Origin of the sequence: Actinomadura formosensis NBRC 14204 (assembly GCF_001552155.1) — a bacterium.
Taxonomy (GTDB): Bacteria; Actinomycetota; Actinomycetes; order Streptosporangiales; family Streptosporangiaceae; genus Spirillospora; species Spirillospora formosensis.
Window position 1 is genome coordinate 1 of sequence record NZ_BCQQ01000005.1, and the last position, 93,483, is coordinate 93,483.

The 93,483-nt window shown below is 71.2% G+C and carries 86 protein-coding genes, 1 tRNA gene and 2 pseudogenes; 32 read left to right on the top strand and 57 right to left on the bottom strand.

Translation table 11 applies throughout. The annotated features are described in order from the left end of the window. A partial coding sequence (locus AF1_RS01915) for an RNA-guided endonuclease InsQ/TnpB family protein (protein WP_067793000.1) occupies window positions 1-1,046 on the top strand: 1,046 nt, incomplete at its 5' end. Between the two features lie 267 nt (window positions 1,047-1,313). On the opposite strand, the gene AF1_RS01920 is transcribed toward AF1_RS01915, so the two are convergent. The 12 genes from AF1_RS01920 to AF1_RS01975 all read right to left on the bottom strand — a co-directional run bounded on the left by AF1_RS01920 (window position 1,314) and on the right by AF1_RS01975 (window position 13,727). Further along, window positions 1,314-2,852, bottom strand: a complete 1,539-nt coding sequence (locus AF1_RS01920) for an amidohydrolase (protein ID WP_067793002.1) — start codon at window positions 2,850-2,852, stop codon at window positions 1,314-1,316. Between the two features lie 13 nt (window positions 2,853-2,865). Next, the gene (locus AF1_RS01925; RefSeq protein WP_067793009.1) at window positions 2,866-3,597 is read right to left on the bottom strand and encodes an amino acid ABC transporter ATP-binding protein; all 732 of its coding nucleotides are present in this window, start codon (window positions 3,595-3,597) and stop codon (window positions 2,866-2,868) included. Continuing rightward, entirely contained in the window at window positions 3,597-4,250 is a 654-nt protein-coding gene (locus AF1_RS01930; RefSeq protein ID WP_067793012.1) for an amino acid ABC transporter permease, read from the bottom strand. Before AF1_RS01930 ends, AF1_RS01925 begins: the two co-directional genes overlap by 1 nt. Before the next feature lie 12 nt (window positions 4,251-4,262). Further along, window positions 4,263-5,135, bottom strand: coding sequence for a transporter substrate-binding domain-containing protein (locus AF1_RS01935; RefSeq protein ID WP_084262341.1), 873 nt, complete (start codon window positions 5,133-5,135; stop codon window positions 4,263-4,265). A 368-nt stretch (window positions 5,136-5,503) separates the two neighbouring features. Further along, complete coding sequence (locus AF1_RS01940) at window positions 5,504-6,841, bottom strand: acetyl-CoA carboxylase biotin carboxylase subunit (RefSeq protein ID WP_067793019.1); 1,338 nt, start codon at window positions 6,839-6,841, stop codon at window positions 5,504-5,506. 19 nt (window positions 6,842-6,860) lie between these two features. Then, the gene (locus AF1_RS01945) at window positions 6,861-7,079 is read right to left on the bottom strand and encodes a biotin/lipoyl-binding carrier protein (RefSeq protein WP_067793021.1); all 219 of its coding nucleotides are present in this window, start codon (window positions 7,077-7,079) and stop codon (window positions 6,861-6,863) included. A 44-nt stretch (window positions 7,080-7,123) separates the two neighbouring features. Next, entirely contained in the window at window positions 7,124-8,692 is a 1,569-nt protein-coding gene (locus AF1_RS01950) for an acyl-CoA carboxylase subunit beta (protein ID WP_067793023.1), read from the bottom strand. A gap of 1 nt (window position 8,693) precedes the next feature. After that, window positions 8,694-9,863 (bottom strand): saccharopine dehydrogenase NADP-binding domain-containing protein, encoded by a 1,170-nt coding sequence (locus AF1_RS01955; protein WP_067793025.1) that lies wholly within the window; start codon window positions 9,861-9,863, stop codon window positions 8,694-8,696. Between the two features lie 49 nt (window positions 9,864-9,912). Continuing rightward, window positions 9,913-11,472: a class I adenylate-forming enzyme family protein gene (locus tag AF1_RS01960; RefSeq protein WP_067793027.1), complete on the bottom strand. Its 1,560-nt coding sequence runs from the start codon at window positions 11,470-11,472 to the stop codon at window positions 9,913-9,915. Between the two features lie 4 nt (window positions 11,473-11,476). Further along, window positions 11,477-12,106 carry a TetR/AcrR family transcriptional regulator gene (locus AF1_RS01965; protein ID WP_067793033.1) on the bottom strand — a complete coding sequence of 210 codons (630 nt, stop codon included), beginning with the start codon at window positions 12,104-12,106 and terminating at the stop codon, window positions 11,477-11,479. Window positions 12,107-12,147: 41 nt separating this feature from the next. Then, complete coding sequence (locus AF1_RS35065) at window positions 12,148-12,543, bottom strand: acyl-CoA thioesterase (protein WP_067793035.1); 396 nt, start codon at window positions 12,541-12,543, stop codon at window positions 12,148-12,150. Beyond that, window positions 12,540-13,727, bottom strand: coding sequence for a YkvI family membrane protein (locus AF1_RS01975; protein WP_067793037.1), 1,188 nt, complete (start codon window positions 13,725-13,727; stop codon window positions 12,540-12,542). The genes AF1_RS35065 and AF1_RS01975 overlap by 4 nt, the downstream gene beginning before the upstream one ends. 215 nt (window positions 13,728-13,942) lie before the next feature. Between AF1_RS01975 and AF1_RS01980 the strand changes: the two genes are divergently transcribed. After that, window positions 13,943-14,686, top strand: a complete 744-nt coding sequence (locus AF1_RS01980) for a helix-turn-helix transcriptional regulator (protein ID WP_084262342.1) — start codon at window positions 13,943-13,945, stop codon at window positions 14,684-14,686. Window positions 14,687-14,691: 5 nt separating this feature from the next. Here the strand turns inward: AF1_RS01980 and AF1_RS01985 are convergent, their stop codons facing one another. The 3 genes from AF1_RS01985 to AF1_RS01995 all read right to left on the bottom strand — a co-directional run bounded on the left by AF1_RS01985 (window position 14,692) and on the right by AF1_RS01995 (window position 17,731). Beyond that, a complete protein-coding gene (locus tag AF1_RS01985) occupies window positions 14,692-15,123 on the bottom strand; it encodes a hypothetical protein (protein WP_067793039.1) in 432 nt (143 codons plus the stop codon). Window positions 15,124-15,140: 17 nt separating this feature from the next. Further along, entirely contained in the window at window positions 15,141-16,592 is a 1,452-nt protein-coding gene (locus AF1_RS01990; RefSeq protein WP_067793041.1) for a multicopper oxidase domain-containing protein, read from the bottom strand. Between the two features lie 62 nt (window positions 16,593-16,654). After that, window positions 16,655-17,731, bottom strand: coding sequence for a multicopper oxidase family protein (locus AF1_RS01995; protein WP_084262343.1), 1,077 nt, complete (start codon window positions 17,729-17,731; stop codon window positions 16,655-16,657). Window positions 17,732-17,997: 266 nt separating this feature from the next. On the opposite strand from AF1_RS01995, the gene AF1_RS02000 reads away from it, so the two are divergent. Then, complete coding sequence (locus AF1_RS02000; protein WP_242608572.1) at window positions 17,998-18,438, top strand: PaaI family thioesterase; 441 nt, start codon at window positions 17,998-18,000, stop codon at window positions 18,436-18,438. A gap of 15 nt (window positions 18,439-18,453) precedes the next feature. Here the strand turns inward: AF1_RS02000 and AF1_RS02005 are convergent, their stop codons facing one another. Beyond that, window positions 18,454-18,897: a MarR family winged helix-turn-helix transcriptional regulator gene (locus AF1_RS02005; RefSeq protein WP_067793051.1), complete on the bottom strand. Its 444-nt coding sequence runs from the start codon at window positions 18,895-18,897 to the stop codon at window positions 18,454-18,456. A 52-nt stretch (window positions 18,898-18,949) separates the two neighbouring features. Between AF1_RS02005 and AF1_RS32900 the strand changes: the two genes are divergently transcribed. Genes AF1_RS32900 through AF1_RS02025 form a run of 4 tightly spaced genes read left to right on the top strand, consistent with a single transcriptional unit; the run spans window position 18,950 to window position 22,602 of the window. Then, complete coding sequence (locus tag AF1_RS32900) at window positions 18,950-19,711, top strand: ABC transporter substrate-binding protein (RefSeq protein WP_084262345.1); 762 nt, start codon at window positions 18,950-18,952, stop codon at window positions 19,709-19,711. A gap of 25 nt (window positions 19,712-19,736) precedes the next feature. Beyond that, window positions 19,737-20,945, top strand: a complete 1,209-nt coding sequence (locus AF1_RS02015; protein ID WP_067793054.1) for an RNA-guided endonuclease InsQ/TnpB family protein — start codon at window positions 19,737-19,739, stop codon at window positions 20,943-20,945. Window positions 20,946-20,962: 17 nt separating this feature from the next. Next, a complete protein-coding gene (locus tag AF1_RS02020; protein ID WP_242608573.1) occupies window positions 20,963-21,595 on the top strand; it encodes an APC family permease in 633 nt (210 codons plus the stop codon). After that, on the top strand, window positions 21,592-22,602 hold the full coding sequence (locus AF1_RS02025; protein WP_067793056.1) for an acetamidase/formamidase family protein: 1,011 nt from the start codon (window positions 21,592-21,594) through the stop codon (window positions 22,600-22,602). Before AF1_RS02020 ends, AF1_RS02025 begins: the two co-directional genes overlap by 4 nt. Here the strand turns inward: AF1_RS02025 and AF1_RS02030 are convergent. Both AF1_RS02030 and AF1_RS02035 read right to left on the bottom strand, forming a co-directional pair. Beyond that, the gene (locus tag AF1_RS02030) at window positions 22,564-23,283 is read right to left on the bottom strand and encodes an ABC transporter ATP-binding protein (RefSeq protein WP_067793059.1); all 720 of its coding nucleotides are present in this window, start codon (window positions 23,281-23,283) and stop codon (window positions 22,564-22,566) included. The two genes, AF1_RS02025 and AF1_RS02030, sit on opposite strands and share 39 nt — an antisense overlap. Beyond that, window positions 23,280-24,335 (bottom strand): FtsX-like permease family protein, encoded by a 1,056-nt coding sequence (locus AF1_RS02035; protein WP_306303146.1) that lies wholly within the window; start codon window positions 24,333-24,335, stop codon window positions 23,280-23,282. The genes AF1_RS02030 and AF1_RS02035 overlap by 4 nt, the downstream gene beginning before the upstream one ends. Before the next feature lie 135 nt (window positions 24,336-24,470). Between AF1_RS02035 and AF1_RS02040 the strand changes: the two genes are divergently transcribed. Then, window positions 24,471-25,631 (top strand): sensor histidine kinase, encoded by a 1,161-nt coding sequence (locus tag AF1_RS02040; protein ID WP_067793071.1) that lies wholly within the window; start codon window positions 24,471-24,473, stop codon window positions 25,629-25,631. Continuing rightward, window positions 25,628-26,263 carry a response regulator gene (locus AF1_RS02045; RefSeq protein ID WP_067793074.1) on the top strand — a complete coding sequence of 212 codons (636 nt, stop codon included), beginning with the start codon at window positions 25,628-25,630 and terminating at the stop codon, window positions 26,261-26,263. The genes AF1_RS02040 and AF1_RS02045 overlap by 4 nt, the downstream gene beginning before the upstream one ends. On the opposite strand, the gene AF1_RS02050 is transcribed toward AF1_RS02045, so the two are convergent. Further along, window positions 26,264-28,438 carry an MMPL family transporter gene (locus AF1_RS02050; protein ID WP_207393917.1) on the bottom strand — a complete coding sequence of 725 codons (2,175 nt, stop codon included), beginning with the start codon at window positions 28,436-28,438 and terminating at the stop codon, window positions 26,264-26,266. Between the two features lie 102 nt (window positions 28,439-28,540). On the opposite strand from AF1_RS02050, the gene AF1_RS02055 reads away from it, so the two are divergent. Beyond that, complete coding sequence (locus tag AF1_RS02055; protein ID WP_067793090.1) at window positions 28,541-29,125, top strand: TetR/AcrR family transcriptional regulator; 585 nt, start codon at window positions 28,541-28,543, stop codon at window positions 29,123-29,125. 36 nt (window positions 29,126-29,161) lie between these two features. Here the strand turns inward: AF1_RS02055 and AF1_RS02060 are convergent, their stop codons facing one another. Next, the gene (locus tag AF1_RS02060; protein WP_067793093.1) at window positions 29,162-29,761 is read right to left on the bottom strand and encodes a TetR/AcrR family transcriptional regulator; all 600 of its coding nucleotides are present in this window, start codon (window positions 29,759-29,761) and stop codon (window positions 29,162-29,164) included. A gap of 132 nt (window positions 29,762-29,893) precedes the next feature. Here AF1_RS02060 and AF1_RS02065 point away from each other — a divergent pair, with 132 nt between their 5' ends. Beyond that, the gene (locus tag AF1_RS02065) at window positions 29,894-32,041 is read left to right on the top strand and encodes an MMPL family transporter (RefSeq protein WP_067793098.1); all 2,148 of its coding nucleotides are present in this window, start codon (window positions 29,894-29,896) and stop codon (window positions 32,039-32,041) included. After that, window positions 32,038-33,570: an FAD-dependent monooxygenase gene (locus tag AF1_RS02070; protein WP_067793100.1), complete on the top strand. Its 1,533-nt coding sequence runs from the start codon at window positions 32,038-32,040 to the stop codon at window positions 33,568-33,570. Before AF1_RS02065 ends, AF1_RS02070 begins: the two co-directional genes overlap by 4 nt. 41 nt (window positions 33,571-33,611) lie before the next feature. Here the strand turns inward: AF1_RS02070 and AF1_RS02075 are convergent, their stop codons facing one another. The 15 genes from AF1_RS02075 to AF1_RS02145 form a co-directional block, all read right to left on the bottom strand. Continuing rightward, the gene (locus tag AF1_RS02075; protein WP_306303147.1) at window positions 33,612-34,679 is read right to left on the bottom strand and encodes a tellurite resistance/C4-dicarboxylate transporter family protein; all 1,068 of its coding nucleotides are present in this window, start codon (window positions 34,677-34,679) and stop codon (window positions 33,612-33,614) included. Between the two features lies 1 nt (window position 34,680). Then, window positions 34,681-35,424, bottom strand: a complete 744-nt coding sequence (narI, locus tag AF1_RS02080; protein WP_067793104.1) for a respiratory nitrate reductase subunit gamma — start codon at window positions 35,422-35,424, stop codon at window positions 34,681-34,683. Continuing rightward, complete coding sequence (gene narJ, locus AF1_RS02085) at window positions 35,421-36,044, bottom strand: nitrate reductase molybdenum cofactor assembly chaperone (protein WP_067793106.1); 624 nt, start codon at window positions 36,042-36,044, stop codon at window positions 35,421-35,423. The genes narI and narJ overlap by 4 nt, the downstream gene beginning before the upstream one ends. Further along, window positions 36,041-37,669 carry a nitrate reductase subunit beta gene (narH, locus tag AF1_RS02090; protein WP_067793110.1) on the bottom strand — a complete coding sequence of 543 codons (1,629 nt, stop codon included), beginning with the start codon at window positions 37,667-37,669 and terminating at the stop codon, window positions 36,041-36,043. Before narH ends, narJ begins: the two co-directional genes overlap by 4 nt. Next, window positions 37,669-41,409 (bottom strand): nitrate reductase subunit alpha, encoded by a 3,741-nt coding sequence (locus tag AF1_RS02095; protein ID WP_084262348.1) that lies wholly within the window; start codon window positions 41,407-41,409, stop codon window positions 37,669-37,671. Before AF1_RS02095 ends, narH begins: the two co-directional genes overlap by 1 nt. A gap of 174 nt (window positions 41,410-41,583) precedes the next feature. Next, complete coding sequence (locus AF1_RS02100) at window positions 41,584-43,698, bottom strand: MMPL family transporter (RefSeq protein ID WP_067793111.1); 2,115 nt, start codon at window positions 43,696-43,698, stop codon at window positions 41,584-41,586. 215 nt (window positions 43,699-43,913) lie between these two features. Next, window positions 43,914-44,324 (bottom strand): hypothetical protein, encoded by a 411-nt coding sequence (locus AF1_RS02105; protein ID WP_067793121.1) that lies wholly within the window; start codon window positions 44,322-44,324, stop codon window positions 43,914-43,916. A gap of 101 nt (window positions 44,325-44,425) precedes the next feature. Continuing rightward, complete coding sequence (locus tag AF1_RS02110) at window positions 44,426-44,827, bottom strand: PGPGW domain-containing protein (RefSeq protein WP_067793123.1); 402 nt, start codon at window positions 44,825-44,827, stop codon at window positions 44,426-44,428. A gap of 118 nt (window positions 44,828-44,945) precedes the next feature. Beyond that, on the bottom strand, window positions 44,946-45,533 hold the full coding sequence (locus tag AF1_RS32905; RefSeq protein ID WP_084262349.1) for an NYN domain-containing protein: 588 nt from the start codon (window positions 45,531-45,533) through the stop codon (window positions 44,946-44,948). Between the two features lie 440 nt (window positions 45,534-45,973). Next, complete coding sequence (locus tag AF1_RS02120; RefSeq protein ID WP_067793125.1) at window positions 45,974-47,584, bottom strand: solute symporter family protein; 1,611 nt, start codon at window positions 47,582-47,584, stop codon at window positions 45,974-45,976. After that, window positions 47,581-47,943, bottom strand: a complete 363-nt coding sequence (locus AF1_RS02125; protein WP_207393919.1) for a DUF485 domain-containing protein — start codon at window positions 47,941-47,943, stop codon at window positions 47,581-47,583. The genes AF1_RS02120 and AF1_RS02125 overlap by 4 nt, the downstream gene beginning before the upstream one ends. 156 nt (window positions 47,944-48,099) lie before the next feature. Beyond that, complete coding sequence (locus AF1_RS02130) at window positions 48,100-49,830, bottom strand: sodium/solute symporter (protein WP_067793130.1); 1,731 nt, start codon at window positions 49,828-49,830, stop codon at window positions 48,100-48,102. Continuing rightward, complete coding sequence (locus AF1_RS02135) at window positions 49,827-50,192, bottom strand: DUF485 domain-containing protein (RefSeq protein WP_242608574.1); 366 nt, start codon at window positions 50,190-50,192, stop codon at window positions 49,827-49,829. Before AF1_RS02135 ends, AF1_RS02130 begins: the two co-directional genes overlap by 4 nt. Window positions 50,193-50,263: 71 nt before the next feature. After that, window positions 50,264-51,034 (bottom strand): LytR/AlgR family response regulator transcription factor, encoded by a 771-nt coding sequence (locus AF1_RS02140; protein ID WP_242608575.1) that lies wholly within the window; start codon window positions 51,032-51,034, stop codon window positions 50,264-50,266. A gap of 62 nt (window positions 51,035-51,096) precedes the next feature. Next, the gene (locus tag AF1_RS02145; RefSeq protein WP_067793132.1) at window positions 51,097-52,284 is read right to left on the bottom strand and encodes a sensor histidine kinase; all 1,188 of its coding nucleotides are present in this window, start codon (window positions 52,282-52,284) and stop codon (window positions 51,097-51,099) included. 176 nt (window positions 52,285-52,460) lie between these two features. Here AF1_RS02145 and AF1_RS02150 point away from each other — a divergent pair, with 176 nt between their 5' ends. After that, window positions 52,461-53,777 carry a hypothetical protein gene (locus tag AF1_RS02150; RefSeq protein WP_207393920.1) on the top strand — a complete coding sequence of 439 codons (1,317 nt, stop codon included), beginning with the start codon at window positions 52,461-52,463 and terminating at the stop codon, window positions 53,775-53,777. A gap of 134 nt (window positions 53,778-53,911) precedes the next feature. On the opposite strand, the gene AF1_RS02155 is transcribed toward AF1_RS02150, so the two are convergent. Together AF1_RS02155 and AF1_RS02160 are read right to left on the bottom strand one after the other, a co-directional pair. Further along, window positions 53,912-54,196: a hypothetical protein gene (locus AF1_RS02155; RefSeq protein ID WP_067793135.1), complete on the bottom strand. Its 285-nt coding sequence runs from the start codon at window positions 54,194-54,196 to the stop codon at window positions 53,912-53,914. 1 nt (window position 54,197) lies between these two features. Next, entirely contained in the window at window positions 54,198-54,488 is a 291-nt protein-coding gene (locus AF1_RS02160; RefSeq protein ID WP_131732313.1) for a hypothetical protein, read from the bottom strand. A 310-nt stretch (window positions 54,489-54,798) separates the two neighbouring features. On the opposite strand from AF1_RS02160, the gene AF1_RS02165 reads away from it, so the two are divergent. Continuing rightward, complete coding sequence (locus tag AF1_RS02165; protein ID WP_067793138.1) at window positions 54,799-56,115, top strand: helix-turn-helix domain-containing protein; 1,317 nt, start codon at window positions 54,799-54,801, stop codon at window positions 56,113-56,115. Here AF1_RS02165 and AF1_RS02170 read toward each other — a convergent pair. After that, window positions 56,070-56,612 (bottom strand): GNAT family N-acetyltransferase, encoded by a 543-nt coding sequence (locus tag AF1_RS02170; protein ID WP_165488302.1) that lies wholly within the window; start codon window positions 56,610-56,612, stop codon window positions 56,070-56,072. The two genes, AF1_RS02165 and AF1_RS02170, sit on opposite strands and share 46 nt — an antisense overlap. Before the next feature lie 204 nt (window positions 56,613-56,816). On the opposite strand from AF1_RS02170, the gene AF1_RS02175 reads away from it, so the two are divergent. After that, the gene (locus AF1_RS02175) at window positions 56,817-58,025 is read left to right on the top strand and encodes a helix-turn-helix transcriptional regulator (protein ID WP_067793140.1); all 1,209 of its coding nucleotides are present in this window, start codon (window positions 56,817-56,819) and stop codon (window positions 58,023-58,025) included. 49 nt (window positions 58,026-58,074) lie between these two features. On the opposite strand, the gene AF1_RS36110 is transcribed toward AF1_RS02175, so the two are convergent. Next, window positions 58,075-58,302 carry a hypothetical protein gene (locus AF1_RS36110; protein WP_242608576.1) on the bottom strand — a complete coding sequence of 76 codons (228 nt, stop codon included), beginning with the start codon at window positions 58,300-58,302 and terminating at the stop codon, window positions 58,075-58,077. Between the two features lies 1 nt (window position 58,303). Further along, window positions 58,304-58,366, bottom strand: a pseudogene (locus AF1_RS36960) (hypothetical protein); the annotation flags it as partial. Between the two features lie 192 nt (window positions 58,367-58,558). On the opposite strand from AF1_RS36960, the gene AF1_RS02180 reads away from it, so the two are divergent. Continuing rightward, window positions 58,559-59,038 carry a hypothetical protein gene (locus tag AF1_RS02180; RefSeq protein ID WP_067793142.1) on the top strand — a complete coding sequence of 160 codons (480 nt, stop codon included), beginning with the start codon at window positions 58,559-58,561 and terminating at the stop codon, window positions 59,036-59,038. A gap of 986 nt (window positions 59,039-60,024) precedes the next feature. Here AF1_RS02180 and AF1_RS02185 read toward each other — a convergent pair. The 5 genes from AF1_RS02185 to AF1_RS02205 are packed head-to-tail and all read right to left on the bottom strand — an operon-like array spanning window position 60,025 to window position 65,655. Next, window positions 60,025-61,104, bottom strand: coding sequence for an acyl-CoA dehydrogenase family protein (locus AF1_RS02185; RefSeq protein ID WP_067793144.1), 1,080 nt, complete (start codon window positions 61,102-61,104; stop codon window positions 60,025-60,027). Next, complete coding sequence (locus AF1_RS02190; protein ID WP_067793146.1) at window positions 61,101-62,030, bottom strand: VOC family protein; 930 nt, start codon at window positions 62,028-62,030, stop codon at window positions 61,101-61,103. The genes AF1_RS02185 and AF1_RS02190 overlap by 4 nt, the downstream gene beginning before the upstream one ends. Window positions 62,031-62,038: 8 nt before the next feature. Beyond that, window positions 62,039-62,797: an enoyl-CoA hydratase/isomerase family protein gene (locus tag AF1_RS02195; protein WP_067793148.1), complete on the bottom strand. Its 759-nt coding sequence runs from the start codon at window positions 62,795-62,797 to the stop codon at window positions 62,039-62,041. Between the two features lie 39 nt (window positions 62,798-62,836). Further along, complete coding sequence (locus AF1_RS02200; protein ID WP_067793150.1) at window positions 62,837-64,069, bottom strand: acyl-CoA dehydrogenase family protein; 1,233 nt, start codon at window positions 64,067-64,069, stop codon at window positions 62,837-62,839. Beyond that, a complete protein-coding gene (locus AF1_RS02205) occupies window positions 64,066-65,655 on the bottom strand; it encodes an AMP-binding protein (protein WP_067793153.1) in 1,590 nt (529 codons plus the stop codon). The genes AF1_RS02200 and AF1_RS02205 overlap by 4 nt, the downstream gene beginning before the upstream one ends. Window positions 65,656-65,846: 191 nt before the next feature. Between AF1_RS02205 and AF1_RS35605 the strand changes: the two genes are divergently transcribed. Both AF1_RS35605 and AF1_RS02215 read left to right on the top strand, forming a co-directional pair. Next, window positions 65,847-66,083, top strand: a complete 237-nt coding sequence (locus AF1_RS35605) for a hypothetical protein (RefSeq protein ID WP_157419130.1) — start codon at window positions 65,847-65,849, stop codon at window positions 66,081-66,083. A 105-nt stretch (window positions 66,084-66,188) separates the two neighbouring features. Next, window positions 66,189-66,626, top strand: a complete 438-nt coding sequence (locus AF1_RS02215; RefSeq protein WP_067793157.1) for a MerR family transcriptional regulator — start codon at window positions 66,189-66,191, stop codon at window positions 66,624-66,626. 89 nt (window positions 66,627-66,715) lie between these two features. Here the strand turns inward: AF1_RS02215 and AF1_RS02220 are convergent, their stop codons facing one another. Beyond that, window positions 66,716-68,206, bottom strand: a complete 1,491-nt coding sequence (locus AF1_RS02220) for an MFS transporter (protein ID WP_067793159.1) — start codon at window positions 68,204-68,206, stop codon at window positions 66,716-66,718. A gap of 198 nt (window positions 68,207-68,404) precedes the next feature. On the opposite strand from AF1_RS02220, the gene AF1_RS02225 reads away from it, so the two are divergent. Beyond that, the gene (locus tag AF1_RS02225) at window positions 68,405-69,319 is read left to right on the top strand and encodes an RNA polymerase sigma-70 factor (protein ID WP_067793160.1); all 915 of its coding nucleotides are present in this window, start codon (window positions 68,405-68,407) and stop codon (window positions 69,317-69,319) included. Between the two features lie 333 nt (window positions 69,320-69,652). Here the strand turns inward: AF1_RS02225 and AF1_RS02230 are convergent, their stop codons facing one another. Further along, a complete protein-coding gene (locus tag AF1_RS02230) occupies window positions 69,653-70,129 on the bottom strand; it encodes a MarR family winged helix-turn-helix transcriptional regulator (RefSeq protein ID WP_067793161.1) in 477 nt (158 codons plus the stop codon). A 101-nt stretch (window positions 70,130-70,230) separates the two neighbouring features. On the opposite strand from AF1_RS02230, the gene AF1_RS02235 reads away from it, so the two are divergent. After that, window positions 70,231-71,313, top strand: a complete 1,083-nt coding sequence (locus tag AF1_RS02235; RefSeq protein WP_067793201.1) for an epoxide hydrolase family protein — start codon at window positions 70,231-70,233, stop codon at window positions 71,311-71,313. A gap of 39 nt (window positions 71,314-71,352) precedes the next feature. Beyond that, window positions 71,353-71,787 carry a nuclear transport factor 2 family protein gene (locus AF1_RS02240; protein WP_067793203.1) on the top strand — a complete coding sequence of 145 codons (435 nt, stop codon included), beginning with the start codon at window positions 71,353-71,355 and terminating at the stop codon, window positions 71,785-71,787. A gap of 307 nt (window positions 71,788-72,094) precedes the next feature. On the opposite strand, the gene AF1_RS02245 is transcribed toward AF1_RS02240, so the two are convergent. Together AF1_RS02245 and AF1_RS02250 are read right to left on the bottom strand one after the other, a co-directional pair. Beyond that, window positions 72,095-73,042: a Tn3 family transposase gene (locus AF1_RS02245; protein WP_067793163.1), complete on the bottom strand. Its 948-nt coding sequence runs from the start codon at window positions 73,040-73,042 to the stop codon at window positions 72,095-72,097. 47 nt (window positions 73,043-73,089) lie between these two features. Next, window positions 73,090-74,283 (bottom strand): helix-turn-helix domain-containing protein, encoded by a 1,194-nt coding sequence (locus tag AF1_RS02250; protein ID WP_067793166.1) that lies wholly within the window; start codon window positions 74,281-74,283, stop codon window positions 73,090-73,092. Between the two features lie 190 nt (window positions 74,284-74,473). On the opposite strand from AF1_RS02250, the gene AF1_RS02255 reads away from it, so the two are divergent. Next, window positions 74,474-74,716 (top strand): hypothetical protein, encoded by a 243-nt coding sequence (locus AF1_RS02255; RefSeq protein WP_131732315.1) that lies wholly within the window; start codon window positions 74,474-74,476, stop codon window positions 74,714-74,716. After that, the gene (locus AF1_RS02260) at window positions 74,713-74,916 is read left to right on the top strand and encodes a hypothetical protein (RefSeq protein WP_067793168.1); all 204 of its coding nucleotides are present in this window, start codon (window positions 74,713-74,715) and stop codon (window positions 74,914-74,916) included. The genes AF1_RS02255 and AF1_RS02260 overlap by 4 nt, the downstream gene beginning before the upstream one ends. 326 nt (window positions 74,917-75,242) lie before the next feature. Here the strand turns inward: AF1_RS02260 and AF1_RS02265 are convergent, their stop codons facing one another. Next, window positions 75,243-76,184 (bottom strand): helix-turn-helix domain-containing protein, encoded by a 942-nt coding sequence (locus AF1_RS02265; protein ID WP_067793169.1) that lies wholly within the window; start codon window positions 76,182-76,184, stop codon window positions 75,243-75,245. Window positions 76,185-76,255: 71 nt separating this feature from the next. Here AF1_RS02265 and AF1_RS02270 point away from each other — a divergent pair, with 71 nt between their 5' ends. Continuing rightward, window positions 76,256-77,680, top strand: coding sequence for a pyridoxal phosphate-dependent decarboxylase family protein (locus AF1_RS02270; protein ID WP_084262351.1), 1,425 nt, complete (start codon window positions 76,256-76,258; stop codon window positions 77,678-77,680). 1 nt (window position 77,681) lies between these two features. On the opposite strand, the gene AF1_RS02275 is transcribed toward AF1_RS02270, so the two are convergent. Then, window positions 77,682-78,497 carry an SAM-dependent methyltransferase gene (locus AF1_RS02275; protein ID WP_067793172.1) on the bottom strand — a complete coding sequence of 272 codons (816 nt, stop codon included), beginning with the start codon at window positions 78,495-78,497 and terminating at the stop codon, window positions 77,682-77,684. 131 nt (window positions 78,498-78,628) lie between these two features. On the opposite strand from AF1_RS02275, the gene AF1_RS02280 reads away from it, so the two are divergent. Then, window positions 78,629-79,810 (top strand): cytochrome P450, encoded by a 1,182-nt coding sequence (locus tag AF1_RS02280; RefSeq protein ID WP_067793174.1) that lies wholly within the window; start codon window positions 78,629-78,631, stop codon window positions 79,808-79,810. Between the two features lie 14 nt (window positions 79,811-79,824). Here AF1_RS02280 and AF1_RS02285 read toward each other — a convergent pair whose 3' ends face one another. Then, window positions 79,825-80,649: an oxygenase MpaB family protein gene (locus tag AF1_RS02285; protein WP_067793177.1), complete on the bottom strand. Its 825-nt coding sequence runs from the start codon at window positions 80,647-80,649 to the stop codon at window positions 79,825-79,827. Window positions 80,650-80,748: 99 nt separating this feature from the next. Continuing rightward, window positions 80,749-81,480, bottom strand: coding sequence for an isocitrate lyase/PEP mutase family protein (locus AF1_RS02290; protein ID WP_067793180.1), 732 nt, complete (start codon window positions 81,478-81,480; stop codon window positions 80,749-80,751). 125 nt (window positions 81,481-81,605) lie between these two features. Between AF1_RS02290 and AF1_RS02295 the strand changes: the two genes are divergently transcribed. The 4 genes from AF1_RS02295 (at window position 81,606) to AF1_RS02310 (ending at window position 87,506) form a co-directional block, all read left to right on the top strand. Then, a complete protein-coding gene (locus AF1_RS02295; protein WP_067793181.1) occupies window positions 81,606-82,634 on the top strand; it encodes an alpha/beta hydrolase in 1,029 nt (342 codons plus the stop codon). Window positions 82,635-82,962: 328 nt separating this feature from the next. Then, entirely contained in the window at window positions 82,963-85,383 is a 2,421-nt protein-coding gene (locus tag AF1_RS02300) for a M4 family metallopeptidase (RefSeq protein ID WP_067793182.1), read from the top strand. Window positions 85,384-85,454: 71 nt separating this feature from the next. Then, window positions 85,455-86,975 (top strand): M28 family peptidase, encoded by a 1,521-nt coding sequence (locus AF1_RS02305; RefSeq protein WP_067793183.1) that lies wholly within the window; start codon window positions 85,455-85,457, stop codon window positions 86,973-86,975. A gap of 312 nt (window positions 86,976-87,287) precedes the next feature. Then, window positions 87,288-87,506, top strand: coding sequence for a DUF2277 domain-containing protein (locus tag AF1_RS02310; RefSeq protein WP_067793184.1), 219 nt, complete (start codon window positions 87,288-87,290; stop codon window positions 87,504-87,506). Between the two features lie 4 nt (window positions 87,507-87,510). Here the strand turns inward: AF1_RS02310 and AF1_RS02315 are convergent, their stop codons facing one another. Beyond that, entirely contained in the window at window positions 87,511-88,530 is a 1,020-nt protein-coding gene (locus AF1_RS02315; protein ID WP_067793185.1) for an aspartate-semialdehyde dehydrogenase, read from the bottom strand. 273 nt (window positions 88,531-88,803) lie between these two features. On the opposite strand from AF1_RS02315, the gene AF1_RS02320 reads away from it, so the two are divergent. Beyond that, window positions 88,804-89,130 (top strand): PspC domain-containing protein, encoded by a 327-nt coding sequence (locus tag AF1_RS02320; RefSeq protein ID WP_067793186.1) that lies wholly within the window; start codon window positions 88,804-88,806, stop codon window positions 89,128-89,130. Here AF1_RS02320 and AF1_RS02325 read toward each other — a convergent pair. Together AF1_RS02325 and AF1_RS02330 are read right to left on the bottom strand one after the other, a co-directional pair. Next, window positions 89,127-90,458, bottom strand: coding sequence for an MFS transporter (locus AF1_RS02325; RefSeq protein WP_084262352.1), 1,332 nt, complete (start codon window positions 90,456-90,458; stop codon window positions 89,127-89,129). The two genes, AF1_RS02320 and AF1_RS02325, sit on opposite strands and share 4 nt — an antisense overlap. A gap of 94 nt (window positions 90,459-90,552) precedes the next feature. After that, the gene (locus AF1_RS02330; RefSeq protein ID WP_067793187.1) at window positions 90,553-90,894 is read right to left on the bottom strand and encodes a metallopeptidase family protein; all 342 of its coding nucleotides are present in this window, start codon (window positions 90,892-90,894) and stop codon (window positions 90,553-90,555) included. A gap of 32 nt (window positions 90,895-90,926) precedes the next feature. Here AF1_RS02330 and AF1_RS02335 point away from each other — a divergent pair, with 32 nt between their 5' ends. Together AF1_RS02335 and AF1_RS02340 are read left to right on the top strand one after the other, a co-directional pair. Continuing rightward, a complete protein-coding gene (locus AF1_RS02335; RefSeq protein WP_084262353.1) occupies window positions 90,927-92,591 on the top strand; it encodes a metallophosphoesterase family protein in 1,665 nt (554 codons plus the stop codon). A 72-nt stretch (window positions 92,592-92,663) separates the two neighbouring features. Then, window positions 92,664-92,736 (top strand) — tRNA-Glu (locus AF1_RS02340). Window positions 92,737-93,281: 545 nt separating this feature from the next. On the opposite strand, the pseudogene AF1_RS36965 reads toward AF1_RS02340, so the two are convergent. Next, window positions 93,282-93,404: pseudogene (locus AF1_RS36965) on the bottom strand (recombinase zinc beta ribbon domain-containing protein); the annotation flags it as partial. Window positions 93,405-93,483 lie beyond the last annotated feature (79 nt).

Consider the following 93,483-nt stretch of genomic DNA (forward strand, 5'->3'; position numbering starts at 1 on the left):
CACGGCGGGATGCGCATGCGGCCGGGCTGCCCTGCCCCTCGGACGGGGAGTTGTCCAAGCTGGTCATCACCGAGGCCAAGAAGACCACCGGGCGGGCGTGGCTGGGCGAGGTGTCGGCCGTGGTGCTCCAGCAGGCCCTGGCCGACCTGAACACCGCCTACCGCAACTGGTTCGCGTCACTGTCGGGGAAACGCAAAGGCCGCAAGGTCGCGGCGCCCAGGTTCCGGTCCCGCAAGGACCGGCGGCAGGCGGTCCGGTTCACCCGCAACGCCCGCTTCACGGTCACGGCGGGCGGGAGGCTGCGCCTGCCCAAGATCGGGGACGTGCGGGTGCGGTGGTCCCGTCCGCTGCCGTCCGAGCCGTCCTCAGTGACGGTGATCAAGGACGCGGCCGGCCGGTACTTCGCCTCCTTCGTGGTCGAGACGACCAGCGAGCCGCTGCCGGAGGTGGCGGCCGAGGTCGGCATCGATCTGGGATTGACGCATTTCGCGGTGACCTCGGACGGCCGGAAGATCACCTCTCCGCGGTTCCTGCGCCGCGCCGAGCGCCGGCTCAGAAAGGCGCAGCGGGTGCTGTCGCGTAAGCGGAAGGGGTCGGCGAACCGGCGGAAGGCGGCCGCGCGGGTCGCGGGGCTGCACGCCCGCGTGGCCGATGCGCGGCGGGACCATCACCACAAGCTGTCCACCCGGTTGATCCGCGACAACCAAGCGGTCTACGTGGAGGACCTGTGCGTGTCCGGTCTGGCCCGCACCCGCCTGGCCAGGTCCGTGCACGACGCGGGCTGGTCCCAGTTCGTCGCGATGCTCGAATACAAGGCGCAACGGTACGGCCGCACGTTCGCGAAGGTGGACCGCTGGTTCCCCTCCTCCAAGCTGTGCTCGGCGTGCGGGACGGTCGCCGAAGCGATGCCGCTGAACATCCGCGAGTGGCGGTGCCCGTGCGGCGCGGTCCACGACCGCGATGTCAACGCCGCGATCAACATCCTGGCCGCCGGGCGGGCGGACAGGCGAAACGCCTGTGGAGGGACCGTAAGACCTTCCGCGTAGCGGAGGCGGGACCCGGTGAAACAGGAAGCCACAGAAGTGCCGCACACGCGGCACAGGCTGAATCCCCGGCCTTCAGGCCGGGGAGCGCGTCAATCCACCATGGCCGTGCTGGCAGACGGCTCTGTAGGCGACCTTTACGAGATCGGAGCCACCGGCGGCATCGTCTTCAGCCGCTTCACCCTCCCCTGGCTGGAGTCCTGACCGCGCACCGCCTCCCCGTCCCGGGCGACACAGGCCCCGGGGCGGGGAGGCGGTTTCCGGTTCCGTTCACAGGGTGTGGATGGTGCGTCCCCTGACCACGGTCTGAAGGCAGGTGGGGTCGTCGGTTCCGGCCTCCATGTCGGGCAGGCGGGTGCCGGGATCCAGCGCGGGACAGTCCCAGATCGTGATGGAGGCCGGTGCGCCCGGCTCCAGGCATCCGCTTTCGTCGCGGCCCGCGGCTCGCCGGCCGCCGGCGGTGTGAGCGCGGACCGCCTCGGTGACCGTGATCCGCTGCTCGGGGTTGTGATGGCCGACGGCGGCGCGGACGGCCTGCCAGGGCCCCATCGGCATGATGGGCGAGTCCGAGCTGAGCGCGAGCGGCACCCCCGCGTCCAGGAGCGCCCGGAACGGATTCATCGAGCCGACCCGCTCCACGCCGAGCCGGTCGGCGTACATGCCGCCGGTTCCGCCCCAGAGGGTGTCCGCGATCGGCTGGACGCTCGCCGCGATCCCCAGCCGCGCCATGACCGCGATCATGTCGGCGTCGAGCATCTCGACGTGTTCCAGCCGGTGGCGGCCGGCTCTGACGCGTTCGGTTCCGATGCGGGCCTCCGCCTCCTCGAAGCCGCGCAGGACCGTCCGCAGCGCGCCGTCGCCGATGGCGTGGAACCCGGCCTGGAGGCCCTCGCGAGTGCAGTCCAGGACGTGCTGGGCGACCTCCTCGACGGTCCGGTAGGCGTGGCCGGTGTTCCCGGGCGCGTCAGCGTAGGGGCTGGTCAGGCAGGCGGTATGGGATCCGATCGAGCCGTCGGCGAGCAGGTCGCCGGCCAGGCCGGCGAGGCCGTGCCGGTGGGCGAGCGCGGCGGCGCCGATCTCGCCCCAGTAACCGATCACCTCCGGAAGGGGTTCGCCGCGGGCCAGCTCAAGGAGTGCGGACAGGTCGTCCTCGCTGGACAGGCCGGGTGCGGCGTTCTCGTGCAGGCAGCCGATGCCGCGGCGGGCCGCCTCCTGCAGCGTCCGGCGCTGGATGCGGCGGCGCTGCTGCGCGGTGAGGCAGTCGAAGGCGTACCGGCGGATGGTGTGGTGGGCGTCCAGCCGCACCAGCCCGCCGGGGTCGAAGCCGGCCTGCGCGCGGGCCTGCGGGACGGCGGCCAGCAGCGCCGTGGACACGGCCCCGGAGTGCGCGTCGGTCCGGGACAGGTAGCAGGCGGCTCCCCCGGTGGCGGCGTCGAGTTCGGCGGCGGTGGGCGGCCGGCGCTCGGGCCAGCGGGTCTCGTCCCAGCCGTGCCCGATCAGGATCTCGGCCGGGCGCGCGGCGGCGTGCTCGGCGAGCCGCCGCAGCGCCTCCCGCAGGGACGGGCAGCCGCTGAGATCCAGCCCGTCCAGCGCCACCCCGGTCGCGGTGACATGGACATGGGTGTCGACGAAAGCGGGGGTGACCAGCGCACCGGCCAGTTCCACGACCTCGTCGGCGCCGTGGCCGTCGGCCTCGGGGTCCTGGTCGCGGCCCACCCAGGCGATGGTGTCGCCCTCCAGCATCAGCGCCGTCGCGCCGTCGTCCACGGGTGAGTGGACGACGCCGCCCCGGTACAGCACACGTGACATTCGCTTTCCCGCCTCAGCGCTCGAGTACCGCGTTCAGGAAGGCCCTCGCGCGCGGCGTGGCCGGTTCGTCCAGGACGGCCTGCGGGCTGCCCTGTTCGACGATCCCGCCGTCGGCGACCAGGACCACCCGGTCGGCGACCTTGCGGGCGAACTGCATCTCATGCGTGACGACGATCATGGTCATGCCCTCGGTGGCCAGCGCCCGCATGACCTCCAGGACCTCACCCACCAGTTCGGGGTCGAGCGCCGAGGTCGGCTCGTCGAACAGCATCAGCTGGGGACGCATCGCCAGCGCGCGGGCGATCGCCACCCGCTGGCGCTGCCCGCCCGACAGGCTGGACGGAAAGGAATCGCACTTGTCGGCGAGCCCGACCTTGTCCAGCAGCTGCCGGGCCTCCTGCCGGGCTTCGTCGCGCGGCCTGCCCGCCACCTTGACCGGCGCGCACATGACGTTGCCGAGCACCGACATGTGCGGGAAGAGGTTGAAGCTCTGGAAGACCATCCCGACGTTGCGGCGGATGCGGTTGAGCGGGCCCTGCTGGTAGCTGAGCCGTTCGCCGCTGATGTCGATGGTCCCGGCGTCGAGCCGCTCCAGCCCGTTCACGCAGCGCAGCAGGGTGCTCTTGCCCGCCCCGGACGGTCCGATGAGCACGACGACCTCGCTCTGGTGCACGTCCAGGTCGATGCCCTCGAACACCGTCACCGGACCGAACGCCTTGGCCGCCCCGCGGATCCGCACCACCATCAGACGCCGTACCTTCCCATGCGCCTTTCCAGCATCCGGACGCCTCCCGACAGCAGCAGCACGATGACCAGGTAGTAGATCCCGACGATCACGTAGAACTCCAGTGGCCGGAACTTCTCCGCGGCCACGATCTGCGCCGTCCGGAACAGCTCGGCCACGGTGATGAACGCCGCGACCGAGGTGTCCTTCACCGCGATGATGAACTGGTTGCCCAGCGAGGGCAGGACGGTGCGCAGCGCCTGCGGCGCGATCACCAGCCGCATCGTCTTCCACGAGCTCATGCCCAGGGAACGGCCCGCCTCGACCTGCCCGGTGGGCACCGACTGGATCCCGGACCGGTAGATCTCCGCCACGTACGCCGCGTTGTGCACCGAGAGCCCGATCACGCCGGCCCAGAACGCCTCGATGGTCACGATCGAGGCCAGCCCGAAGTAGATGATGAACAGCTGGGTGACCAGCGGCGTCCCCCGGATGAGGGAGACGTAGCCGGCCGCCAGCGCCCGCACCGGCCCCAGCCGGCTCAACCGGCAGTAGGCCAGGACCGCGCCCAGGACGGCGGCGAGCACGATCGACCACAGCGCCAGTTGCAGCGTGAGCCACAGCGCGTCCAGGAAGACCGGCGCGGTATCGATGAAGTCGGAGAGCCACTGCATGAAGGGCGGCCCTCACGAATCGGTGGGGTCGATGCCGAACCACTGCCGGAAGATCCTGGTGTAGGTGCCGTCGGCCTTCATGTCCGCCAGCGCCTTGTTGACGGCCGCCAGCAGCTTGCCGTGCTTCTTGCGGACCGGGATGGCCGCCGGGTTGTCCACCAGCGAGGGCCCCACCGGCTTGACCTGCAGGCCGGCCTTCTTGGCGGCGTAGGCGCCGACCAGCTTGTCGACGATCGCGGCGTCGATGCGCCCGGTGGGGACGTCGTTGAGGGCGTCGACGTCGCTCTCGTACGTCTTCACCTTCTTGACGTTGGACTTCTTCTTCATCTCCGCTTCGAAGGTGCTGCCCAGCGGGACCCCGACCACGGCGTTGCGCAGGTCGTCGATGGATCCCGCGGTGGAGGCCGACTTCACCCACAGGAACGCGCCCGACTTGTAGTAGTCGTTGGAGAAGTCCACGACCTTCGCCCGCTCCGGGGTGTTGGTCATCGAGCCGACGATCGCGTCGTAGCGGCCCGCCTGCAGACCCGCGAGCAGGGTGTTGAACGCTCCGGTGGCCGGCTTGGGGGTGAGCTTGAGCCGTTTCGCCACCTCCGTTCCGATGGCGACGTCGAAGCCGGTGAGCTTGCCGTTCTCGTAGAAGCTGAACGGGGCGAGCTGCCCGCTCAGGGCGAAGGCGAACTCCCCGTTCCGGACGAGGTCGTAGCCCTCGTCCTCGCCGCCGCCCGAACCGCCGCCGCCGAACCCGGCGCATCCGCTGAGCAGGGCCGCGGTGACCACGAGGGCACCGCCCCGCACGGCCGCGCTCCTGCCCGCTCCCCGCCCGGTGCCGCCTTCAACGCGCCGGCCGAGACCCTTCCGGCCGCGCAACCAATTGACGATCATGGTCCAACTCCATGTCCTGTGATGATGCTTCGGGGGAGCCCTCGCACGCCCTTCGACCGGACGGTGACCTCTGCGGTGGCCATGCCGCCCTTCCGGCCACGCGGCCGGCGACCTACACGCTCAGCACCGACCGCGGTCCGAGGTGGGTCGCAACCTTGTCTCCTCCGCTCCTCCGGCGTAATGCTGTATACAGCACACTGAATCATGTGTTCTCGTCAAGAGGTTGGAGGAGAGAAATCGGGAGAAGAACGCCGCGCAGGCGCATCACTACATCCCGAATCACCCGGCGCGGGCAGCGAAGCGGAAGATGCCGGCGGCGGCCGGGCGGCTCGGCTACCGGGCGAGGCGGCGGGGAAGAGGGGTCCGCCTCACCGTGGGCGGGCCGTTTCCAGGGTCTTGGTGTCGAAGGTTCCGCTGCGGAAGGCTTCGCTGTCGAGGACGCGCCGCAGCAGCGGCAGGTTCGTCTTGATCCCGGTGACGGTGAAGTCGTCGACGGCGCGGCGGGCCGACTCGATCGCGGCCTCCCGGGTGGCCGCGGCGGTGCACAGCTTGGCCAGGAGCGGATCGTAGTGGGGCGTCACCTCGTCCCCGGTGCGGTAGCCGGTGTCGACCCGGATGTGCTCGCCGGCCGGCTCCTTCCACTGCTCGATGCGTCCGGGAGAGGGGAACATCCGGACCGGGTCCTCGGCGTAGATCCTGAGTTCGATCGCGTGGTCACGGCGGGACGGTTCGGTGAGCCCGGCGTCCTCGCGGGCCGCGACGAGCAACTGGGCCTCGACGAGGTCCATGCCGGTGACGAGTTCGGTGACCGGGTGCTCCACCTGGAGCCGGGTGTTCATCTCCAGGAAGACGAACTCCTCGGTGCGCGGGTCGACCAGGTACTCCAGCGTGCCCGCCCCGCGGTAGCCGAGCGCCTCCCCGGCCCGGCGGCTGACGTCCAGCATCCGCCGCCTCAGCTCAGCGGAGATGCCCGGGGCGGGAGTCTCCTCGATCACCTTCTGGAAGCGGCGCTGGATCGAGCAGTCCCGTTCGCCGAGGGTGAGGACCCGGCCGTCGCCCAGGCCGAGGATCTGCACCTCGATGTGGCGGGCGGGCTCGATGTACTGCTCCAGCAGGACGTCGGGCGAGCCGAACATCCGTTCCGCCCTGGTGCGGGCGGCCTGGAACGCCGGGCCGAGGTCCGCGGCGTCCCGGATGATCGTCATGCCGATCCCGCCGCCGCCGCTCGCGGCCTTCACCATCAGGGGATAGCCGATGCGGGCGGCCTCGGCCTGCGCCGCGGCGGCGTCGCCCGGCGGGCGCGGGGTGCCCCGCGAGACCGGCACGCCGTGGGACGCCATGAGGTTGCGGGCCTCGATCTTGTCGCCCATCCGCGCGATGTGGTCCGGGTCGGGGCCGACCCACGTCATCCCCGCCGCCTGGACCCGCCGCGCGAACTCGGCGTTCTCGGACAGGAACCCGTATCCGGGATGGACGGCGTCCGCGCCGCACGCGGACGCGGCGGCGAGAACGGCGTCCATGTCGAGGTAGGACCGCGCGACGGGGGGCGGCCCGATGCGGACGGCCTCGTCCGCCTCCTCGACGTGCCGGGCGGCGGCGTCGGCGTCGGAGAAGACGGCCACGGTCCGGATGCCGAGCCGCTTGGCGGTCCGGATGACGCGCACGGCGATCTCGCCGCGGTTCGCGATGAGCAGGCGGTCGAACATCGGGTCTCCCGTGCGGCGGTCAGTCGGCGGTGATGCGGGCGAGGAGGTCGCCCTCCTGGACGGACGCGCCCTCGGCGACGACGAACTCGGTGAGGACGCCGCCGACGGGCGCCTCGACCGGGATCTCCATCTTCATCGACTCCAGGATCGCGATCTCCTCCCCCGGGGCGACCGGTGTTCCGGGCCGGGCAAGGATCTTCCACACGCTGGCGGTCAGCTCGGCGCGTACTTCGTGCATGGTGCTGTTTCCTCGGGTTTCCTCGGGTTCCTTGGGTGCGGCGCTCACGGGCGCATGGTCCAGCGGCGGTCACCGCGGCCGAGGCGGGACCGCATCGCGTGCAGGCTCGCGTTGAGGAAGTCGGCGACGACCCGGCGGGTGCGGCGGGGATCGATCATCATCTCCATGCCGAACGCCTCGACCGTCTTCCACGGATCGGCGAGCGCGAGGAGGCGCTCCTCGGCCTGCCTGCGGAACGCGTCCGGGTCGTCCGCCCGCTCGATCTCGCGGCGGAACCCGGCCTCGACGCCCCCCTCGATCGGCATGTCGCCCCACTCGACGCTGGGCCAGGCGATGCGCAGCCCCAGCGCGTCCGGGTTGGAGGTGGCCGACACCGCCATGCCGTAGGCCTTGCGGACGTGGACGGTGACGACCGGCACCTCGGCCTCGATGATCGACTGGATCGCCCGCATGCCCATGCGCACCACCCCCGCCCGTTCGGCCTCGGGGCCGACCATGAATCCGGGGACGTCCACGAGGTAGACGATGGGCAGGTGGAAGGTGCTGCACAGGTCCACGAAGCGGATCTGCTTCTCGGCGGCGGCGCCGTCCAGCGCCCCCGCGATGTGCATGGGGTTGCTGCCGATGACCCCGACCGGGATGCCGTCGATGCGGGCGAAGGCCGTGATGACGGCCTTGCCCCAGCCCGGCCCCATCTCGAAGAACGAGTCCCGGTCGACGATGGTGCGCATCACCTCGCGCATCTTGTAGGGGCGCCGCCGGTTCTCCGGGACGAGCTTCAGCAGTTCGTCGCAGGAGCGGTCCACCGGATCGCTGCGGTCACCGCGCGGCGGGAGTTCCCACACGTTCTGCGGAAGGTAGGACAGGACGCGGCGCAGCTGGTCGAGGGCGTCGGCCTCGTCCTCGGCCAGGTTGTCCACGGCCCCGGACACGCTGGTGTGCATCTCGGCGCCGCCGAGCTCGTGCTTGTCGACGGTCTGGCCGAGGGCGCGCCGGACGACGGGCGGCCCGCCGGCGAACAGCACGCTGCCCCTGCTGATGACGCTGAAGTGGCTGACCACGGCGCGTCCGGCCGTCCCTCCGGCGGCCGAGCCGAGGACGGCGACCAGGACCGGCACCTCGGCCATCAGCTCGAAGCTGCGCCGCCAGCTCATCGAGCTGACGAGGTAGGAGTGGCCCTTCTCGTCCTGCGCGGAGACATCGCCGCCGATGCCCTCCATGAACAGGACGAGCGGGATGCGGTACTCGTGGGCGAGGTCCTCGACGAAGCCGCCCATGCCGCCCTTCCACCGGTCGAGGTAGGTCTGCGGCGCGCCGGCGCGGACGGTGAAGTCCTCGCCGCCGATGGCGACCTGGCGTCCGTCGATCGTCCCGAGGCCGCACACGTAGCTGGACGGCAGGGAGCCGACCTCGTTCCCCGCCGCGTCCCGGATCGGGATCGAGGCGAACTCGCCGACCTCGGTGAAGTCGTCGGCGATCCGGTCGATGCGCTCCCGGATGGTGAGGCGGCCCTGGGCGTGCTGCCGCTCGATGCGTTCCGGGCCGCCGAGCCGGCGCGACTCCTCGTGCCGCCGCCTCAGCTCCTCCAGGGCGGATTCCCAGGTGAAGGCCATCTCAGCTCTCCTCGACGGTGAGGGCACCGGGGCCCGCGACGTCCTTGATGTACGGTTCGCCGCCGTCCCAGTAGACGGCGGCGTAGTGCTCAAGGAAGGCGCTCGCCTCGAAGGCGCCCTCGGGAGCGTGGACGCCGGCGGGGGCCTCGTCGATGCGCAGGACGCCCACGACGGCCGGACGCGCGGTCTCCAGGCTCATGGAGCCGTCCACCGGCCCGCCGGGGAAGACGATGATCCCCTCCGCCCGCCCGGCCGCGGTGCCGGTGGCGACCGCGCCGATCAGCCGGCGCAGCCGGGGTCCCCGCGACGGGGTCGCGAGGGCCTGCGGATGCGCGGTGAGCTGCGCGGCGATCTCGGCGATCGCGGCTTCGGGGGTCAGCTCGCCGGCGGCGACCCGGTCGAGGACCGGCAGCATGAGCCGGTCCGTCCCGGCGTTGACCGTCCCGATGTTGACGCAGTCCCGCAGCGTGACGGCGCGGGGCATGGTGACGGGTTCGGGGTGCCCGATCATGCGGTAGAGGCCGGTCTCGCCGTTGGACGCACGCACCCGGTAGGCCGTCCGCCACGCCCGCTCCCGCACCGGCGCGCCGTCGCGCCACACGGGGACGTCGGCCGCCGTCTGCATGATCAGATGCGTGTAGGCCGCCCGGCCGGCGGTGAACGCCGCGGCGAGGGCGTGCGCGTGCTCGGCGGCGGCGTCCGGGTCCATGCCCTCGCGGGAGTCGCCCCAGAAGGTGGCGACGGTGTCGACCTCGTCGAGTCCGCGTGCGGCGATCATGCCGAGGTAGTTGGTGAGCCCCGGGCTCACGCCCAGCCCGACGATGGCGCGCACGCCGGCCCGCCGCGCGGCGGCGTCGCGTTTCATCAGCTCCTCGGTCGCGGCCGGGTCGTCGCAGACGTCGACGTAGTGCACGCCCTGCTCGATGGCGGCGTCGAGCACCTTGGCGCCCCACAGGTCGAACGGGCCGGTCGTGTTGACCACCACGTCGGCACCGGCCAGGACGCGGGCCAGTGCCGCGTCGTCGGCGAGGTCCACCTCGGCGAACGCCACCGGCGAGCCTTCGGGTGGCACACGGTCGGCGATCGTGACGGCGTGGCCGGAGTGCTCCACGAGTTCGGCCACGACGCGCCGTCCCACCCGTCCGGCTCCCCCGATGACCAGGACGTTCATGTTCGTTCCTTTCGAATTCGGCTTCCCGTCCGCGGTGCGGACGCGGTGTTCAGTCCGCGGCCGCCGCGGCGGCCGGCAGATCGATGGTGTCGGCGGTGATCCCCGCCGGAAGGAGGTGCTTCTGGATCGCTCCGGTGCCCGGTCCGCGGACGATCGCCGACTCCGGGACGACCTCGACGTACCGGGGCCGGGCGAAGCGCGGCAGTGACCGCGTGCAGAAGTCGCGGAAGGACACGGGGTCGAAGGACGCCCCGGCGTCGAGCACCAGCACGAGCTTGATGTCGTCCTCGCCACCGAGCTCGTCGCGGACGGCGAGCGCGGCGCACTCGCGGACGCCGGGCGCGCCGCGGACGGTGTCCTCCAGCTCGAACGCGGAGATGTTCTCGCCGCGTCTGCGCAGGCTGTCGGTGAGGCGTCCGCGGTACCAGATGAAGCCGTCGGCGTCCTGGTGCACCAGGTCGCCGGTGCGGAACCACAGGTCGCGGAACGCCTCGACGGTGACCTCCGGCCGCCGCCAGTACCCCAGCGTGATCATGTTCGGGTACCGGGGCCGGGTCTGCAGCTCACCGGCCTCCCCGACGCCGACCTCGGTGCCGTCCGGGGCCGCGACGCGAACATCGAAGCCGGCGCAGCTCCACCCCGCGGCTCCGCGCCGCCGACGCCCCGGGGTGGAGTAGAGCGGACCGTCGGCCTCGGTCTGGCCGTACATCTGGAGCACCCGCACGCCCAGGTCGTCCTCGAAGAACTCGAAGGCCGCCGCGGGGACGGGCGCGGCGAGGATCGTGCGGAGCCGCCCGAGGACCGCGGCCGGCGGACGACCGCGGGTGATGAGCGCGGACAGCATGGAGCCGACGGCGCCGAACCAGGTGACGCCGAACCGCTCGGCGTCCGCCCAGAAGGTGCTGACGCTGAACCTCGGGGCGAAGGCGAGGGCCGACCCGGTCTGCAGGCACAGCGGAACGGCGATATGGGCGTCCACGTGGAAGAACGGCATGGTGAAGAACCCGGTGTCGGCCGGCCCGATGTCGAGCACCCGCGACAGGACGGCACCGAAATTGGAGAAGTAGCCGTGCGGCAGCATCACCCCCTTCGACGGGCCGGTGGTGCCGGACGTGTAGAGCAGCGAGGCGAGCGCCCCGGCGGCCGGTGCGGGCTGGAATTCCGCGGCGGTTTCGCGGTCGAGGCGGATGATCGCGAGATCGGCGATCCGTTCCGGGGCGACGCAGTCGCTCAGCAGTTCGTGAAAGCGCGCGTCGGCCACCACGAGAGCCGGGTCGCTGTCGGTGAGGACATGCCGCAGGAATCGTCCGCGCAATTCACTGTTGACGGCGACCTCGACCGCGCCCAGCGACCACACGGCGTACTGCACCGCGAGCATCCGCGCGCTGTTCCCGGCCATGATCGCGACCCGTTCGCCGGGCCGTACCCCGAGCCCGCGAAGTTCGGCGGCGGCGGATCGCACGGCCGACGCGAACTGCGCGACCGTCCATTCGCCGCCGGCCCAGCGCAGCAGCGGGCGGTCCGGCCACCGCCGCCGGGCGGCCGCGAGGTCGGCCAGCGGCCCGGTCCGGCCGAGCGTCACCCCGTCGAGAAGTCGCCCTGTGATCATGCCGTCATTCCTTCCTCGGCTCAGGCGGGGACGTGGCGATGCGGAGCGCGAACTCGCCGTGCATCTCGGCGACCTGGTCCACGGTGAGCGGCCCGCCGGGCTGGAACCACAGGGCGCTGTACTCGCAGATGTTGAGGATCGCGAAGGTGGTGGCGCTGAGATCGGGCACGTCGAAGACGCCCTGCTCGGCACCGGCGCGCAGAATGGCGCGGGTGTTCTCGTAATGGCGCCGATGCAATTCCCGGATGAGCTCGTAGCGGTCCTTCGGCAGCGAGGACGCGAGCTGGGTCGGCGAATACGTCATCGACAGGAACGTCTGTGCCCGCTCACGCTGGGACAGTTGCGCGCGGGTGTGCGCGACGGCCAGCGCGCGCAGCGCCTCCGCCGGATCGGTGAGCCCCGCGGTCGCGGCCTCGATCCGTTCGAGGAACGCCTCAAGGCCGGTGCGGAGGAACTCGAAAAGGATGTCCTCCTTGGATTCGAAATGCCAGTAGAGGGTCGGCGGGGTGATTCCCACGGCGCGGGCGATCGCGGCCACCTTCGTCTTGCTGTAGCCGTCGCGCTGGAACAGTTCCGAGGCGGCCGCGAGGATCTCCGCCTTCATGTCGACCTCGGGGGTCGTCTCCGGTGCCATGTCGTCCTCTCGAATACGGGTCGGTGCGTTCCTCGCGGAACCTATCCGCCGAACAGGCGGCGCTCGGCCGCGGAGACGCACCGGGGCCGGCGGGCGGCGCGGTCCCACATCACCAGCGTCGCCGTGGAACGCGCCCGCAGCGCGCCGTCCGCCCCGCGCATCTCCTCGCGGACCTCGACCCGGTGCGCACCGGACCCGGCCGGCTCGATCACGACCGTGACCGGGCCGTCGTCCGGGAGCACCTCGCGCTCGAACTCCAGGTGCTGCGCCGCCACCACGTACGCGGGGCGCGGGTCCCCGGTGCCCTCGGCGAGCCACGCCACCCGGGCCTCCTCGAAGAAGGCGAGGTAGGACGTCGCGGTCATGTGGCCCAGGTAGTCGAAGTCCCGGAACCGCAACTGGAACTCCGTCCGCCAGGTCGCGCGGTCGCCCGTCACGATTCCGCCGCCGGGGCCGGCGGCTCCGGCACCACCGGGACGTCGGTCCGGGGCAGGAAGTACTTGGCGCCCCGGACGGCGAGCGGGATCCCGAACACCAGGATGAGCGCGATGGCCCCGATGAGGTAGCCGACGCCGATCAGGTCGATGATCCCGAACTGGGAGAGCGCGGCTCCGGCGATCAGCACCGCGAGCGTGATCGCGACGCGGAGCCGGGACGGCATCACCGGCCGGCCGTTGTCCACCAGGTTCTGGTCGATGCGCAGCAGGATCGACTGGATGAGGCCGACCGCCGTGGCGACCAGGGTCCAGCCGACGAGGATCCCGTACACGATGACCACCCAGGTGCCCTTGCCGTCGAGCATCTTGAGCCACGGGACGGGGGCGTCGAAGATCTTGGAGTCCGGGTAGAAGCCCATGAGGGCGAGGTAGGTCAGGAACCACGGCACGACGTACAGGCCGCCGGTGAGCGCCGCGGCCTTCGCCGCGTCGCGGCGCGAGCGCAGGTGCCGCACCGTCATGAGCGTGGACGGGAAGATGACGAAGGCCAGGCCCACGTAGATGACGCCGAGCAGCACCGCGTCCCAGATCGTCGCGTCCGGCTTGAGCGAGTGGTCGCCCGACGACATCACCTGCCCGACGCGGTCCCAGTTGGACGGGATGACCAGCGCGGCGAAGAGGATGTAGCCGAGCATCAGCAGGACCGTGCCGATGCCGTTGAACCGCTCGACGACCTCGGTGCCCCGGAACGTCACCGCCCCGGTGAGCAGGATGATCAGCGCGACACCGGCCCAGTAGTTGAGCCCGAGGGTGTCGCCGAGGATGTTCCCGGTGGCCGAGGCGAGCACCGCGACGATCGCGACCGCCAGCGGAATGTAGATCGCGTCGAAGAGCCAGTAGAACCTGCGGATCAGATGCCGCAGCAGGCTCCGGTAGTCGAACAGCCGGTGCCGGCGGGCCGTCTCGTAGACCAGATACGAGATCAGGGAACCGGTGACCGCCATCGCGAGGCCGGCCCCCCAGCCCAGCGCGCCGTGGCCCGCGCCGAACTCGATGATCTCCCGTCCCGTCGCGTAGGCGCCGCCGATGGCGACCGCCTGGAACATGAGCGCGGGGATGAGCACCCCGCCCGGCCCGGCGCTCGCGCCGCCGTCCTCGACCCGGCCCGACGAAGAAGCCGTCATGCCGCACCTCCATGCCCGATCCGGGGCGCCTCCGACCTGCGCCGACGCTCCCGAATAACGAATATTCGGGAACTGTAGACGGCGGTCCGCCGATGCGCAAGGGGTCACTTTCAACGGGGGTCGCCGCCCCGGATCGTGATCAAGGGCGTACCGGCCGTGCCGGACCGGCGAACCGGATGCCGATTCCTCTAATGCGAAACGCATAAACTCGGGTCATGGACAGCCACGAGTGGGTGGACACGGAGCCGGCCGCCGAGGCGGCCCTCGGGGACAGCCGCGCGCGGGTTCTGCGGCTGGTCCGGGCCACGAGCGACACCCCCCTGGGCGTGCGGGAGATCGCCGAGCGGGCGGGGCTGCATCCGAGCACGACGCGGTTCCACCTGGAGGGGCTGGTCGAGGCGGGCCTGGTGCAGCGGGTGGCCGAGGAGCGCGACCAGCCGGGACGTCCGCGCATGGTGTACCGCGCGGAGGGCGGGGACGGCAGGCGCAGCTACCGGCTGCTCGCCAAGATGCTGGCGAGCCTCGTCAGCAAAATGCTGCCCGATCCGAGGCAGGCCGCGATCGAGGTGGGCCGCGCCTGGGGCCGCCACTTCACCGACCCGCCCGAACCCTTCCAGAGGCTCGGCCTCGCCGAGGCGCTGGAGCGGCTCAACCGCATGATGGCCGACATGGGTTTCAGCCCGGAGTTCGAACACGATGCAGAACACCAGGACCCGGAGGAGATCCGGGTCCTGGTGCACAACTGCGCCTTCGGTGAGATCGCCGAGAACCACGCGAACGTCGCGTGCCCGTTGCATCTCGGCCTGATCCAGGGGGCGCTCTCGGAGATGGACGTCGCGCTGAGCGCGGACCGGCTGGACCCCATGGTCCGGCCCAACCTCTGCGTCGCCTATCTGCGCCGTGCCGGCGACTCACCCGCGGGCGGCGGCACGCGGCAGGACGTCCCCGCCCGCGGGTGAGGCGGTCAGGCGTCCGGTTCGGTCTTCTTCCTGCGGCCCAGCAGCATGGCCAGAACCGCGACGACCACCGCCGCCTCGGCGACGGCACTGAGCACGTCGGGGACGCCGATCGCCTCGGCCTCGCCCGCCTCCGGCCCGAAGGGCAGGCCGGCCGTCCGGGTCACCGCCCAGAGGGCGATGACTCCGGCGTTGACCGCCAGCCCGGACAGCAGCATCGGCCGTTCGTCGCCGGTGTGCACGAGCACCGCCCAGACGAGCTGGAACAGCGCGAGGGCGCTGAAGAAGGCGGCGGACAGCCACCATTCGTCCAGGTGCCCGCGCATCGCGACGTAGTGGACGAGCGCGGCGAGCAGCGAGCCGCCCGTCGCGACGTGCGCGGCCACGGACACGTGCCCGGTCCGGGTGGTGCCGGGATCGCTTGTCTCCAGGGTCGTCATGGTCACCTCCTTGTGGTTCAGCCGGCCTGGAAGACGCCGAGGCCGCCGGCGGCCATGTTCTTCATCTTGTGGCCGAGGAACGGATAGGTTCCGGCGTCGGGCAGGGTGAACTCGACGAAGCCGCCCTGTGTGGGCTGGAGGTCGAGGACCTGCGATCCGCCCTTCTCACGGTTGTCGCGCCGCAGCGTGTACTGGCCTTCCTTCCACACCGTGTCGAAGATGGTGCCGACGACGTGGAACGCGATGTTCTCGTTGGGTCCGCTGTCGTCCACCCAGACCCGGACCCGGTCACCCGGCTTCACCTTGATCGGGGCGTACGCGTACTGGTTGTAGTAGCCGTTGAAGACGACCGCGTCGTACTGGCCGGCGAGCATCTTCTTCAGGTCGCCGGGCTTGCCCTGCGGCCCGAGGTACAGCTCCGACTGGACGAGGACGAACTCCTTGTCGACCTTGCCGAGGTCCGGCGGGTCGACGATCACCGCCCCGTACATGCCGTTGCCCATGTGGTAGATCATCGGATCGGCGCCGCAGTGGTAGGTGAAGATCCCGGAGAAGTGCGCCTTGAACTCGTAGACCAGCGACTGCCCCGGCTTGATGGTGCGCATCTGGACGTTCGGCGCGACCTTCGAGGCGTGGAAGTCGATGGAGTGCTCCATCGTCCCCTTGTTCACCAGCGTGATCTTGAAGGTGTCGCCGACCTTGCCGCGCAGGATGGGGCCGGGCGCGGTGCCGTTGAACGTCCACCGGACCTGCTTGACGCCGGGCGCGACCTCCTCCTCCTTCTCGGTGACGGTGAAGGTGACCTCGTGGACGTCCTTGCCGTCGTTCTCCGGGGCCGCGGGGTCGCGCGGCTTCCAGCCGTCGGCGGGCTTGGCCGCGGGGTCGATCTTGGCGTTCGCGCCGTCGGCGGCGGCGGCCGTCCCCCCGGTGGAGTTTCCGGTGGACGCGGCGGCGGTGCCGGTCTTGCCGCCGGTCACGGTCACCTCGACGAGCATGCCGGCGTCCTTGTGGCCGGGGATGACGCACCACGCCTGGGTGGACTCGGTGAGGACGCCCCAGTGCTGCGTCTCGGACTTGCCGGGTTCGAGCTGCTTGTTCGTCCGGCCCAGCAGGCTGAGAGTGTGCGCCTGGCTGCCCTTGTTGACGACGTTCACCGTGACGTCGGCGCCGGCCGGGACGGTGACCTTGTTGGGCTTGATGTACATGTCGCCCTCTTCGAACTGGAGGGTGACCTTCTTCCCGGCTCCCGGCAGGGCCGCCTCGTCCGCCGCCGCGGCGACCGGCCTGCCCTCGTCATGGCCGTGACCGCCTGAGGAGGGCGTGATACCGGCCACGAGGAGGCCGACGACCAGTCCGAGCGCGAGCGCGGTGCTGATGATGGGCAGGAAACCGTTCAGGACGGTGGACGAGCGCCGATGCGCGGGTGGTCTGTCCGGGGCCGGATCGTCCGGCGCGGGGGTTGTCGACATGGGGACTCACTCCAGATGGTCGGGGGTGGGGAGGGGCGGTGGCCGGCCGTGGCCGGTCCGGCTCAGCTGATCTCCATCTCGGTGACCAGCCCGAACATGCCCTGGGATCCTTCGGCGTGCGGGAAGATGTGGCAGTGCCAGATCCACTTGCCGGGCTGATCGGCATGGATGAGGACGGTGTAGCGCTCCCCCGGCGCGACGTTGACCGTGTCGGCCTTGTAGGGCTGTTCCAGCGGGAACCCGTCCTTGGCGATGATCAGCTGGTCGACACCGTGCAGGTGCATCGGGTGCGCCATGGTGCCCGCGTTGACGTAGGTGACCTCCACCCAGTCGCCCAGGCGGGCCTTGAACTTGTCGGTCGCGGGGAACGACTTGCCGTTGAGCGTCATCCCGATGACACCGGCGTCCTGGATCTGGATGAACTGCTTCTGGGCGACCTTCTCCTTGTGCGGAGTCGGCAGGTCACCGAACTGGATCGCGCCCCACAGCCCGCTGCTCACCTGCTTGGTGCCGTTGTAGTGGGAGTGGTACCAGCTCGTCGCGATCCGCGTCACCGGGAAGGCGTAGGTGAAGGTCTCACCGGGCTTGATCGAGTCCTGGGTGACGTTGGGGACGCCGTCCATCTTGTTGGGCAACTGGATGCCGTGCCAGTGGACGCTGGTCGGCTCCGGCAGTTCGTTCTTCACGACGATGCGGACCTTGTCCCCGACGTTCGCGCGGATCGTCGGGCCCGGCACCATGCCGTTGAACGCCCAGGCGTCCACCACCTTTCCGGGTTCCACCTCCCACTTCACGGGCTTGGCCGTCATGCGGAACTCCTTGGTGCCGTCGGGCAGCACCGTGGGGACGAGGTCCTGGCCGCCCCGGCCCTTGGTGGCCGCGGGGAAGCTCTTGTCCCGCTTGGCCATGGCCTGGTCCATGGACTTCCAGCCGTCCGGCCCGCCGTCGGCGGTCGCACCGTCATGTGAATTCGTATCGTGCTCTCCGGCCGGCGTACCGGCCGACTGTGACGTCTCCGCCACGGGCGCCGCGCCCGCCGCCGCGCCGCCGGTCTCGCGTGGGATCGTCCACAGCGAGACGGTCAGCGCGACGGCGAACGCGACCGCCGCGACGAGCATCCTCGATCTGGCACCCTGCATCGTGCCGACCCCTTCCGGGCCAAGTTTTTACTAGCGAAATAGTTTTTATGATGTTGAATGTTCAAAGTCCAGCGAAGAGCCGTGTGAAGCGCCGCACAGTGCGACATCCGCAGGTAGAAGCGGCAGGTCAGAGGGCAGGGCCACAAAGGAATGCAGGCAAGCGGGCACCCCGGAGGCAGGATCCGGCACTCGGGTGGCAGAATTAGTTGATTAGACTAGTTTTTTCATTACCGGCAGGCGGAACCACGGGGCCCTAGGGTTGGATCATGACCATGGACCGGCGGCGGCGGGGTGTGTTCCGGGACGTGCAGGCCGGACGGGTTCCGCCGCCCCCGGCGGCGGTCACGCTGGGCCGGGAGCTGATCGCGGTCGACCCGGAGGCGGGCACCATCGAGGTGGCGTTCGAGGCGGGCGAGCAGTTCCTGAACCCGGCGGGAGTCGTCCAGGGAGGATTCCTGGCCGCGATGCTGGACGACACGCCGGGGCCGGCGCTGGTCGCGACGCTGGAGGACGGGCAGTTCGCGCCGACCCTGGATCTGCATGTGCAGTTTCTCCGGCCGGCCATGCCGGGCCGTCTCATCGGCCGCGGGCGCATCGTGCGGCGCGGCGCCGAGGTGTGCTTCCTCGCCGGAGAACTTCTCGGCCCGAGCGGCAAGCCGGTGGCCGTGGCGTCGGCGACCGCGCGGATCAAGACCGTGTCGGCCTGACCGCCTCGCCGCGCTTCAGCGGAGGCCCGTCCACAGGTGGGACAGGAGGGCGGACAGCACCCGGACGGTGTCCTCGCCGTGCCTGGCGGCGAGGGCCCGTTCGTGGGCGCGGGCCGGGGCCTCCAGGCGTTCGAGCTTGTCGCGGCCGAGGTCGGAGACGTGCACCGAGACGCGGCGGCGGTCCCGGGCGGAGTGGGAGCGGTAGAGGTAGGCGGAGTCGACGAGGGAGTCCACGAGCCGGGTCAGCGTGGGATGCGGGATCTCCACGATGACCGCGAGTTCGCCCATCGAGATGTCGCCGGTACCGGCGAGGGTGCGCAGCACCCGCCACTGCTCGACGGACGTGCCCTCCTCCTCCAGGACGGCGCCCAGGTCGCGGGTGAGGGCGCGCTGGGCGCGGGTGAGGAGATCGACGAGGTCGGTGCCGACCGTGGGGGCCGTGTCCTGTCGCTCGACCACCGTGCGCCTCCCCTGTTCGGCCCGTCCGTGCACAGAGCATACTTGCCTGGTCATGAAGGATTCGGTGGTACGGGACGGCACGGAGCTGCTGGTCACCGGACCGGACGCCACGGTACTGCGGCTGGGGCTGCTGCTGCCGCTGTCGGGGCCGCTCGGCCTGACCGGGCCGTCCGGGCTGAGCGCCGCCTGCCTGGCCGCGGCGGAGGTCAACGCGGCGGGCGGGGCCGCGGGGCGGCCCGTCGAGCTGGTGCCGGTGAACGCCGGGCGCGCTCCGGGCGCGGTGGCGGCCGAGGCCCGTTTCCTCGCCGACGCCGGTCTCGTCCAGGCGTTCGTCGGGTTCCACACGAGCGATGTGCACCGGGCCCTGGAGGCCGCGCTCACCGGACGGGTGCCGTACGTGTTCACGCCGCCGCACGAGGGCGGCCCGAGACGGCCGGGCGTGGTGCTGCTCGGCGACTCGCCGGAACGCCAGCTCGGCCCCGCGCTGCACTGGCTGAGCGAGCGGCTGCGGCTGCGGACAACCACCATTCGTCCGGATCCCGCGCATCGCGACATGGGGATGTACGCGGCCACAGACGCGTGCCTAGCCCAGGGGTGCCCGGGCTGCTCGACTCCAAGGCCGTCGTGGTTCCCTCCCTGTGCTTTAGCCGACCTGGAAGACGCCGAGGCCACCGACAGCCATGTTCTTCATCTTGGATTTCTCCGTGAACCCCCGCCTTCAGATGGGGAGGACGTGCCCCTGCGGAGCAGGACAGAAAAGGTAATCCCCAGGGCGAATCGCCGTTCACCGTCGCCTGCCGGACGTGCGCACTAACATCGGAACCACTTGGGGGTGAGGCATGGCGCGGCAGGTGAAGCGGGCTTTTCGCTACCGCTTCTACCCCACGGACGAGCAGGCGGCGGAGCTCGCCCGCACGTTCGGGTGTGTGCGGCTGGTGTACAACCGGGCGCTGGAGGAACGTACCCGCGCCTGGTACGGCGAGCGGCGCCGGGTCTCCTATGTGGAGACCTCCGCGATGCTCACCACGTGGAAGAAGACCGAAGAGCTGGCGTTTTTGGCCGAGGTGTCGTCGGTGCCGCTGCAGCAGGCGCTGCGGCACCTGCAGACCGCATTCACCGGCTTCTTCGCCAAGCGCGCCAAGTACCCGCGGTTCAAGTCGCGCAAGAAGTCCCGGCACAGCGCGGAGTACACTCGCTCCGCGTTCCGCTGGCACGACGGTGAGCTGGCGTTGGCGAAGATGTCCGAGCCGTTGAGCATCGTGTGGTCCCGCCCCCTGCCGCAGGGGGCGGTGCCGTCCACAGTGACCGTCAGCCGGGATGCGGCCGGGCGCTGGTTCGTCTCGATCCTGTGCACCGATACCGTCGCCCGGCTGGAGCCGGTGGAGCAAGCGGTGGGGGTGGACGCTGGGATCACCTCGCTGGTCACCCTGTCCACGGGGGAGAAGGTCACCAACCCTCGGCACGAGCGCCGCGACCGCGAACGCCTGACCAGAGCGCAGAAAGTCCTGTCCCGCAAGGCCAAGGGGTCGAAGAACCGGGACAAGGCCCGCCGCAAGGTCGCCCGGATCCATGCCCGGATCGCCGACCGGCGCCGGGACTTCCTGCACAAGTTGTCGACTCGGCTCGTCCACGATAACCAAGTGGTCGTGATCGAGGACCTGAACGTCCGCAACATGGTCGCCAATCACTCGCTGGCCCGCGTCATCTCGGACGCCGCGTGGCGCGAGCTGCGGTCGATGCTGGAGTACAAGGCCGACTGGTACGGCCGTGAACTGGTGGTGATCGACCGGTGGTTCCCCTCCACCAAAACATGCTCGCAGTGCGGAACCATCACTCAAACCATGCCACTTGAAGTGAGGGATTGGGAATGCGGCGGATGCCGCACCCGGCATGACCGGGACGTCAATGCCGCGAAGAACATTTTGGCCGCCGGGCTGGCGGTGTCGGCCTGTGGAGCCGACGTAAGACCCAAACGGCGCAAGCCCGGCGGGCGGTTGGTGACGAAGCAGGAAACCCAACCGGTGATGGTTGGACTCCCCCGCCTTTAGACGAGGGAAAAGTCAACGTGCAGACCTGGGTGGCCTCGCTGCTGGTGCCCGACGCGGACAAGCTGATCAAGGATGGGGACCCGGACGGCACCGCCTTCTACGACGCGGCCCGGGTCGCGGGCGGCGCCTGGCTGGCCAAGCTCACCGCGCTGGCCACCGCGATCGCGTGGGGGTTCGCCAACTCCCTCGTCGCGCAGGCCGCGACGTCCCGGCTGCTGTACGCCATGGCGCGGGACCGGCAACTGCCCGGCTTCCTCGCCAAGGTGCACCCCACGCGGAAGGTCCCGGTCAACGCGACGCTGCTGGTCGCGGCCGTCTCGCTGGCCCTCGGCCTCTACATGCAGCAGCGCAGCGACGGCATCACCCTGCTCAGCTCCCTGGTCAACTTCGGCGCCATGACGGCGTTCCTGGTGCTGCACGTGTCCGTCGTCGTCCACTACGTCGTCCGGTCGGGCAGCCGGGACTGGTGGCGGCACCTGATCGCCCCGGTGATCGGCTTCCTGATCCTCGGCTACGTGGTGATCAACGCGAAGGTCGCCGCGCAGAAGCTGGCGTTCGTGTGGCTGGCCGTCGGCGTCGCCGTCCTGATCGCACTGCTCGCCACGCACCGGCGCCCGGCCCTGGCCGGCATCGAGGAGGAGAACGAATGACGCTCAACGTGGTCTCGCTGGACGGCGCCGAGGCCGGCTACGCCTTCGGCGGACGCGAACCGGCCCTGACGGTCGCGCCGGGCACCGTGGTCGAGCTGACCACCGAGGACTGCTTCGGCGGCGCGGTCAAGGGAGTGGACGACCTGCCGAGCCAGGTGTGCGCCTTCCCCTACCTCAACCCCGTCACCGGCCCCATCGCCGTCGAGGGCGCCGAGCCGGGCGACGCGGTCGCGGTGCACTTCGTGGACATCCGTCCCGTCCGGGACTGGGCGGTCTCCACCACGTTCCCGCACTTCGGGGCGCTGACCGCGACGCACACGACGGCGATGCTGCACCCGCCCCTGCCCGAGCGCGTGTGGATGTACGACGTGGACGCCGAACGCGGCGTCTGCCGGTTCCACGCCCGGGAGAGCGACCTCGAAGTGGAACTGCCGCTCGACCCCATGCACGGCACCGTCGGCGTGGCCCCCGCCGCCGGCGAAGTGATCATGAGCATCACGCCGGGCGCGCACGGCGGCAACATGGACACCCCGGAGATGCGCGCGGGCACGACGGCCTACTTCCCGGTCAACGTGCCCGGCGCCCTCATCTCCATCGGGGACGGCCACTGCCGGCAGGGCGAGGGCGAGGTGTGCGGCACCGCGGTGGAGGCGGCGATGCGCACCGTCGTGCTCGTGGACCTGGTCAAGGGCGCCGCTCCCCCGTGGCCGCGCCTGGAGAACGACACCCACCTGATGTCGACCGGCTCGGCCCGTCCCCTGGAGGACGCCTTCCGGATCAGCCAGCACGACCTGGTCACCTGGACGTCCTCGCTGCTCGCCCTGGACGAGCTGGACGCCTACCAGCTCGTCAGCCAGGCCGGTCTCGCCCCGGCCGGCAACGTGGTCGACACCAACTACACGATGCTGGCCAAACTCCCCAAGACCGTCCTGCCGGGAGCGTCCGCCTACGACGGCCTCCACGCCCGCCTACGCGACACCGCCGCTGAGTACCTCTCCCAGCGCTGACTTGCCGTCCGCGTACTCGGTGAGGTGGCCGTCGATCATCGTGTGAGCGTGGTCCACCGCGGCTAGCTGGGCCAGGTCGTGGGTGACCATGACCGTGGCCAACTGCTGGGTGTGGGTCAGGTCTGCCAGGAGCCTCACTATCTGGCCGCCCCGGTCGTGGTCCAGGGCGCTGGTGGGTTCGTCCACCAGGAGGACCTCGGGGGTGTTCATCAGCGCGCGGGCTATGTTCACGCGCTGGCGTTCGCCTCCCGAAAGCTGGTGCGGACGCTTGTGCTCCTTGCCGGCCAGACCGACCTCGTCCAGGAGGCGGCGGGCACGGTCGGCGGCGTGGCGGGGCGATCGGCCCGCCATGTGGGCCATCACCGTGAGCTGGTCGAGGGCCGTCAACGACGGCAGCAGGTTGGGCTGCTGGAAGACGATGCCGATGTGGTCGCGGCGCAGGCGGGCGCGCTGGGCGGAGCTCAGGCCGCCGACGTCGCGGCCCGCGATCTCGACGGTCCCGGAGGCCGGGGTGATGAGGGTCGCGGCGACGGCCAGCAGGCTCGACTTCCCGGAGCCGGACGGGCCGACCACGGCGGTGAACTCGCCCGGCCCGGCGGTCAGGCTCACGTGGTCGAGGGCGGTCAGCGTCCGGTCGCCGTCGGGGTAGGTGAGGACGACGTCGGTGAGGGCGAGGCTCATCGTGCGGCTCCCAGCGCGGTCAGCGGGTCGACTGAGGTGATCTTGCGGATGGCGAGGGCGGCTCCGGCGGCGCCGAGCAGGATCATCACCGCGACCGGGACGAGCGTGGTGGCGGCGGAGACGACGAACGGCACGCCGTCGCCGATGACCAGGCCGCCGGCGGCGCCGATCGCCCCGCCCAGCCCGGCGCCGGCCAGCAGGACGAGGACGGCCTGGGCCAGCGCGTCGCGCAGCAGGTAGCCGGTGCTCGCGCCGAGGGCCTTCAGGACGGCGACGTCCCCGCGGCGCTGGATCGTCCAGACGGTGAAGAACGCGCCGATGACCAGCGCGGAGATGACGAAGAGGAAGCCGCGCATGAGCTGCAGCGAGCCGTTCTCCGCGGCGTAGGACGGGATCGCGGACCTCGCGTCCTGGCGCGCAACGGTGGTGGTGCCGAACCGGGCGTCGCCGGCCCGCAGGTCCGGGTCGCCGGTGGTGTGCAGGAGCAGGACGGTCGCCGGCTGCCGGTTGATCGCCTGCCAGTCGCCCAGCGGCATCCAGGCCACCGGGCTGTGGCTGTAGGAGGCGCTGCCGGCGGTCCGCGCGACCGTGAACGGGCGCCCCGAGATCTCGACCTCGGCGCCGGGCTTGAGTCCCGTGGCGCCCGCCAGCTCGGAGGAGAGGACGATCTGCCCGGCGGCCGGGGCGCCGGATTCGGCTCCGAAGAGCGCCACCGGCGTGCCGGACGCGCCGTAGGAGAGGCGGCCCATCGAGATGCCGAGCGGTTCGGCCCGCACCCCCGGCACGTCCTGCCAGCCCCGCAGGGTGTTCTGCTCGATCCGGCTGTTGGCGAACGATGCCTCTCCGCCGCCGAACACGATGTGGTCGGCGGGCAGGTTCGCGACGGCCGAGCCGCTGTCGCGGGCGAGCCCTTCGGTGAGCCCGGACAGCATCGTCACCAGCAGGGTGATGAGCAGCACGACCGACCCCATGAGCGCGAACCGCCCCTTGGCGAAGCGCAGGTCCCTCAGCGCCACGAACACCGTGATCTCCCCCGGATACGTCGTTGTCAACGCTTTCCAGCCTCGGGGACCGGGCGAGCGCGCACATCGTGCGGGGGAATCCCCGGGCCGCCTTCTTCCGGACGGCCGGAAATCAACCTTTCGATCGATCCGGCCACGGAGAGCGTCGCCTACGCTGAGTGAGAAATGAGGACCGATCCGTTCTCCCCGCCGATGCGGCCGATCGCCTGGGCCGTGCACGGCACCTTCCTGGTCCTGCTCGCCATCGCCCTGGTCCGCGGCCTGCCCGACGGCGCGGTGCTGGCGGGCGGTCTGCTGCTCGGCGTGTTCTACCTGGCCGGGGTCACCCGGCACCGTCCGCGACGCGGACCCGCCCGGGTGTGGCTGGCGCTGCTCACCGCGGGGTGGGCGGCGCTGGCGCTGGCCTCCCCCGGCTTCGTGTGGCTGGCCTTCCCGCTGTTCTTCCTGTACCTGCACCTGCTCCCGAGGCTCGCGGCGGTGCCCGGTGTGGTGCTGCTGACGGCGGCGGCGGTCGGCGCGACCGCCTGGCACGGCGGCGGGGTCACGGTCGCGGAGGTGCTGGGGCCGAGCATCGGGGCGGCCGTCGCCGTCCTCATGACGCTGGCCTACCAGGCGCTCTACCGGGAGAGCGAGCGGCGCCGCCTGCTGATCGACGACCTGGTGCGCACCCGCGAGCGGCTCGTCCGGGCGGAGGCCGACGCGGCCCGGCTCACCGAGCGGGAGCGGCTGGCGCGGGAGATCCACGACACGCTCGCGCAGGGGATGTCGAGCATCATCCTGCTGCTGCGGGCCGCCCGCCGCGACCTGGACACCGACCGCGGCGCCGCGCGGGGACGGCTGGAGGAGGCCGAGCAGGCGGCGGCGGAGAACCTGGCGGAGGCGCGCAACTTCGTGCGGGCGCTGGCCCCGCCCGTCCTGCAGCGGTCGTCGCTCGCCGACGCGCTGCGCCGGATCACCGAGTCGGCCGCGGCCCGGTCCGCGGCCCGGATCCGGTTCGAGGTCTCGGGCGTCCCGGCCGGCCTTCCCACCGAGTACGAGGTGGCGCTCGTCCGCATCGCGCAGGGCGCGCTCGGCAACGCCGCCCAGCACTCCCACGCCGGCAACGTCGGGGTCACGCTGACCTACCTTGACGACATGGTGGTGCTGGACGTCGTCGACGACGGGCGCGGCTTCGACCCCGCGGAGCCGGCCGCCGGCTACGGGCTGCGGGCCATGCGCGAGCGGGCCCGCGCGCTCGGCGGGACGCTGACCGTCGAGTCCGCGCCGGGCGAGGGCACCGCCGTCGCGGCGACGCTGCCGCTGCCCGCCGAGGGGGCGCGGCGATGAGCGACCCGATCCGCATCCTGCTCGTGGACGACCATCCGGTCGTGCGCTCCGGCCTCCGCGCGATGCTGCTCGACCAGCCCGGCTTCGTGCTGGCCGGCGAGGCGGCGACGGGCGAGGAGGGCGTCGCCGAGGCCCGCCGGCTGCGGCCCGACGTCGTGCTGATGGACCTCCAGCTCGGCGCGGGCATCCACGGCAGCGAGGCCACCCGGCAGATCACGGCGGGCCCGGACGCGCCCCGCGTCCTGGTGCTGACCACCTTCGACACCGACTCCGACATCCTCGCCGCCATCGAGGCCGGCGCCACCGGCTACCTGCTCAAGGACGCCCCGCCGGACCGGCTGTACGCCGCGATCCGGTCCGCGGCGGCCGGCGACAGCGCGCTCGCGCCGAGCGTCGCCTCCCGGCTGCTCGGCCGCATGCGGACCCCGGCCGCCACCCTGACCGGACGCGAGCTGGAGGTGCTCGGGCTGGTCGCCGAGGGCCTGTCGAACCGGCAGATCAGCAGGCGGCTGTTCCTCAGCGAGACCACGATCAAGACGCACCTGGTGCACATCTACGCCAAGCTCGGCGTGGACTCGCGCACCGCCGCCGTCGCCGCCGCCACCCGCCGCGGACTGATCCGCCCGTCCTGACTACCCGTGGACGGCCTCCACCCGCGGCTCGGAAACCGGCGGCGCGGACCGCCGGGGCCACAGCGCCCGGTCGCCCAGCAGCCGCACGATCGCGGGAACCAGCAGCGGGCGCACCACGAACGTGTCGAGCAGGATGCCGATCGCCATGGCCATGCCGAACTGGTACAGCTCGCGGATCGGCTGCGTCATGAGCACCGCGAACGTCCCGGCGAGGATGAGACCGGCCGACGACACCACGCCGCCCGTGCGGGTGATCGCCGCGCGCAGGGCCTCCACCGGGGGCTTGTGCGCGGTCTCCTGCCGGTACCGGCTCATGATGAAGATGTTGTAGTCGACGCCCAGCGAGACCAGGAAGATGAACACATAGGCCGTCACCCGGTTGCCGATGCCCAGGTCACCGCCCAGGCCGAGGGTGATCGCGACCGTCAGGCCGAGGGTCGCGAAGAACGACAGCATCAGGGTGGCGAGCAGGTACAGCGGGGCCAGCACCGACCGCAGCAGCCCGGCCAGGACCAGCCCGACGATCAGCAGGACCAGCGGGACGAGGACGAGCATGTCGCGGTCGAGCGCCGCCTTCGTGTCGGCGGTCTCGGCCGTGGGACCGGCGACGTGGACGCGGGCCTCGGTGACGCCGGCGTCCCGCGCGGCCTTGGTGGCGGAGGCGCGCAGCGGGTCCACGGCGTCCATCGCGGACGGCGAGTAGGGGTTGTCCTTGAGGACGACGGTGATCCGCGCGGCACCGCCGCCGGGGGCGAGGTCGTGCCCCGGGTCGAACGCCGTCCGCGCCACCTTGGGCGCCACGGCCTTCTGGACGGCCTCCACCTGCGCCGGAGCGATGTGCCGCCCGCGGACGAGCAGGGTCGCCGGCGCGATCTCGCCGGGCCCCAGATCCCGGTCGATCATGGTCTGCCCGGCCGCGGAGTCGGTGCCGACCCGGAACCCGCTGACGAAGTCGAAGCTCTCCTTGTATCCGGTCATCCCCAGGCTCAGCACCGCCAGCAGGACGAGGGTGGCCGCGAGGACGCGACGCGGGGCGGTGACGACGAGGTCGGCGGCGCGCCGCCACACGGCACCGCCGGTCGCGCGGCGGGCCATCGCCGACTCGGAGAACGGCCAGAACACCGCCCGGCCGAGCAGCAGGACGGCGGCGGGGATGAAGGTGAACGCGACCACGGCCATCACCGCGACGCCCAGCGCCAGGTACGGCCCGAACCCGCGCAGGGACGGCGACACCAGGGCCAGCAGCGCGAACATCGCGAGCACGATCGTGGCGGCGCTGGCCAGCACCGACTCCGACACGCCGCGCAGCGCCGCGCGCATCGCGGTGAACCGGTCGGCGGCGTCCAGCAGCGCCTCCCGGTACCGGCTGGTGATGATCAGCGCGTAGTCGGTGCCCACCCCGAAAAGCAGGACGGTCATGATCGACGCGGTCTGCGCGCTGATGGTGATGGCGCCCGCGTCGGCGAGCAGCGCGCCGACCGATTCGGTCACGCGCATGGCCACGCCCACCGCGAGGAGCGGCACCAGGGCCAGCAGCGGGGACCGGTAGACCACCAGCAGGATCACCAGGACGAGCACGACGGTGCCGAGCAGCAGCACCTTGTCGCCGCTGGAGAAGACCTTGACGGTGTCGACGATGATGCCGGCGGGGCCCGTCACCGCGACCGTCGCGCCCGGTGCCGCGTCCTTGACGGCGGCGCGCAGGCCGGTGACGGCGTCCTTGAACGCGTCGCTCGTCGCGTCCCCGGTGACGGGGACGATCACGACCCGGGTCTTCCCGTCGGCCGAGGTCAGGCCGGCACCGCCCGGGACGCAGTCGGTGCCGGGCTTCGTGCCGTCCGTGCCGCAGACGGGAGACACCGGCATGCCGAGGTTCTGCCGTTCGGCGCCGCCGGCCGCGCGGGTCACCGCCGTGGCGGCGGCCGGGGAACCGTCCTTGGACTTCACGACCACGACCGCCGGCAGGGCGTCGCTTCCCGGGAACGCCTTCTCCAGTTCCCGCTGCGCCACCGAGGACGAGCTCGCCGCGGGCGCGCTGTTGGCCGACGTGTTGTCCTCGACCGACTTCAGGTCGGGCGCGAGCCCGGCGAGGACGAAGGTGAGGACGATCCAGAGGACGACCGTGAGGGCCGCCGATCGTTTGGAGGCGAGCATCGCCCGTAGCAGAGCCGACATGGGAACCTTCATTTTAGGAACAGGGTGTTGCTATAACTGGGGATACCATATCCGGGCCCCTGCGAAGGGCGATCCGGGGGTCGGAGAAGCGGAGGAAGCGGCGTGCCGAAGATCAACGCGCCCACCGTCCGGGAGCACCGCAGCCGGATGGAGGCGGCGCTGGTCGACGCGGCCGAGGAGATCCTCCGGGAGGGCGGCGGGCTCACCGTCGGGGCCGTGGCCGGCCGGGTCGGCATCGCCCGGTCCAGCGTCTACAAGTACGTCGGCAGCGTGGACGAACTGGTCGAGGCCGTCGTCGCCCGCGACTTCCCGCGCTGGGTCGCCGCCGTCCGGCGGGAGGTCGACGCCGCGCCCGCCCCTGCCGAGCGCATCCTCGCCTACGCCCGCGCCAACATCGCCGAAGGCGCCGGCGGAGACCACGGATGGCGCGTCGGGCTGGCCCACGCGTCACTGTCCGACCAGGCCCGGGAGCGCATCATGGTGCTGCACCGCGACCTGGAGACGATGCTCGGCGAGGCCGTCCGGAACGCCGACGTGCGGCATCCCGACCTGTTGCAGGCCGCCGTCCAGTCCCTGGTGGACACCGCCGTCCGCGCCATCGACGCCGGCGAGGACCCCGCCGCCGTCACCGGCTTCACGCTCGGGGCGATCGCGAGCATCGTCCGCGACGACGCGGCGCCGGCCTAGCCGACCCGGACGACCTGAACGGCCCGGCTCCGCCGGTCAGGGGTCGATCCCCTGGAAGGTCAGATCCAGCAGCACGGCCAGGTGCTCGGCCACGTCCGGGGCGCGGTGTTCGGCCCAGTCGCGCATGGCGGCCTCGAAGGTCCGGGCTATCTGCGCGGTGATCAGCATCGGCGGGACGTCGGGCCGGACGACCCCGGCGGCGGCGCCCCGCTCGATCAGCTCCTCCACCTGCTCCATGACGGGCGGCCGGGCGCCCTCGCCGAGCAGCGCGGCATGGCGGATCGGGAGCGTGTAGACGAACCTGGCGAGCTGCTCGTCCGCCGCCATCCGGGTCGCGGCGGCGGTGAGGAGTTCGCGCACCCTGGGCAGCGCGTCGGCGTCCGGTCCGGGCGGGGTGGGCAGCGGGACGTCCCGGACGAGCCGGTCGAACAGCTCGGCGAGGATCTCCTCGCGCTCGGCGAAGTGCTTGTAGAAGGTCGCGCGGGAGACGCCGGCCTCCTTGGCGATGTCCTCGACCCGGACACCGACGTAACCGCGCTCGCTGAACAGCCGCAGCGCCGTGTCGAGCAGCAGGGCGCGGACGCGGCGGCGGCCATCCTGGCTGGACCGGCCAAAGCCGGGCGACCGTACGGTCATCTGCTCCTCCGGGTCGGCGTGACATGCGGCCACCTCGAATCTACCGCCTCCAGCCAAGGTGAAACACGTGTCTACACATGTGTGTAACATGTGACGAAACATATGTTCAGCATTGAAGGAGGAGGTGGCGCCGTGCTCGCCGCTCTCGGCCGTTTCTCGGCGCGGCACCGTTGGTGGGTGCTCGCCGCATGGCTTCTGCTGGTCCTCGGCGTGGTGGCGGCCGGCCGCTCGTTCGGGGGCTCGTTCAGCAACGACCTGACGCTCAAGGGCGCCGATTCGCAGGCCGCCTACGACACGCTCCGGGCACGGTTCCCCGACATGTCCGGTGACGGGATGCAGGTGGTCGTGCACAGCGAGAAGGGCCAGATCTCACCGGACGTCCAGCGCAAGGTGGACGCGGCGGTCGCGGACGTGCGGACCCGGCCGGACGTCGCGGCGGCCCAGTCGCCGTTCGGGCCGGTCCGGCCCATGGTCTCCGAAGACGGCCGGACCGCGATCGCGACCGTCCAGTTCGACCAGCGCGCCAAGGACATTCCCGAAGAGTCCCTGCGCAAGGCGCAGGAGGCGTTCGATCCGGTGCGCGGCCAGGACGTCCAGGTGGCGTTCGGCGGCGCGGCGGTGCAGGCCGAGAGCGGGCCGTCCGGCCAGGAGATCTACGGACTGATCGCGGCGGTGATCGTGCTGCTGATCGCGTTCGGGTCGCTGGCGGCCATGCTGGTGCCGATCCTGACCGCGATCGCGGGCGTCGGCGTCGGCCTGTCGCTGATCACGCTGCTGTCCGGCGTGGTGACGATCGGGACGTCCGGCCCGGTGGTGGCGGCCATGATCGGTCTCGGCGTCGGGATCGACTACGCGCTGCTGGTGGTGACACGGCACCGCGAGGAGATGGCGCACGGCCTCGCCCCGGTGGACTCGATCGCGGCGGCGATGGCGACGGCCGGGCGGTCGGTGCTGGTCGCCGGCACGACGGTGATCATCGCGATCCTCAGCCTGTACGTGATCGGCGTGCCGTTCGTGTCGGCGCTCGGGCTGGCCGCCGCGGTCACGGTCGCGGCGACGCTGCTGGCGTCGGTGACGCTGCTGCCCGCGCTGCTCGGTCTCTTCGGGCGGAACCTGGACCGGCTGCGCATCGGCCGCAGCGGCGGCGGGCACGGCGTGGCGGGCGGCTGGGTCCGCGCGGTCATCCGGTTCCGCTGGGCGGCGATCGCCCTCGCCGTCGTCGCGTTCGCGGCGCTGGCGCTGCCGCTCGGCTCGCTGCGGCTCGGCACCGCCGACGGCGGGTCGCAGCCGCCCGGCTCCACGCAGCGGAAGGCGTACGACCTGGTGGACGAGTCGTTCGGCCCCGGCATGACGGGCCCGCTGCTCGTCACCGTCGACTACGGGCAGGACGGCCGGGCGGCGCAGGCGGCGCCCGCCGTGCGGCAGGCGATCGCGCAGACCCACGGCGTCGGCAAGGTCCTGCCGCCGCGTCCCGACCCGCACGGCCGCACCGCCGTGCTGACCGTCGTGCCGACCGGATCGCCCGACTCCGCGGCCACTGAGTCCCTCGTCCACACGCTGCGCTCGGACGTCCTGCCGAAGGCCGCGCCGAACGCCGAGGCGCACATCGGCGGCGCGACCGCGACGAGCATCGACCTGGCGGACCGGCTCGGCGCCCGCATGGGCTGGTTCATGCTGATGGTCGTCGGCCTGGCGTTCCTGCTGCTGCTGGTGGAGTTCCGGTCGCTGGCGGTGCCCGTCGTGGCGGTGCTGATGAACCTGCTCGCCGTGGGCGCGGCCTACGGGCCGGTGGTCGCGGTGTTCCAGTGGGGCTGGTGGCCGGCGAGCCTGATCGGCGCGCATCCGGGCCCGGTGGAGTCGTTCGCGCCGGTGATGCTGTTCGCGGTCCTGTTCGGGCTGTCCACCGACTACGCGGTGTTCCTGCTCAGCCGCATCCATGAGGAGTTCAAGCGGCACGGGGACGCGCGGCACGCGGTCGTCGCGGGCGTGACGTCCACCTCGCGGGTGATCCTCGCGGCGGCCTCGGTGATGGTGGTGGTCTTCACCGGGTTCGTCCTGAACGACCAGCGGGTGGTGAACCTGTTCGGCTTCGGGCTGGCGACCGCGGTCGCCCTGTACGCGCTGCTGGCGATGATGGTGCTGGTCCCGGCGGTGCTGTCCATCCTCGGCCGGTCCGCCTGGTGGCTGCCGGGCCGCCGGACGGGCCGCGGGGCGCACCGCGGGGGCGAGCCGGCCGGCGACCGGGAACCGGTGGCGCTCAAGGAAGGCGGAACGCGATGACCCGCGGCACCGACGTGGACGTCCTGGTCGTCGGCGGCGGACCCACCGGCCTGACCGCCGCGCACGAGGCGCTCCGGTACGGGCTGACCGCCCGGATCATCGACCGCAAGCCCGGCCGCGCGGCCATCTCCAAGGCGCTGGTCGTGCACGCCCGCACGATGGAGGTCTTCGAGGCCATGGGCCTGGCCGGCGACATGCTGGCGGCGGGCGTCCCGTTCGCGGCGCTGAACGTCCAGGCCGGGCGGGGCCGTCCCCGGCGGATCGACATGCGCGGGCTGCCGTGGGGCGACACGTCCTACCCGTTCTGGCTGTCGATCCCGCAGTACGTCACCGAGCAGGTCATCGAGGCGCACCTCGGCAAGGCCGGTGCCGAGGTGGAGTGGGAGGTGTGGCTGGAGGGCCTGAAGGATCACGGCGACCATGTCACGGCGACGCTGCGGCACGCGTCCGGGGAGACCGAGACCGTCCGCGCCCGGTGGCTGATCGGCTGCGACGGCGGACGCAGCACGGTGCGCGATCTCGCCGGGCTGACGCTGCGGCGCTCGGACGCCGGCGCCTCCTTCGTCCTCGCCGACATCCGGACCACCGCGCCGCTCGTCCACGACGAGGGGTACGTCCATCTCGGCCGGTCGGGGCTGCTGCTGATCGTCCCGATGCCCGAGCCCGGGCAGCGCCGCATCATCGCGCACATGCCCGGGTCGATGCCGCCCGCCATCGACGCCCCCTTCATCGACGCGCTGATCCGGGACCGGACGGGCCTCGACTTCGGCGGCCACGACATCACCTGGCACTCGCGGTTCGAGCTCAGCCACGGCGTCGCCGACCGGTACCGGCGCGGCCGGGTCTTCCTCGCCGGGGACGCCGCGCACGTGCACAGCCCGGTCGGCGGGCAGGGCCTCAACACCGGCGTGCAGGAGGCGCACAACCTGATGTGGAAGATCGCGGCGGCCGACCGGCTGGACGCGGCGGCGGCGGAACGGCTGCTGGACACCTACGAGGCCGAACGGCGGGCGATCGCCCGCGGCATGGTCCGGGGCACCGCGCGGGCGACCCGCGTGATGACGCTGGACCTGCCGCTCGCGCGGGTGCTGCGGACCGTCCTCGCGCCGCGCGTGATCGGCCGCCCGTCGGTGCAGGCCAGGCTCGGACGCCGGGTCGGGATGCTGGAGACCGCGTACCGCACCGACGGGCTCGGATACGCCGGGCACCGGATGCCGAACCCGGAGCTGCGCTCGGGCGGACGCCTCTACGGGCGGCTCGCCGGGATCGGCCACACGTGGGTGGTGTGGCTGCGTCCCGGCGACCCGGTTCCCGATCCCGGCGACCCCCGCTGGAAGGGCCTGCCCGTCCTGCCCTTGGCGCCGAGCTCACTCGCCGAAGGGCAGCCCTGGCCCGGCCGCATGGGAAGAGTGGTCCTGGTGCGGCCCGACCGTCATGTGGCCGCCGCCGGGGACACCCCGGAGGGCGTGTGGGCGTCCCTCGAAAACCGCCGCTGCGGAACCCCGCCCACCCCGGCGACCGCCGCCTGACACTCGTCACCGGACGCGGGCGTGATCCGGAGATCTCCGGATCACGCCTGCGCGCTCTCCCGGGGCCACACCAGAGTGCGCGCCAGGTGGACGAGCATGCCGATGAAGGTGGCCGCCCAGACGGTGAAGGCCAGCCAGATCTCCGTCTTGCCGATCGCCTCGACGATGGGGAGATGGTCGGCGACACCGAGGAACTGGCCCGCGACGCCGTACATGCCGAGGGGGAACACGATGCTCCACAGCGTCGCCTCGTAGCGCAGCGGGACGCGGTGCTTGACGTGCCGCCACCAGCCGGCCGCGACCAGCGGGAGGATGAGCCAGCTGCCGAACGCCCAGAACACCACCGCGGTGCCGGCGATCAGGCCGCGGGTCGCGGTCACCATCGGCGCGTCCGCCATCTCCACGATCCGGGCGCCCGCCACGACGGTGATGGCGGTGGCGCCCATCGCCACCCAGTAGGGCGGGGTCAGGTCCACCGGGCGCAGCGGGTACAGCAGCAGCCGGGCGGCGACGAACACGCCCGCGGCGGCGTACAGGATCACGCCGATCGACCACGAGCACACGGCGAGCAGCGCGAGTTCGCGGCGGGCCGAGGCGGCCGGTTCGAGGACGGCGGCGAGCACGGCGACGGACTGGCTGGCGACGACCCAGATGAACCAGGTCCCGTTGGCCCCGGCCACCACGGGACGGTCCTCGCGGCCGAGCACGGCCGTCCACGGCACGACGTACCCGAGGACGAGCCAGCTGAGGCCGCCGACGACGAGCAGCCCGAGCGCGATGCCGTGCTGGCCGGTCCCGGCGATCCGGGTGCCGAGGACGTCGGTCCCGGCGACGAAGGTGAAGAACCCGAAGCCGCGGCGCGGGTCGGTGAAGTCGGAGCGCAACGCGGCGGGGAAGGCGGCGGCGCGCCAGAGGGTCACGATGACGAGAACGGCGTAGCAGACGACGGCCAGCCCCAGCATCGTGTCCGAGAGGAGGACCATCCCGTTGTCGTGGACACCGATCGAGACGATGCAGGTGCCCATCACCAATGCGAAATAGCCTGGGTTGAGGGTTGCCACGGCTTGTTTCACCGCAGCGCGGCGCGTACCCGCGGGGGGACTTGTCACATCAGTACGGTACGCCGATCTTGCGCCACTTTCGTCCGCCTGTACCCGGTTCGGGGGGCGGTCCGGCGCGGCGCTCGCGGTAGACGACGTAGGGCCGCCACAGGTACCACAGCGGGTAGCTCCACGCGTGGACGAGCCGGCTGAACGGCCACACCGCGAAGATCATCCAGGCGGCGGTGGCGTGCACCTGGTACATCAGCCGCGCGTTGGCGATCGCCCGGTAGTCCGGGGTGCCGGCGAACAGGCTGCGGAACCACGGGGACACCGTGTTGCGGTAGTCGTAGCCGCCCCCGAACTGCTGGATACCGAGCGTCAGGTAGATGCCGAGCACGCTGATGATGCCGAGCAGGATCAGCGCGAGGTAGTCGACCGCGCTCGTCGTCGCGCGGACCCGCGGCACCCCCATCCGGCGGAAGATCAGGATGCCGGCGCCGAGGAGGACGCCGATCGCCGCGACCGATCCGGCGATGCCGGAGAACAGCGTGTAGGCGCGTTCGGGGATGCCGAGCCATTCGGTGAACGACTTCGGGATGAGGATGCCGATGACGTGGCCGGCGATGGCGGCGAACGCGGAGTAGTGGAACAGCGGCCCGCCCCACTTGAGCAGCCGGCGTTCCTGGAGCTGGGTGGAGCGGCTCGTCCAGCCGAACTGGTCGTAGCGCCACCGCCAGATGTGCCCCACCACGAAAACGATCATCGCCGCGTAGGGCAGGATCACCCACCACCACAGTTCCCCGTTGGTCATCGCCGTGCCCCCGCCCCGGTTCCGTTCAGGTACTCCGGTGGGGCGAACGGTTCGAGCCCCACCTCCTCCTCCGGCGGCCCCTTCTCCCACGCCCGCCGCACGAGGGCGAGGTCGCGGCGCCCCGGCCTCGGCAGCCGCGCGCACACCGCCTCGATCAGGTCGGCGTACGGAGTGCCCGCCTCGCGCAGCGCCCTCCGCAGCAGTTCCAGGTCGGCGCGGTGGCGGCGCAGCAGCTTCGCACCGGCCGGCGTGAGCGCCGCGAAGTCCAGGACGAGCGGCAGGTAGTCCGGCAGCTCGTCGCCGGACGGCTGGAACCCGGCCGCGCGGTAGGCGGTCTTGACCGCCAGCATCGCCATCCCGCGCCCGCGGGTGTCGCCGTACCGGTGGTAGGTCAGGTAGAGCGCGCAGCGGCGGCGCAGGTCGAACGTCTCGACGTAGTGCTGCGCGACCTCGGTGGGCGGGGTGGCGCGCAGCCAGCCGAGGAACCGCGCGAACGCCTCGCGGGACGCGCGGGGGCCGGCCTCGCGGGCGGCGGCGTCGAGCCGGTCGAGCCCGTCGAACAGCGCCATCGTCGGGTACTGCAGCAGCACCGACGCGAGCTTGTAGGGGCTGCCGCTCACGACGCGCCCCCTTCGGGGAAGAGGTGGGGCGCCTCGCCGCGCCCGTCCCAGCCGAGCAGGTTGAAGTGCGTCCGGCCGTCGGTGCCGCGGAACGTGCTCGCGCCGCCGCGGACCTCGCCCGGGTGGAAACCCTCCACGTCCGGCGGGCCGTTCCCGCCCATGCCGGGCCCGCCGTCGCCGTCGAGGCTGCAGAACATCTGCTCGTGCTGGGCGGCGAGCCGCCCGGCGTCCTCGGCGTGCGCCTTCGGGATGACGTAGCGGTCGTCGTACTTGGCGATGGCGAGCAGCCGGTAGAGGTCGTCCAGCTCGTCCGGAGTCGACCCGACGGACGCGGGCAGGTCCGCGTCGAGGTCGAGCCCGAGCTGGGCGGCGCGCTGGATCGCGCGGACGGCGGCGAGCTTGCGCAGCACGTCCCGGACGGTCTCGGCCCTGCCCGCGGTGAACAGGTTCGCGAGGTACTCGATCGGGATGCGCAGGTCGTCGATGGTGGCGAAGACCTTGTCGGGGTCGGCGGCGTCGTAGCCGGCGGCGTGCGCCACGTCGGCGACCGGGGACAGCGGCGGGATGTACCAGACCATCGGCAGCGTCCGGTACTCCGGATGCAGCGGCAGCGCCACCCGGTGCCGGACGGCCAGCGAGTACACCGGGGAGCGCTGGGCGGCCTCGATCCAGTCGGCGGGGATGCCGGCCCGCGCCGCCTCGTCCAGCACGTGCGGGTCGAACGGGTCGAGGAACACCGACAGCTGCGCCTCGTACAGGTCCTGTTCGTCGGGCGTCGCCGCCGCCTCGGTGACCCTGTCGGCGTCGTACAGGAACAGCCCCAGGTAGCGGAGCCGCCCGACGCACGTCTCGGCGCAGATGGTGGGCTGCCCGGACTCGATGCGGGGGAAGCACAGCGTGCACTTCTCCGCCTTGCCGGTGCGGTGGTTGAAGTAGACCTTCTTGTACGGGCAGCCGGACACGCAGAACCGCCAGCCCCGGCAGCGGTCCTGGTCGACCAGCACGATGCCGTCCTCGGCCCGCTTGTACATCGCGCCGGACGGGCAGGACGCGACGCAGGACGGGTTGAGGCAGTGCTCGCAGATGCGCGGCAGGTAGAACATGAAGACCTGCTCGAACTCCATCTTGACCCGGTCCTCGATCCCGGCGAGGTCGGGGTCGTCGAGGGCGTGCTCGGGCGCGCCGGCGAGGTCGTCGTCCCAGTTGCTGCCCCAGCGCAGCTTCATGTCGCGTCCGGTGAGCGCCGAGATGGAGTGCGCGCTCGGGTTCTGCGTGCCCAGCGGAGCGTTGATCACCGTCTGGTAGTCGTAGGTCCACGGGTCGCCGTAGTCGTCGATGGACGGCAGGTCCGGGTTGTAGAAGATGGACAGCAGCTTGCGCAGCCGCCCGCCCGCCCTGAGCTGCAGCCGGCCCCTGCGGTCGAGCGTCCAGCCGCCCTTCCACTCGTCCTGGTTCTCGTACCGGCGCGGGTAACCGGTCCCGGGCTTGGTCTCGACGTTGTTGAAGTAGACGTATTCGGTGCCGGGACGGTTGGTCCAGGTCTGCTTGCAGGTGACCGAGCAGGTATGGCAGCCGATGCACTTGTCGAGGTTCATGACCATCGCCACCTGTGCCATCGGCCGCATCAGAAACGCACCTCCTGGGACCGCTTGCGGATCACCGTGATCTCGTCGCGCTGGTTGCCGGTCGGGCCGTGGTAGTTGAAGGCGTACGTCAGCTGCCCGTAGCCGCCGATCATGTGGGTGGGCTTGACGACCAGGCGGGTCAGCGAGTTGTCGGAGCCGCCGTGCCAGCCGGAGATCTCCGAGCGCGGGGTCATCAGGTGCCGGTCCTTGGCGTGGTACATGAAGACCGTGCCCTCCGGCATCCGGTGGGTGACCACGGCCCGGCAGGCCACCACGCCGTTGCGGTTGTACGCCTCGATCCACTCGTTGTCGCGGACGTCGATCCTGGCGGCGTCCCGCGGGCTCATCCAGATCACCGGGCCGCCGCGGAACAGCCGCAGCATGTGCAGGTTGTCCTGGTACTCCGAGTGGATCGACCACTTCGAGTGCGGCGTCAGGTACCGGACGGTGATCTCCGGCCGGCCGTCCTCGCGGAGCCCCTGCTCACCGAAGTGGCGGACGTAGTCGAGCGGCGGGCGGTAGGTCGGCAGCGCCTCGCCGTACTCGTGGATCCAGTCGTGGTCGAGGAAGAAGTGCATCCGCCCGGTGAGCGTGTGCCAGGGTTTCTTGCGCTCGACGTTGACGACGAACGGCGAGTACCGCCGGCCGCCGCTCTCGCTGCCCGACCATTCCGGGCTGGTGATGACCGCCCGCGGCTGGACCTGGGTGTCGGCGAAGGAGATGTGCTCGCCGGAACGTTCCTCGGCGAGATCGGCGAGGTCCACCCCCGTCCGCTTTTCGAGGGATTCCCAGCCCTGCATGGCGACCTGGCCGTTGGTGGTGCCCGACAGCGCCAGGATCGCCTCGGCCATGTGCACGTCCCGGGCCAGCGACGGGCGGCCGTCCGCCACGCCGCCGCGCACGACGCCGTTCGCCCTGCGCAGGTAGTCGACCGCGCCGGACGGTACCAGCGTGATGCCCTTGGTGGCCGTCCCGAGCGTGTCGACCAGCGGGCCGAGCGCCGCCATCTTCGCCGCCACCGCCGTGTAGTCGCGCTCGATCGCCACCAGGCGCGGCATGCTCACGCCGGGCACGGGCTCGCACTCGCCGGCCGCCCAGTCCAGGACCCGGCCGCCCGGCTGCGCGGTCTCGTCCGGGGTGTCGTGCGTCAGCGGCGCCGGGATCACGTCGGTGCGGGTGCCGAGCCGGCCGGCGGCGAGCCGGGAGAAGTCCTCGGCGATGAGCCGGAACGCCTCGAAGTCGGTGCGCGCCTCCCACGGCGGCGCGATCGCCGGATTGAACGAGTGCACGAACGGATGCATGTCCGTCGTCGACAGGTCGTGCTTTTCGTACCAGGTCGCCGCCGGCAGGACGATGTCGGAGTACGTGCACGAACTCGTCATCCGGAAGTCGATGGTGGTGAGCAGGTCGAGCTTGCCGCGCGGGGCCTCCTCCCGCCAGGTCACCTCGGCCGGGCGCAGCTGCTCGGGCGACTCCTCGGCGCGGACGGCGTCGTCCGTGCCGAGCAGGTGCCGCATGAAGTACTCCATGCCCTTGCCGGAGGAGCCGAGGACGTTGGCCCGCCAGATCGTCATCACCCTCGGCCAGTTCTGCGGCGCGTCGGGGTCCTGCGCGGCGAACCCCAGCCGGCCGGCCTTCAGCTCGGCCACGATGTGGTCGGCGACGGGACGGCCCGCTTCGGCGGCCTCGTCGGCGAGGTCGAGCGGGTTGCGGTCGAACCCCGGATGCGACGGCGTCCACCCCAGCCGGGACGCCTGGGCGAGGCAGTCGATGAACGCCCGCCCCTCGAACAGGCCGCGGCCGAGCGGGGTGGACAGCTCATCGGCACCGAAGCTCTCGTACCGCCACTGGTCGGTGTGCGCATAGAAGAACGACGTGCCGGCCATGTGCCGGGTGGGGCGCTGCCAGTCCAGCGCGAACGCGGTCTGCTGCCAGCCGGTGAGCGGACGGACCTTCTCCTGGCCGACGTAGTGCGCCCAGCCGCCGCCGTTCACGCCCTGGCAGCCGCACAGCATCGTGAGCGTGAAGAACGTCCGGTAGATCTGGTCGGAGTGGTACCAGTGGTTCGTGCCGGCGCCCATGCAGATCATCGACCGGCCGCGCGAAAGCTCGGCGTTGCGGGCGAACTCCCGCGCCACCCGGATCGCGGCGGCGGCCGGCACCGAGGTGATCTCCTCCTGCCAGGCCGGGGTGTAGGGCTGCGCCGCGTCGCCGTACCCGTCCGGCCACGTGCCCGGCAGCCCGTCGCGGCGCACCGCGTACTGCGCCATCAGCAGGTCGAACACCGTCGTCACCAGCCGGCCGCCGACCCGCGCCACCGGCACCCCGCGGCGGACCGCCTCCCCGCCCTCGGTCGCGCCGGCGTCGAAGCGCGGCAGCTCGACCGGCAGCGCGTCCTCGTGCCGCCCGTACAGGGTGAGCAGCGGATCGACCCCGCCCAGCTCCAGGTTCCACCGGCCCTCCCCGGACGCGGTGAAGCGGAATCCCAGCGTCCCGTTGGGCGCCACCGGCTCCCCGGTGCGCGCGTCGAGCAGGACGGGCTTGTGCGCGGCGCCCTCCCCCGCGTCCCCCAGTTCGGCGGCGGTGAGGAACCTCCCCGGACGCACCGCGTCGCCGTGTTCCTCCAGCGTCACGAGGAACGGCAGGTCGGTGTAGGTCTTGACGTAGTCGGTGAAGTACGGGACCTGCCGGTCGCGGAAGAACTCGCTGAGCACCACGTGGCCCATCGCCATCGCCAGCGCGCCGTCCGTGCCGGGCGCCGCCGCGAGCCAGTCGTCGGCGAACTTGGTGTGGTCGGAGAAGTCCGGGGAGACGACCACGACCTTCTGCCCCCGGTAGCGGGCCTCGGTCATGAAGTGCGCGTCCGGGGTCCGGGTGATCGGCAGGTTGGTGCCCCAGATGATCATGTAGGACGCGTTCCACCAGTCGCCGGACTCCGGGACGTCGGTCTGGTCGCCGAACACCTGCGGCGACGCGATCGGCATGTCGGCGTACCAGTCGTAGAACGACAGGATCGTCCCGCCGATCATCGACAGGAAGCGGGTGCCCGCCGCGTACGACACCGGCGACATCGCCGGGATCGGCGAGAACCCGACCACCCGGTCGGGCCCGTACTCCTTGACCGTGTGCACATGGGCCGCGGCGATCAGCTCGGTGACCTCCGGCCACGACGCCCGGACGAACCCGCCCTTGCCGCGCGCCCGCTTGTACCCGGCCGTCCGCTCCGGGTCCGCGGTGATCTCCGCCCAGGCGGCGACCGGGTCACCGAGCCGGTCCCGCGCCTCCCGCCACATCTCCAGCAGCGGTCCCCGCACGTACGGGTACCGCACCCGGGACGGCGAGTAGGTGTACCAGGAGAACGCCGCCCCGCGCGGGCAGCCGCGCGGCTCGTACTCCGGCGAGTCGGGCCCCACCGACGGGTAGTCGGTCTGCTGGGTCTCCCACGTGATGATGCCGTCCTTGACGTACACCTTCCACGAGCAGGACCCCGTGCAGTTCACCCCGTGGGTCGACCGGACCTCCCGGTCGTGGCGCCAGCGCTCCCGGTAGAACTCCTCGGCGCCGCGTCCGCCCTCCCGGCGCAGCTCGCGGTAGTCGCCGGACGGCTTGCCGGGCACGAAGAACTGCGCCCGCCGCAGCAGCCCCTCGACCGGTTCCCCCTTCGGCAGCAGCGGCGCCAGCAACCTCCGGCCGGGCGGGCTCCCGCCCCCGGGCGTCGTCGGCTCCGTGGCCGATGACATGGGACCACCTCGTCTCACGGACCAGGATCATGTGCGCGGCACAACTACCCGGGGTGATCGACCCCCAACCCCGAGTCGACCGTGGCTACCAAATCCACAGGGAAAAATGCCTGTCCCCAGACCCGAGGGGCACCAGGGCGGAGACGGCCGTTCGCACGTCCGCCTGGGCCGTCATCATGGGCGGTGGCGGGATGTCATGGTGCCGGAACGCCGCAGCGACCACTCCGGGGTCGACCGACCGCCGCCCGACCAGGGCCACCAGGTGATCGGGCCGGCGTCCCGGACGAGCGCGGGCACCAGCAGCGAGCGGACGACGAGCGTGTCCATCAGCACGCCGAACGACACGATGAACGCGATCTGGACGAGGAACGCGAGCGGGATGACCACGAGCGCGGCGAAGGTGGCCGCGAGCACCACGCCCGCGGAGGTGATGACGCCGCCGGTCACGACGAGCGCCTCCAGGACGCCGTCGCGCGGCCCGTGCCGCACCGTCTCCTCGCGCGCACGCGTCATCAGGAAGATGTTGTAGTCGACGCCGAGCGCGACGAGGAAGATGAACCCGTACAGGGGTACGGCCGGGTCGGTCGCGGTGAAGCCGAGCACGTGCTGGAAGAGCAGCGCGGCGATGCCGAGGGTCGCCAGGTAGTTGAGCGCCACGGTGGCGACCAGGAGCAGCGGCATCACCAGCGAGCGGAGCAGCGCCACGAGGATGGCCACGATGATGCCGAGCACGACCGGGACGATGACGGCGCGGTCGTGCTCGGCGGCGGCCAGCGTGTCGACGCGCTGGGCGGTGTAGCCGCCGACGAGCGCGTCGGCGCCGGGCACGGCGTGCAGGTTCTCCCGGAGGCGCTCGACGGTCCGCTGCGCGGCGCCGGTGTCGGCGGCGGAGCCGAGGGTGGCGTCCACGAGGGCGCGGCCGTCCACGACGAGCGGCGCCCCGCCCTGGGTGCGCGGGCGCACGTCGAAGACGCCTTCGGTGCGTCTCGCGACGTCCACGACCTGCGGCAGCGCCTGGGCGTTGGTCAGCACGATGGCCGGGTTGCCCGAACCGCCCGGGTAGTGCGCGTCGAGGACGTCCTGGGCCGTCACCGACGGGGCCTCACCGACGAACGTCTCGCTCAGCGGCACCCCCTGCGTGCGCAGCGTCGGCATGAACGCGGCGAAGGCGACCAGCACGACCAGGCAGCTCACCCAGACACGGCGCGGATGGCGGGCCAGCAGGCCCGCGATCCGCTCCCACACCCGGTGCCTGGACGCGTCCGGACGTTCGGGGTGCGGACGGGCGGGCCAGTAGACCGTCCGCCCCACCAGGACCAGGACGGCGGGCAGGAAGGTGAGCGCGCTCAGCAGGGCGCAGCCGATGCCGATGGCTCCGACCGGCCCGAGCGCCCGGTTGTTCGACAGGTCGCTGATCAGCAGGGCGATCAGCCCGAGGGCCACGGTGGCGGCGCTGGCGGCGATGGCGCCGGCCGACCGCCGCCACGCGGCCAGCATCGCCGGCCACCGGCTCGCCCCGAGGGCCAGTTCCTCGCGGAAACGGGCCGACAGCAGGAGCGCGTAGTCGGTGCAGGCGCCGATGACCAGGATCGACAGGATGCCCTGTACCTGGCCGTCGACCGTCACCGTGCCGCGTTTCGCGAGGTAGTAGACGATCGCGCTGGCGAGTCCCAGGGCGAACACCGAGCCGAGGATGATCATGAACGGCAGCAGCACGCTCCGGTAGACCAGCAGCAGGATCAGCAGGACGACGGCCACGGCGACGGCGATGAGCAGGGTGTCGATGCCGGAGAAGGCGTCGGTGAAGTCGGCCTGGGTGGCGGCGGGACCGGCCACATAGGCGCGGGTCCCGGGTACCTGTCCGGCGTCGGCGCGAATGCGGTCCACGGTGTCGGTGCTGTGCTCGCCGACATCGGACCGGATCTGCACGACCCCCGTCAGCGCCGCCCCGTCCCGCGATGGGATGACCGGAGACGGCGTCCCCGTGACATAGGGGACGCCTTGCAGCGAGGCCAGTGCACGCTGCGCCGCCGCACGCTGGTCGGGTGACACACTGCCGTCCTGGGCCGTCCACACCACGATGGCGGGGATCGTCCGGTTCCGCTGGAACGCGGCCTCCTGCTCCAGCACCCGCGTCGATTCGGCGCTCTTCGGCAGGAAGGACGACTGCTCGTTGGTGGCGACGTCGCCGAGCTTACCCGCGTACGGGCCGAGGGTGCCGCCGATCACCAGCCAGATCAGCAGCAGCGCCGCCGGCAGGAGCCAGCGGCCGGTCCGTGACGCGGCCATCACCGGGCTCGCGTCATGGACGGCCCGGCATGATCATCCGGACGGCGGCGGGAGCGGGAACGGTGCTCATGGGCGTCTCCTGCCCTGCGTGTCCGCGCTCATGCACGGCCACGCCCAGGACCGGCCGGGACCGGCCGGGCGCCTCGCCGGGGTCGGCGGCGAGGCGCCCGGCCCGCACCGGAAAAGGCCGGCTGGTAAGGCTCGCCGCCGTCCGCTCACCCCACGGAAGCGGCGCCGGAGCGCGATTCCCCCCTTTCCCGCCGGCCGGCGGTGAAGAAGCCGATGAGCGCGGCGACCGTGGCGACGGCCTCCCCGGCGAAGCTGATCGTCTTGTCGCCGTACCACTGCGGGTCGTACATGCGCGGGATCGGCCCGAGCTGCCCGAAGTCGACGAAGTAGTACAGCAGGACGGCACCGGCGGCGCTCGCCGCGACGACGAACGCGATCGCGTAGGTCCATCTGCGCGCCCACAGCAGCACCAGAACGGCGGCGACGGCCGCCGCGATGGCCTGCCCGTAGAACAGGTCGTCCCCGGGGATGACGTTGTCGGGGGTGTTCGGCCCGGGGGCCATGTCCGGCGCGAACCGCCAGTGCACGATGGCGTCGGCCGCGAGTCCGGCGGCCACGAGAAGACGAAGAACAATGCCCATACCCATTGCACGGTGACGGCCCGGCCGCGGATCAAAAAGCCCGCACCTTTTTCGGCACGGACACCCGCCCCCGCTCGTCAGCCGGACCCGCCCTTGACCCGGCGATAGCTCCAGTACAGGAGCCCGAAGAGGATGAGGCCCGACAGGATGAGGCCGGAGCCCGTGCTCCACCCGCTGAACGGGAGTTCCGGCACGAGCGCCCAGGCCACGCCGGCACCGATCAGAGTGAGCCCGGTCAGGATGGAGCCGGTCAGACGCCACCACGAGGTGATGCTCTCCTCCGCCGCCTTGATCGCCCGTACCCGGACGGGTTCCACGAAACGGTGGACCGCCGAGAACTCGCTCGCGAGGATCAGCAACCCGGAGAGCACCAGCAGCAGCCCGGGGCCGGGCAGCACGAGCAGCGCGATGCCGCCCAGCAGCACCATGCCGCCGACGACGAGCACCAGGGCACGTTTGGCGGACCGCCGGTACATCATCCCGTACCTCCGTCCGAGGGACCACGTCCCACCATGCTGCCGTACATCTGCAATTAGATCTTGCGCAAAGAACGCCCCCCAAACCCCGGTTCTGTCAAGAGAGGGTCTCCGGGGGACGTCAGGAGGGAAGTTTGCTCCAGTCCTCGACCACGGCGTTCCAGTCACTCCGATTCAGGAAGTGGCAGTAGGGAAGCTGGGAGTTCGGCAGGCGCAGAGGCTTGTGGCCGGCCCAGCAAGCGACCTCCACATGGCATAGCCGAAGCTGCTTGATCACCTCGATGGCCGGCAGGAGATCGGTGTCTCCGGAGAAGAGGACGAGCGCGTCGTACTGCCTGCGGAGAGCCAAATGCATGAGATCGACGGCTATGGCAACGTCGATCCCCTTCTCGCGTGGAGGGTCATCGGGCCAGCCCCGGTAGTTGAGTTGGCGGCGAACGACGTGGACCCGAGGATCACGTGACCACTGCGCGGCTTGAGCATCGTTGGCCGATGTGGGCAGGGGCTGGTGATTGGGATCGGGTCGCCCCAGGTAGACCCGGACGGCCGCGACGTTGCTGGTCCGGGCACGCCGCTGCTGGATGATGTCGGCGACACGGCACGGATCGGGTACACAGCGGTAAGGCGGAACGCCATAGTTCTCGAAGAGACCATGCCCGACGAGGTGGACGTTTTGATAGTCCAGGAACAGAGCCACACGCTCGGTCACCGGCGTTCTCCAAGAAAAAGCCCCGCCAGTCCCGGAGGACGGCGGGGAATAATGGGCTCATTGTAAGAGGGATCAGCGGCCAGCGTCAACCAGAGTCTCTGACTCCCCGTTACCCCGACGTGGGCAAGCTCAAGGCACTCGCCGGCACTCTCGGTCGTCTCGAAATCACGCAAAGTTGCCGAGGTCATGTCGGGGCCATCGGCGATGACGGCCGCAGGCCATACGTGGGCTGAGCATCGGACTGCGCCGAACTCGTTCGTGACCGCGTCCAGTGTGCGGGATTGGGGGGCCGTCTTGATTCGTCCGGGTATGAAGGCGGCCCCGTCCCGGGGTGGGGGGGGTGGGACGGGGCCGCAGGCCGCGCGGTACCGGGCGACGGTCGTCCGCGCGGCGGGTCCGGTGCCGTGGGGGCGCCCCGGCTGGGGGACGCCCCCGCGGGCTCAGTGTTCGGCCGCCGCTTCGGCGCCCGCGCCGGTGAGGGCGCGGACCTCGATCTCGGCGTACTTGGCCGCGTTGTACTCCTTGCTGAGGACGGTCCCGAGCCAGCCGCACAGGAAGCCGAACGGGATGGAGATGATCCCGGGGTTGCTCAGCGGGAACCAGCTGAAGTCGTGGTCGGTGAACAGCGCCTTGTCGGAGCCGGACACGACCGGGGAGAACGCCACGAAGAAGATCGCGGAGCCGAGGCCGCCGTAGATGGCGGAGACGGCGCCGGTGGTGTTGAACCGCTTCCAGAACAGGCTGTAGAGGATCGCGGGCAGGTTCCCGGACGCCGCGACCGCGAACGCGAGGGCGACGAGGAACGCGACGTTGAGGCGCTGCGCGTAGATGCCGAGGACGATGGACACGGCGCCGATCACGAAGGCGGAGATGCGGGCGACGCGGACCTCGTCCCGCTCGGTGGCCTTGCCCTTGCGGAACACGTGCGCGTACAGGTCGTGGGCGAAGGACGAGGACGACGCCAGGGTCAGCCCGGACACGACCGCGAGGATCGTCGCGAACGCGACCGCGGCGATGACCGCGAGGAGGATCGTGCCGCCGGTGGACCCGAAGACGATCTCACCGATGCGTTCGGCGAGCTGCGGCGCCGCGGTGTTGCCGGCCGGGTTGACGGCGGCGATCTTCTTCGAGCCGACGAGCGCGGCGGCACCGAAGCCCAGGACGAGGGTGAACAGGTAGAAGACCCCGATCAGCCCGATGCCCCACATGACGGACTTGCGGGCGTCCCGCGCGGTCGGGACGGTGTAGAAGCGGATCAGGATGTGCGGCAGCCCGGCGGTGCCGAGCACGAGCGCGAGACCGAGGCTGATCAGGTCGAGCTTGCCGGTGAGGCCCTGCTCGGCGGTGGCGTAGCGCAGGCCCGGCTCCAGGAACGCGCCGCCCTTGCCGCTCTGGTCGGCGGCGTCGTCGAGCAGGCCGGACAGGTTGAAGCCGTACTTGCCGAGCACGAGCAGCGTGATGAGGGCCGCGCCGGTCATCAGCAGGACGGCCTTGACGATCTGCACCCAGGTGGTGCCCTTCATCCCGCCGAACACCACGTACACGATCATCAGCACGCCGACCAGCGCGATGGTCACGCCCTTGGCGAAGTCACTGGTGAAGCCGAACAGCAGCGAGACGAGCGCGCCCGCGCCCACCATCTGCGCCAGCAGGTAGAAGATCGACACGATGATGGTGGAGACACCGGCGGCGGTGCGGACGGGGCGCGGGCTCATCCGGAACGCCAGCACGTCCGCCATCGTGAACCGGCCGGAGTTGCGCAGCAGCTCGGCGACCAGCAGCAGCGCGACGAGCCAGGCGACGAGGAACCCGATCGAGTACAGGAAACCGTCGTAGCCGTACAGGGCGATGAGCCCGGCGATGCCGAGGAACGACGCGGCGGACATGTAGTCGCCGCCGATCGCGAGGCCGTTCTGCGCGCCGGTGAAGGACCGTCCGCCGGCGTAGAAGTCGGTGGCGCTCTTGGTGTTGCGGCTGGCCCACACGGTGATCGCGAGGGTGGCGGCCACGAACACCACGAACAGGGTGATCGACAGGGTCTCGTGGCTCATCGGGCGTCCTCCGCGGTCTCGGCGACGGGCGTCCCCTCGGCCAGGATGTCGGCGCGCACCTTGTCGGCGAGCGGGTCGAGGTGGCGCTCGGCGTGCCGGGAGTACAGGTAGGCGATGCCGAACGTCGACACGAACTGCAGCAGCCCGAACACGAGCGCGATGTTGATGGAGCCGACCAGCTCGGTGCCCATGAAGTCGCGCGCCCACCCCGACAGCACGACGTAGAGCAGGTACCAGCTGAGGAACGCGGCGGTCATGGGGAATGCGAATCGGCGGAATCTGCGGCGGAGTTCCTGGAACTCCGCGGTGCCCTGGAACCGTTCATAGACGGTGCCGGCGGCGCTCTTATCGACGGACACGGCCGCCCTCCTCTTTTGTGACGCCAGTCACGCGCCACCGTAAAGACCCAGCTCGGGAGGGACGAGGGGGCGGCGGCAAGGCTGCGGTCAGCCGCCGTCCACCGTCGCCGGACCGCTCCACCCGTCGATAAGCGGTCGCTTTTGCGCGATGAACGGTCAGACCCGGCGGGGCCGCCAGGTACCGCGATCGACGTTGAGCGACTCCGGAGTGTGCAGGCGCACCATCATGCGGGCGACGCCCGGCGGGACCCGCCGCTGCGTGCACAGCGACACGGCGATCATGACGGTGAACGCGATGGGGACCGTCCACGCGGCGGGCTGGGCCAGCAGCGCGCCGGCGAGCCCGGACGGCGGCCCGGCGGCGATCGTCACGACCACGGCGGTGCCGGCGAGCGCGCCGCCGGTGGCCAGGCCGGCGAGCGCGCCCGGCACGGTGAGCCGCCGCCACCAGACGCCGAGGACGAGCAGCGGGCAGAACGTGGACGCGGCGACGGCGAACGCGAGCCCCACCACGTCCGCGACGGCGAGGGACCGGGCCGCGATCGCCAGGGCCAGCGGCACCACCAGGGCGATCAGCGTTCCCACGCGGAACGAGCGGACCCCGCCGCGCAGGATGTCCTGCGCCAGCACCCCGGCGACGGACACGGTGATCCCGGACGAGGTCGACAGGAACGCCGCCACCGCGCCGCCCGTCACCAGCGCGCCGAGGAGGTCGCCGCCGAGCCCGCCGATGAGCCGTCCGGGCAGGGTGAGGACGACGGCGTCGGCCCGTCCGGTCATCAGCAGTTCGGGCGTGTAGATCCGGCCGAGCACCCCGTACAGCGCGGGGAGCAGGTAGAACGCGCCGAGCAGCGACAGCACCATCACGGTCGTGCGGCGCGCGGCCCGCCCGTCGGGGTTGGTGTAGAAGCGGACCAGGACGTGCGGGAGCCCCATCGTGCCGAGGAACGTGGCGAGGATCAGCGAGTACGTCGCGTACAGCGAGTGTTCGCGCCCGTCGAGCGGCATCGCCCATTCCCGGTCGGTGGTGACGGGCCGTCCGGCGACGTGCGGGACGTCGGCGCCGGCGGGGAAGGTGATGGAGGTGTCCTGGTCGATGCGGTGCGGCCCGGGGTTGAGGGTCAGCGGGGCACCCGGGTAGTGGTGCCCGTCGATCCCCCCGGTCACGGTGACCGGGACGGCCTCGGTGACGTCCACCGTGACGGCGACGCCGACGGAGACGGTCGTCCGGTCCGGGAACCGGGGCGGGGCGTCCGACGACAGGCCGGGCGCGCCGTCGTGCCGCCACGCCAGCAGCAGGAAGACCAGCGGGACGGCCAGCGCGGTCAGCTTCATCCAGTACTGGAACGCCTGGACGAGGGTGACGCTGCGCATCCCGCCGACCAGCACGTTCACGGCCACGACGACCGCGATGAGCACGCCGCCCGCCCAGACCGGCGTGCCCGTCACCGTGCGCAGCACGAGCCCGGCGCTCTGGAACTGGGGCAGCAGGTAGAGCCAGCTGATCAGCACGACGAGGGCGCTGGCGACGCGCCGCACGGCCATGGACTCCAGCCGCGCCTCGGCGAAGTCCGGCAGCGTGTAGGCGCCCGACCGGCGCAGCGGCGCCGAGACCAGGACGAGCAGGACGAGATATCCGCCCGTCCAGCCGACCGGAAGCCACAGCATGTCGGCGCCGTACGCCAGGATCAGGCCCGCGATGCCGAGGAAGGACGCCGCCGACAGGTACTCCCCGCCGATCGCGGACGCGTTCCGCAGCGGCGTCACCGTCCGCGACGCGACGTAGAAGTCGGACGTCGTCCGGGAGATGCGCACCCCGAGCACGCCGATGAGCACGGTCGCGACGACGACCAGCAGGACCCCGGCGAGCCCGTACGCGGCGCTCATGGCCGGTCCTCGCCCCCGTACGCGCGGTCGACGAGGTCGGCGAAGTCGTCCTCGTTGCGCTCGGCCCGCCGGACGTACCACCAGCCGCAGGCCACGAACCACGGGTAGATCAGCCCGCCGAGCAGCAGCCACGGCAGCGGCAGGCCCAGCACCTCCCGCTCGCGCACCTCGGGGACCAGCGCGAACAGCAGCGGCAGCCCGATCACCACGACGGCGAGCACCAGGCACAGCCGGGCCGCGAGCCGCGTCTGGGCGCGCAGCAGCGAGCGCATGTACGCCTCGCCGAGCCCGGTCTGCTCGTCGATCTCCCGGGTCACCGGGTAGCGGGGCCGCCGGACGGTCCGGGCCCGCGGCCCGGTCACCAGCGTCCGGCCGGGCGCGATCCCCGGCCCCCGCTCCTCCCCGTCCGGCCGCCCGGCGGGGGCGCGGGGGCTCAGTGCGCCCTCCTCGCCCGGCGCACCAGCAGGTCGCGCAGTTCCCGGACGTGCCGGCGGCTCACCGGCAGTTCCACCTCGCCGACCAGGATGGTGCAGCGTCCCGAGTCGAGCCGCAGTTCCTTGATCGCCGACAGCGCGACCAGGTGGCTGCGGTGCACCCGGACGAAGCCCGCACCGCTCCAACGCTCGCTCAGCGCGTTCAGCGGGATGCGCACCAGATGGCTGCCGCCGGAGGTGTGCAGCCGCGCGTAGTCGCCCTGCGCCTCCACGTACAGCACCTCGGCGGGGGTGACGAACCGGGTCACTCCACCCAGTTCGACGGGCATCGGCTCCGGTTCGGACGGGGCGGGCTCCGCGGCCGCGTCGGCCCAGCCGGCCTCCTCGGCGGCCTCGGTCACCCGCGTGATCGCCAGGCTGAGCCGCTCCGGCCGCACCGGTTTGAGGATGTAGTCGGTCGCCTTGATCTCGAACGCGTCGACGGCGTGCTCCTCGTACGCGGTGACATAGACGATCTGCGGCGGGCGGGCGAACTGGGCGAGGACCCGGCCGAGCACGGTGCCGTCCAGGCCGGGCATCCGGATGTCGAGGAAGACGGCGGCGATGGGACGTCCGTCGGCGAGGGCGCGGTCGAGTCTGCGCAGCGCGGCGGCGCCGTCCCGGGCGGTGTGGATCTCCCCGATCCGGGGGTCGGCGCGCAGCAGATGGACGAGGTCGTCCAGCGCGGGCGCCTCGTCGTCCACCGCAAGGACCCGCAGGCCCACCTCCACCGTTCCCTTCCCCCCGTTTCGTCCGCCACATTCCAGTCAACGTATGCGCGAGAGTCAAGAGGTCAGGAGGCCGTGACGCCCGGCCGGTACTTCGGGACGCGCACGATCACCTTCGTCCCGGCGCCGGGACCGGTCTCGACGGCGAGCCCGTACTCGTCCCCGTACACCTGGCGGAGCCGGTCGTCCACGTTGACCAGCCCGATTCCGGGCTCGTCGGCAGGTGTACGCCGCTCCCCCGCGAGCAGGCGCCTGACCTCGTCAGGGTCCATGCCGATCCCGTCGTCCTCCACGCTGATCACGCAGTCGGACCCGGCGTCCTCGGCCACGATCGTGATCAGGCCGGGCTCGGACCTGTCCTGCAACCCGTGCCGGACGGCGTTCTCCACGAGCGGCTGCAGGCACAGGAACGGGACGGCCACGGGCAGCACTTCGGGCGCGATCCGCAGCGTCACCCGCAGTTCCTCGCCGAACCGGGCCCGCTGCAGCAGCAGATACCGGTCGATGGACCGCAGTTCCTCGGCGAGCGTCGTGAAGTCGCCGTGCCGCCGGAACGAGTACCGGGTGAACCCGGCGAACTCCAGCAGCAGTTCCCGCGCCCGCTCCGGATCGGACCGGACGAACGAGGCGATCGTGGTCAGCGAGTTGTAGATGAAGTGCGGCGAGATCTGCGCCCGCAGCGCCCGCATCTCCGCCTCCATCAGCAGCGCCCGCGAGTGGTCGAGTTCGGCGAGTTCCAGCTGGGCGTCCACCCACTGCGCGACCTCCTCCGCCGCGCGGATCAGCCCCGCCGGGACCTCCTCCCCGTAGGCGGCGAGCGTCCCGATGACCCGGTCGCCGGTGGCGAGCGGGACGACCACGACCCGCCGGATCGGGCAGTCGATCCGCTCGCAGGCGACGTCGTGCACCTGGGTGCGCCCGTTCCCGAGCGTGACCTCCGCGTGCGCGAGCCCCTCCGCCGCGTGGTGCCCGTGCTCGCCGTCCCAGGCCAGCAGCCGCTCCCCGTCGGTGATCGCGAGCGCCGGGCAGTCCAGCAGCGCCCGCAGATGCCGCGCGGCCTTCTGCGCGCCCTGCTCGGTCAGCCCGGCGCGGAAGGCGGGCGCGGCCCGGGACGCGGTGTGCAGCATCTCGAACGTCGCCCGCCGCGCGGGCCCGCCGAGGTCACCGCCGCCCCGGCCCTGCCGCCGCCACCACAGCAGCGCCGGAACCCACGTCACCAACAGCGCCGCGACAACGGCGACGATCACGTCCATCCCGCAAATTTATGCCGCTTTCGACATGCTCTGTGAAGTTGATCACGTTGCTACATACTCGGTATGGCGCAATCGCGGGATTCGTGTCATCTTGATCAAGCCGACATTCACGATCTTGGCCGGAGCCCGCCGCTCCCCCGGGAACTCACGGACGGGGCCGGCCGTGAGGAGTGCGCATGCGTCGCCGTCGAAGTCTGGCTTCCCTCGCCGCCCTGTTCCTGGCCTTCCCGTTAGCCGCCGCACTGCAGGCCCCGGCCTCCGCGAGCGAGCTGACCCTGTCCAACTTCGAGCTCCGCCCGAACGCCTACGGCACCGATCTGCAGACCCGCGCCGACGCCCTTCCGCTGGTGAAGGGGACCGTCACCACCATCATGAACGACCTGAACCGGCTGAGCGAAGCGACGCCGGTCGCGATCAACAACGCCTGCAACTCCGCCGCCGTGGCGTCCGGAAGCACCGTCGCCGTCGAACGGAGCGTCTGCTTCACCAACGGCGACAACGGCACCACCGAGTGGTATCCGCAAGGCGTCACCACGGTCGCCGACATGCAGGCCGACCGGGTGTGGGGCAACGGCTACCAGCCCGTCCTGGCCAGCTGGTACGACCACAACGACAACGCCGACGGCATGGTCAAGGGCATCCGTATCAGCTTCATGGACCCCTACACCGGCAGGTACCGGCACGTCCTGCTGGTGTATCCGCGGGCCAACGGCGACTACGACACGATCCGGGTGTCCGAGGATCCGGCCGACCCCGACTACAACAAGGCCCTGCACGGCGGCGGCATCCTCTGGTACGGCAACTACCTGTTCGTCGCGGACACGGCACGCGGGTTCCGGATGTTCGACATGCGCCGCATCTACGACCTGGGCGCGTCCACCAACGGGACGACGAGCAGCCCGACCCTGGTCGGGCTCCACGGCAGCACGTACTACGGCTACGGCTACCGCTACATCATGCCGCAGGTCGGCTCCTGGACAGCGACGGCCCCGACCGGCACCACCTGCACCACATCGGACGGGTCACCGAACTTCTCCTACGTCGCACTGGACCGCAGCGGAACCGACCACCTCGTCTCGGGCGAGTACTGCGCCAGTACCGAGGCGACCAACGGGCGGGTCGCCGCCTGGCGGATCTCCGACGCGTTCGACGCCAGCGGCAACCTCGTCATGAACACCGCGTACAGGTGGAACGCCGACGCGGCGTACAAGCTGCCGGTCAGCAACGTCCAGGGCGCGATGCGGTTCAACGGCCGCTGGTACCTCAGCCGCAGCCACGGTGAGACAGGCGCCGGGACCCTCTACACGACCGACCCGGTGACGTCGTCCACCACAACCCTCACGGTGGCGAAGCAGCAGGACCTGGGAATCGGCCCCGAGGACCTGTCGCACTGGCAGGGCGGCTCCGACCCCGCCAACCCGACGCTCGGCACCATCTGGACCGTAGGCGAGCACCCCAACAAGCGAATGGTGTACTCGGTCTACCCCCAGTAACCCCTTGAGACGCCCGGCCGGCCTCCCCGGCCGGGCGTCTTCGCGTCTCACCAACCCCAGCCACCCGGGTCAATATGGAGGGGGCGGCGCGGCCGGGACCGGGGGCGGGATCGACCGGCGGCGCCGCCCCGGTTCTAGGGTCCGGACGGCTCCCGGCGCACGAGCGCGCCGAGCGCCGCCGCGATCGAGTCGGCGGCCCGCTCGGGGTCAGGGGGCAGTGGCAACCCCGAGGCCGGCCCCGATCGCCACTCGTAGGCGGTGCCGTCCCAGCCGACGAGGTAGGGCCCGGCGTTGCGGTAAGTGACGCGGACCCGGCGCAGCCCCTCCTTCTCGTCCAGCTCGATCGCGGCGGCGACCTGCGGGGCGCGGCGGCGCACGGCCGCGTGCAGCTTCTCGGCGGGGCCGAAGATGTCCCGCATCTCAGGCTCCCGGGGCGATCAGTCCGCCCAGCGTGTGCCGCCACCCGTACCCGGTGGCGTGTCGCGCGTGGTAGCGGCGGTCCGGTTCGGCGGGCGTCGGAACGATCGGCGCGACTTGGCGCATGGGCGTGACGACGGGGGGCGGCGCGGGCGTGGCTGGCTCGTTCAGCGCGCGGCCGAGAGCGGCTTGATCGGCCACCTCCAGCAGGCGGTAGCGTCCCGCTGTGTCACGCGTGAGCGCCCACCAACTGCCGGTGGCCTGACCGTGCCAGTAGGACACGCAGCCCCGCATCACGACACCCCCGGCCCGCACAGCACGCGCTCGGCGGCCGGCTCGCTGATGTCCGTTTCGCCCATCACAGGTGGATTCGCGGCGGAGCGTGAGCCGCCCTTAACATCGTGCACGGGTCCGACCTCCATCGGGCCAAGGCCCCGGAGCAACCGGCGTTCGCCCGCCGGCCGGGGCCGTCTTCGCGTCTTGCGACGCCTTTCGCACTCCACCTGACCGCTTTCGGGGTTAGCGTGGAAGCCGTTGTCCGTTGGCCGAGCTGCCCGGCCAACGACTGGCAGTAGTCCGCACCGGGGCGCAACGGTGGGAAACGATGACCTTCAGCGAGACGTTCGGGGAGGCGCTCCGCCGGCTCATGGCCGACCGGGGGATCGGCGTCCGCGCCCTGGCCAGGCAGGTGCCCTGCGACGCCGGGCACGTGTCCGAGTTATGCCACGGCCACAAGGGTCCTTCGGATCAGTTGGCCGCCCGCCTCGACGAGATCCTCAGCGCCGCCGGGGAGCTCGTTGCCCTCACCCGAACAACGCCAGAAGACGCAGTTCAGGTCGGTAGCGTGAATTCCGGAGCGGTTCACGCCGACGACCTGGACGAGGACGATGAGATGCAGCGACGCCGGTTACTGCAGGCACTGACCACGCTCGGTGCCGCATCGTCCCCCGCCGTCGAAGCGATCGAGTGCATCCGCGACGGAGTCGACCGGGCCATCGGACGGGACGAGTCATCCCACCTCGGCGAGTGGGAGGAAACGGTGGCCGAGTACGGCTACACCTATCTGCTCCTGCCTCCGCAACTGCTGCTCAGGGAGCTGGCTTCCGATCTGGTCGCGGTCCAGCGGATCGCCGGCCGCCGCACTCAGGGCAGGCTCACACCCTCGTGGTACCGAGTGACCGGCGTCTTGGCCGCGCTCATGGCCAAGACGCTGTGCAACATGGGGCAGCCACGCATGGCACGTGCCTGGTGGGTCACCGCGCAGCACGCCGCCGACACCTCAGGTGACCTGGATCTGGGCCTGTGGATCGCCGGTGAGCGGCTCGTGTACGGCCTCTACGAGAACCGTCCACCGGCGATCCTGCTGTGCAAGGCGGACCGGATGGCCGACCGAGCACCCGGCATCTCGTGCCGTGGGCTGCTACATGTGCGGACCGTCCGCGCACAGTTGCTCGCGCTGGAAGGCGCGGAGGCGGAGGCGACCGCCGAACTGCAGGCGTGCGAAGAGATCTTCGGCCGTCTCCCCATGTCGGTGACCGGCGAGGTGCGGTCGGTCGCCGGTTGGGCCGAGGACCGCTTGCGGTACACGGAGGCGTGGGTATACGCGCACACCGGAGACCATGACCGCCTCGACGCCGCCGCGGCCCGCGCCGTGGCGGTCCTGCCCTCCGACGACCCGCGCGTGCGCGTCCAACTGGACCTGCTGCGCGCGGCCGGGCATGTGCGGGCCGGTGACACCAGCGAGGGCGTACGGCACGCCCATGCCGTCTACGAGGCTCAGCCCGACGAGCACCGGACGGTGATGGTGACGAGCCTGGCCCGCCAGGTCGCCGAGGCCGTCCCGGCGCACAGCCGCGATGAGCCGGTCGTCGCCGGCTATCGGGAGCTGCTGGCCTCCGGGCCGCGCAGGGCGATCACGTAGAGGTCGAACCACGGCTCGGTCTCGCCCTCGCCGCCGGGTGTGCGGCCGGCGTGCCGCCACCCCCACCGCCGGTACATCGCCTGGATCTCACGCTCGTCCGGTGCCGTGGCGAGGGTGGCCCGCTCCTCCTGCCGTCCCGCGAGCAGTTCGTCCAAGAGGCGGTGTGCAAGTCCTCTGCCACGATGTGAGGGCCGCACAGCCAAATCGATCATGGCGAACGTCCGCCGCCCCGTCTCGGCGGTGAATCCGGGAGTCGGGGCGGGGGCCAGGCCGTCCCACCAGAACGATCCGGCGGACAGCGGCGCCCCGTAGACGAATCCTCTCAGCGCGCCGTCGTGCCGCACCGTCACGGCCTCGAATCCGGGCCGGGCGAGCAGGCGCCGCATCCGGGCTCGGTAGTCACCGAGGTCGTAGCGGGGAAACGCCTCGGCGTACACCACCTCGAACTCGCCGAGCCGGTGCCGGACGGCCTCGCTGTCGAGGTGCTCGATGTCCATCGGGCCCATCAGATCACATAGTTATCGGCCAGACGGTCAAGGTGCAGGTCGGTGTTGCCGAAGGCCGGGGCCGTCTTCGCGTCCGGCGATGCCTTTCGCACTCCACCTGACCGCTTTCGGGGTTAGCGTGGAAGTCACTGCGTGCTGCCCACCCGGCGGGCGGTGTCAGGCAGCGGGTCAACCCGGGGCGAAACGGGCGAGGCGATGACCACCTTCGGCGAGAGGCTCCGTCAGCTCATAGCGGAGCACGAGATCAGTCAGCGCAAGCTCGCGCGGCTCGTCCCCTGTGATGACGGGTTCCTGTCACGCATCGCCAACGACCGCAGACGCCCCTCCCCCGAGTTGGCCGCGCGGCTGGACGAGTTACTCGACGCCGGCGGTGAACTCGCCGCGCTGCGTCCCGCCGCGCCGCCGCCGTCCGCGCCCAGGGGCGGGATCGAGGAGGAGATCGAGGCGCTGGAACTGGCGCGCCGCGTCGCCGCCAGCGAGGTCGGGGACGGCACGCTCGTGGCACTGGAGGCGGCCGTGGACGAACTGGCGTCCGCGTATGCACTGACCTCGCCGTCCGGCCTGCTGCTCCGGATCCGGCGGCACCTCGGCTACGTGTCCACGCTCATGGACGTACGCATGACACTGGCCGAGCGCCACCGCCTGACCGTGATCGGCGGCTGGCTGTCACTGCTCGCCGCGACCTGCGACATCGACCTGGGCGAAGACCTCATCGCCGCCGCGCGGCTGCGCACCGCCGCGCAGCTCGCCGAGCACGCCGACCACCCCGAAATCCTCGCGTGGGCGCTGGAGACCCGCGCGTGGCAGCAGCTCACGGACGGGAACTGCCGGGAGGCGATCCGGCTGGCGCGGGGCGCGCAGGAGGTCGCGCCCCGCACGTCGTCGGCGTTCATCCAGGCGACAGCACAGGAAGGCCGCGCGTGGGCCCGCCTTGGCGCCGGCCCGGAGACGCGCGACGCCCTGGCGCGCGTGGACCGGCTCGTGGAGCCCCTCGCGCAGCCCGACCGGCCCGAGCATCACTATCGGTACGACCCGACCAAGCGCGAGGCGTACACGGCGACCACGCTCGCATGGGTCGGGGACCCGGCGGCCGAATCGTACGCACGGGGAGTCCTGGCGCGGTTGGAGCGGCCGTCCGGCGGCCCGGCGCGGCCCCGGCGGGCGGCGTCCGCGCGGCTCGACTTGGCGCTCGCCCTGCTCGCGGGTGATCAGCCCGCGCAGGCGGCGCACACCGCGTTGGAGGCGGTGGAGAGCGGCCGGCTGGTGCCCTCGAACCACTGGCGGGTGACACAGGTGATCACGGCCGTAGAGGCGCGGGGCGTGCCGGAGGCCGCCGAACTGCACGAGGCGTACCTTGCGCTATGTGCCCCCTCGCGGCAGAGCCACGGTCCAGGCATCGGATAGACCATCCGCGAAGCAGCCGACACAGCCGTGATGAGCCGGTCGTCGCCGGCTATCGGGAGCTGCTGGCCTCCGGGCCACGCAGGGCGATCACGTAGAGGTCGAACCACGGCTCGGTCTCGCCCTCGCCGCCGGGTGTGCGGCAGGCGTGCTGCCAGCCCCACCGCCGGTACATTGCCTGGATTTCACGCTCGTTCGGTGCTGTGGCGAGCGCGGCCCGCTCTTCCTGTCGTCCCGTGAGCAGTTCCGTCCAGGAGGCGGTGTGCAAGTCCTCTGCCACGGTGTGAGGGCCGCACGGCCAGGTCGATCACCTTCACCTCGGTCACCGAACTCATCGACGTCATCCGCCGCTACACCGACGCCTACAACGACCACTCAAACCGTTCTCCTGGACCAAGACCGCCAACGAAATTCTCGAACCCACCACCCCACACCACACAAAACTTCATCACACGACATTAGTTGACAAATCAATTACTTTAATGACATTTGACATTTGATTTGACAAAGCATTCATATTGGGTAATTATTTAGCCATGAGGATCAACTATCGCGCCGCCGCCCTGGCTTCGCTCGCCGCTGGCCTCACCACCTTCACGCTCACCGGGCAGGCCATCGCTACCTCGCCCGCCAACTCCGCCGACTCGCTCAGCAGCGCTGAGCAGAAGCTGCTCACATCCGGAAAGCCAATCGATGTGGTGATCAACCCCACCAACGGCGCGCTCCTGTCGGTTACCCCACAGGCCGATATTCACTCGGCGATCGGTAACCACAACTACTGCAACTCTGGGGACGGCTGCTACCTGTCGGGCAGAACGCCCTACGCGCACCAGGGGTTCTACGGGTCGGCGGGGACTTACCGAGGCTCCTGGCCCTACCGATCGGGCTACAACACCGGCAGGTACACCGCATCGGCCTGCTGGACCCAGGCCTGCTCCCAGAGGGCTCTCCCCCCGAACACTCATGCCACCTTCAACGGAGCGCTGGTGACCGGGACATCATTCACTATCCATTAGGGAGCAAACGTCTGAGCCGTCATGCCCCCGTGGTAGCGTCAGCCACATGATCATAGGGATGAGGACGCTGACCGCCACTCTGACTACTGTGAGTATGTCCGTCCTGGCACTCGCAAGCTCGGTCTCTGCGGAGCCTGCCCCATCAAACCCGCAGCCACCTTTGCCCAGAGCCGAACAGAAACTACTGGACTCGGGCACACCGACCAACGTGGTTATCGATCCCGAAAACGGTCAGGTGCTATCGGTTACTCCGCGAAACGGTTCGCTACATTGACATAGTTATGACCGTCTCACTGACTGGTCGCGAAGGAGGATGCGAGGAGCGCCCACATGGGCTCCTCCAGCAAGAGCCCCCTACTCTTAGGACAATGTCCTCGGAGTAGGGGGCTCTTGCTGGCTGAATTCACTGTTATCCAGCCCCTCCCGGGCCGCAGCCCAACAATCACAGTTCCGATGCTGGTTGCCCCTTCCTCCCCTACAGGTCGGGGACATGCCGGGCCTGTTCTTGGCGAGTAGCATCCCGACTGGAGTCCACTGTTACGCGCCCGCGCCGAGGCCGGCGCCCGCGTGCGACTCCTGATCGGCGCCCCACAGGGCGCCCAGTTCGCGGCGCGAGACACCGAGAAGTCCATCGGCGGCGGCAACGCCGGACGGGTCACCACGGTGCTGAACCACTACCGGGCCGGGTGGGTGCTCCTGCTGCGCCGCGCTGACAACGACCTGTGGACGATCCCGACCGGCGAACTGAAGCGGGGCGAGACGAGGTCCGGTGGGTCGAGCCGGGCGAACTCGACGGCTACGAGATCCACCCCGCGCTACGACGACGCATTCGCCACGGTCTCAGCGGGACCGGCCCACACGTGGACTAGCTGTGTACTGCTCCGTGGCGGTCCCAGTGGGGCTGACCGCGCTGCCGGAAATTGTCGGCACAATGGGGCCCCGCCGAAACACCCGGCCGGGTTGGTCCGGCCGGGCGTCTTTGTGTTCTATAGGTTCAGGTCGGCGGCCAGGTGGTCTAGGTGCAGGTCGGCGTCACCGAAGGCCAGGGACGTGGTCATCGCGTGTTCGGAGAACAGGTGCAGGTCGTGTTCCTTCGTGAAGCCGATCGCGCCGTGTACCTGGTGGCCCAGGGCACATACGCGTTCGTATGCCTCGCTCACCCACGCCTTGGCCATCGCCACTTCTTGCGCGGCGTCCCGGTTCGCCGACAGCAGCCAGATCGCCTCGTAGGCGATGAACCGGGAACCGAGCACGTCGATCGCCATGTTCGCGCAGTGGTGCTGGACGGCCTGGAACGACCCGATGGCCCGGCCGAACTGCTCGCGTTCCGTCGCGTACTGCACCGTCATGTCGAGGACGCGTTGCGCCGCGCCCACCATCTCCGCGCAGGTCGCGGCGGCCCCGAACAGGGAGATCGCCTCGGCGGCGGCCGGTCCGAGGGCATGGTCCTCCGGCACGTGGACCCCGGCCAGCTCGGCGTGGCACGGACGGCCGGGGCCGATCGTCTCCAGCGGCTGGAGCGTGACGTCCGAGGCGTCCACCCAGAAGGCGTGCGGGTCATCGTCGAGCCGGGCCACCACCAGGATGTTCTCGGCGGAGGCGGCGAACGGGACGAAGGTGGCGGTCCCGTCCAGGACGAAGCCGTCGCCGTCGCGTGTGGCGGCCGGTCCCTCGCCGGGGCGGTCCCAGGGAAGCGGTGTGGCGGTTACGACCTGGCCGTCCGCGATGGCGCTCAGCCACCGTTCCTTCTGGCCGGACGTGCCGAAACGGGCCACCGGCATCCCGCAGCAGGCCACCGACGCCGGCAGCGGGCTCGGGACCTGCGCGTATCCGAGCTGTTCGAACAGCAGGCACACGTCCAGGAAGTCGCCGCCCACGCCGCCGTGCTCCTCGGGGAACGCGAGGCCCGTCCAGCCGAGTTCCACCATCTCCTTCCAGAGCGCGGCGGAGTAGCCGGCCGGGTCGCCGTCCACCGCCCGCGCCCCGGCGGTCTCCGCCCTGGCCGCGAGGACCTCGCGGGCGGTGGAGGCGATCAGCTCCTGCTCCTCGGTCAGGCTCAGGTTCATCGCGGCGGCACCTTGTCGGAGCGGACCCACACGCCGGGCCGTTCCTCCCAGAACAGCTGGACGAGGACGCCGCCGGTGTGCTTCGGGTGGATGAACGTGTCCCGCCACGCCGCGCCGTCGGTGCTGCCCTCGTTCTCCCCGAAGGTCGGCGTGCCGTGGTGCTCGCACGCGGCCATCGCCCGGTCCCAGTCGGCCACCTCGAACGTGACGTGGTGGGCGCCGGGGCCGCCCCGGTCGAGGAACCGCGCGATGAACGAGTCCTCGCCGCGCGGCATGATCACTTCCCAGCAGATCGCGGAGCCGGGGATGTTGAGCACGAGGTCCGCCATGTCGGGGTGTTCGTCGTCCGGCGTCCGCCAGACCTGCACGAACCCGGCCAGGTCGTGGTACCAGCGGGCGAGCGCGTCGCGGTCGTGGAACGCCTGGCAGATGTGGTCGAGCGCCACGATGCCGAGGGACGGCCCCTCCGGCTCGCCCGGCTCCACGCTGGAGGCGGCCGAATCGCCGCACATGTCCAGGCTGCCTGGTCCCCGGAACCGCCACAGCACGCCCGGACCGTGCTCGGGCGGGCTCAGCGGCGCCTCCAGCCAGCGTCCGCGCGGCCCCTCGGCCGGCTTGATGCCGCGCGCCTCAAGGTCCGCGCGGACGGTTTCGAGATCGGGTACCTCGGCGCCGACGTGGTGCAGCCCGGGACGTCCGCCGTGCTCGTCCAGGAAGGTCTGCAACGGCCCGTCGCCCGTGGGCGCCACCACCTCCCATGCCTGGCCGTGGCTGCCGGGGATCTCCAGCCGGGCGCCGCGCACGCCCTCGCCCGGATCGTCCCAGCTCCGGACGCGCCGGAACCCGAACAGCCCCTCCAGCAGCGCGACCTGCCCGCCGAGGTCGGGGGTCACCTGCGCGACATGATCGATGCGGTAGATCTGCACGGGTCCTCCTAGCTCGGGTGCGGCTCGATCCAGTCGTAGCCACAGGTGACGAGTTCCTTGACCAGGCGCAGGTTGTAGCGGTTCATCGCCGCGATCCGCGCGGCCAGCTCACCGATCCGCTTGTCGAACTCGTCCGCCGGATACACGTCGTTGACCAGGCCGAGTTGCAGGGCGCGGTCGGCGTCGATGCGGGCGCCGGTGAACAGCAGTTCCTTGGCGCGGGCCTTGCCGATCCGTTCCGGCAGCCGCTTCACCCCGCCCCAGCCGGGCGCCGACCCGCCGAACTCGGGCTGGTCGGGGTCGCCGTCCTCGGTCATCTTCGGCCGGTACGGCGGACGCGCCGACAGGGTGATCTCGACGAGGCCCATCTTCGCGTCGTCGGAGGCGATGATGAAGTCCGCGGCGAGCGCCAGCTCCAGGCCGCCGCCGACCGCGTACCCGTGCACGGCCGCGATCACCGGCACCGACAGCCGTTCCATCATCGCGAACGTCTTCTCGCCGAGCCGGCCCTGCTCGATCCGTTCGCGCGGGGTCAGCTTCTCCGACCAGGCCAGGTCCATCCCGGCGCAGAACGCGCGCTCCCCGGCGCCGCGCAGCACCACCACGCAGACGTCCTCGTCGTCGTCCACCCGGCGGAAGATGTCGCGCAGCTCCGTCATCGTGGTCGGGGTCAGCGCGTTGAGCTTCTCCGGCCGGTTCAGCGTCAGCCAGGCGACTCGTTCCTCGATCCGCAGGTCGACGGTCTCGTAGGCGTTCTCGTCGGGCATACGGGTTCGCTCCTCCCTGTGGGGTGAACTGCGAAGTGATCAGCCGCGGGGCAGGTTCAGGCCCCGGGTGGCGATGACGTTGCGCTGGATCTCGGTGGTGCCGCCGAGGAACGTGGACGCCACCGAGTCCCGGCACATGTGGGTGAACGCGGCGCCCAGGGGAGCCCCTTCACGCTCCCAGAGTGCGGCGGACCGGCCGAACGCCCGCGCGCCGGTGCGGGCGAGCCGCTGGTGCAGCTCGGCGCCGAACAACTGGTTGACGGACGCCTCGAAACCGGGTTCTTCCCCCGCCGCCTGCCTCGACACCGTGTAGCGGGCCAGGTTGTACAGGACGCGGATCTCCGTCCGCCGGCGCGCGATCTCCCGCCGCAGCGCGGGCGTGCTGCGCGCGAACCGCCGCCCCTCCGGCGACCGCAGATAGGTCACCAGTTCGGCGAGCGCCTGCTCGTACTTGATCGTGGCGCCGATCCCGGCCCGCTCGAAGCCCAGCGCGGACATCGCCACGTACCAGCCGCGGTTCTCCTCCCCGACCCGGTTCTCCACCGGCACCCGGACGCCCTCGAAGAAGATCTCGCAGAACGGCGCCGCGCCCCGGATGTCGGTGATGGGACGGATCGTCACCCCGGGCGCGTCCGCCTCGACGAGCAGGAACGTGATGCCGCGATGCGGGCGGTCGGCGCCGGTGTCGGTGCGGACCAGGACGAACAGCCAGTCGGCGTACTGGCCGAGGGACGTCCACACCTTCTGGCCGTCCACGACGTAGACGTCCCCGTCCCGGACGGCCCGCGTGCGCAGCGACGCCAGGTCGGAGCCCGACCCGGGCTCGGAGAAGCCCTGCGCCCACGTCGCCCGGCCGGTCGCGATCGGCGGCAGATGGGCCGCCTTCTGCTCGTCGGTGCCGTGCACCAGCAGCGTCGGGCCGAGGAGGAACGCGCCGATGCCGTTCACCGTCGGCACCCGCGCCCGCATCATCTCCTCGTGCAGGACGAACTCCTCCAGCGGCGTCAGCCCGGCACCGCCGTACTCGGCGGGCCAGTGCGGCGCGATCCAGCCGCGCTCGGCCAGCGCCGCCGCCCAGGCCCGCGCGCCCTCGCGCCGCCCCGGATCGTCGGCGACCCGGTCGACGGGCCAGTTGTAGCCCGCGACGTCCTCGGGTTCGAGGCTCTGCTCCTCGCCCGCGGCCGGACGGTAGGACGCGGGGAACCGCTCCTTGACGAAGGCCCGGACCTCCTCGCGGAAGGCGGCCTGCTCCGGCGTGTCGTCCCAGTTCACCGGCCGTTCGCCTCCCGGTCCCAGGTCGTCTCGGTGATCCCGGACTCGCCCTGCGCCCGCAGCCGGTACTTGGCGACCTTGTCGGTGGGCGTGCGCGGCAGGGCGTCCACGAACTCGACGTAGCGCGGCACCATCGAGCGCGGCAGCCGCTCCTCGCAGTACGCCACCAGTTCCTCCGGGTCCAGGCCGGTGTCGGGTTGCACGACGACCGACACCTTGATGTCCTCGTCCTCAAGCTCGGAGGGGACGCCGATCGCGGCGCACTCCAGCACCGCCGGATGCCGGTTGATCTCCGTCTCCAGGTCGAAGGCCGAGATGTTCTCCCCGCGCCGGCGGATGGCGTCCTTCATCCGGTCGAGGAAGTAGAAGTACCCGTCGTCGTCACGCCATACCCGGTCCCCGGTGTGGAACCACATGTTCCGGAAGCAGTGGGTCGTCGCCTCCCAGCTGCCGTAGTAGCCGGTCGTGAGGACGAACGGCTGTTTCGGCCGCAGCACCAGCTCGCCCGGCTCGCCCGGCCCGACCTCGCGGTCCTGCTCGTCCACGACGGCGACGTGGAACCGCTCGTCGTGCGCCTGCCCGCACGACCCGACCCGCCACTCCCCGTACGGGCTGCCGGTCGCGATGCCCGCCTCGGTGCTGGTGTAGGTCTCCACGGACCGGACGCCGAACCGTTCCCTGAGCGGCTCATCGAGGTTCGATTTGCCCATGTAGAACGTCTCCAGCCGGTGGTCGCGGTCACGCGACGTCGGCGGCCGGTTCAGCAGGATCGGGATCATCGAGAACACGCTCATGCAGACCTGCGCGTCGAAGCGGCGCACGTCGTCCCAGAACCTGGACGCGCTGAACCGCTCGACGATCGCGATCGAGCCGCCGCCGAGCAGGGCGGAGAGCATCCCGTCCCACAGCGCCGCCGCGTGGAACAGCGGCAGCGGGCAGTAGATCGTCTTGCCCCATCGGTCGAGGAAGTCGAGGGAGTCATACGCGCAGGTCAGCGCGAGTGCGTGCGGGACCATCGCGCCCTTGGACGGACCGGTCGTCCCGGACGTGTACATGATCGCCTGCATGTCGCCGAAGCCGACCTCGACGTCGACGGTGCCGCCCTCGTCCGGCAGGGTGTTCAGCTCCCGGGCGGGCTTGCCGAGCCGGTCGAGCAGCACCCCGGCCGAGGCGGCGTCCCGCACCAGGACCCCGCCGAGCCTCGGCAGCCGCCCGGCGACCTCCACGATCCGTTCGGCGTACGGCCCGTCGATGATGAGCCGGCCGGAGTCGGAGCTGTCGAGGACGTGCCGCAGCAACTCACCCCGGTACGCGATGTTGATCGGCACGGCGACCGCGCCGAGCCGCGCCAGCGCGAAGATGAGGTGGACGAAGTCGGCGCAGTTGGGCAGCATCACGCCCACGTGGTCGCCGCGTCCGATGCCGGCCCCGGACAGGGCGCGGGCCAGCCGGTCGGCGGCGGCGTCCACCTCGCCGTAGGTGACCTCGCCGTCCCGGAACTTGAGGAACGTCTGTCTTCGGTGAACCTGCGCCTGTGACCGGAGGACGTCCCCGAGGACGAAGCTCTCCAGCGTCTCCTTGCGCATCCGGACCCTCCGCTGTCGCTGCGTTGGCCTGCGTCGTCGGTGGCTGGGCGGCTAGATGGCGGTACGGCGGAATCAGCTGGGAGCGATCCGCAACCCGGACAATGCCTTGAATAGAGGAACACGAAACACCAGACACGGCAACAGTGACGAAAAGGGTATAAAGATGTTCTAAGAGATGTTTATTGGGACAGATGTCGATTGCTGCGCCCAGGCCACAGGCCGGTGTGGACCTCGGCCGTCACATCGCGGAAGCCGGCGTCCAGCAGCAGGTTGCGGTACCGGCGAGCCGAGCGCGGACCGGCGATCTGGTCGGCGCGGGCGTGCACGATGGCGCGGGTGAGAGCCGGGCCGCCGGAGTCGATGACGAAGGTGTCCCAGTCCTGGCCGACGAGGACGATCCGTCCACCGGGCGCGAGCAGGGCATATAGGAGCGGATCCGCAGTTCCCCGGCACCTGGCAGGCGCTCGACCGCGTCGAGCATCGCGATGAGGTTCTCCGTAGTCATGGACGCCAGGATCCGGCTTAATGTCGACATGAAGTCAAGCGAGATGAGCATCGGGGATCTCGCCGCACGCTTCGGCCTGGCCGCGCACGTCCTGCGGCACTGGGAGTCGATGGGGCTGCTCGCCCCCGCACGCGACCCGGCCGGCCGCCGCCGCTACACCGCCGCCGACATCACGCGCGTCGCCGCCATCCTGCGCGCCAAGGAGGCGGGGCTCTCCCTCGAAGCCATCGGCGTCCTGGCCGCCGGCGCCGGCCCGGCGCGGCAGCGCGACATCCTGAGCCGGGAGGCCGAGGCACTGCGCCGCCGCATCACGGCAGCGCAGGCGTCCCTGGAACTCATCGAATGCGCCCTCGGCTGCGACCACGCGGACATCACCGAATGCGCGCACTTCAAGCAGGCGGTGGCGGACCGCATCGGCACCGCCGCCGCCTCGCCGTCTCACCGCCTCGGCGGTAAGCCGATGTGATCACACGTGCGGCTCTGCCGACCGTCGTGACCGGTGAATCTCCTGCCGAGAGATTCACCGGTCACACCGGGAGCGGGTCCGCGCGGGGCTCAGGAGTGGGCGAGCAGCGGCTCGGCGCTCCCGGCGTCCTCGGCGGCGGCCTGGGGCCGCGGGCGGGGGGTGTTCATAAGGACGGCGACGATCAGCGCGCCGGCCGCCAGGATGCCCGCCGCCCAGGTGCCGGCCGTCCCGAAGCCCTCCACCACGGCCTGCTTGGCGATGGCGGGACTCCTGCCGTGCGAGGCCAGGTAGTCCGCGGTCGCGCTGGTGGCGATGGTGTTGAGCAGCGCGATACCGACCGAACTGCCGACCTGCTGCGCGGTGTTGACGCTCGCCGAGGCCACCCCCGCGTCTCCCTGGCCGACGCCGCGGGTGGCGTAGTTCATGGCCACCGGCATGATCATGCCCGCCCCGAAACCGACCAGGAGCTGCACGACCAGCACGCCGCCCGCGTAGCCGGTGCCGGCGTCCAGGGTGAGCATCCACAGCATCCCGGCGGCGCCGATCAGCATGCCCGGGACGATCAGCGCCCGCGGCGGGAGCTTGGGCAGCAGCCGGGTGGCGAGCCCGCCGGCCGACACCAGGACCGCCACGGTCATCGGGAGGAAGGCCACACCGGTCTTGATCGGCGAGTATCCCTTGACGACCTGCATGTAGTAGGTCATGAACAGGAACGCCCCGAACATGCCGATGGCGGTCAGGCCCACGGCCAGGTAGGCGGCGCCGCGGGTGCGGTCGGCGACCACACGCGGCGGCAGCAGCGGCTGCGGCACCCTGCTCTCGACGAAGGCGAACGCGGCGAGCAGCACGACGCCGGCGGCCAGCAGGCCGGTGACCGTCACCGAGCCCCAGCCGTCGGACTCGGCCCTGCCGGTGGCGTACACGATCGCGACCAGCCCGCCGGTGACCAGCAGCACGCCGGGGATGTCGAACCGGGCCCTGCCCTCGTGCCGCGACTCGGCCAGCACCGCGTACCCGCCGACCGCCGCGACCAGGGCGATCGGGATGTTGATGTACAGGCACCAGCGCCAGTCCAGGTAGTCGGTCAGCGCCCCGCCGGCCAGCAGCCCGAGCGCGCCGCCCGCGGCGGAGATGGCACCCCAGACCCCGAACGCCTTGGCACGGTCCTTGGGCTCGGTGAACGTCACCGTCAGCAGCGACAGCGCGGACGGCCCGAGCAGCGCACCGAACCCGCCCTGCAGGGCACGCGCGATCAGCAGCAACTCGAAGCCGGACGCCGCGCCGCCCAGCGCCGACGCGCCGGCGAAGCCGAGCAGCGCGATCAGGAAGGTCCGCTTGCGTCCGGTGTAGTCGGCGATCCGGCCGCCGAGCAGCAGCAGGCCGCCGAACGCGAGCGTGTACGCGGTGATGATCCACTGCCGGTCGCCGTCGGAGATCCCCAGGTCCCGCTGGAGCGACGGCAGCGCGATGTTCACGACGGTGGCATCCAGAATGATCATGAGCTGGGCCAACCCGATGAAGAACAGCGCGGTCCAGCGGCGCGAAGTGCCCCCCGGGGCCTGCGCCTTCGTGGTCGCCATGAGTTCGTCCTCACTCCTGGTGTCGCGTGCCGCCCGGATCGTCCGCGCGGCGTCCTGACGAACACGAGATGCCGGGGACCCGCTCCTTGTGACAGCGCGGCCCTGTGACGTGCACCACCGATCCCGGATGTCACAAAGCGGCGCGGACCGGCGTCTTGTGCGTGTGGCACTGTCGAGAGCGAACGGGCGGGGACGGGCATGAGCGACCGAGCAGCGGACACGGCCGGTGACCGCATGGACCCCGCCACCGAGGCGTTCATCGCCCACCGCAACCTGCTGTTCACCGTCGCCTACGAGATGCTCGGCTCGGCCGCCGACGCCGAAGACGTCCTGCAGGAAACCTGGATGCGCTGGGCGGGCGTCGACCTCGGCACCGTGCGGGATCAGCGCGCGTACCTGGTCCAGATCACCACCCGCCAGGCACTGACCCGGCTGCGCACCCTCGGCCGCCGCAAGGAGACCTACGTCGGCCCCTGGCTGCCCGAACCGCTGCTGACCACACCCGACGTGGCCGAGGACGTCGAACTGGCCGACAAGGTCTCGATGGCGATGCTGCTGGTCCTGGAGACGCTCACGCCGACCGAACGGGCGGTGTTCGTGCTGCGCGAGGTGTTCGACCTCGCCTACGACGAGATCGCCGAGGCCGTCGACAAGAGCCCCGCCGCGGTCCGCCAGATCGCCCACCGGGCACGCTCGCACGTCGCCGCGCGCCGGCCGCGCGACGCCGTCTCCTCGGCCGAGACCCGGGCCGCGCTCCATGCCTTCCAGCGGGCGCTCGAAACCGGCGACCTGCAGAACCTGCTCGACACCCTCGCGCCGAACGTCGTCCTTCTGTCCGACGGCGGCGGACTCAAGCAGGCCCTGACGCGGCCCGTCGTGGGGGCCCACAGGGTCGCCCGCCTGGTGACCACCGGCCTCAAGCGGATCGAGGCCGAGACGTCGTTCGAGCCGGTCCAGGTCAACGGCAACCCGGGGCTCATCGTGCGGCTCAACGGAGAGACCGACACCATCATGGCGGTGCGGGTCGAGAACGGCCTCATCACCGGCCTCTACTTCGTCCGCAACCCCGACAAACTGTCACACGTGGAGCAGGAGACCACCCTGAGCCGCTGAGCCCGAAACACCACCTCACGCGCCCCTGGGATGGGTGTCGGGGAGGATGTGCCAGGAGTGACCGGCCTCCGGGCCACACTTCCAGCCGCCACCAGGGACCGCGCGGACACGCCGTCCCGGAGAGCGTCGCCCAGTTCGGTCAGCCGACTGGCGGCGTAAGCTGCCTGCTCAACCGCCCAGCGAGCACACCGCTCGCCGCTCCCACCGGTAAAGCCGCCCGGCCCGCTCCTGCGCGACCAAGCCCCGGAGTCCTAGCTCGGACACCAGCCCACAAGAACCGCTCTGAAAGCCTTCGGCGGGAGGGCGAGGCTCGGGACGGCGCGGGCGGATGGGTTACTTCGCGTCGTGCGGGCGGGGGTGCGGGGGGCGGTGGTACTCGGTCAGGACGGTGAGTAGGCGGGTGAGTTCGTCCTTCTGGCCGGGGGTGAGGGGGGCGAGGAGCTCACGCTGGGCGTCGGTGACGAGCGCGTCGAGGCGCTCCAGGCGGCGGTGGCCGGCGAGGGTGAGGGTGATGACGTTGCGGCGGCGGTCGGCGGGGTCGGGTTCGCGGCGGATGTATTCGGCGTCGGCAAGCTCGTTGAGAACGGCGACCATGTCGCTGCGGTAGATGCCGGTGCGGCGGCTGAGTTCGGCCTGGCTGGCGGCACCGGCCTCGGCGAGCGCGGCCAGCACGGCGAAGTGCCACTTGCGAGCGCCTTCGGCGGCCAGGCGCTCGCTGACGAGGCGGTCGGCGGCGACCGCGGCCCCCGCGAGCAGGCGGCTGGGGATGGCGCGCAGCCGGGCCGGAGTGGGTTCGGGGGTCGGGCTCATGGGGGTTTTCCTCCACCTCTTGCGTTCGTGTCACTAACAGTCTAGCTTCGTTAGTGACACGAACGTTCGAACTTCGAACGAATTTCCCTGGAGTGAAGACCATGATCAAGCCGTTCCGCATCGACATCCCCCAAGCCGACCTCGACGACCTGGCCGACCGGCTCTCCCGCACCCGTTGGCCCAACGAGGTCGCCGGCGCCGGGTGGGACTACGGCTTCCCGCTGGCTCGGCTGAAGGGGCTTGCCGAGTACTGGCGCACCGGCTACGACTGGCGTGCGCAAGAGGCCAAGCTGAACGAACTTCCGCACTTCACCACCGAGATCGACGGCCAGAACATCCACTTCGTCCACATACGGTCCTCGAAGCCGGATGCGCTCGCGCTGATCCTCACCCACGGCTGGCCCGGTTCGTTCCTGGAGTTTCTCGACGTGATCGAGCCGCTGTCGCGCGACTTCCACCTGGTGATTCCGTCCATCCCGGGTTTCGGTTTCTCCGGGCCGACCCATGAGCGCGGCTGGGATATCGTCCGGGTCGCGCGGGCCTGGGCTGAGCTGATGCGCCGTCTCGGGTACGAGCGCTATGGCGCGCAGGGGGGCGACTTCGGCGCGGGCATCTCGATGGCGCTCGGCGCGGTCGCACCCGAACAGGTCGTCGGGGTGCACGTCAACTACCTGCCGACCCGGCCGGTCCCGGACGCCGACGTTGAACTGTCGGAAACGGATGAAGCTCGGCTGGACAAGGTCCGGCAGATGATGGCGAATCGTCCGCCGTACCAGGCTCTGCAGGCGCTCACCCCGCAGACCATCGGCTACGCACTGACCGACTCGCCGGTTGGCCAGTTGGTCTGGATCGCCGAGCGCTTCGCGCAGTGGACCGACCCTCGCTCGCAGATCAGTGACGAGCGGATGCTCACCGACATCTCGCTGTACTGGCTGACCGCCACCGCGGCTTCCTCGGCGCGGCTGACCCGCGAGACTCCACGGCGGATCGAGCCGTGCCCGGTACCGGTCGGCGTGGCGGTGTTCGCCCATGACATCACGCAGTCGGTGCGACCGCTGGCCGAGCGGCTGTACGACATCAGGCACTGGTCGGAGTTCGAACGCGGCGGCCACTTCGCCGCGATGGAGGTACCGGAGCTGCTCGCCGAGGACGTCCGGGACTTCTTCCTCACCCACATCAAGTGACACGAACGTTAGCTAGTCGAACTACTTGTGGAGACCATCATGACCAGCACCGAAACCCTGATCCGCGCACTCGCTGACCGCGCCGAACTTGCCGACCTGGTCGCCCGCCACAGCTTGTGGATCGACGAGGGCCGCTACGGCGAGACCGACCGGCTCTTCACCGAGGATGTCGTCGTCAAGTCCCCGCGCGGGGAGGCCCACGGCATCGGAGCGCTCATTGAACTCGTGTGCTCGGGCCACGACACGTACGTCCGCACCCTGCACAGCAAGTCCAATCTCATCATCGAGGTCGACGGCGAGACCGCCACGGTGCGGGCCCACGACATCGCCGTGTTCGTCATCGACGACAACGCCGAGGCCCTCGCGGCTGGGTTCCACCACTACGGGGCGCGCCGCACCGAGGACGGCTGGCGCTTCGACCGCCTCGTAGTCACCCCGGTCGCACTGACCGAAGCCCTCGACCGGGCCCTCTAGAAGACACTGCTGGCCGCGAACTCCCGGGAACCCCGGAGCTTCGCGGCCAACAGGCCGTTCGTTCACCGAGTCCAGCTGCACCGTCGCGCCCTGGCACCGACACAGCCAATGGGTGACAGTGCCTCTCCCATGGCTCTGCCGGATGGGCGTGAGCGGCAGCCCGCGAGGTTCGGGGGTGGGGTACGGCAGCGCTCGGCGCCAGGTCGAGCCACTTGTCCACCTCCAGCCGGAATGTGCCATAGGGATTGATGTTGGACCAGAACAGGGCGGTCAGGCCGCGCCGGTCCTCGTCGGTGAGCTTCTTCGCTCACGCCGGTTCGGCGAGCACCCGCTGGACGAGCAGCGTGTTGACGTGCACGAGCGCGGACTGCAGCAGGTGGAGCGCAAGCATCGACGTCTCGGCGTGCTCCTTGTCCGGGCCGGTCAGGGCGCCATCCTTGCCGTAGCGCAGCACAGTGTTGGCGCTGTTCCAGTTCTCGACGACCTGGAGGCCGCCGCGGGTGAAGCGCCGCAGGACCTGCGAGGACCGGGACCCGAACTTCTTCGAGTCCGACGCACACGCCGTGCCGCGGCCCCACCATGCGGTGTCGCGGGCCGCGAAGGTGGCGTTCACCAGCTTGCGCACGGCGGCCCGCAGGTTGTCGACGGTGATGAAGTGCCGGCGCACGTGCCGCAGCGCCGCTTCGCTCTCGCCGTGCTCGCCGGTCGCCACGATGGCGCGAATGCCCATGTTGGTGCCCAGCGCGAACAGCGCGAGCAACAGGCGGCGCTGGAGGACGGCACGGTCGATGCGCTCATACGCGGCGACCGAAGCGAATTCTTCGGTGAAGCCGGTGAGGAAGTCGGCGTTCTTCAGCACGTCCAGCAGGTCGAGCACGCCCCAGCGTCGCATGACCTCGTCCTTGAGTGCCTGGAGCCCGGTGGGCTCTTCCAGCGGCTCCAGTTTCGGCACGCTGATCCACGGCTCGCCGTGGCGGCTGGTCACCCGCACCCCGCCCGCCGAGCCGTCCGCCAATGCGGCCGTGAGCCGGTCCAGGCCGGCGGTCATCCACTGCTTCAGGTCTGCGATGAACGCCTCGCCATCCGCTTCGAGGAGGTGGTCCAGGCGTTTGGCGAGTTCGGGGGACGGGCGCTTGCGGCCGTTGGCGATCTTCGACAGGTGGCCGTCGTCGCACGGGACGAGCTTGGCCAGCTTGCGTTGACTGATCTGCCGCTCGGCCATGAGCGCACGTAACTTCTCACCGAAGGTCGCCATCGTCTCACCCGGTTCACCCCGCCTCGGCCCACTGTCCATGCCGCCCATCAGGCGACTTCCCGACGCAGATGACGGCGAACGGCCCCCGCCATGTCAACGACCGTCGAGGGAGCGTCCGCGCACACGATCCGGCTGGCGACCCTGCGCAGCAGGTTCGTCGTGCGCGCCGAGTTCACCTCCGGCATGATGCCCGCGACCTCCGCCAAGACCGGCTCCACCTCCCGCCAAGCGCCCACGTGCGTGAGTGCGTTGAGCAGGTGAGCCAGGTCGTTGTATCGGGCCCGCCGGTAGCCGACGCGAAGCTCCGCCGCCTCCCGCAGCAGCGGCACCGCCGCTTCCCACTCGCCGAGATCGGCGTGCGCCATGCCGGTGTGCCAGAGCACCTCGGCGTCGGTGACCCACCACGTCCAGGACGGGTCCCGCGCGGTGACACCATCCAGCAGGGCCGACCGTGCCCTGCCCAGAGCGGCGAACGCCTCACCCGCCCGGCCTAGCTGGGCGAGCGCGCGCCCCTCGCGGATGGTGAGCAGTGCCGCACCTCTGGGCGGCAGCCTTGTGCCCAGGAGTCCCCGGGTGATCCGCACCGCCTCGGCCGGTCGGTGCTGGTGAACCGCCTGCATCGCCAGATGTGTCAGCTCGAACAGCTCCATGTCGCGGTCCCCGGCCTGCCGCGACAGCATCAGCGCCTCATGGACGACCCACCGGGAAACATCCTGCCGGTCGGCGTCATAGGCCAGCCATGCGGCGACCTCACCCGCCTCCCCTGCCGCCGCGATCAGGTCACGTTCGACGGCAGGAACGTAAGCACCTGCGCCAAGCCTGTCGTGGGCGGCACGGAAGGCGCGCAACGCCATCGGGAGGAGGTCGTTGCCACCATGCTCGGTGTCGAGACGGATGAGCGCCTGGCTGGTGTGGCGGACGGATGCGACGAAGGCGGCGTCGGCGGGCCGACCATCGAGGCCAAGCGGGTGGTCACCGGCCAGCCCCAGGGGCACACCGACCTGTCCCGCTACGTCTTCCGGCTCCTGCCGGGGCGGTCGCCGTGGACACAGCGCGGCAAGCGCACCCCGCGCGTCGAGGAGGTCGTCGAGACGCGCGGCGAGTTCGGGGGACGGGCGCTTGCGGCCGTTGGCGATCTTCGACAGGTGCCCGTCGTCGCACGGGACGAGCTTGGCCAGCTTGCGCTGGCTGATCTGCCGCTCGGCCATGAGCGCACGCAACTTCCCACCGAAGGTCGCCATCGCCCCATCATTTCGCCCTGACTTGACCCACTGTCCATATTGGCTGCACGGAGAGTCAGCAGGCAATGTCTTAAACGCCAGCCCTGACTGCGGTCAAGTGGGGGGCGGAAGGTGTCGCAGACACGAATGCGGCCCCGGCCGGCGGGCGAACGCCGGGGGTTCCGGGGCCTGACCGGAAGCAGGTCCGGCTGTGAGCAAGGTATCGAATTCTGTGGCGGGCGTATCGACCGCCCTGGAGGCCCTGACGGGGCTGCGCTCCGACTTCCCCGACTGGGTGTTCCACCACGGCGTCCCCGACGCCATCGACCTGGCGTGGGAGGCCAAGCGGATGCCGTTCCGGTACCCGAGCGGCGGCGGGGTCTCGTGGGTGCGCGCCGCGTCGGCCGAGCGGCTCCGCGAACTCCTGGACGCCACCGCCGAGATCGAGTCGTGATCGCCGATACCAGGGTGGACGTCCCGCCCGTCATTCTCCCGCCGCCGATCCCGGAGCACATCGTGCATTGGCACGGCAGGGTCACCGGGAGCTGGTGGGCCGTGCTGCCCGGACGGCAGGGACCCAGCCTGATCGAGGCGGTGAGCGAGGAGCAGCTCGCGGCGATGGTCGACTGGCACCTGCGGGTCGCGTCCCAATGAACCGGGGACGGCACCTCGCCGTCCCCACCCAGAAGGCGCGGGCATCCGGCCCGCGCAGCGGCCGGGCCGGCTCTGGTAGGTCACGCCCGGCCGCCCCGCCGCGCGGCCCTCACCCCCTGGAGTGCCGCGCGGCGGGCACCCCCAGCCGGGGCGGGTCTCGTGGTTCCCGTCATGGACGGCCACCGATCCGGCCGCCGTCGATCTGTTCTGCCGCTTGTTCGCCGACAAGTGGGACGTCAATCTCCGCGGCAACCGCGCCGTCTGGGCGGTCGAGCACGCCGCCGCCGCGCGCCGGTGGGCCGATCATCGACTTGGATAGACCGTGCTCACCTGGACGAGAACGCGCGGCGGTAAGTGCTCGGGGGAACGCCGACGACGCGCGTGAAGTGGTGGCGGAGGTTCGCCGGGCTGCCCAGGCCGGAGCGTTCCGCGATCTGGCCGATGGGCAGGGACGTGGTCTCCAGCAGTTCGCGGGCGTAGTCGATCCGGATGCCGCGCAGCCAGGCCATGGGCGTCGTCCCCGTCGCGGCGTGGAAGCGGCGGATCAGTGTGCGCGTGGTGACGTTGGCGTGACGCGCAAGGGCGGCGACGGTCAGCGGTTCGTGCAGCCGCCGTCGGGCCCAGTCGAGGAGGGGGCCGATGTCCTCCGCGTCATGAACGGTGGTCGCCGCGCCGATGTACTGGGCCTGCCCTCCGGGACGGTGTGCGGGCATGACGAGCCGTTTGGCGAGCGCGCTGGCAACGGCGGCGCCGTGGTCGTTGCGGACGACGTGCAGGCACAGGTCGAGCCCGGCGGTGGTGCCCGCGCTCGTCAGGACGTCGCCGTCGTCGATGTAGAGGACGGACGCGTCCACCAGCACCTCCGGGTAGCGGGCGGCCAGTTGGCCGGCGTGCATCCAGTGCGTGGTCGCCGGACGTCCGTCGAGGATCCCGGCGGCGGCGAGGACGAACGCGCCGGTGCAGAGGGAAACGATCCGGGCGCCGTTGGCGTGGGCCGCGCGTACGGCCTCGACCAGGTCGGACGGCTGGTCGTCGACGACGCTCGCACATGCCGGGACGACGACGGTGTCGGCCTCGGCGAGCACGTCCAGACCGTGCCGGGCGTCTGGGGCGAACCCGGCGGCGGTGCGGGTTCCGGGGGCGGCGCAGAGGCGGAAGTCGTACCAGGAGGGGGCGAGGCCCGGCCGCTCGTAGCCGAACACCTCGCACGGGATGGCCAACTCGAAGATCGGCACCCCCTCGGTGACGGCGACGGCGAGCGTGTGCATGTCACTAATTTAGCGATGGTGGTCATTCCTGCCACTTGGCTCGGTCCAATCCCGGGCGCGAAGATCAGGGCATGGACCGATTCCCCGTTGGACGTGACTCCTTCGCCCCTTCCCGGCCGGCCGCCGAGGCGGTGTGGCGGCACGTCATCGACCTGCTGGAAAGCGAACGCGAGCAGATCACCGGACGCGACGTCAGCGCACCGGTGGACGTCCGGGAGCTGAGGACCGCGATCGGGGCGTACGGCTTCGACCGTCCGGTCGATCCCGAAACCGTGGTCGAGGACGTCGCGGGGCTGCTGCGGGCGGCCACCGTCCACACGACCCATCCGCGCTATTTCGGGCTCTTCAATCCCGCGCCGACCCTGATGGGCGTCGTCGGTGAGACGCTCGCCGCCGCGTTCAACCCGCAGTTGGCCGCATGGTCGCACGCCCCCGCGGCGGTCGAGATCGAGGCGCATCTGCTGCGTTTCCTGGGCGGACGGCTCGGCTACCCGCCGGAAACCGTCGCCGGGTCGTTCACCAGCGGCGGTGCCGAGGCGAACCTGACCGCGGTGCTGCTGGCGCTCACGAAGAGGTGGCCGGAGTACGGCGAGAAGGGGCTGCGGGCGCTGGAGGGCCGTCCGGTCATGTACGCGTCGGCGGAGAGCCACCTGGCCTGGCTCAAGATCGCGCACGCCACCGGCATCGGGCGGGACGCCGTCCGGCTCGTCCCGTCCGGGCCCGGCCTGCGGCTGGACACGCGGGCCCTGGCCGAGCGGGTGGCCGCCGACCGCGCGGACGGCGCGCTGCCGTTCCTCGTGGTCGCGACGGCCGGGACCACGTCCGCCGGAGTCATCGACCCGCTGCACGACCTGGCCGGCTTCTGCCGCGACCTTGGCCTTTACCTGCACGTGGACGCCGCCTACGGCGGCGCGGCGGCGCTCTCCGACCGCCTGCGGCCGGCCCTGGACGGTATCGAACGCGCCGACTCGATCACGGTGGACGCCCACAAGTGGATGAGCGTCCCCATGGGGGCGGGCGCCCTCCTGTGCACCGACGCCGAGGGGCTCGCGGAGACGTTCCGGGTCACCACGTCCTACATGCCTGCGGAGGTCCCCGACACCGTGGACCCGTACACGTCCAGCCAGCAGTGGTCGCGCCGGTTCATGGGCCTCAAACTGTTCCTCAGCCTGGCCGTCGCCGGCCGCGAAGGGTACGCCGGGCAACTGGAACACGACGCCGCCCTCGCGGAGGTGCTCCGCGAAAGGCTCACCGAGACCGGCTGGGACATCGTCAACGACACCCCGCTCCCGGTCGTCTGCTTCGCCGACCCCGGCACCGCGACGTGGGAGCACCACGACGCGCTCGCCCGCGCGGTCGTCGGCGGCGGACGCGCCTGGATCAGTCCCGTCCGGCTGAACGGCCGCGCCGCGCTCCGCGCCTGCGTCATCAGCCACCGCACCACGTCCGCGGACGTCGAGGACCTCGTCCACGCCGTGAACGAGGCGCGCAAGTGACTCAGGGGACGCGGGCGACGGCGCAGAGCATGGAGACGTCCTCGACGGAGGGGGGCTTCTCCGGCGGATCCTCGGAACGCCACTCGACGACCGAGGTGATGCCCGGGGAAAGGATCTCCAGGCCGTCGAAGAAGCGGGCGAACTCCTCCCGGCTGCGCAGGCGGAACGGAACGCCGCTGCGCTCGTTCGCCTCCACGTTGGCGGCGTACTGCTCCGGTGTCAGGTGCTCGTTGGTCGCGTGGGTCATGACGAGGTGGCTGCCCGAGGGGAGCGGGGACAGCAGCCGGGCGAGGATGCCGTACGGGTCGTCGTCATCGGTGATGAAATGCATGGTCGCGACCAGCATCAGCGCCACCGGACGGGACATGTCGAGGGTGCGGCGCAATTCCGTGTTCCGCAAAATGGCGTCGGGGTCGCGCAGATCGGCCTCGATGTAGGCGGTCTTGCCCGCGGGATGGCTGGTCAGCAAGGCACGGGCGTGGACGAGGACGACCGGGTCGTTGTCGACATAGACGATCCGGGACGTGGGCTCGATCGCCTGCGCGACCTCGTGCACATTCCCGGCCGACGGGAGGCCGGTGCCGATGTCGAAGAACTGGTCGATGCCCGCCTCGCCGGCGAGGTGGGTCACCACGCGCTTGAGGAACGCGCGGTTCTCCCGCGCGGACAGCGCGACGGTCGGGAACGCGGAGGCGACCACCGCCGCCGACTCCCTGTCGGCGGCGAAATTGTCCTTGCCGCCGAGCCAGTAGTTGTACCGGCGGGACGGGTGCGCCTTCGTCGGATCGATGCCCGGCGGTACCCGCTCAGTCTCCACGGTGACCTCGATTCGTTGTCCGCCGCCCCGCGCGGCGCGGGTAGATCACGGCCCCCCATTGTGGGGGGTGAACAGCGGTTTCGCACATCTAGGTCCCCCGAAACGCCGTCCATTGTGCAATGGTAGCGGGCGTGGATCTCTTCTACAGTCCTTTCGACTTCGCCATTCAGGACGACCCTTACCCGGTGTATTCGCAGTTGCGCGAGAAGTCACCGGTCTACCGGAACGGCAATGACGACTTCTGGGCGCTGTCCCGGCACGCCGACGTCGTCGCGGCGCTGAAGGACTCGGCGCGTTTCTCCAGCAGGAACGGCCTGCGGATCGAGCCGGCGTTCTGGGGGCCGGACGCGGAGAAGTTCTTCTCGTTCGTCGCCATGGACCCGCCGAAGCACACCCGGATGCGCGGGCTCGTGGCGCGGGCGTTCACCGCGAAACGCGTCCAGGCGCTGGAGCCGCGCATCCGCGAGATCGCCCGGGACTGCCTGCGGCCCCACCTGGAGGGCGACGAGTTCGACCTGATGACCGACTTCGCCGGCCGCTTCCCCACGGACGTGATCTCCGAGCTGGTCGGGGTCCCCGAGGCCGACCGCGACAAGGTCCGTGAGCTCGGCATGGCCATCATGTACCGGGACGAGGCGGGCGGCGACCTGCCGCCGGAGGCGCTGCAGGCCATCGGCGCGCTCGTCGGCTACTACACCGAGCTGACGATCGAGCGGTCCAGGCAGCGGCGGGACGATCTGCTGTCCGGCCTGCTGGACGCGGCGGAGGGCGAGGACCGGCTCACCCCGGAGGAGATCGTCGGCGTGCTGATCCTGCTCGTCGGCGCCGGGATCGAGACCACGATGCTGACGCTCGGCAACGCCTGGCACGCCGCCTGGCGGCACCCGGAGGAGCGGGCCAAGGCGTTCGCCGGACGCGTCGGCGACTGGATCGAGGAGACCCTGCGCTGGGACCCGCCGAGCCAGGCGCTCGCCCGGACCACCACCGAGGACGTCGAGGTGCACGGCGTGACGATCCCGGCGGACGCCCGCGTCCTGCTGCTCACCGGCGCCGCCAACCGCGACCCGGACGTCTTCCCCGACCCGGAGCGGTTCGACCTGGACCGCGACACCGGCGAGTCGCTCGCGTTCGGCAACGGCCGCCACCACTGCCTCGGCATGAACCTCGGCCGGCTGGAGGCCCGCATCGCGCTCGGCGAGCTCATCGGCACGGTCGCCGATTTCGAGATCGACATCGCCGCGGCGAAGCGGGTCCGCTCGTCCAATGACCGCGGGTTCGTGTCGCTGCCCACCCGCATCACCGCGCGCCGCTGACGCGCGGTCCGGGGTCAGACGATGGGGCGGCCGGTTCTGATCCGGCGGCGGACGTCGTGGAGATAGAGGTTGAAGGGGAACTCGCGGGCGGGGCGCGGCATGACCCGGTTGGTGGTCCGCAGCAGGCGGGTGAAGCGGTCGAAGCGGCGCTGGTCGCGGGGCGTCCACGGGTAGCCGAGTTCGTCCCGGAAGGGCTGCGGCAGGAAGCCGACGGTCAGGAAGGTGTGGCAGCGGCCCAGCGGGAGCCGCACCGGGATGGGCAGGAAGCGCAGTTCGGTCAGGTCGCGCAGGTAGGTGCGGGTGACGTCGTCCATCCGCACCCTCCGCACGCCCTCCCGCCAGTACTCCTCGAAGGCGGCGCGGTCGGCGGGCCACTGCTCCGGCCTCATCTGCAGGGTGGTGCCGAACCGGGCGCCGTGCCGGTACAGCTCTTCGGCCTGCTCGGGGGTCGGTTCCCCGTAGAGGATCCGGTAGATCATCTCGGTGCCGTAGTAGAGGCACGCGGCGACCCAGAGCTGGAGTTCGGGGTCGAACGCGTTGTAGGCGACGGGTTCCCTGGCGCGGACCTGCCGGTGGGCTCGGTCGACCTCCCGGCGCATCGCCTCGCGCTCGTCCTCGGTGCCGGACATCGCGACGGCGATGTAGCTGAGCGTGGTCCGGGTGCGTTTGAGCGGATGCCTGTCGACGCGGCCGCTGTCGACGGTGCTCTCGGCCACGCCGCGCCCGACGGGGAGGCGGGCGAGCTGCATGACGACGTTCGACGCGGCGGCGGCGAGGGCCAGGCCGCTGATGGAGTCGAGGGCGACCTTCGGGGGCGTCTCCTGCGTGATCGCGGTCATGTCGGCCTCACTTCCTGGGACATAGCGGCGACTCTCGTCTCACCATGCCGATGTAAGTGAACACTTGCAAGGGCGCCCGCGGGTGGGCGCCCTCACTTGTCAGGCGTACGGGTCCTCCCTCCCCTGCACGCGGGTGGCGAACTCCTTGAAGGCGTCGAGCGCGCGCAGGTAGCCCATCGGCCCGTACGAGACGCGCGCCACCCCGGCGGCGGCCAGGTCGGCGAGGGACGACCCGGGGAAGTTGTTCGCGTTGACCGGCCCCGGCAGCCCCTTCACCAGGGCCGGGACGGCGTCCATCGGCGCGGTGATCGGGTAGACGCAGTCGGCGCCCGCCTCGAAGTACAGCCGGCCGCGCTCGATGGCGGCCTCCACCGGGTTCGGCGCCTTGGCGACGAACGTGTCGACCCGGGCGTTGATCACCAGCGCGTCGCCCGCCGCGTCCCGGACGGCGGCGAGGTACTCGGCCTGCGCCTCCGGCTCGGCCAGCTCACCGGCGTAGGTGTCCTCCAGGTTGCAGCCGGCGGCGCCGATGGCGAGGAGCCGTTCGACCAGTTCGGCGGGCTGGAGCCCGTACCCGGCCTCGGCGTCCACCGTGACGGGGACGGTCGCGGCGCGGATCACGCGTCCGGCGGCGGCGAACATCTCCGCCACCGGCGCCCCCTCGTGGTCGGGATACCCGAGCATGGCGGAGACGGCGGCGCTGGCGGTGGCGAGCGCCGGGAACCCCGCCTCCTGGACGATCTGCGCGCTGGCGGCGTCCCAGACGTTGGGCAGCAGCAGCGGATCACCGGGGCGGTGCAGCTCACGAAGGCGTGCGGCGTTGTCGGTCATCTCCTTCTCCTTCCCCCGGAGACAAGGACCAGACGGCCCGGCGGATTGTGACATCGCCCCTCGGCGGTCCCGGCGGGCCTGGGTTAGCGTCGAGGCGATCAACAGCCCGCGATGAGGGAGCGCCCATGCTGCCGTGGTCCACCGAGTTCGCCGGACGCCTGGAAGAGCACGCCGTCAGCAGCGAGCTGCTGCGCGGCAACCCGCTGGGGGACCCGCACGAGCGGCCCCTCCTCGTGTACGTCCCGCCCGGCTACGACGACGAGCCGGAACGCCGCTACCCGAGCGTCTACGTGATCACCGGGTTCACCGGGCACGTCGGGATCTGGCGCAACCGGATGCCGTACCGGCAGCCGTTCCCCGAGACGGCGGACGCGGTGTTCGCGTCCGGTGAGGCCCCGCCCGCGATCGTCGTGTTCGTGGACGCCTGGACCGCGCACGGCGGCAGCCAGTACGTCGACTCGCCCGGCACCGGCCGCTACCACTCCTACCTCTGCGACGAGATCGTCCCGTGGGTGGACGCCCGCTACCGGACGCTGGACGCCCCCGGGCACCGGGCGATCAGCGGCAAGTCCAGCGGCGGCTACGGCGCGATGATCACGCCGATGCTCCGGCCCGACCTGTTCGGCGCCCTCGCGACGCACGCCGGTGACGCGCTGTTCGAGCACTGCTACCTGCCCGAATTCCCGAAATGCGTCCGCCACCTGCGCAAATACGACGGCGATATCTGGCGGTGGTGGGCGGACTTCAATTCCCGCACGTCGTTCACCAAGCCCGAGGACATGGAACTGCTCAACATCCTCGGCATGGCGCTCTGCTACTCCGCACGCGAGGACGGCACGCCCGACCTGCCGTTCGACCCGGTCACCGGGGTGATCCGGCAGGACGTGTGGGAGCGCTGGCTCGCCTGGGACCCCGTCCGGATGGTGCCGGGCCACGCCGAGGCGATGCGGTCGCAGCGCGCGATCTGGATCGACAGCGGCACGCGCGACGAGTGGTTCCTGGACGTCGGCGCGCAGGCATTCCACCGGGCGCTTCTCGACGCGGGCGTCGCGGAGGACGTAATCCGCTTCGAATTGTTCGACGCGGCCCACGGCGGCATCGACTACCGCTACCCGCTCGCGCTCTCCTGGCTCTGCCGCCGCATCGCGCCCTAGAACGTCCCGCGCCGCGGGGACCGTGACGCTCACCGCGCGCAGAAGGTTCCCGGCCGGACGGGCCGGGCCGGCAGGGCCGGCCCGGCCCGTTCGCGCTGCCAGCACGGGTGTTTCAGTGGTTTCATTCACCGCTCCGAAAAACTTGAAAATCCAGTACCAAATGGATTCATTGACACCCGCTGCCATTCGGGGTGCACTTCTGGGCGGCTCATCCAGATGAGCTCTCCATCCATACCTCCGCCGGGCGGGCAGCGGCCCCCACCGGAGCGCCCCCGCAGGGGCCTCCACGTATCCCCTCTCCCGCCCGGCACGTAGAAGGAGCACCCTTTTGAGACACCAGACCGCGATCGGGGCGACGGTGCTGTCCGTCGGCCTCGCCGTGGCGTTGTCGTCCCCCGCCACAGGTGCGACCCACACCGCCCACGCGGCGGGTCCGGCCAAGCCGGACCCCCGCACCCTCGCCGCCGCCTCGGCCGACCGCCTGGTCGCGGCGAAGCCCACCGCGTTCAAGAAGGCCCCCAAGGACAGGATCGTCCGGCGCGGCGTCACCTCGGGCCTGCGCGGTCTCCAGTACGTCCAGTACGAGCGCACCTATGACGGCCTGCCCGTGTACGGCGGCGACTTCGTCGTCACCACGAACGCGAGCGGCGGCGTCCTCGGCACGTCGGTCGACCAGTCGCGCAAGCTCAGCGTGTCGACCAAGGCGGCGGTCAGCGCGGCCAAGGCCGCCAAGACGTCCCGCGCCCGCGTCTCCAAGGTCAAGAGCGCGTCCACCCCGCGCCTGATGGTCCTCGCCGAGGGCTCCGGACGGCTCGTCTACGAGACCGTCGTCAGCGGCACCCGGAAGAACGCGCCGACCAAGCTGCACGTCTTCGTCGACGCCAGGACCGGCAAGGTCGTCAAGACCTGGGACGAGGTCCGGGACGCGGCCGACGACCGCAGCTACTACCACGGCACCGTCGACCTCAGCACCGCCCCCACCTCCATGACGGACCCGCAGCGCTCCGGCGTCCAGTGCGGTGACCAGTCCGGCTCCGCCTTCACCGGGCCCAGCAGCGCCTGGGGCAACGGCAGCGGCACCGACCTGGAGACGGCCTGCGTCGACGCCATGTACGCGGTCCAGAAGGAATGGGACATGCTGGGCACCTGGCTGGGGCGCACCGGCATCGACGGCCGCGGCGGCGGCTTCCCGCTCTTCGTCGGGCTGAACGACGTCAACGCGTACTGGACCGGCAGCTACACCAACTTCGGCCACAACTCGGCCGGCACCAAGCAGGTCACGTCGGTGGACGTGGTCGGGCACGAGAACGGCCACGCCGTCTTCAGCACCACGCCCGGTGGTGACAGCGGCGGCAACGGCAACGAGAAGGGCGGCCTGAACGAGTCGACCGGCGACATCTTCGGCGCGCTGACCGAGCACTACATCAACGAGCCGGCCAGCCTCGACCCGCCGGACTACCTGGTCGGCGAGGAGGTCGACCTGGTCGGCTCCGGCCCGATCCGCAACATGTACAACCCGCAGGCGCTCGGCGACCCGAACTGCTACTCCGCCTCGATCCCGAGCACCGAGGTGCACTCCGCCGCCGGCCCGCAGAACCACTGGTTCTACCTGCTCGCCGAGGGTTCCAACCCGACCAACGGCAACCCGGCCAGCCCCACCTGCAACAACTCGACCGTGACCGGCATCGGCATCCAGAAGGCCGGCCAGATCTTCATGGGCGGGCTGAACCGCAAGGTCACCAACTGGAGCCACGCCCGCGCCCGCCTCGAGACGGTCAACGCGGCGCTGCAACTGTTCCCCGGCTCGCCCACCGAGTGCAACGCCGTCAAGGCGGCCTGGAGCGCGATCAACGTTCCCGCGCAGAGCGGCGAGGCGCCCTGCGGCACCCTGCAGCAGAACGACTTCTCGCTGTCGCTGAACCCCGCTTCGGGCGGCGCGCAGGCCGGTGGGAGCGCCACCGCGACCGTGAGCACGTCCGTCACCGGCGGCAGCGCCCAGCAGGTGGCGCTGTCGGCGACGAGCAGCCCGGCCGGGCCGACCGTGTCGTTCTCGCCGAGCACGGTGACCGCGGGCCAGTCGTCCACGATGACCGTCAGCGTCCCGGCGGGCACCCCGGACGGGACGTACCGGATCACGGTCCTCGGGAACGGCGCGTCCATCGACCGCACCGCCACCTACACGCTCACGGTCGGTAACGGCTCGCCCGGCGGGACCGTCTTCTCCGACGACTTCGAGACCGACCAGGGCTGGGGCACCAACCCGTACGGGTCGGACACCGCCCTCGCGGGCGCCTGGGAGCGCGGCACCCCGCAGCCGACGAGCTACGCGGGCACGAACCTGCAGCTCGCGGCGGCCGGCGGCAGCGGCGCCGACCTCGTCACCGGTGCCGCCGCCGGCGCGAACGCGGGCACCTATGACCTCGACGGCGGCGTGACCAGCATCCAGTCCCCGGCGATCAGCCTGCCCAGCGGCACCCTGTCGCTGAGCTTCAACTGGTATCTCGCCCACCTCAACAACAGCTCGACGGACGACTACCTGCGCGTCCGGGTCGTCGGCACGAACGGCTCCAGCACCGTGCTGAACCAGAGCGGCGCCATGGCCGACCGGGCCGGGGCGTGGCAGACGGCGACGTACGACCTGTCCGCCTACGCCGGCCAGTCCGTCTACATCGTGGTCGAGGCGGCCGACAACGGCACCGGCAGCCTCGTCGAGGGCGGCATCGACAACGTCAAGATCACCAAGGCCTGACCGCCCCTGTATGCGGCCTGTGACGGGGTCCCCGCTCCCGTCACAGGCCGCTTTCCTTTCCTGGAGGAAACATGAGACCGCGCACCATGGCGGTGCTGGGGGCGGCGGCCCTGACGGCGGCCGCCTTCCTGCCCGGCGTTCCCGCCTCGGCGGCTCCCGCCGCCCCGACCGCGCCCGACATCTCGCTCACGAACGTCAAGGCGCACCTCGCGCAGTTGCAGAGCATCGCGGACGCCAACGGCGGCGACCGCGCCCACGGCGGTCCCGGCTACCGCGCCTCGCTCGACTACGTGAAGGGCGAGCTGGACGCGGCCGGTTTCCAGACCAGCGTCCAGTCGTTCACCCAGAGCGGCGCCACCGGCTACAACCTGATCGCCGACTGGCCGGGCGGCGACACCGGCAACACCCTGATGACGGGGGCGCACCTCGACAGCGTCACCGCGGGCCCCGGCATCAACGACAACGGCTCCGGCTCGGCCGCGGTCCTGGAGACCGCGCTCACCGTCGCCCGCCAGAACCTCCAGCCCGGCCGGCACCTCCGGTTCGCCTGGTGGGGCGCCGAGGAACTCGGCCTCGTCGGATCGACGCACTACGTCAACACCCTGCCGTCCGCCGAACGGTCGAAGATCACCGGCTATCTGAACTTCGACATGGTCGGCTCCCCCAACCCGGGCTACTTCGCCTACGACGGCGACGGCTCGTCCGGCGCCGCCGGTCCGGCCGGGTCCGCGGAGATCGAGCGGGTGCTCCGGTCGTACTTCTCGTCGATCAACGTCCCGGTCCAGGACACCGCGTTCGACGGACGCTCCGACTACGGCCCGTTCATCCGCGTCGGCATCCCCGCCGGCGGGCTGTTCACCGGCGCCGAGGACATCAAGACGTCCCAGCAGGCGCAGCTGTGGGGCGGCCAGGCGGGCGTCGCATTCGACAGTTGCTACCACTCGTCCTGCGACACGGCGTCCAACATCGACGACACCGCGCTGGACCGCAACGCCGACGCCATCGCGCACGCCGTCTGGACGCTCGCGGGCACCGGCGGGCAGCAGCAGCCGCCCGGCGCCACCGTCTACACCGACGACCTGGAGACCGACAAGGGCTGGACGGCGAACCCGGACGGCACCGACACGGCCACCGCGGGCGCCTGGGAGTACGGCACCCCGCAGCCGACGAGCTACGCGGGCACGAACCTCCAGCTCGCCGCCACCGGCGGCAGCGGCGCCCTGGTGACCGGGGCGGCCGCCGGGACCGCCGCCGGGACCTACGACCTCGACGGCGGCACCAGCAGCATCCGGTCGCCGGCGATCGCGCTCCCGGCCGGAGCGAAGACCCTGTCGTTCTCCTGGTTCTTCGCCCACCTCGGCAACAGCTCCCCGGACGACTACCTCCGGGTGCGGGTCGTGGGACCGAACGGGTCCACGACCGTGCTGAGCCAGCCGGGCACGGCGGCGGACCGCGCGGGGTCCTGGCAGACGCAGACGGCGGACGTGTCCGCCTATGCCGGGCAGACCGTCCGCATCCTCGTGGACGCCGCGGACGCCGGTTCCGGCAGCCTCGTCGAGGCGGGCCTGGACAACCTCAAGATCACTATGTAGGTGCAGCTCGGCGGCCGGTTTCAATGTTTTCCGCGGCCTCGTTCACACGATTGAAAATCCAGTGTCGAATGGATCCGTTGACACCGGCCGGCCGCCGCGATGCACTTCTGGGGAGCCCGATCCTCCCCCAGGGCTGAACATCAGCGGACGCACGGGACGAATCTCGGCCCGGCCCGTGCATCCGCCACCGGGGTCCCCGCCCCCCGCCGGAGCCCCCGGTTCACGCGCCCGCCACAGTTCCCAGGGCGCGGGAACCGGGGGCCCCGCTCTTCGTCCGCCGCCGCTGTCGGTGGCGGACGTCAGAATGGGGACATGTGCCGCAGCATCAAGACGCTTCGCCCGCCGTACGCCGAGGACGTGACCGACGAGGACGTCCGGGCGGCGGCGCTTCAGTACGTGCGCAAGATCTCCGGGTTCCGGGCGCCCGCGTCCCACAACGCGGAGGCGTTCGACCGGGCCGTGGCGGAGATCGCACGGAGCACGGCCGCCCTCCTCGAATCCCTGGAGGTCCGGGGAGGGCGAGCGCGCTAGGCCGTCACTCGGCGGCGACCAGCTCGGCGATCTGCACGGTGTTCAGCGCGGCGCCCTTGCGGAGGTTGTCGCCGGAGCAGAACAGGGCGAGGCCGTTCTCCACGGTCTCGTCGCGCCGGATGCGGCCCACATAGGTGGGGTCCTGGCCGGCGGCCTGCAGCGGGGTCGGGACGTCCGCCAGCACGACGCCGGGCGCGCCCGACAGCAGCCCGCTCGCGCGCTCCGGGCTGATCGGACGCTCGAACCGGGCGTTGACCTGCAGCGAGTGACCGGTGAACACCGGAACGCGGACGCAGGTGCCCGACACCTTCAGGTCCGGGATCTCCAGGATCTTGCGGCTCTCGTTGCGGAGCTTCTGCTCCTCGTCGGTCTCGGCGAGACCGTCGTCCACGATCGCCCCGGCCATCGGCACGACGTTGAACGCGATCGGCCGCACGTACACGTTCGACTCGGGGAACTCCAGCGCGGCCCCGGAGTGGGTGAGCCGGTCGGCGTTCTGCACCACCTTGGACGCCTGGTCGTGCAGCTCGGAGACGCCCGCGAGGCCGCTGCCGGACACCGCCTGGTAGGTGGAGACGACGAGCGCGGTCAGCCCGGCCTCCTCGTGCAGCGGACGCAGCACCGGCATCGCGGCCATCGTGGTGCAGTTCGGGTTGGCGATGATCCCCTTGGGGCGGTTCCGCGCGGCGTGCGGGTTGACCTCGGAGACGACGAGCGGGACGTCCGGGTCCATCCGCCAGCCCGAGGAGTTGTCGATCACGACGGCGCCCGCGGCGGCGACCTTCGGCGCCAGCGCCCTGGACGTGGTCTTCCCCGCGGAGAACAGCACGATGTCGAGGCCGGTGTAGTCGGCGGTCGCCGCGTCCTCGACGGTGATCTCGGAGCCGTCCCACGGGAGCTTTCGGCCCGCCGAGCGCGCCGAGGCGAACAGCCGCAGCTCGTCCACCGGGAATCCGCGCTCGGCCAGGATTTCGAGCATCTTGGCCCCGACCTGTCCGGTGGCCCCGACGATGCCGACTCTCATGCCGCTCCCTCTGGTAGATCGCTTGTCCCCGGGCGAGTCTGCCCAGGTCGATGGCAGGACGTCCAGTCAGTAACCCTACGCGGAAGGGGCAAGCCCTCCTTAACGGAACGCGTCGAGCCCGGTGACGGCCTTGCCGAGTGTGAGCAGATGCACTGCCGTCCGTCCACGAGAGTACGTCGAGGCCGGCACCCTGACCGGACAGGGGTGTACTCAGGGATGAATCAGGGACGAATCCGGATGTCAGAACCCGGCACCGCTGGGCATGATCCAGATATGGACATGGAGAAGCAGAACACGGGCAAGCAACTCCGCCGCACCCGCGAGGGCCGGATCATCGCGGGCGTCTGCTCGGGGGCCGCGCGGTTCCTCGGCGTCGACGCCAACATCCTGCGGCTCGGCCTCGCCGTCTTCACGCTGTTCGGCGGCGCCGGCATCGCCATCTACATCCTCGCGTGGCTGCTCATCCCGGAGGAGGGCGCGCCGACGTCGATCGCCGAGGACCTGGTCAAGAAGGCGAGCGCCTCCCCGACCGTCCAGGACGCCGTCCAGAAGACCAAGGACGCGGTCGGCGGCAAGAACCACGACCGGACCGGCGTCTAGGGCGCCGGAGCCGACCGGGTGATCCCGGACAGCTCGTCGCCGCCTCCGCCGGGCGAGGCGACGGCGGGCGCGGCCGGCGTCCCGGCGACGAGGCCGCCGCGGACCTGCTTCCAGCCGAGCGTCAGCAGCGCGGCGGCCGACAGGCCGAGAACGCCCGCGAGCGCGACGACCGTCTCCGGCCCGAACACCTGCGCGGCGGCCCCGCCGGCGAGGATCCCGGTGCCCTGCCCGGCGAGGAGGCCGGACTGGGCGAGCCCGAACGCCTGCCCCCGCCCGGCCGCGGGCACCGCGGCCACGAACGCGGTGTTGGCCACCAGCTGGTAGGCGCTGCCGACGCCCGACAGCGCCCACAGCGCGACGACCCACCACAGCGGCGGATGGATGCCCGCGCCGATCAGCGGCAGGCAGGCGAGCATCGACATCCACCCCATGACGTGCAGCCGGTTCGCCGGACGGACGAACCGGCTGAACAGCACCGAACCGACCACCATCCCCGTCGGCATCGCCGCCAGCAGCAGCCCCGCGGTCACCGCGCCGCCGCCGAACGTCGCCGCATACGGCACCGCCAGCCCCTCGGGGATCACGTAGAACGTGCACAGCCAGGCGAACAGCACCAGCGACCGCAGCACCCGGTCGCCGAACACGAGCCGCACACCGTCCCGCATCCCGCCCCACAGGCCCGGCGACCCGCGCTCCCGCCGTCTCGGCGCGGTCCGCCGCCGGAGCCCGCCGACGAGGATGACGGCCGACGCGCCGAACGTCAGGGCGTCCAGCGCAAGGGCCTCACGCGTACCGACGATCGCGACGACCGCGCCGCCTCCCAGGAAGCCGAGCACCTGCGTGACCTGGTTGGTGACGGTGGCGATCGCCGAGCCCGCCACATATCTGTCGCCTTCCAGGATGTCCGGCATGACGGCGGCACGCGCGGCGGAGAACGGCGTCCCCAGCAGGACGGTCAGGAACACCAGCGCGGACAGCGCCCCGACCGGCATCGCCACCAGCGCCATGACCGCCACCAGCACCGCCCGCAGCACATCGCAGACGATCATCACGGTGCGGCGCGGGAACAGGTCGGCCAGCCCGGACAGCACCGGCCCGCCCACGATCGGCGGAATGTAGGTCAGCGCGTAGACCAACGCCGTGAGCAGCGCCGACCTCGTGTGGTCGTACACGAGCACGGCCAGCGCGACCTGCGCCAACTGGTCCCCGAGAAACGACAGCGCCTGCGCCAGCCAGAGGGCGCGGAACTCCCGCACCGCGAACACCTCGCGGTAGGTCGCCTGCTCCTCCGCAGGACGACGATGCCAGCCGGTCTGCCTTCCCGCCACGCACGCTCCAGTTCAGTCCGCCCGGTGCCGGGCGCCCTCCCCATTAACTCACGCTGCGTGGTAGTTGTGTGACCTACAGTGGCATTTCTTCGAGTCAGTATCCTAGTTCGTGCAACTTCCGGTCATCGATCCCGAAGTGGTGTGCGATCTCGTGCACCACCGTTATCCGAACCTCCTCCACCACGTCCTCCCTGGTGTCGCAGATCCGGAGAATCTCTGTGCGGTAGATCGAAATGTGATCGGGCAGGACGGCCCCGTACCAGTCACCGCGCTCGGTAAGGGGTACGCCCTGGTACAGGCCGAGAAGTCCGCGCTCGGGCGCGTCGTCCTCGACGACGATGACGACATTGCGCATGTGGGCGGTCAGCTCGGGCGGGATGGCGTCGAGGGCCTCTGCCACGAGGTCCTCGAACTCATCGCGCGACAACTCCATCACACCCCCGATTCTGCTCCATAGAAAGGGAACACGTGCCCAAGGTCCGCACCGCGCTGGCCAAGGCCCTCGCCCCCCTCCACGCCTTCGGCGCCTCCACCGCCGGCCGCGTCCGCGCGTACGGCTCCCCCGTCGCCCGCCGCGTCGCCCCCGTCCTCACCGCCCGGTGGACACGCCTCGCCCTCGTCATCGTCATCGGCCTGGGCGCCGGCTACCTCGGCCTCCTCGGCGGCGGACGCTACGTCACCCCGGTCGGCCCGACCGACGTCCAGCTCACCCTCCACCCGTCCCTGCGCGGCGGGACGACCCTGAAACTGCCCCCGCTGGGCTCCCTCCGCCTCGACACCCACGAGGGCCCCGTCTCGCTGGAGGCCCGGATCACCGACCTGCGTCCCGACCAGGCCAAGAAGCTGATCGAGGACGACACCGAACTCGACCGCCTCACCGACCACATCGCCGACCAGCTCCGGCACGGCCTCCTCCAGCTCCTCATCCGCGCCGTCCTGATCGCCCTGGCCGCGAGCTTCGTCGCGTCCCTGCTGCTCTTCCGCTCCCCCCGCCGCGCCCTGCTCGGCCTGACCTCCTCGGCCGTGGGCCTCGTCGCCCTCACGCTGCTGACCTGGGCGACGTTCAACCCCCAGTCGGTCGCCGAACCCCGCTACACGGGCCTGCTCGCCAACGCCCCCCAGATCGTCGGCGACGCCCGCAGCATCGTCGAACGCTTCTCCGCCTACCGCGCCCAGCTCGCCCGCCTCGTCGGCAACATCTCCGAGCTGTACACGACCACCTCGACCCTCCCCACCTACGAGCCCGACCCGTCGACCATCCGCGTCCTGCACGTCTCCGACATCCACCTGAACCCCGCCGCCTGGAACGTCATCAAGTCGGTCAGCACCCAGTTCAAGGTCGACCTCATCGTCGACAGCGGCGACCTCATGGACCACGGCAGCAAGCCAGAGGACAAGTTCGCCGACTCCATCTCCGACCTGAAGGTCCCCTACGTCTACGTCCGCGGCAACCACGACTCCAAGGGGTCCCAGAAGGCCGTCGGCCGGCAGAAGAACGCCATCGTCCTGGACGGCGACACCCGCGAGGTCAAGGGCCTGCGCATCTACGGCCTCGGCGACCCCCGCTTCACCCCCGACAAGAGCACCCGCGACGACTTCCTCGGCGCCGACCAGCTCTACGCCGAGGGCCTCCGCCACGCCGAGAAGCTCCGCGCCTCCGGCACCGTCCCCGACCTCGTCGTCACCCACGACCCCACCGAGGGCGAGGCATTCTCCGGCATCACCCCGCTGGCCCTCGCCGGCCACACCCACACACGCTCCACCAAACTCCTCCCCACCGGCACCCGCCTGTTCGTCCAGGGCTCCACCGGCGGCGCCGGCCTCCGCGGCCTCGAACACGAACAGCCCACCCCGATCGAACTGTCCGTCCTCTACTTCAGCCGCGCCTCCCACCGCCTCCAGGGCTGGGACGACCTGCGCCTCGGCGGCCTCGGCCTCACCTCCGCCCAGATCGAGCGCCACCTGGAACCCGAACCCGGCCGCGCCGTCAAGCCCCGCCCCCCGGCGTCCTCGCCCCCCGCCTCCCCGACCTCGCCGTTCCCCTCACAGTTCCCGTCCGACTGGCCGTCCCGCAGCCCCAGCCCCACCGGCAGCCCGTCCTCGCCCCGCCCCCGCACCACCGAACCCCGGTAACCGTTTGCACGCCGCCCCGCCCCGTCCTCTACACTGACCACGTCGAGTGGCGACCATCTCCGCCACCACCGGGCCCCCTTCGTCTAGCGGCCTAGGACGCCGCCCTTTCAAGGCGGTAGCGCCGGTTCGAATCCGGTAGGGGGTACTTTCGGAACCGGCTCGACCGGAACCGATCGCCCCGTTCGCGGCATCGCGTTGCATGTCGACGGTCTCGGACGTGATCGTCACCTCGCACTCGACGAGGTTCTTCTCCCGGTCATGGCGCATCGTCAACCCGAAGACGTCCAGCAGCCGCCGGAGAGTCGGCTCGGGGAGCAACCTCAGGTCAACCGCCCCGGTCGGAAGTAGATCCAGCAGTTCGGGCGCCGGGCGGACGGGCGCCGTCTCCTGGAGTTCCCGAAGCCTGGCCTGCTCCGCGTTGAGGTCGGCCGCGATCTCGGCGGCGCGCTCGTTGACACGCTGAACGAGCGCTGGAGTCGGCTCTTCCAGATTCTCCAACGGGTCAAGCACGCGCGCTTGCCGCCGAGCCAGATCCTTGATCTTGGCTTTGGCCGTCGCCACCTGCGCCTTGTGCTCGTCCACGTGCTGATCACTCATCCGGGCGAGAAGCGCCTGCAGGCGTTCACGACGCTGGGCGCCGAAGATCTCGCGGTTGAAGAACTCGGTGAGCCCCACCATCAGGCGCTCCTCACGCACCCGGATCACAGCCGGATGCCCGTCGGGCAGGTAGGCGCGCTTGGGGCTGCACACGTAGTAGGTGTGGCCGGAGTCTTGCTTGCCGAACATCCGCCGACCACACAGCCCACAGGTCATGTAGGACCTCAGCACGAACACCGGCCGGGGCTTCTTGGGCCTGCTTGGGCCACCTGAGCGGCTGCGGGCTCGCGCCTCG

What these genes read in the sequence shown, in the direction of transcription:
- AF1_RS01950 (WP_067793023.1), bottom strand. Translation starts at nt 8,692, where the DNA reads ATGGCCTTCACCTGGGAATCCGCCCTGGAGGAGCTGAGGCGGCGGCAC.
- AF1_RS02120 (WP_067793125.1), bottom strand. Translation starts at nt 47,584, where the DNA reads ATGAGCCACGAGACCCTGTCGATCACCCTGTTCGTGGTGTTCGTGGCC.
- AF1_RS02195 (WP_067793148.1), bottom strand. Translation starts at nt 62,797, where the DNA reads ATGCCCGACGAGAACGCCTACGAGACCGTCGACCTGCGGATCGAGGAA.
- AF1_RS02220 (WP_067793159.1), bottom strand. Translation starts at nt 68,206, where the DNA reads ATGGCGACCACGAAGGCGCAGGCCCCGGGGGGCACTTCGCGCCGCTGG.
- AF1_RS02025 (WP_067793056.1), top strand. Translation starts at nt 21,592, where the DNA reads ATGACGCTCAACGTGGTCTCGCTGGACGGCGCCGAGGCCGGCTACGCC.
- AF1_RS02225 (WP_067793160.1), top strand. Translation starts at nt 68,405, where the DNA reads ATGAGCGACCGAGCAGCGGACACGGCCGGTGACCGCATGGACCCCGCC.
- AF1_RS01945 (WP_067793021.1), bottom strand. Translation starts at nt 7,079, where the DNA reads ATGCACGAAGTACGCGCCGAGCTGACCGCCAGCGTGTGGAAGATCCTT.
- AF1_RS02265 (WP_067793169.1), bottom strand. Translation starts at nt 76,184, where the DNA reads ATGCACACGCTCGCCGTCGCCGTCACCGAGGGGGTGCCGATCTTCGAG.
- AF1_RS02150 (WP_207393920.1), top strand. Translation starts at nt 52,461, where the DNA reads ATGCGTCGCCGTCGAAGTCTGGCTTCCCTCGCCGCCCTGTTCCTGGCC.
- AF1_RS02240 (WP_067793203.1), top strand. Translation starts at nt 71,353, where the DNA reads ATGACCAGCACCGAAACCCTGATCCGCGCACTCGCTGACCGCGCCGAA.
- AF1_RS02295 (WP_067793181.1), top strand. Translation starts at nt 81,606, where the DNA reads ATGCTGCCGTGGTCCACCGAGTTCGCCGGACGCCTGGAAGAGCACGCC.
- AF1_RS01965 (WP_067793033.1), bottom strand. Translation starts at nt 12,106, where the DNA reads ATGGCACCGGAGACGACCCCCGAGGTCGACATGAAGGCGGAGATCCTC.
- AF1_RS02235 (WP_067793201.1), top strand. Translation starts at nt 70,231, where the DNA reads ATGATCAAGCCGTTCCGCATCGACATCCCCCAAGCCGACCTCGACGAC.
- AF1_RS01985 (WP_067793039.1), bottom strand. Translation starts at nt 15,123, where the DNA reads ATGACGACCCTGGAGACAAGCGATCCCGGCACCACCCGGACCGGGCAC.
- AF1_RS02285 (WP_067793177.1), bottom strand. Translation starts at nt 80,649, where the DNA reads ATGACCGCGATCACGCAGGAGACGCCCCCGAAGGTCGCCCTCGACTCC.
- AF1_RS02250 (WP_067793166.1), bottom strand. Translation starts at nt 74,283, where the DNA reads ATGGCGACCTTCGGTGGGAAGTTGCGTGCGCTCATGGCCGAGCGGCAG.
- narH (WP_067793110.1), bottom strand. Translation starts at nt 37,669, where the DNA reads ATGCGGCCGATGGCACAGGTGGCGATGGTCATGAACCTCGACAAGTGC.
- AF1_RS02180 (WP_067793142.1), top strand. Translation starts at nt 58,559, where the DNA reads ATGAGGATCAACTATCGCGCCGCCGCCCTGGCTTCGCTCGCCGCTGGC.
- AF1_RS02050 (WP_207393917.1), bottom strand. Translation starts at nt 28,438, where the DNA reads ATGTCGGCTCTGCTACGGGCGATGCTCGCCTCCAAACGATCGGCGGCC.
- AF1_RS02145 (WP_067793132.1), bottom strand. Translation starts at nt 52,284, where the DNA reads ATGGACGTGATCGTCGCCGTTGTCGCGGCGCTGTTGGTGACGTGGGTT.
- AF1_RS01920 (WP_067793002.1), bottom strand. Translation starts at nt 2,852, where the DNA reads ATGTCACGTGTGCTGTACCGGGGCGGCGTCGTCCACTCACCCGTGGAC.
- AF1_RS02045 (WP_067793074.1), top strand. Translation starts at nt 25,628, where the DNA reads ATGAGCGACCCGATCCGCATCCTGCTCGTGGACGACCATCCGGTCGTG.
- AF1_RS02315 (WP_067793185.1), bottom strand. Translation starts at nt 88,530, where the DNA reads ATGAGAGTCGGCATCGTCGGGGCCACCGGACAGGTCGGGGCCAAGATG.
- AF1_RS02110 (WP_067793123.1), bottom strand. Translation starts at nt 44,827, where the DNA reads ATGATGTACCGGCGGTCCGCCAAACGTGCCCTGGTGCTCGTCGTCGGC.
- AF1_RS02270 (WP_084262351.1), top strand. Translation starts at nt 76,256, where the DNA reads ATGGACCGATTCCCCGTTGGACGTGACTCCTTCGCCCCTTCCCGGCCG.
- AF1_RS32900 (WP_084262345.1), top strand. Translation starts at nt 18,950, where the DNA reads ATGAAGGATTCGGTGGTACGGGACGGCACGGAGCTGCTGGTCACCGGA.
- AF1_RS01980 (WP_084262342.1), top strand. Translation starts at nt 13,943, where the DNA reads ATGGACAGCCACGAGTGGGTGGACACGGAGCCGGCCGCCGAGGCGGCC.
- AF1_RS02290 (WP_067793180.1), bottom strand. Translation starts at nt 81,480, where the DNA reads ATGACCGACAACGCCGCACGCCTTCGTGAGCTGCACCGCCCCGGTGAT.
- AF1_RS02170 (WP_165488302.1), bottom strand. Translation starts at nt 56,612, where the DNA reads ATGGACATCGAGCACCTCGACAGCGAGGCCGTCCGGCACCGGCTCGGC.
- AF1_RS01955 (WP_067793025.1), bottom strand. Translation starts at nt 9,863, where the DNA reads ATGAACGTCCTGGTCATCGGGGGAGCCGGACGGGTGGGACGGCGCGTC.
- AF1_RS02130 (WP_067793130.1), bottom strand. Translation starts at nt 49,830, where the DNA reads ATGAGCGCCGCGTACGGGCTCGCCGGGGTCCTGCTGGTCGTCGTCGCG.
- AF1_RS02155 (WP_067793135.1), bottom strand. Translation starts at nt 54,196, where the DNA reads ATGCGGGACATCTTCGGCCCCGCCGAGAAGCTGCACGCGGCCGTGCGC.
- AF1_RS01935 (WP_084262341.1), bottom strand. Translation starts at nt 5,135, where the DNA reads ATGATCGTCAATTGGTTGCGCGGCCGGAAGGGTCTCGGCCGGCGCGTT.
- AF1_RS02095 (WP_084262348.1), bottom strand. Translation starts at nt 41,409, where the DNA reads ATGTCATCGGCCACGGAGCCGACGACGCCCGGGGGCGGGAGCCCGCCC.
- AF1_RS35605 (WP_157419130.1), top strand. Translation starts at nt 65,847, where the DNA reads ATGTCGATTGCTGCGCCCAGGCCACAGGCCGGTGTGGACCTCGGCCGT.
- AF1_RS02205 (WP_067793153.1), bottom strand. Translation starts at nt 65,655, where the DNA reads ATGCGCAAGGAGACGCTGGAGAGCTTCGTCCTCGGGGACGTCCTCCGG.
- AF1_RS02165 (WP_067793138.1), top strand. Translation starts at nt 54,799, where the DNA reads ATGACCTTCAGCGAGACGTTCGGGGAGGCGCTCCGCCGGCTCATGGCC.
- AF1_RS01925 (WP_067793009.1), bottom strand. Translation starts at nt 3,597, where the DNA reads ATGGTGGTGCGGATCCGCGGGGCGGCCAAGGCGTTCGGTCCGGTGACG.
- AF1_RS02185 (WP_067793144.1), bottom strand. Translation starts at nt 61,104, where the DNA reads ATGAACCTGAGCCTGACCGAGGAGCAGGAGCTGATCGCCTCCACCGCC.
- AF1_RS02040 (WP_067793071.1), top strand. Translation starts at nt 24,471, where the DNA reads ATGAGGACCGATCCGTTCTCCCCGCCGATGCGGCCGATCGCCTGGGCC.
- AF1_RS02070 (WP_067793100.1), top strand. Translation starts at nt 32,038, where the DNA reads ATGACCCGCGGCACCGACGTGGACGTCCTGGTCGTCGGCGGCGGACCC.
- AF1_RS02015 (WP_067793054.1), top strand. Translation starts at nt 19,737, where the DNA reads ATGGCGCGGCAGGTGAAGCGGGCTTTTCGCTACCGCTTCTACCCCACG.
- AF1_RS02030 (WP_067793059.1), bottom strand. Translation starts at nt 23,283, where the DNA reads ATGAGCCTCGCCCTCACCGACGTCGTCCTCACCTACCCCGACGGCGAC.
- AF1_RS02230 (WP_067793161.1), bottom strand. Translation starts at nt 70,129, where the DNA reads ATGAGCCCGACCCCCGAACCCACTCCGGCCCGGCTGCGCGCCATCCCC.
- AF1_RS02305 (WP_067793183.1), top strand. Translation starts at nt 85,455, where the DNA reads ATGAGACCGCGCACCATGGCGGTGCTGGGGGCGGCGGCCCTGACGGCG.
- AF1_RS02100 (WP_067793111.1), bottom strand. Translation starts at nt 43,698, where the DNA reads ATGGCCGCGTCACGGACCGGCCGCTGGCTCCTGCCGGCGGCGCTGCTG.
- AF1_RS02310 (WP_067793184.1), top strand. Translation starts at nt 87,288, where the DNA reads ATGTGCCGCAGCATCAAGACGCTTCGCCCGCCGTACGCCGAGGACGTG.
- AF1_RS01995 (WP_084262343.1), bottom strand. Translation starts at nt 17,731, where the DNA reads ATGCAGGGTGCCAGATCGAGGATGCTCGTCGCGGCGGTCGCGTTCGCC.
- AF1_RS02000 (WP_242608572.1), top strand. Translation starts at nt 17,998, where the DNA reads ATGACCATGGACCGGCGGCGGCGGGGTGTGTTCCGGGACGTGCAGGCC.
- AF1_RS01930 (WP_067793012.1), bottom strand. Translation starts at nt 4,250, where the DNA reads ATGCAGTGGCTCTCCGACTTCATCGATACCGCGCCGGTCTTCCTGGAC.
- AF1_RS01975 (WP_067793037.1), bottom strand. Translation starts at nt 13,727, where the DNA reads ATGACGGCTTCTTCGTCGGGCCGGGTCGAGGACGGCGGCGCGAGCGCC.
- AF1_RS01940 (WP_067793019.1), bottom strand. Translation starts at nt 6,841, where the DNA reads ATGTTCGACCGCCTGCTCATCGCGAACCGCGGCGAGATCGCCGTGCGC.
- AF1_RS01990 (WP_067793041.1), bottom strand. Translation starts at nt 16,592, where the DNA reads ATGTCGACAACCCCCGCGCCGGACGATCCGGCCCCGGACAGACCACCC.
- AF1_RS02215 (WP_067793157.1), top strand. Translation starts at nt 66,189, where the DNA reads ATGAAGTCAAGCGAGATGAGCATCGGGGATCTCGCCGCACGCTTCGGC.
- AF1_RS02160 (WP_131732313.1), bottom strand. Translation starts at nt 54,488, where the DNA reads ATGCGGGGCTGCGTGTCCTACTGGCACGGTCAGGCCACCGGCAGTTGG.
- AF1_RS02320 (WP_067793186.1), top strand. Translation starts at nt 88,804, where the DNA reads ATGGACATGGAGAAGCAGAACACGGGCAAGCAACTCCGCCGCACCCGC.
- AF1_RS02060 (WP_067793093.1), bottom strand. Translation starts at nt 29,761, where the DNA reads ATGACCGTACGGTCGCCCGGCTTTGGCCGGTCCAGCCAGGATGGCCGC.
- AF1_RS01960 (WP_067793027.1), bottom strand. Translation starts at nt 11,472, where the DNA reads ATGATCACAGGGCGACTTCTCGACGGGGTGACGCTCGGCCGGACCGGG.
- AF1_RS02245 (WP_067793163.1), bottom strand. Translation starts at nt 73,042, where the DNA reads ATGGCGACCTTCGGTGAGAAGTTACGTGCGCTCATGGCCGAGCGGCAG.
- AF1_RS02175 (WP_067793140.1), top strand. Translation starts at nt 56,817, where the DNA reads ATGACCACCTTCGGCGAGAGGCTCCGTCAGCTCATAGCGGAGCACGAG.
- narI (WP_067793104.1), bottom strand. Translation starts at nt 35,424, where the DNA reads ATGACCAACGGGGAACTGTGGTGGTGGGTGATCCTGCCCTACGCGGCG.